Consider the following 115085-nt stretch of genomic DNA (forward strand, 5'->3'; position numbering starts at 1 on the left):
TCCTCCCCCTTCAAGGGGGAGGTTGGGAGGGGGATGGGTCTTGGTTGGCGGCACTTGACACCCATCCCCACCCCAACCCTCCCCTTGAAGGGGAGGGAGACAAAACGGAGCCCCCCAACCTTGTTAGCAGGTTCCTTCCCCTTCAAGGGGGTGAAGGCGGGGTTTCGGCGAGCACCGCTCGCTGCCGCCCGAACGACAGCGTGTCTCGGCACTGACTACCTGTTGAGTAGGATGAATTCCAGCTGGCGGTAAAGCTTCCTTGCAAAGTATCTGCGCGGGACGTGGGATAATCGCGCGCTGATCAATTCTCGCAAGGGTGTGTCGTGATTCTGGTAACCGGCGGTGCAGGCTTCATCGGTGGCAATTTTGTTCTCGACTGGATTGCCGCGACCGGCGAGCCGGTGCTCAATCTGGACAAGCTCACCTATGCCGGCAACCTCGAGACGCTGAAGTCGCTCGAGGGCGATGCCAGCCACGTGTTCGTGCACGGCGATATCTGCGATCGTGCGCTGGTCGACGACTTGCTGGCTCGATATCGCCCGCGCGCCATCGTGCATTTTGCCGCCGAGAGCCATGTGGATCGCTCGATTCACGGTCCGGGCGAGTTCATGCGCACCAATGTCGAGGGCACGTTTACGCTGCTCGAAGCCGCACGCGCTTACTGGTCGGCGCTCGATGGCGAGGCGAAGGCGGCATTCCGCTTTCATCATGTGAGCACGGACGAGGTGTACGGGTCGCTCGGCGCCGACGATGCGCCGTTTACCGAAACGCACCCGTATGAGCCCAACAGCCCGTATTCGGCGAGCAAGGCCGCCTCCGATCACCTGGTGCGGGCGTGGTTTCACACCTACGGGCTGCCGGTGGTGACGACCAACTGCTCGAACAACTACGGGCCGTATCACTTTCCCGAGAAGCTCATCCCGCTGATGATCGTCAATGCGCTTGCGGGCAAGCCGCTGCCGATCTATGGCGATGGCCAGAACGTGCGCGACTGGCTGTACGTGAAGGATCACTGCAGCGCGATCCGCGTCGTGCTCGAGAAGGGGCGCCTGGGCGAGACCTACAACATCGGCGGCTGGAACGAGAAGCCCAATCTCGACATCGTGCATACCGTGTGCGCGCTGCTCGACGAACTGCGCCCGGACGCGGCCGGCAGCTACAGCCGCCTGATCACCTATGTGACCGATCGCCCGGGCCACGATCGCCGCTACGCCATCGATGCGCGCAAGGTCGAGCGTGAGCTGGGGTGGCGCCCGGCGGAGACCTTCGATACCGGTATCCGCAAGACGGTCGAGTGGTACCTGGCCAACCCGGAATGGGTGGCCAACGTGCAGAGCGGCGCCTACCGCGAGTGGGTGTCGGCCAACTACGACAGCCGCGAGACCGGTAGGGGTGTGGCGGCATGAAGATTCTGTTGCTGGGCAAGGACGGGCAGGTGGGCTGGGAACTGCAGCGCGCGCTGGCGCCGCTGGGGACGCTGGTGGCACTCGGGCGCACGGGCAAGGACGGGCTGAGCGGCGATTTGTCGGACCCGCAGGCCCTGCGCGCCACGGTGGACGCGGTGGCGCCCGACGTGATCGTGAATGCGGCGGCGCATACCGCGGTGGACAAGGCCGAGAGCGAGCCCGAACTGGCGCGTTGCATCAACGCCGAGGCGCCGGCGGTGCTGGCGCAGGCGGCGGCGCGGCGCGGCGCGCTGCTGGTGCATTACTCCACCGATTACGTGTTCGACGGCAGTGGCGACACGCCGTGGCGCGAGGACGACGCCACCGGACCGCTGTCGGTATATGGCCGCACCAAGCTCGACGGCGAAGCGGCGATCCGCGCCAGCGGATGCGCGCATCTGATCCTGCGCACCTCGTGGGTGTATGCGGCGCGCGGCGGCAACTTCGCCAAGACCATGCTGCGCCTGGCGGCAGCGCGCGAGCGCCTGACCGTGATTGCCGACCAGATCGGCGCGCCGACCGGGGCCGAGCTGATTGCCGATGTGAGCGCGCATGCGCTGCGCAGCGTGCGTGCCGACGCAGGTTTGTCGGGCACATATCACCTTGCCGCAGCCGGCGAGACCAGTTGGCACGGCTATGCGAACTTCGTGATCGATGCCGCACGTGCGCACGGCATGGTGCTCAAGGTGGCTGAGATTGCACCGATCCCGACAACCGACTATCCCACCCCGGCGACACGGCCGCTCAACTCGCGCCTGGATACCACCAGGCTTTGCGCGGCTTTCGGCTTGCGTATGCCGGACTGGCAGTTGGGCGTGGCGCGAATGCTCGTTGAAGCCTTGCCGGGCCAACGATAAGGAGTATGACCATGAGTTCGCAACGCAAAGGCATCATTCTCGCCGGTGGCTCCGGCACCCGGCTGCACCCGGCGACGCTGGCGGTCTCCAAGCAGCTGCTGCCGGTGTATGACAAGCCGATGATCTATTACCCGCTGTCGACGCTGCTGCTGGCCGGCATTCGCGACATCCTGATCATCTCCACGCCACAGGACACGCCGCGCTTCCAGCATCTGCTGGGCGACGGCAGTCAGTGGGGCATCAGTCTGAGCTATGCGGTGCAGCCGAGCCCGGACGGGCTGGCGCAGGCCTTCATTATCGGCGAGTCGTTCCTCGCGGGCGGACCGTCGGCGCTCGTGCTGGGCGATAACCTGTTCTACGGCCATGATTTTGCCGGCGACCTGCGCGGTGCGGGCGGGCGCGATGACGGTGCAACGGTGTTTGCCTACCCGGTACATGATCCCGAGCGCTACGGCGTGGTGGAGTTCAATGCCGAAGGGCGTGCGATCAGCCTCGAGGAGAAGCCGGTCAAGCCCAAGAGCCGCTATGCGGTGACGGGACTGTATTTCTACGACGCGCGCGTGGTCGATATCGCCAAGTCGCTGGCGCCCAGTCCGCGCGGCGAACTCGAGATTACCGATGTCAACAAGCAGTACCTCGAGTGGGGGGCGCTGGACGTTCAGGTGATGGGCCGCGGCCACGCCTGGCTCGATACCGGCACCCACGAAAGCCTGCTGGAGGCAGGGCTGTTCATCCAGACCATCGAGAAGCGGCAGGGCCTGAAGATCGCGTGCCCCGAAGAGATTGCCTGGCGTGCGGGATGGATCGATGATGCGCAATTGCAGCGCCTGGCACAGCCGCTGGCCAAGAACGGGTATGGGCAGTATCTGAAGCGTTTGCTCGAAGAAAGGGTGTTCTGATGAATGTGATTCAGACGGCGATTCCGGAATTGCTGATTCTGGAGCCGAAGGTGTTCGGCGACAGTCGCGGCTTCTTCATGGAGAGTTTCAATGCGCGCGGCTTTCGCGAGGCGACGGGGCTGGAGGTCGCGTTCGTGCAGGACAACCATTCGCGCTCGGCGCGCGGCGTGCTGCGCGGCCTGCACTACCAGTTGCAGCAGCCCCAGGGCAAGCTGGTGCGGGTGGTGCGCGGCGCGGTGTTCGATGTGGCGGTGGACGTACGCCGCAGTTCGCCCACGTTCGGGCAATGGGTCGGCGTGGAGCTGTCGGAAGACAACAATCGCCAGTTCTGGGTGCCGCCCGGTTTTGCGCACGGTTTCGTGGTGCTGAGCGAGTCGGCCGATTTCCTCTACAAGACCACCGATTATTACGCGCCGCAACACGAGCGCTGCGTGCTGTGGAACGATCCGGCGCTCGGCATCGACTGGCAGTTCGATGGTGAGCCGCTGCTGTCGGGAAAGGACAGGGAAGGCCGGCTGCTGGCCGATGCCGATGTCTTCGACTGAGCGCCTGCAGCGGGCGAATTGAAGCTTGTGTGGGGTGGGCAATTCTTCATGGCAATGTAATGCTGCATTGCATTATGATTACCGTCATCGAGGCTGATCATCGCGCTGACGATGGCACAATTCTCTCCCAACGGATTCAAGGTGGCTGACATGACGATCAAGACGGTAATTCTCTCTGGCGGTTCCGGCACCCGGCTGTGGCCCGCATCGCGCGAGTCCTACCCCAAGCAGTTGCTGCCGCTGACCTGCGAACATTCGCTGCTGCAGGAGACCGTGGTGCGTCTGAACGGCTATGCGGGCGGCGCTGTCGATCCGCAGCCGCTGGTGGTGAGCAACGAGGAATACCGTTTCATCATTGCCGAGCAGATGCGCCAGGTGGGCGTGCGTTCGGCGCAGATCGTGCTCGAGCCGGTGGGCCGCAATACCGCGCCGGCGCTGTCGCTGGCGGCGCTGGCGGCGAGCGCCGACGGGCAGGATCCGGTGTTGCTGGTGATGCCGGCCGATCATGTGATCGTCGATCTCCCGGCCTTCCAGAAGGCGATTGCCGAAGGCGCGGTGCAGGCCGGCGCGGGCCGCCTGGTGACCTTCGGTATCGTGCCCGACCGCGCGGAGACGGGCTATGGCTATATCCGCGTGGGGCCGTCCGCGGGCGAGACCGACACCGCGCGCGTGCTCGCCGAGTTTGTCGAGAAGCCCGATGAGGCGACGGCGGCGCGCTATGTGGCCAGTGGCGAGTATTTCTGGAACAGCGGCATCTTCATGATGAAGGCGTCGGTGTGGCTGAAGGCGATGGCGCATTTCCGCCCCGACATCAGTGCTGCCTGCGCGAAGGCCTTCGAGGGACGTTCGGTGGATGCCGACTTCCTGCGCGTCGACAAGGCGGCATTTACCGCCTGCCCGTCGGACTCGATCGACTACGCCGTGATGGAGAGGATCGGCACCGCGCCCGAGCTGGGGCAGGGCGTGGTGGTGCCGCTGTCGGCGGGCTGGTCGGACGTCGGGGCGTGGGATGCGTTGTGGGCGGTGTCGGTGAAGGATGGCGACGGCAACAGCGGCCGCGGCGAGGTGATGTTCGAATCCAGCCGCAATACGCTGGTGCATGCGACGCACCGCATGGTGGCGGCCGTGGGCTGCGACGACATGGTAGTGGTGGAGACGGCCGATGCAGTGATGGTGGCGCACAAGAGCCGCACCCAGGACGTCAAGAAGGTGGTGGCTCGGCTCAAGGCCGAGGGCAAGAGCCTGACCCAGAGCCACCGAAAGGTATACCGGCCGTGGGGCTGGTACGACTCGATCGATTTCGGCGAGCGATTCCAGGTCAAGCGCATCGTGGTCAACCCGGGGGCGACGCTGAGCCTGCAGATGCACCACCACCGCGCCGAACACTGGATTGTGGTGAAGGGAACCGCCGAAGTCACCAACGGCGAGCGCGTGTTCCTGCTCGGCGAAAACGAGTCCACCTACATCCCCCTTGGCCACACCCACCGCCTGGCCAATCCGGGCAAGGTGCCGCTGGAGATCATCGAGGTCCAGTCCGGCAGCTACCTCGGCGAAGACGATATCGTTCGTTTCGAGGATACCTACGGCCGTACTGCAGGCTGAAGCCTGGCGCGGGCGTGGCCCGGCAGGTCGTAGGCCCGCCGGGCGGTCTGCTTTGTCCCCTGTACGGGTGCTTCGGCGCGATGTCGTGTAGCGTCTGGCCGCGCGGATGCACCCCGTGCTGTCACCGTTCGGCGCAGACCGGGGTGGATCGAGCCCGGTGCCGCCGGGGGGCCGATGGTCGCGCGCGCGAGATGCCGTTCGTCCTTGATGACGCTTTCATCGTCATCCCGACCGTCGCGCGAAAGCGGTAATTCCTGTGAAGTTTTTTTCTGGCTTGCCGATAAACTGTCTGTCGGTACCGCGACCCGGAGTTCCCGGGCGATGGTGCTTTGTACATACAGAGGGAGCCAGCAGTGAAGAAGAACATCACGCCGACCCAGCAGGAGGTGCGGCTTGGAGACGGGGAGATGATCGTTTCCAAGACCGATCTGACCGGGCGTATTACCTACGCCAATCGCACGTTCATGCGGATTTCGAATTTTGCCGAGCGCGACCTGCTGGGTGTGCAGCACAACGTCGTGCGTCACCCGGACATGCCGCGCGGGGTGTACCGCTTCATGTGGGAAACGCTCAAGAGTGGGCAGGAGTTCTTTGGTCTGGTGAAGAACATGACCTCCGAAGGCCATTTTTACTGGGTGTTTGCCAACGTGACGCCCGACCTCGATGCCAGCGGTCGGGCGATGGGGTATTTTTCCGTCCGTCGCCCACCGCCGGCCCATGCGGTACGCGCGGCCATTCCGCTCTACGAGGCCATGCTGCGGCTCGAGCGTGAGGTGGGGCCGGCCACCGCGCCGGATGCCTCGATGGCGATGCTGAAGAAGACGATTGCCGATCTCAATACGACCTACGACCGCTTTGTGCTCGATCTGTACGGTCAGAAGGCGGGATGAGCATCATGAAAAACAATCATGAGACGCGGGCAGGCGTGAGCCGGAAGTCCTTGTTCCTGGATCGCCAGTTCCTGGTCTATTGTTTCGTGTTCGTGGGGCTGACGTCGGCGCTGGCGGGGTGGCAGATCTGGCTGTACGGCTTCAATGTGCCGGCGCTGGTGATCCCGGTGCTGGCGATCGCTTTCAGCGTATATGCGTGGTATCGCTTCCAGCGTCCGCTGGCCACGCTGCAGAAGATGCAGCGGGTCATTCTGGCGGCGCGTGCGGGCGATCTGCACCAGCGCATCACCCAGACGGCGGGCCTGGGTGAGGTGGGCCGGGTGGCGTGGGAATTCAACGAGTTTCTCGATCTGGTGGAGACCTACTTCAAGGAGATCACCACCTGTTTCCGCATGGTGGGAGAAGGAACGTATTACCGGCGGGCATTGGTCCATGGCCTGCCGGGCGAATTTGCGACTTCGCTGGAGAACATCAACGGTGCCATCCAGGCTATGGAAGACAACGCGCAATTCGTGGCCCAGCATCGGCTGGGGGCGGAGTTGCACGCGCTCAACACGGTGAATCTGCTGCGCAACCTGAAGGGTAATCAGGCCGATCTGATCCATGTGTCGAACGAAATGGACGGGGTGATGGGAATCGCGCAAGAGAACCACGATGGCGCGATGGCCAGCCGCGAGGAGGTCGGTCGTATCGGCGAGGCGCTGGAGGATATCAACGCCCGCATGCAGTCGATGACCGTCGCCGCGAACGAGCTGGGCGAGGCGAGCGGGACCATCGGCCGCGCAGTACATCTGATCTCCGAGATTACCGACCAGACCAACCTGCTCGCGCTCAACGCCGCGATCGAGGCGGCGCGTGCCGGCGAGGTAGGACGCGGTTTTGCGGTGGTGGCCGACGAAGTGCGCAAGCTGGCCGAGCGCACCAAGGCGGCGACCACCGAGATCAGCCAGATTACCGGTGGCTTGCGTGGGCGGGTGGATGCCATGGTCGAGCAGACCGCGGCGGTGGGCGAGCGCAGCGCCCAGGTAAGCGACCAGGTGTCGACCTTCCGCGAGCGCTTCTCGGCGGTGGCGGCGTCGGCCGAGGCCACGATCGACCATCTCGACCGCGCCAAGGATTTCTCCTTCGCATCGCTGGTGAAGATGGATCACATCATTTACATGCAGAACGCCTACGTGTCGATGGAAGCGAAGGGCGAAGGCGAAGAGGCGGCGGCGATCACCGTCGATCACTTCAACTGTCGGCTTGGCAAGTGGTATTACGACGGCACGGGCAAAGCATTGTTCGGCCGCACGCGCGCGTTTGCCGAGCTGGAGAAGCCGCACGCGAGAGTGCATGACTCAGTGCACGTTGCGCTCGATGGCATCTGCGATCCGCTGGCGCACAAGGATGCTACCCGCGAGCGCATCGTCAAGGCCATGGAGAGCGCAGAGGCTGGAAGCCACGACGTGATCCGGCTGATCAGCCAGATGGTGAGCGAGAAGCACGGCGCTTGAGTTTTTCAGGGGATCGTGCGGATCTCCCCCAGCACATGGGTAGCGGCCACGCAGCGGTCGTCGCCCAGCATCATCAGGACGAACAGGCGCTCGGAGAGCGTGGTCGCGTTGTGCATGCGGCGGGCCATCAGTGGCGTGGCCTGCGGATCGATGACGACGAAGTCGGCTTCCTTGCCGGTGGCGAAGTTGCCGATGTGCCCGTCCAGATACAGGCTGCGGGCCCCGCCCAAGGTGGCGAGATAGAAAGCGCGCTCCGCAGACAGGCGCTGGCCGTTGAGCTGCAGCACCTTGTAGGCCTCGTTGAGCGTTTGCAGCATCGAGAAGCTGGTACCGCCGCCGACATCGGTGCCGATGCCGACGCGTACGCCCAGCGCGTGGGCGCGATCCAGGTCGAACAGGCCGGAACCGAGAAAGAGGTTGGAGGTGGGGCAGAAGCTCATCGCCGAGCCGGTGGCGGCCATGCGCTGGCGGTCGGCGTCGTCGAGCCAGATACAGTGCGCGTAGACGCTGCGCGCGCCGAGCTGGCCGTAGCGTTCGTATACGTCGAGGTAGCTACGCGCTTCGGGATACAGCTCGGCCACCCAGGCCACTTCGCCACGGTTCTCGGCAACGTGCGATTGCAGGTAGAGCCCGGGGTGTTCGGCGAACAGGCGCCCGGCGAGCGTCATCTGTTCGCGTGTCGAGGTCGGGGCAAAACGTGGCGTGACCGCGTACAGCAGGCGTTCGCGACCATGCCATCTGTCGATCAGCGCCTTCGATTCGACGTAACCCGAGTCGGCCGTGTCGGACAGGTAGTCGGGGCAGTTGCGGTCCATCAGCACCTTGCCCGCGATCATGCGCATGCGGCGCCGGCTGGCGGCGTCGAACAGCGCGTCGACCGACGCCGGATGCACGGTGGCAAAGGCCAGCGCCGTGGTGGTGCCGTTCCTGAGCAGTTCGTCGCAGAAGAAATCCGCCACCTCGCCCGCGTGTGAGGGGTCGGCGAAGCGGGCCTCGGTGGGAAAGGTGTACTTTTCCAGCCAGGCCAGCAGTTGCTCGCCGTAGCTGGCGATGATGTCGGTCTGGGCGTAGTGGACGTGGGTGTCGACGAAGCCGGGCAGAATGAGTTTGCCGCGGTAATCGGTGATGCGTGCGTCGGCCGGTAGTTTGGGAAGAAGGGCGGTAGCAGGTCCCGACTCCCTCACATGGCCGTCTTCAATGACCAGCAGCCCGTCGTGGTGGTGCACGAATGCCGCCGCACCCGCATCTTCGGGGTCTGCCGTGAAGTGAAGTAGTTCGCCACGAACGGCATGTAGCGATGACGTCATTGATATCCTCCGGGAGGCGCGTCACGTCGCCTGCGGGTGCAAGACCCGCACCGGGTGACGCTCATGTGGAAAAGCGGGCCACGGCCTGATGCATGTCGGCTGCAAGACGCTTCAGCATGTTTGCAGAGTTCGACGCCTTGCCGAGTGCCGCCGTGTTTTCGTCACTCGAGCGCGAGATCGCTTCGACCTTTCCGGCCAGCGAGTCGCTTGCCGATGCCTGTTCGTTGAGGGCGTTGGAAATGGCGTTGGCCACCTCCACCACACGTCGAGCCCCGTCCTGGATACGGGTAATGGCCTCGCCCGCTTCGCGCGCGAGAGTGGCATCCTCACTGACTTCCGTGACCACGGTCTGCATGTCGTTGGCGGCGGTGACTGAACTTGCTTGAATGTTGTTGATCTTGTCGGCGATTTCTCTTGCCGCCTGGGCTGAACGTTCGGCAAGTTTGCGCACCTCGTCGGCGACGACGGCAAAACCACGTCCCTGCTCTCCGGCGCGGGCAGCCTCGATTGCGGCATTGAGGGCCAGCAGGTTGGTCTGGTCGGTGACGTCGCGAATGACCTGCACGATACTGCTGATCGAGTTCGATTGGTCGCCGAGAAGCTGCACGGTGCCCGCAGCGGACTTGACCGAGCTTGCCGTCTCGACCATGCGGTCCGCAGTGCGTGCAATCACCTTGCCTCCGTCAAGCGCATGGGTTGCGGATTCACGGGAAATGTCCAGGGTCTGCGCGGCATTGTCGCGGACCTGGTTGATGCTGACCGTAAGCTGCTCGATCGATGCCGCGGCGCTGGAGGTCGAGTCATTGAGCGATTGGACGCTCTCGTTGATCTGGACAACCGATTCGGAAACATCGGTTGCACCGGCAAGGACTTCGTTTGCCTGAGAATTGATCTGTCGCACGAGGGCCTGAAATTGTTCAAGCATCTCGTTGAGGCCTTTGCTGATAGCCGATATTTCGTCGTTTCCGGTCGTGTCGGCGCGAATCCCCAGGTCCCAGTTGCGACACACTTGGGCCATGGTGCCTGCAAAGCCGGAGAGGGCGCGGTTGATGCGTCGGATGATCAATGCCGATAAGGCTGCGATTGTGACCAGACCGATGGCGATCGAGATGAAGGTCAGGTTCCGCACCTTGATGTAACTTTCGTCCGCCATCTCGATCTGGCCGTTGATGTGGCTGACTTCCCCGTTCTGGATCGTCTCCGTCAATTTCTGCAGGCCCTCGCTGAAGGAACGATCGACACCGCGCACTTTGCGGTCGATGTCCTTGCCCGTTTCCGGGTTGCCGTGATCGAAGCCCTGCAGCGCTTCACGGTAGCGCGCCCCGAGTTCCTCGTGTGCCTTGATGAGTTCTGGGATTGCTTTGGCTTCCTCGCTGTTGCCGAGGAATTTTGCAACGCTCTTCAACTCGCTACGAACCACCGATTCTTCGCGCTCGAAGCCTTTCAGATAGCGCGCGTATAGCTCGGCGTCGTTACCGCGGATCAGGATGTTTTTCCACTCCTGCACCTGGGTCTTGAATGCCGCATCGGCCCTGCCGACGGCCACCAGGGAATTCAGCCCATCGCGGATATCCAGCAGACTGGAGCCGACGGTACCGGAGAAGCGCTGCAGCTGCGTGACCCCGATAAGGCCGACCACGAGCAGGCTGATGCAGGCGAGACCGCCTAGAAGCAAGAGGCGCGTGCGAACGGATATTGACATTTTTTACTCCTCCTGGTGTGCCAAAAGTAGTAACGGCACGACGGCAGGGAAAGTTTAGTTTGCCAGCCTCCTCGACGCTATTAGGGGTATCGATGTCACGTCTAAAGTGGTGGAGCTACATGCCGGCGGAGAATTACCGCCGCCGGCATGTCTGCCTTACTTGGCGTTGGGCAGGCGCGATGCGACGCCTTCGACGAAGTAGTCCATTTTGCCTAGTGCGACGTCGTCCATGGTGGCGCCCTTGGCCAGGCGCTCCTTGCCCGACTGGTCCTTGATGGGGCCGGTGAACGGGTGGAAGGTGCCGGCCTTGAGCTTGCCCTCGAGGTCGGTCACCATGGTTTTGACGTCGGCTGGTACGGCGGGATTGAGCGGCGCAAGGCTGATCATGCCTTCCTTGTAGCCGCCCCAGATGCTCTCGGGCTTCCACGTGCCATCCATCACCGCCTTGACGGTTCTGGTGTAGAAGTCGCCCCAGTGGTGGGTGGTTGCCGTCAGCTGTGCCTTGGGACCGTACTTCGACATGTCGGAGTGGTAGCCGAAGGCGTAGATGCCTTTCTCTTCGGCGGACTGTACGACGGCGGTGGAGTCGGTGTGGTGGGTGAGCATGTCGGCGCCCTGGCTGATCAGGGTCATCGCGGCTTCACGTTCCTTGCCCGGGTCGTACCACGCGTTGGTCCAGATCACGCGTACCTCGGCCTTCGGGTTGACGCTCTTCGCCCCCAGGGTGAAGGCATTGATGCCTTGCAGGACTTCCGGGATGGGGAAGGCGGCGACGTAGCCGAGCACGTTGCTCTTGCTCATCTTGCCGGCGATGACGCCGGTCAGGTAACGGCCCTCGTAGAAGCGGGCGTTGTAGTTGCCGAAGTTCTTGCCCATCTTGTAGCCGGTGGCGTGCATGAACACGACCTTGGGGAACTGCTTGGCGACACGTTCGACGTAGTTCATGTAGCCGAAACTGGTGGCGAACACGACCTTGCTGCCGCTGGCGGCGAACTCGCGGATGACGCGCTCGGCGTCGGCACCTTCGGCCACGTTTTCAACGTACTTGGTCTGGATCTTGTCGCCCAGCGCCTTTTCCATTTCCTTGCGGCCTTCGTCGTGCTGGAAGGTCCAGCCGGCGTCGCCGATCGGGCTGACATAGACGAAGCCGATCTTGGCGGGTTCCTGGGCGAAGGCGCCGAGGGGCAGGGTGGAAGCAACGGCGAGTGCAGCGGCCGAGAGCATGAAATGACGGCGTTGGGTCATGCAGGTTCTCCTTGCGAGCGTTGGCATACGGTTCCGAGTTGAATCATAGCGCGCGCGGCACGCTCAGTTGCCAGTGAAAAGCTGATTGAGTTTATTGCAAGCGCCGATATAGTCCTCGCGCTCTTCGATGCGTTGCTGCAGGAAGCCTTCGAGACTCGGATAGGCTTTGACGGCGAGGTCGAGCAGGGGGTCGGCGCCGGCCTGGTAGGCACCGACGGCGATGAGGTCGCGCGAGCGCTGGTAGCGCGAGAATAGTTGCTTGAAGCGCCGCACCCGTTCGAAGTGGTCGTCGCCGACGATGTTGTGCATCGCGCGCGAAATGGACTGTTCGATGTCGATCGCCGGGTAGTGGCCCTGATCGGCGAGTGCGCGGGTGAGCACGATGTGGCCGTCGAGGATGGCGCGCGCCGAGTCGGCGATCGGGTCCTGCTGATCGTCACCTTCGGCCAGTACGGTGTAGAAAGCGGTGATCGAGCCGCCGCCGTCGGGGCCGTTGCCGGCGCGTTCGACCAGTGCTGGCAGACGGGCGAAGACCGATGGCGGATAGCCACGGGTGACCGGCGGTTCGCCGATGGCCAGCGCGATTTCACGCTGGGCCATGGCGTAGCGGGTGAGCGAATCCATGACCAGCAGGACCTGCTTGCCCTGATCGCGGAAATGTTCGGCGATGGTGGTGGCGTAGGCCGCACCCTGCAGTCTCATCAGCGGACTGGTGTCGGCCGGTGCGGCGACTACGACCGAACGTTCGAGACCGACCGAGCCGAGACTGTGCTCGATGAACTCCTTGACTTCGCGACCGCGCTCGCCGATGAGTCCGACGACGATGACATCGGCCTCGGTATAGCGCGCCATCATGCCGATCAACACCGACTTGCCCACGCCGGAGCCTGCAAACAGCCCGAGACGCTGGCCGCGACCGACTGTGAGCAGACTGTTGATGCTGCGGATGCCGACGTCCAGCGGCGCGCGAATGGGGGCGCGGTTGAGCGGGTTGATCGGCCGGCCCTGCAACGATCGCGTCTCCGCGGTATGCAGCGGACCAAGGGCGTCGAGCGGGCGCCCGGCGCCGTCCACGACGCGACCGAGCAAGGCATCGCCGACCGGAAGGTGCTTGGCGCGGTCAGAGGCCCTGCGCCGCGGGCCAAGCGGTTTGCCGGCAACCAGCCTCGGTTGGCTGGTTTCCATGGGCAGCACCTGTGCGCCGGGGGCGAGGCCGAAAACGTCGTCGGTGGGCATCATGAACAGGCGGTCGCCGTTGAAGCCGACCACTTCGGCCTCGACGTAGCCGCCGCCGGGGACCATGACCATGCACCCCGACCCCAGTGGCAGGCGCAGCCCGGCCGCTTCCATTACCAGGCCGTTGATGCGGGTCAGCCGCCCCGCACTCTGGATGGGCGTGACGCCTTCGACCAGTTGCCGGCCGTCCTGAAGGAAGGTGCGCCAGGTTTCGCCGTGGCGCTTCATTCGGCTTCGGGTGGCGTCCATTCGGCGTCTTCCTTGCCCAAGCTCTCCAGCACGCGCCGCCAGCGCGTCTCCATGGTGGCATCGATCTGCGCGCCCGACGCTTCGACACGGCAGCCGCCGCGCGCGATCGTGGCATCTTCGACGAGGCGATGGTTGCCGTGGCCGACCTGTTCGCCCAGTTGCTCGCGCGCGAGGGCGAGATCGTCCGGGTGAAGGCGGATCTGGGCGTGCGTCTGCGGCAGTTGTTGGAGGGCTGCGCGAATGGTGTCGAGTACGCGGTCGGGGTGGGCGGCCAGGGTGTGCTGCAGCACCTGGCGCGCGATCTCGATCGACAGCGCCAGCAGTTCGTCGGCCACTTCATCGTCGATCCGTTCCATTGCCTGATCGAGCTCGTCTGCCAACTCGCGCAGACGTGCCGCCTCGGCCTCGGCACGGGCCTTGCCTTCGGCATAACCGGCGTCGTAGCCGGCCTTCTGGCCGGCGCTGTGACCTTCGGCGAAGCCTTCTGCGTGCCCTGCGCTGCGCGCGTCTTCGTGCATGCGCTCGATTTCGTCCGCGGTCGGAAAGTGGAAGCCTTCGGGCAGGCTCGGCTCGGGCGCCTGCTCCGGTGGCGTGTCGACGACGGCTTCCGGCGTCGGTTCGGTCCTTGCGTCGGGTGGCGCGGGGCGGGCGGCAGGGTCGGCGTCGAAAGCGGTCGGTTCCCAGCGGCGGTAGGCACCGACAGCCTGGTGGCGGGAGATGCTCATGGTCTGGTGTCCGCGCGCGCCTTAGATGAAGCCATCGTCGCCGCCCTTGCTCGCCATCATGACCTGACCCTCTTCGGCCAGGCGGCGAACGATCTTGAGGATTTCCTTCTGCTCCGCTTCGACTTCGGACAGGCGTACCGGACCCTTGGCTTCGAGGTCCTCGCGCATCATGTCGGCGGCGCGACTCGACATGTTCTTGAAGATCTTCTCCCGCAGGTCGGGCGCGGCACCCTTGAGCGCAATGATGAGCGAGTCGGACTGCACTTCGCGCAGGATGGTCTGGATACCGCGGTCGTCGATGTCGAGCAGGTTCTCGAACACGAACATCTCGTCGAGGATCTTCTGCGCCAGATCGGGGTCGTAGTCGCGCACGTTGTCGATGACGGAGGTTTCGGCGCCGGAGCCGACAAAGTTGAGAATCTCCGCAGCGTGGCGCACGCCGCCCATGGAGGCCTTCTTGGTGGTGGAGGCGCCGGACAGCATGCGCGCAAGGGCTTCGTTGAGTTCCCGCAACGCGGTCGGCTGTACCCCGTCCAGCGTGGCGATGCGCAGCATGACGTCGTTGCGCAGGCGGTCGGTGAAATGTTTGACGATCTCGCCGGCCTGGTCGAACTCGAGGTGGACCAGGATGGTGGCGATGATCTGCGGGTGTTCGTTCTTGATCAGATCGGCGGCGGTGGCTGCGTCCATCCACTTCAGGCTCTCGATGCCGGCGGTGTCCGAGCCCTGCAGCACGCGCGAGATGATGTGCGCGGCGCGTTCGTCACCGAGCGCCTTGGTCAGCATTTCGCGAATCTGTGCCTCGTCGCCGTGAATCGGCGAGCCCTTGCCGAAGTGGGCGTCGAGTTCTTCCAGAATGGGGGCGACCTTGCTGCGCGGCTGCGCAGGCATGCTGGCCATGGCCATGCCGAGGCGCTGCACTTCGCGCGGACCGAGATGCTTGAGCACTTCGGATGCTTCGTTCGGGCCCAGCGTAAGCAGCAGCAGGGCGGCCTTTTCGGTGCCTTCTTCGGGTGTCGTCACTTGCGTGCCTCCTCATTGACGCCCATCCATTCCTTGATGAGGTTTGCCACCAGTCTCGGGTCTGTGCGTGCCAGTTCCCGTGCGCGTTCGAGGCGCTCTTCGTAGCTCTCCCCGTCGCCGGACAGGCTGACAAGTGCATCCTCGTCGCCCTCTTCGCCTTCCGCTGCGCCAGCTTCTTCCTCCTCTTCCTCGGCCGGCGGGGGGGCCACGCTGCGTACCAGCGGGCGCACGACGGCGAAGTAGGCGAACAGGATCGCGGCCAGCACGACGACGTACTTGAGCACTTCCTTGCCCATGTCGAGCATGTCCGGATCTTTCCAGATCGGTAGCGCCGGTTCTGCCGTGTCGGTGATGGCAAACGGACTGCTGGCAACGTTGAGCGTATCACCGCGCGCCTGGTTGTAGCCGACGGCCTCGCGCACCAGGTTGGTGATGCGGTTGATGTCGTCCTCGGTCGGTGGAATGACCTGGGTTTCGCCATTAGGCAGCGTGGTCGAGCGATGGTTCACCACGACTGCGACCGACAGGCGCTTGACCTGGCCCAACGACTGCTTGATGTGCTGCACGGTGCGGTCGAGTTCGTAGTTGAGCACCGCACTGCGGTTGGTGTTGGTGGGTGTCTGACCGGCTGCGGTGGCCTGCCCGCCCACCGCAGGGGTCGTGATCGGCGCCGTGGCGGGGACCGGCGGCTGGTTGCTCAGGGCGCCCGGCACGCCCTGCGGGCTCAGGTCGCGGCCGATCTGCTCGGTGGTCTGTTGGCTGCGAATGGCCTGATCGGGGGACGGATTGGGCTTGTAGGTTTCGGCGGTTTGCTCGACCTGATTGAAATCGACGTCGGCGGTGACCTGGGCGCGGAAGTTGCCCTTGCCGACCAGCGGCTCGACGATGGTTTCGATGCGGCGGATGAAGCTGGCTTCGACCTCGTGTACATATTCGAGCTGGGTGGGGTCGAGGCCTGCGCGGCGCAGCGGGTCGGACTGCATGGTGAGCAGTTCGCCGTTCTGGTTGATGATGCTGACGCCCGATTCGCTCATGCGCGGCACACTGGAGGACACCAGATGCACGATGCCCGCGATCTGGGTGGCGTCGAGCACGCGCCCGGCACGCAGCTTGACCATGACCGAGGCCGTGGGCTTCTGGTCGTCGCGCAGAAAAGCGGTCTGCTTGGGCATGGCCAGGTGAACGCGGGCGCTCAACACCGAGGCAATGGACTGCACGGTGCGCGAGAGCTCACCTTCGAGCGCGCGCTGGTAGTTGATCTGCTCGTTGAACTGCGACACGCCGAGCTTCTGCGTATCCATCAGCTCGAAGCCGACCATGCCGCCCTTGGGCAGGCCTTCGGCGGCCAGACGCAGGCGGACGTCGTGCACCTGGGCCTGCGAGACGAGAATGGAGCGACCGTCCGCCGACATACGATAGGGGACGTTCTGTTGCTGCAGCGCGGCGATGACCTGTCCGCCGTCGCGCTCTTCAAGGTTGGAGAACAGCACCGCGTAGTCGGGCGCGCGATTCCATATCAGCACGCCGACCACGAGCGCGATGGCCAGCCCGAGCGCGGCGGCTGCGGCGAGCTTCTGCTGCTGCGACAGCGCGGCGATGTTCTGCTGGATCTGCTGCAAGCGCGCGCCGAAGGCGCTGGTCGGCGTCGCGGCGATGGTGTCTGCTGTGGCCATGTGAAACCCCTGATGCCTGCCCTTTTATGGATGTGTGCATTGTCCGCCGGGGGCGGCAAGCATCGTCGCTCGATAAGCGGCATTTTTTGCCGCCTGTTTGCCGCTTACGTTACGCTAGTCAGCACTTAGAGTGCCAGTCGTGAACATGGAGCATGCGCAGATGATGCCGACGACTACCGGAAGTGCCGCCACGCCATCGGACAATGCGCCGCCGCTGGATGCCGCCCAGTTGGCGGAGGCTTTTGCGTTGTTCAACCGCGCATCGGAGGAGCTGTCCACCGCCTACAACGCGTTGCAGGGTCAGGTGGTGCAATTGACCGAGCGTCTGACCGTACTGATGGGCGCCTTGCCCGCCGGCGTGGTGGTGGTCAATCGGGCCGGTGAGGTGGTGCAGGTCAATCGTGCGGCGGAGCTCCAGTTCGGCACCGACCTTGCCGGAAAATCATGGCAGTCGGTGGCCGGTGCGCTGCAGGCGACCGAAACGCCAGGGGAACTGGTGATCGAACGGCCGGAAGGCGCGCGGCGCCTGGCGGTGTCGGAGACGGCGCTGGAGTCGGGCGAGGAGCGCATCCTGCTGCTGCACGATGTGACCGAGACCCATCGCATGCGGCTGGCGGCAGAGCGCAACGAGCGACTGGCGGCCATGGGCGAGATGGTGGCCGGGCTGGCGCATCAGTTGCGCACCCCGCTGGCGGCTGCGCTGTTGTACACCGGTAACCTGCGCCAGCCCGAACTGGGGCCGGCCGAGCGCGCCAAGGTGGCCGAGCGCGCTATCGAGCGCATGCGCTACCTGGAAAGGCTGATCCGTGACATGCTGCTGTTCGCGCGCGGCGACAGTCTTGGCCGGCAGGATTTCGGCGTGTGCGATCTGGCCGCGGAGCTGGCCCATACCTTGGAACCATTGGCGCGTGCGCGCCAGATCGAGTTCTCCAGCCGGTGCGAATGCGGCGATCTTGCCGTGCACGGCGATCGTAAGGCGCTGGGCGGCGCCTTGACCAATCTGCTCGAGAACGCCATCCAGGCCACCGAGCCCGGCGGAACAGTGGCCTGCGAGGTCGTGCGCGGTGCCGGCGAGCAAGGCGAGGAGGTGCGCTTCGTGGTCAGTGACACCGGTCGCGGTATCGCCCCCGAACTGCAGTCGCGGCTGTTCGACCCCTTCTTCACGACCCGTGCCGAGGGCACCGGGCTCGGTCTTGCGATTGCGCGCGGCGTGGCACGCGGGCATGGTGGCGACATTGCATTGACGTCCACGCCAGGCGTGGGCACGACATTCACCCTGACCTTGCCCCTGGGCGCCGGTGGCGGCGCCAGTGTGGGCGGAGCCTGAGCATCATGATCGAACATCTGAACATTCTCGTGGTCGAGGACGACGACGCGCTGCGCGATGCGGTGTGTTTTACGCTGGAGATGGCCGGGCATGGCGTGACCGGCGTCGATGGTGGGCCGTCGGCACTGGCCGAGATCGAGCGTCAGTCATTCAATCTGGTGGTGTCGGACCTGCGCATGCAGCCCATGGACGGACTGCAGTTGCTGGGCGAGATCCGCAGCCGCCTGCCGCAATTGCCGGTGCTGCTGATGACGGCCTACGGCGACGTGGACAAGGCCGTGGCAGCGATGCGCGGCGGCGCCTGCGATTTCCTGATGAAGCCATTCGAGCCCGAGGTCCTGCTCGAGAACGTGCGTCGCTATGCCGCGGTGCAGCCCGATGCCGAAGACACCGTGGCCGAGGACCCGCATACGCGCAATCTGCTGGCACTGGCGGCACGCGTGGCGGAGACCGACGCCACCGTGCTGCTGACCGGCGAGTCCGGCACCGGCAAGGAGGTGTTCGCGCGCTACATCCACCACCATTCGCCGCGCGCGAAGGCGGCATTCGTCGCCATCAACTGCGCGGCGATTCCGGAGAACCTGCTCGAGGCGACCTTGTTCGGCTACGAAAAAGGGGCATTCACCGGTGCGCAGAATGCGCAGCCGGGCAAGTTCGAGCAGGCCCAGGGGGGGACCATCCTGCTCGACGAAATCTCCGAGATGCCCCTCGGACTGCAGGCCAAGATGCTGCGCGTGCTGCAGGAGCGCGAGGTCGAGCGGGTCGGGGGCAAGAAGCCCATCCCGCTCGACATCCGCGTGCTGGCGACGAGCAACCGCGACATGCTCAAGGAGATCGGCGGCGGGCGCTTCCGCGAAGACTTGTACTACCGCCTGAACGTGTTTCCGCTGGCCATCCCAGCGTTGCGCGAACGTCCTGGCGACATTGTGGCGCTGGCGCGGCATTTCCTGAGCCGTCATGCCCAGCGCGCCGGGCGGCAGGCACGCTTCTCGCCTGAGGCTGAAGTGCTGTTGCAGCGCTACGGCTGGCCGGGCAATGTGCGCGAACTCGAGAACACCTCGCACCGTGCGCTGATCCTGACTGCGGGCGACACGGTGAGCGCGGAGACCATCCGCCTGTGCCTCCCGCACTGGACGGGCGAGGGTGTTGCCACGGCGCCGAATGTCGCCCCCGTCATGACCGCGCCGCCCATGCAGCCTGCGCCGGCGGCACACGTCGTCGGTCAGCAGCCAGGCGAACCGGCAATGACCGGCAATCCAGCGGCAAGTTTTGCCGGTTTTACCGCATCGCCGGCAGCGGATAACACGCTGCGGCCGGCAAACATGAAGGACCTGGAGCGGGAGCACATTCTTGGCACCCTGCGCGAGATGGGTGGGTCGCGCAAGAAAACGGTCGAGAAGCTGGGCATTTCGGAACGCACCTTGCGCTACAAGCTGCAGCAATACAGGGACGAAGGCTACGACGTGTGAGCGGGACCGGTCGCACTTTGGCATTGGGACAGCCTGAGCCGGTCGGCGGAGCTTGATCGGTCAGGCAGGAACGGGTGGTGGCATGGGCTTTGCTCTGCTATTCTCAGAACCAAGGTAACCCGAAGCCGGGGGAGTAATCATGGATACCCGCGGAATTGATCAAATGCTGTCCGAGCTGCGCTCGGTGTCTCAGACTGCCCAGAACAAACCTGTTCAGGGCGGTGAGCCTGCGGGCGGCGTCAACTTCTCCGATGTGCTCAACAACGCTCTGAAAGATGTCAGCGCCGCGCAGCAGGAGGCGCGCTCGATGGCGCAGGATTTCAGCGCGGGCGACCCCAATGTCAACTTGCAGGACGTGATGGTGAACCTGCAGAAGGCCAACCTGTCTTTCCAGCAGATGGTGCAGGTGCGCAACCGTCTGGTGACCGCGTATCAGGACATCATGAACATGCCGGTGTAGCGGTGCTTGGCACCGGGATCATCAAGAAAAAACGCCACCTTCGGATGGCGTTTTTTTTGTGCGCCCGCGTCAAAGCCCGCCGCGTTCGCGCGCGCTGCGTTCGCGTTCGGTCTTGAGAATGTAGCGCTGGATCTTCACGTCCGCCGCCTGTGGGAGGTCCGCGAAGCGGCATCCGACGCGTTGGGTGCGAATCCCGGTGCGTAGTGTCTGCAGGGTGACGTTTCTGACTTCCAGTCGCATGCTGACCGGATCAGTGTCGGGCAGCGCCAGTCGGCAGTCAGGGAGGATCTGCCCGACATTGAAGGATGCGTCGCCTTCCGGTACCTGTAGCGCGATGCCCGCCGGGCTGATGTCTATGACGCGGACTTCGATCGGCGTTTCACTGGAGCCAATTGACCGCAGGCTGCAGTTCAATTGGTGCGTTATCGGCACCTGCAGGCGGTAGAACTCGCGCCGCTGCATGCGTGCCATCTGGACCGGTACGCGTGCCGCGAAGGCTGGAGTACCGTCGATTTGCATCAGAGTGATCGAATCCACCGAAAACTGGATGCGGATCTTGTTGAGCTGGGTGACGCAAATCAGGCGCTCGGCCTGTTGCGCCTTGCGGTTGATGGCCTCATTGGGGCCCACATCGAAAAAAACCCATTCCTCGTCATCCGACAGGGTGATCAGCGCGGTCAGGAAGGACACGCCGCCCGGCGAGATGTGAGCGCTGATCAGCGAGTGGCCGTCGATCAGGTCTTGTAGCAACTGCCGGATCTGCCGACGCCCGAAGAGCAGGTACTGTTCGAGATTGTCGGTTTGCGGCTGCTCGATGGCCGGGTGCTCGGTCTTGTCGGACATTCCGTAGAAGGGAGGTGTGTCGGTTTGGATGGAGATTCTTATAGCACGGGCCGTGCCACAATTGGCGCAAGCTGCGTGCAGGCCGTGGCGCAGTGGGCTGTCATCCGCATGCGGGCTCAGTAGTTGCCACGCTCGCGCGCGTTGCGCGTGCGCTCGATCTTGAGGATGTAGCGCTGGATGATGTTGTCGGCATTGCGCGGCAGATCGAGAAACTGGCAACCTGCCCGCATCATCTCGATGCCGTTGCGGTTGACCAGGCGGAACAGGTTCTTCACCACGAGACGGGTGTTGATGGGCTCGGCATCGGGCAAACGCAGCGTACACCCGGAAAACTCCATGTGCGGTTCGAAGTTGAAGTTGGACGGTGGTACGGCGACGGCGATCCCGCCGCTGCTGATGTCGATGATGCGCACTTCGGCCGGCCGCACCGTGGATCCGCCGATATCGGGAATCGCGCACACGACCGACTCGGTGACCGGCGTCTGCAGGCGGTAGAACTCGCGCCGTTGCAACCTGAGGACGGCTGTCGGCAACAGCGCGCGAAAGGCGGGACGTCCTTCGAATTCGGTACGTGCTGGCGTGTCGACGTTGAACTGGATGCGGATGTTCTGCAACTGGGTGATGCAGGTGATCTGCACGGCAGACTCTATACGGCTGTTGATCGATTCTTCGGTACTGCCGTCAAGCAACAGGGCCTGGTCGTCATCGACGAGACCCACCAGCGCCGTCAGAAAGGACTGGTTGCCGGGATGGATCTGTGCGGTGATCAGCGCGCGGCCGGAGACGATGCTGGCGAGCAGGTGGCGAATTTCGCGAGGGCTCTGCAGCAGGTACTTTTCTTCGTCGTCCGAGCGGATGAGCTCGATCCGGGTCTGTTCGTTATCGGTGGACATGCAATCTGGTGCTGAGATGTGGTCGATTCTGAACAGACCTTATAGCATGAGTCCTCTGCACGCGCATTGACCTTGAACAGAGGGCAGACGGGAAGCCCTGTTCAGGCTTGCCGTGCCGCCGGTTTTCTCGTCAGTCCATCGAGCGCGGCGGGTCGGTCGACCTGTTCTGTGCCCTGTTCCACTTTGTATAGCCACGCTAGCAGTTCGGCGACGGCGACATAGAGTTGAGGCGGGATATGGGTGTCGAGATCGACCTGCATCAGCAGCGAAACCAGTTCCGGGGATTCGTGCACATAGACGCCGGCTTCGCGCGCGCGCTCGATGATCTCCTGCGCGATCAGCCCGCGTCCCTTGGCAACGACGCGCGGGGCACCGTCACCCGACGAATAGGTGAGCGCAACGGCTTCTCCCCGCGAGGGCGTGTCATCCATCGCCATTGCGTTGCTCCACGACCATGCCGGTGAGTGGTACGGCGACGGCTTCGAGGGCTTCTGCCAAGCCAGCCTGGCCGGCTTCGAGCGCCTTGATGGCTTCGGGGTCGTCGGCACGCAGGCGCACGGCGACGCCCGCCGGCGTAAGGTGCAACTGCGCTTCCATGCCGCCGAGGCGAGGCAGTGTGAGGCGCAGCGTGGTATTCCACTCAGCCAGTTCGTCGCCTTCGCTGCCGCCACCCTCGTCGCGCGGATCTTCGACGATCCACTCGATCTTCTGTCCCGGCCAGGCGAAGCCATGCCATACATATTGCTGGGTCGCCAGCGCGTCGAGTTGCTGGTGCACGACGTTGAGCGTTCGCTCCGGGATCGGTGCGGTCTTGACCGCGCTCGTCTCGGCATTGAGTATCGAACCAGCGCTTCTTGAACTCTCGCTGCCCGTGGCGGCACCCGGCACCGGGGCCGCCGAGCCTGGCGCTGCGGGGTTCGACGGAGGCGCTGGAGACGACGCTGCACCGGAGGCTGTGCGCTGGGCGAGTTGCGCGATCTGGGCACCGAACTGGGCCTGCGGTTCGCGCTGAAGTGCGGGCAGGTCGGTCAGACCCGACAGCCATTTTGCCTGGTGCGATTCATAGAACAGGCCGCTCTGCGCCACGGCTTGGCGCAACACCGGTACCAGCGCGGCACCGTTTGCCGGCGGCGAGGCAAGCAGGGGCTGGTTGTTGGCCAACGGTACCGGTTTGGAGGCCGGCTGGCCGGTCAGCAGAAAGCTGATCAGCTTGCCCGTCTGGCTCAGTGTGGATGGCGCGGAGCTATTGCCCTGGGCGGTTTCGGGGTTGGCCAGGCGCGCGAATACGGCCTTCGGCGTGGTCTCGGAGACGATCAGTTCGAGCGTGTCCCCCGATTTTGCCGAGGTGTTGAGCGCCAGCGTGACCTGCTTGCCGGCAACGAGCGCCTGGAAGGTGCCATCGGGCAGGGTGCGCTGCAAAGTGGCGAAGAAACGCTGCCCCGGGATGAGTTCGGGCAGTTGCGCCTGGATCTCGCGCGCACGTTGAAGGCCCGCTACTGGCGGTTCGGTATTGAAAAAGCTTGCTTCGTTGAGCAGGCGGAGGCGGGCGGCGAGGTCGGCAGGGATCATGTGAGTCGTCCCCCTTGTGATCGCCGGCGGTGGTCGTTACAGGCCCGAATTGCCGTACGCGTTACGGACTGCGTTGTCCCGTACGGCTCCGGAAAGCAGCTTGCGTGTACTCTCCAGCGCCGGTTCTGCGTGGATCCGGATTTCCTGGTCGAGTTCAAGGATGCGGCTTACCGTTTTGGCAATCTGCTCCATGTTCACGGGCGATTGATCGACGGGTACGGCCGCCCTTTGCGCCGCCCTCCGGATCTCTTCCGCCGTGCGACCCAACTCTGCAAGGCGGTCCCAGTCGTTCTGCTGCGCTGCGAGGGCCATTGCCTCATACGCACTCAGCAGTTGGTTGCTCGCTTCCAGTGTCAACATTGCCCGCTCCGTCAGGGTGTCACCTGGTTGGCGATTCCCTCCCAGGCCTCCCTGATGCTGCCCAATAGTCCGCAAACTTCGTCGAGCGCCGCTTCATTGTTGTGAAGGTTGGCGTAGAGCAGTCGCTCTGCCATGTATTCGTACAGTGCGTCGAGACGGCCAGCGATCTCTCCCCCGGCCTCGAGATCGAGGCTGACTTTCAGTCCGTTGGTGATGATGTCGATTGCCTTCGAAATGGCGGCTCCCTTGGTGGGGATGTCCTTGTTTCGCATGGCGGCTGCAGCTGTGCGCAACGACAGCAGGGCGCCGTCATACAGCATGAGAATCAGCTTGTGCGGCGTCGCGGACTCGACGCTGGTCTCTGTGCTGACCCTGGCGTAGGCCGATGCTCGATTGGCATAGGAGGTTCCGAACATGAGAGTCGCCGTCCTTAATTATTCGACGATTTGGTCGAGAATTGCTGCGTCAGATAGGTGCTGGTGTCGTTCAGGCTGGAGAGTAACGAGTCTAGCTTGGTGAATTGGGCGCGATATCTCGCTTCCGTTGCGGTAAGCCGAGTTTCCAGCGTGTCGTACTGTTTCGTGATCGACTTGATCGTGGAATTGATGCCTTCGGTCCGGCTCGCGAGCACGCCGTCGCTATCGAGAAAGTTGTCGAGGCGTGAACTGAACGTTGCCGCAAAGCCATCGACACCGTCTTTTCCGGCAAAGAGAGATGCGACGCCCGATTCAGGATCGTTCATCGCCTTTGAGAGTTTGCTGTTGTCGAAGCTGAGTGTTCCGTCCTTGGCGAAGCTGATGCCGACCTGAGATAGCGTACTCACCGAGCCGAAGCCGGAAAACGCGGCGCCCAATCCTGCTCGCAACTGGGTCTGGATGCTGCGCGCGGTCGAGTCGCCCGTCAGTGTCGATGCCGTCTTGGTGTCGGTGTTGTATGCGGTCAGATTCTTCAGTGTGTCGGCAACATCGTTGTATGCCTTGACGAATGCTTCCACGGCAGTTTTTGCCGCACTCTGATCCGAAGAAATGGTGACCGTGCCTTTGAGGCTGCTTACCGTGCCGCTCGGTTCGTTGGTGAGCGTCAGCGTGACGCCGTCGATCACGTCCGCGATGTCGTTCTTGCCACGAGTGAGTTCGATGCCGTCGACCTTGATCCGTGCATCCTGTGCGGTTTGCACGGAGTACATGGTGTCACTCGGAGCGGGTGTCGCCGCAGGATCGTAGCTGAGGTCGGCGAGGCCGCCTTCGCCGGTGATCTTGAATGCCATGTTGGCACCGGTCTTGGTGCCGCTCAGCACCAGCTGATCCTCGGTGCCATTGTTCACGATGCTGGCTTTGATGCCCAGCGTGGAATTGCCGTTGATCGCATCGCGCAGTTCTTCAAGCGTACTGCCTTCGAACTCGAGCGAAGCGGTTCGGGCGGGAACGTCGTCTACGAAGACGTTCGACCCACCGGAATCGGTGACTGTGCCGTAATCGATGGTGATCTTGCCGGCGGACGGAACGAAGGTGCTATCCGTCGGGGTGGACACGCGCTGGATCTTTGCCATCTGCATGACTTCGACGCTGTAGCTGCCGGACGCGGCACCTGCACTCGGACTGGCTGAAAAACCTTCTCCGGACACCGCCGCCTTGGCGGCCGTGAAGGTGTCGGTCTTGCCCAGCGCCTTCGTGGCGGTTTGCAGCGAGGAGAGCGCGCTCTTGATCTGGCCGTATCCGGAAAGTTTCGCCTGATAACTCGCCTCTTTGTTCGCGAGAATGCTCAGTGGGCGGCTTTCGATCGTCATCAGCTGGCTGACCAGCGATTCGATGTCCAGTCCTGAGCCTACGCCCGTTGCGGTGATGCCGGCCATTTCGTTCTCCTGCTGAACGTGTGACTGCTCAGGCCTTCTGTTGCAGCAACAATCCCTGCAAGTTGTCCAGTGCCTTCGCGATGGTAATGATCTCTTCCGAGGGGATTTGCCGAATGACTTCGTCGGTACTGGCGTCCACCACTTTCACGATGGTCTTGCCGGTGTCCTCGTCTATCGAAAAAAGCAAATCCTGTGCCACGGGAGTGATTGCATTTCTCACTTCCTCCATGGCCCGCTGGACATCCTCAAGAGACGAGGACATCCGGGGTTTGGACTGATCAGCCGAAGTGGAGGCTTCCACACTCGATGCGACGGGCGCGGTGCCCTCCGCACCCGGTTGCACTTGGATCTCCTGACCCGGCCCCTGCCCGGCGACAGGCGTATCCGCCGTGCCTGGTGGACGAGCGCTGGTCGGCATTGCCGGCGGCAGCGAGCTGTTTACAACGGAGATACTCATGATTGTCTCCCTCAAGAGAATGCGGCGCGATGCTCTTGCGAACGTCGCGCCGCGCACATTACGTTAGGCTACTCCGCTTAGCCGAGCAGCGAAAGCACGTTCTGCGGCAAGGCGTTGGCCTGTGCGAGCATTGCCGTACCGGCTTGCTGCAGGATCTGCGCACGGGTCAGATTCGAGGTCTCGGCTGCGAAGTCCGTGTCGCGAATCCGCGAACGCGATGCCGACAGGTTCTCGGAGGTCGCCTGCAGGTTGCTGATCGTGCTCTCGAAGCGGGACTGCAAGGCGCCGTAACGTGCGCGTTGCGAGTTGACCGCTGCCAGTGCGGAGTCGACCATCGCCAAGGTGCGGTTCGACGACTCCACCGTGCTCACGTCAAGCTTGTCGATGGCTTGCAGTTGGCCGCCGTAGGTGCCGGATGCGGTAGTGATATCGGTTGCGTTCCCGGTGGTCAGCGTGAAGGACTTGTCCGAGTCGAGAATCACCTGGCCCGAGACCCACGCGCCGTTGGCGGCAGCCCATGCGCCGGTGTTGCCCGCCGCGGTGAGTGTTGACGACAGCGTACTTGCGGTGGTCTGGTCTCCGTCGAGGACTGTGACGTCTTCGATCGTCAGGTCTGCGCCCGAAGCCGAGTCGTTCATGATCCGCACGTCCTTGCCTGCTTCGCTGGTCAGCTGGATACCGAACTGACCGTTGTCGGTTTCAACGATCTTGGCCGTGAAGCCGGTCTTGCCGGAGACGTCGTTGAAAGCCTGCACGGCGGCATTGAGCTGGCTGGCCTGTCCCGCTGCCGAGCCGGACGCGGTGCCACCCACCGAGAACGATACCGTGGTGAAGGAGGTCGGATCTGCGCCGGTGGTCGTGTCCGTGGCGATCAGGAAGGAGTAGCTGGTACTTTGCTGGAAGCCGGCTGCACCGCTGCCAGCGTCGTCCGCACCCAGGATGAAGGAGGTCGTTGCCGTTGCCTTCACGCCGGTTTCGGCCTGGTTGATCTTGGCGGCGATCTGCTCCGCACTGGAGCCGGCAGCATAGGTGATGTCCTTGCTGCCCAGGCTGCTGGAGATGGTGATCGTGTCACCCGCAATGACCGAGGTGTTGCCGTCAGCGCCGGCGGTTGTCAGTTTGCCGTCCGCGTTGGCGGTGCCGACCACGAGGTCGCCGACACCATTGGGCGAGTTGGTCGACGCTGCGAGGCCGCCGATGCGGTAGTTGCCGTATGCGTTGGTCTGGAAGTTGCCCGATGTCGCGGTGATGGTCTGGTTGGCATTGGAACCGACCTGGAACTGCGCCGAGGTGAAGGAGCCGTCAAGCAGCTTCTGGCCGTTGAACTCGGTGTTTGTCGAGATGCGCTGCAGCTCTTGCGTCAGCTGCTGCACTTCAGAGTTGATTGCTGCACGGTCACCGGACGAGTTGGTAGCGTTGGCCGACTGCACTGCGAGTTCGCGGATACGCTGGAGGATGTCGCCGGACGATTGCAGTGCCGATTCAGCAGTCTGCGACAGCGAAATACCGTCGTTGGCGTTGCGGCGAGCTTGATCGAGACCGCGGATCTGGGCGGTGAAGCGCTCCGAAATCGCGAGGCCGGCGGCGTCGTCCTTGGCGCTGTTGATGCGAAGACCGGACGACAGGCGGGTGAGCGACTGCTGCAGAGAGCTCGCCGTTGTGTTCAGGTTACGTTGCGCATTGAGCGAGGCAACGTTGGTGTTGATGACTTGGGCCATGATAGATCTCCTGGTTCAGCTAGTTGTTCACACGCCAGGGTGTCCGCTTGTCGGGGCTGGCACCGAGCAATTCGTTTGCTCTTGCCTCAATTAACGTCACGCGTCCAGAAAACTTTAGGCGTTTTGAAAAACATTCGGGGCTGCACATGGCAGCCCCGATTTCATTAACGGCAAGACTCGGAAAGGCTTTATTGGAGCAGCTGGAGCACCTGCTGCGGTAGCTGGTTGGCCTGGGCGAGCATCGCCGTGCCTGCCTGCTGCAGGATCTGCGCGCGGGTCAGATTGGCCGTTTCAGCGGCAAAGTCTGCGTCCTTGATGCGTGAGCGCGAGGCCGACAGGTTTTCCGAGGTGCTTTGCAGGTTTGTGATCGTGCTCTCGAACCGTGATTGCAGCGCGCCATAGCGGGCGCGTTGGGAGCTGACCGCAGCGAGTGCCGAGTCGACCATGGCCAAGGTGCGGTTGGACGATTCCACAGTGCTGACGTCGAGTTTGTCGACACTTTGCAGCTGCCCGCCGAAGGTGCCGGCTGCAGTCGTGATGTCGGTTCCGTTGGTTGTGCTCAGCGCGAACGATTTGTCGGAGTCGAGGATCACCTGGCCCGTGATCCAGGCGCCGCTGGCGGGTGTCCATGTGCCTGTGTTGCCGGCGGCCGTCAGCGTCGTGGCCATCGTGCTCGTGGTGGTGGTGTCGCCGTCGAGTACCGAGACGTCCTCGATCGCGAGATTGGCGCCAGCGGCCGAATCGTTCATGATTCGCAGATCCTTGCCCACTTCGCTGGTGAGCTGGATGCCGAATACGCCGTTATCGGTTTCGACGATCTTTGCGGTGAAGCCGGTCTTGCCCGAGACGTCGTTGAATGCCTGCACAGCGGCGTTGAGCTGGCTCGCCTGGCCTGCCGCGGTACCCGATGACGTACCGCCGACCGAGAACGCAACGGTGGTGAAGGAGCTTGGATCTGCGCCTGTGGTCGCGTCGTTGGCAAGCAGGAAGGTGTAGCTGGCCGTCTGCTGGAAACCCGCCGCGCCGCCGCCCGCATCGTCAGCACCAAGAATGAACGACGTCGTTGCGGATGCTTTCACGCCGGTTTCGGCCTGATTGATCTTGGCGGCGATCTGCTCGGCGCTGGAGCCCGCAGCATAGGTAATGTTCTTGCTGCCCAGGGCGCTCGAGATGGTGATGGTGTCGCCGGCAACGACGGAGGTGTTGCCGTTCGCGCCGGCCGTCGTCAGCTTGCCATCGGCGTTGCTGGTGCCGACAACGAGGTCGCCGACGCCGTTGGGCGAGTTGGTCGATGCCGCCAGACCGCCGATACGATAATTGCCGTAGGCGTCGGTCTGGAAGTTGCCCGATGTGGCGGTGATGGTCTGGTTTGCGTTGGCGCCGACCTGGAACTGTGCGGAAGTGAAGGAGCCGTCGAGCAGCTTCTGGCCGTTGAATTCCGTATTGGTGGAGATGCGCTGCAGCTCTTGGGTCAGCTGCTGAACCTCGGAATTGATTGCGGCACGGTCGCCAGCCGAGTTCGTCGCGTTGGCCGACTGCACGGCAAGTTCGCGGATACGCTGCAGAATGTCACCTGTTGACTGAAGGGCGGATTCTGCCGTCTGCGACAGGGAGATGCCGTCATTCGCATTGCGGCGGGCCTGGTCGAGACCACGGATCTGCGAAGTGAAGCGTTCGGAGATCGCGAGGCCGGCTGCATCGTCTTTTGCGCTATTGATGCGCAGCCCGGAGGACAGCCGTTGCAGCGACGTCGATAGCGAGTTCTGCGAAACATTGAGGTTGCGTTGCGCGTTGAGCGATGCAACGTTGGTGTTGATTACCTGTGCCATTTTTGCATCTCCTTCAATCAGGTTCGGAGGTTGCTCGGACCGGCTGGATATGAGGAAAATCGTTCCGGTCTCCGAGCCTTCTGAGGCTGATAAAGCGAGATGCGTGCCAGGTAGTATTTTTCTTTCTATTTCAAGTTTTTATGTGGTTTTCTTGGGTGCTGCCGGCAAGTCTTGCCGGCGTGGGTCCGGGCGCCGGCAGCCGTTTGCCGGCAGGGCGGCAATTTATCAGTTCAGGTGCGCCTCACCCGGCAATATGCGCAACGCAGTCGGCTGGATTCGCTCAAGCCTGTGCAGCCCACGAGTTGACCCATTCGGTGAGCTGGAGCGGGCTGCTCCAATCCCGCAAAACGGTCGCCCGCAGCGCATCGCCCTCCCGTTTGAGCGCGTCGCGTTCGCCAAGCCGTTCAACAATGGCGGAAACCCATCGTGAGGCGGTGTTTGGAAGCAGTGTGACGGGAAGCCCGCATTGGTAGGGCACGATGTCGGTCGCGATCACCGGTACGCCGACTGCACCGTACTCGAGCAGGCGCAAATTGCTCTTGCATTCGTTGAAGCGATTCAGCTCGAGTGGGGCAACTGCGAGGTCGAGATCGAGTGCCGCCAGGCTTGCCGGATAATCGGCGAACTTGACGCCAGTGTGGAACTCCGCCAAGTGAGGCTTGATGTCCTCGAGACACATGCCGAAGAAGACCCAGTCGACCTTGTCTGCTGTCGCCGCCACGACGTCACGAATGACAGCGAGATCGCCGGCATGGCTGACGCCGCCTGCCCAGCCGACCCTCAGTCGGGCGCTTGGCAAGCGCCCCGACCTTGCATGAGGCAGCCAAAGCTCGGGGTCGAGGACGTTGGGCACGCAGCGCACGTCATCATGCAGGCCGCGAAAGGCATCCGCCAGCGCAGGGGTGGAAACCGTCACCGTATCCGACAGTCGGCACGCGTCGCGGACGCGACGGCTTATGTCGGGCCACACGTCCCGAGCGTGGATGTTGCTGCTCGGCAGTTCCATCAGGAGATCGTCGAAATCCATGACGACCCGAAGCGGCAGGATCGACCGCAATTCGGTGAGCGCAAGGAGTTGGGCGTCGTCGACCTGGCGCTGGGTGTGCAGCGTGTCGATGCCGAGGCGGGCAATCTCTGCCGGTGTGGGGTAGCCGGCGGCAATTCGTGTCCGGACCAGCGTATTGGCGTGCGCAGCTTGGGCAGGCTGAACGACACGGTAGTGTCCCGAGCCGGCTGCGTCGGCCGGCAATGCAAGGACGCTTGTCAGGCCGAGTGTGGAAAGCGGATCGGGCGCGAGGGCCGCGCGGGGTTCAATCTGAAGATGCCTGGAGGCGAGACTCAATGCAGGGTGACCGGCCGGGTCGGTGATGATTGCGCTGTGCCAGCGCTGCAAAAAGCGTTGCCGGGCGGCCGTGAATCGTGCCGCAGCCCATTGTGACGTTTCCGCCGTGGTGAAACGCGTCTTGAGTGTGTGGCCCGCGTCGTGCATCAGTGTCGCGTGGGGCGTCCACAGCAGACGGTAACCCGATAAGCGCAGGCGCTGGCAGAGGTCGAAGTCGGCATAGCCCAGGTCGTAGGCTTCGTCAAAACCACCAATGGCATTGAATGCGGCTCTTGGCACGAGCATGCAGGCCGCGGTCAGCGCGCCAACCTCCTGGGTGTGCTGTAGGTTGCCGTTCCAGCCCTCGTGCTCCATCGATGCGCCGGTGTCGTGCATGTCGGCGGCACCGGACAGGCCCAACATGACCCCAGCGTGTTGCAGACGACCGTCGGGAAACACCAGGCGAGCACCCACCGCGCCGATATCGGGATGGCTGGCGAGGCCGAGCATGATCTCGAGCCAGTCGCGATGAAGCGCCGCAGTGTCGTCGTTCAGGAACAGTAGCATGTCCCCCGTAGCGACTCGGGCGCCTGCATTGCACAGCGCAGCGAAATTGAAGGCGCCCTCGAAGCGAACGGTCCGGAACCGCGCCGGATCGATCGCTTCGAGGCCCCCGATCAGCGCGCGTGCGGCGGCGTCACTGCCGCCGTCATCGACGATGATCAATTCGAAGTGGGGCCAGGCGGTATTCTCGAACACCGATTCGACGCAGCGTTTCAGGATGTCGGGCTGATCACGGGTGGGAATGATGACGGACACGCGAACATTTTCGGCGGGCGGGTAGTGCACCTGAAGGCCCGGAACGACCGTCAACGGAATCAGCGTGGTTGTCATCGAGAGACGGGCGAAATGCGCATCCACGGCCTCCCGATGCGCAGCCGCCAGCATATTGGCGTCGCCCCTTGAGGCGGGATGACGGCTGCGGTCGCGCCACAGCAGGACTTCCTGCACGTGCGCCATTTGCTCGGCGCCCATTTCGATGGCAACGAGACGAAGGGCGGGGAGGAAGGAATGCGATGGAGTATCGCTGGGCACGCGTGCGAGCAACGTCGCCCTTACGGCGAGAACATCCGGTTGATCGACCCTGCAACGCAGGGTTTCGAGCGTGGGTGTTGGCCAAAGGCGCACGGTAGAGCGTGTTTCGTCGCCGGTGTGTACCAGTGCATCGCAACTCAGAAGGCCGGCATTGGGGCGCTGTGCGAGTGCCAGCGCAAGTGTGAGCAAGGTATGGGGGAAGAGGCGATCGCCCGCGACGAGCGGAAGGATCCAGTCCGCGTCGGTTTCAGTAGCGATGCATCGCAGGTCGTTGTCCCACCGGGTCGGTGTCCGATGCTCGACCTTGGATCCATTGATCCAGTGGGATGGAATCGCATCCACACAGACCAGAGTTACGGCGTCGGGTTGGAGGCACTGCTCGGCGAGCGTCTGAAGCGTGTCGAGCGTATCGGAATCAAGCGATTCGGACCACAGCACGACCTGAAGGCGCGGTTTGGTCAAGCGTGCCAGTGCCGTACGAACCAGTTCGATTTCGGCACGGTTGCGCGGCTGTACCAGCCCTTCGGGCAGATAGCGCAATGCAGCGGATGCGCTACCAAGCTGTGGCGGCAATGTCGATTCGCTTGTGGCGAGGGTACGCAGGGTGTCGGCTGTGGCAGCGAGATATCCATAGCCGACGTGGCGGTCAGGTTCGAGATGGGCGCCTTCGGCCCATTCGTTCCAGGCATTGATGAACACATAGCGCAACCCGGGCGGGTTGTGGCGCAGCGCCTGATTGGCTGCGAGGCGCAACCATGTGGCATACCTTGCAGGTGTCGCATGATGGAAAATTCGTCCGCGGCCTGGTCGGCGGGCGTCGTTGTCCCAGCCAGTCATGACCCCCGGGAAATAGGCGAATGGGCGGGGTTTGTCGTCACCGAATTCGGCCAGGGAGGTCGCGAGCACGGTGTCCCGATAGTCGAGAATCTCACCGCTGAAGCCGGGATCGACCATGTCGAGTTCGCCGTTGATTGGCGGCATGTTGCGGAGTTGATGAGGCGGAAAGCCGACCGCCGCATCAAAACCGAAAGGCCTCGGGTCGTCGATGTCGAAGGAACATACCGCGACCAGATGGAGATCGCCGATGCCAAGCGCCTTGGCCTCTTTGCGCCACCGCATCGCCGTCGCCTTGGCATCGTCGAGCAGACTCGCGCGATAGACAAGCAACATTGGCTTGCCATCGACCCGGATATAGCGCGGATCTGCGAGATAGGGCTGGATGTGGCGCAGAAAGGCAATGTCGTCTCGGGGCGAGTGCGATTGGGCAATCAGGACTTCCTGCTCCTGTCCATCCCAGCGGCGTGTCCAGTTTTCGTTGGCCCAGCACAGGCAAAACGGCATTTCCAGCGTGCTGTCAGCCAGAAATTGTCGCAGCGGCGCTTCGAGCAGGGTACGACCGTTGAACCAGTAGTAGTAAAAGCAGAACCCGGCAATCCCGTGTGCGCGTGCCAGCTCGATCTGACGGCGCATGATGCCCGGTGTGTTCAGGTCGTAGTGGCCGAGCTCGTGAGGAAGCCGCGGTTGGTGGTGGCCGATGAAGCGGGGGACAGCCTTGGCGACATTGGTCCATTCGGTGAACCCCTTGCCCCACCATTGGTCGTTCTCGGGAATGGCATGGAACTGGGGCAGGTAGTAGGCGAGGAATTTGACCGGTGGTTCGGGCGGAAGGTCGTCGCGTCTGGACAACGGGCGCCAGTGCGGACTGCGGGTGTCCGACAGCGGTTGCTGCAACAGTTGCCTGGCGTAGGTGGCGAGGGTCTCCGCGCGCAGGGGACGCGGCCCCGGCGTCAGATCGGCTACTTCCAGTCCAAAGGCGGCACAGACCGCCGTCAGACCGATTTCGAGTGCTTCCGGTGTTTTCGTGCCAGCGAACGGGGCAGCTGAACCCAGATATCGTTCATGGATCGACTTGACCAGCGAGCTGCGCACAAGCGCGATCGTGTGGGCGAAATAGTTTGCCTCGGCCACTGCTTCTTTTGGCAACGCAAGCACTTGCGCGAGTTTGCCGGCGAGCGATGCATCGACAAGCCTGCCGAGCGTTTGGCGCGGCAAGCCAGCGGGAAATGCCATGCCGAGTTGCGGATTGCCGACAAAAGCACTTACCGCTGCGAGAAACCGCTCGGGTTCGAGGAAAGCACTCGCATGCTTGTTGAGGACCTTGCGGTCGATTGTTCCAAGCGTGTCACTGCCGTAATCGAGGCGGCAAACGATGTCGGCCATTTCGACCGAGAACGGCGGCTGCTGGTGAGTGAGCGAATCAATAAACTGTACCGAGCGGGGCGCATCCGTGGCCGTCTCCCACCGAATTCCCTCGATGGTGTTGGCGCGAACCTCATGCTTGTCCGCAATGATGATGGCACGTGCTTCGAGCCGAGGGTCCGCGACCAAGGCGATCGCAGCATTCAGTCCTTCCCGATCATTTGTCCGCACGTAGAACAGAACACGGGGGCGCTGACCGGTTGGTGGCTGCGTGGCGTCATCGAGGTGCTGGCTTGGCATGGGCAATGTCGCTGTGGAGAGAGAGTTGAGCGGGCGGACAGACGGGAGGGTGCGGCGGAGACACTCGTCAGGTCGGCTTGCGCAGCACGATCAATGCCTGCGGCAGGTAGTTGCGGTCATCGATGAAGGCCGTGAGTTCAAGCGCATGCGTCCAGTGCCGTTCGACGTATCCGCGCGGAATCAGTGATTCGCCATAGAACGCCTCACTTCCCGCGACGCCGTAGCCGGTTGCCGAATGCAGAAACTCACCGCTGTCGTAGGCGGCTTCGCACGCGGTCCGGTCGACAAACGAATTTGCAAGGTGACGGTGCCATGGGTGGGAGAACTCTTTTTCGGCACGCATCTGTTCGCAAACACCCAGCAGTGAGCGTCCCTGCGTCGTGATCGCAATCATTCCGCCGGGACGCAGAATGCGCGTGAACTCGGCAATCCATGCATCCGAAGCTGCCGCCGAGAGATGTGAGAAGACAGAGTAGGCGATGATCAGGTCGAACCCGTCGCTTTCAAGGGACGTCGGGGGCAGCGGCGTCACCGTTTCAAAGCGGGCATAGGGAAAGGTTTCACGACATACGTCGATGTATTGCTCGCTCACGTCGACGCCGACGACGTTCTCGGGGCGGAAGTCGTGCATGAAAATGCGGGCGTAGCGTCCCCATCCCGTTCCGAAGTCGAGTAGCCGCCCGCTTCCGTCCCAGCGCACGCCATCGAGTTGACAATGCTCGCGCACGGCGCGGTAGAAGCGCATGCCCTCCCTGAGCGCAGCTTCGTTGCTCGATCCGACCATGCCGACCTGCAGGTCTTCGGACGGAAAGCCGGGCAGCGGGAAGCCGTTGTAGGCGGGAACGGTCACGCTGCGGATCAGGACGTTGAGCCATTGATGGTCGTCCAGCGCGTGAACACCCTCCCAGGCGCGAGAGTCTGCCGAGTTCCATTTCTCGAGTGGGGCAAGCCTGAGTTCCCGGCGCAGGGCATCTATTTGCGCCGTCAGGCGCCGGTTTTCCGCGGTGAGCTGGTTGTTCTGTTCTTCAAGCCGAGCCTGTCGTGCATCGGCTTCACGTTGAGCGGGCGTCGGCGCTCTCAGATCCGAAATGAGCCGCGCCCAGGCGACGGGCGAAATCTGCTTTTCGGCACTCAGAATCTCGCGAACGAGCGCCAGCACCTCGGTGTCGCTTCCGTTCTTGCGCAGGAGCGGGCTCAGAATGGACAGCGCGCAATCGGTTCCGGTGCGCGCAGCCTCCGCACTGGCAAGGCGAAGGGTGACGACCTGCGGCGCCTCGGGTTGCGCCGCAGCGACTTCGAAAAGCGTGCACGCGGCTTCCAGGTCATTGCTCGAGATCGCGATCGCGGCGAGGTCGTTGTACACCTCCCAGCACTGCGTTCCCACGTCAGCCAATCCTCGCAGAATCTCGAAACCGTCAGCAAGCTCACCTGCGGTTACCAACTGGTTGGCCCGAGCGTAGGCTTGCAGATGGGCATCGCTTCGCGGGCTGTCATTGTTGGCCGCAGTCTGTTCCGGGCTATTCATTTCCTGTCACTCCTTTGCGTGTCATGCGCCTTGAGGGCGTTGGCTTCACCGCCGGTCGTCCGACTGGGCGGTGGCGCTTCCCGACGCGGAAATCGCGACCTCAGTCCGATTGGTCTCTTGATTTGGAAGCAGGGCGGCTGCCCGCTCCCGGATTGCGGTCAGTGCCTCGAGCGCGTCCTTGAACCGGGCGCTCATCTTTGTCTGTTCGTATTGCATGTCGGTGCTCAACCGAGCCCATGCAACGGGCGATAGCTCGGCCGACAAGCCCAGGATGCGGCGTATAAGTGCAAGTGCCTCGCCATCTTTGGGGTGGGCACGCAAGTAGGGGCTGATCGTTGCGAGCGCCTGTTCATACTGGCCCGCATCCGTCTGAAAGGCGGCAAGCCTCAGGCTTGCCTTGCCGGGCGTGGGGCTCTTGGCTACCGCGGTGTGCTGGAGGGCAAGGGCGGCTTCCCTGTCGTTCTGCCGCAGGGCGAATTCAGCGAGATCGGCGTAGACCTCCCAGATGTCGCTATCAGCCTCCGCCAGTGCAATGAGCTCCGCTATTGCGGCATCGGTGTGTCCGGCTGCCATTCTTGCAGTTGCCTGCTCATAGCCCGTCCGATCGGAGGTGGCCGGGCTTTCCACTTCAGGATCGGCTGCAAGTTCGATGGCACTGTCTGCGAGTCGAATGATTGTTCGTGCCACGCTCTGAGCGCTGTCCGGATTCCGGTCGTGGTCCGCTGCTGCGGCCAGTCTGCGGTTGAGGGGACTGGCCGGGTCGATGAGCCACGTTGCGGTCCCCGGCGCTCGATGGGGTATGGGGCCGTGAACGGCCTGAAGGAATCCGAGGGCGCGCGATCCCTGTTCAAGTTTTGACCACGAGGTACCAATCAATTCGCGTATTCTTGCCTGTGCTTGATTCTGCCCGGGATGGATCCGGAAACTGCTGAGCGCTTGGGCAATGTAGGCCGCTTCTCCCTGCGACAGGAGGTTGTGCCAAGCGGCGATATCTCCAACGACGCGAATGTCGTCATGGCCATTGAAACTTGCATAGTGCGGCTGAATCCACTGGAGGTCTGCCTTGCGAAACATGACCGTGGTGGGTTCGCCGATGAAATTGGCCTGCAGCGCAATGACTGCGCCGGCAAGTGCGTCACCCTGGAAGATGCAGTCGGTGTCGCTCAGCATCTCGGTATGATGGTCTTCGGGCAGTGGGTTGCCTGCCGAATCGATTCGAGTCCTGCGCGAGAAGGCGAGCGTTACGGACGGGTCCAGGCGGAAGGCGTCGACCATGCGTTCAATGCAATTTGGCGCAAGTCTGTCGTCGTCACAGAGGAACTTGATGAAGGAGCCCTTGGCGCGTTCGATGCATTGCGCAAAGTTGGCCCGACCGCCAATGTTCTCCGGGTTGCTTATCCACTCCAGATTCACGCCCGGTGGTGTCCGCTCCGCGGCAATCTGGCGAAGATGATCTGCACCGCTGTCATCGCAGACCAATATGTGAAGGTTCGGGTAGGTCTGCGCGAATGCGCTATCGAGGCACTCCGCGAAGAACGCCGGTTTGAACGCGGGGATGGCCAAGGTCACCAGCGGGTTGGTACCGGGTGGAATGAGGCGGTCTCGCGCGTGCAGTACGAGATTCTCGCTGGCCTGCGGTGCGCTATCGAGTCCCGCATAGCGCGTATGTTCAAGCAGGGACTGGCGTTCGGCCATCTCGACGGGGGGCGTCAAGATCAGCTGGGCGCCGGGGCCAAGAACACGTCGAAAATTTCGCAACAAGGAGAGCGTCTCCGCAGCCGACTGCCCGCTCAGGTCGGCAGTGAAGCGTATTTCCGATACCGGAGGCAGCTGGAAGGGCGCTGGCGCGTGCGCGTGTGTCAATGGGGGTGATTCAGTGGCGATGGGCTCGGTCTTCTCGCGCGATGCAACATCAGACGATTCGCGGGTCCGGGAAAACAGAAAGGCGTGATTCTCGAAGTGCTCCAGTTGGTGCACCTGACCCCAGTTTCGCGAAAAGACGGGATGAAATCCGAGCGCCTCCAGGGTATTGATGAGATCGGTATCGGTGATGCCCCACTGCCAGATGTGATGCACATCCCTCCACGGCCGTCCGTGAACCGGGTGTGGTTCGTCGAGGCGGCGAAACAGCTGCGAATACGTCGGGTGTTTCGGGTCGTGTGGGACGTTGCGAAAGTACGCTTCTTCTCCGAGTTCCAGCAGCCTGACCGTTTTCTCGCCCGTATATTGCTGGTTGAAGATCAGGATGTGCGAGGCCTTCGCTGCGTACATTCGAAGGATTTCATCCCAATCCGGGCGAACCTGGTGCAGTAGCGTGTCGAAGAGGAATACGACGTCGAAGTCCGGCAAGCGTTTGAAGACTTCCGTATCACCGAAATTTCCCTGAATGAACTCGAGCCGCGGCTCATCTTTCAGCGCGTCGAGAAAGGTCTGGGTCGGGTGAGTGTCGACCATCGTGCCGCCAATGCAGCCTGTCTGGGCGAGGGCGTGGAATGCGTAGGCACCGTGCACTGCCCATAATCCCCCGAGGTCCACGAATCGCCACGGCCTACGGATATTTCGACCCACCTCTTCGATGAGTTCCAGCTTTCCCGGGTGGGGGGGGTTAACGATCTCATTGTTCTGCATGGTGAGTGTTTTCCATTCGCTGCTTGCACAGGTAGGCGCTGGTCTCATCCACCGAGCACCACATCAGGACGTCGAGAATCGACAGGTTCTCTTGAAAAGTGTAGGGGCCGCAGTCGTATGTGAGCTGATTCATGCGCGTGAAGGACAGGCGGATTTTCGCTGCCTGCCACTCATCTGTTCTGAAGAGCGCGCGACCGCCAGGGGGATTGAGGTATTCGCTCGCACCGAGTCCCGACGCGATGCGCAGTGCCCATTGTCCCGCATGTTCGACGTCGTCGAGTTCGAGACCCAGCGATGAGCAGCGCTCAGGGGCAAACGGAATGGCCAGCCTTTCTGCAACCACGGCCAGACTCGCCAGGCTCAGCGTGACGAGTGCGTCCGAGCGCGTTCGCGAGAACGTTTCCCGAACGATTTCTATCACGGCGCCATGATGGGGCGCACGCCCCCGATAGTGGTCGAGCTGCGCCACGAGTCTTCGCTCCGTTTCGCGCAAGTCGGAAACGACCATGTCCGCGAGTCGCGTGCCGTGCGGAGCCTTCCGGACCGGCATGACAAAGTATTGCCACCCTTCGGCCGGATGCAGGATCCGATTGCGGTTCATCCAGCTGTGTCGCTTGTACTGGGTGATATCGAACGCAATCCAGCGGTCCACCGACGCCATCAGCTCGAAATAGCCGATGTAGGGAAAGGGATAGGGTTGCATGATGCCGAGCCTCATCCCGGATCAGTCCCCTGAGCGCTCGCGCGCGAGCCGTTGATTGATGGTCGGCGCATTTCCGGTCGCGAATTCAATGACATCGCAGATTCCGTGCGCAATGCGCTCCGTGACACAGGGACCGAGCGGAATTTGCACGGTGTGCTCGCACAGCGCTTCGGTGACGGGGAGTGAAATAGGGCCTGCACTTTCAACATACGGCGACAGACGATGCACGCCGGGGTAAAAGTAGCGCCTTGCAAGGATATTCTCTCCGCGCAGCAACTCGACGAGAACGTCCCTTTCAATGGCGTCCGGATCGTTTGCCGTTTCGAGTACCGCGTACTGGAAATTGTGCGTGCCGTGGCCGCTGAAATCGCGGAGCCTGACGCCGCTCCAGTCTTGCGAGCGCGCGCGGTATATGTCGAAAATCGAACGGTTATGTTTGCAGTTCGAGTCATACTGGTCAAGCGAAAGCAGCGCCATTGCGGCTTGCGCTTCGCTCATCTTGCCGTTGATTCTGAGACCAACATTGGCAAATGTCTCGGCGTTGTGAAAGTTTCGTATCGTACGTGCTCTCTTGGCGAGTTCATCGTCGTTCGTGGTCAAGCATCCTCCTTCGGCGCCGCTGATGATTTTCGTGGCATGAAAGGAGAAGGCTTCCATCTTTCCCAGATTGCCGATCATTCGCTCCCTGTGCGAGCAGCCAAAGGCATGCGCGGCATCGAAAAAAAGTACAAGTCCGCTTTCGTCGCAAAGTGACTGGAGTTGATCCGGGTCGCACGGTTGGCCCCACAAGTGCACACCCAGAACCGCAGAGGTCCTGGGGCCGATGTGTGGGGCGACCGTTGCGGCCGACAAGGTGTGTGTGTGCGGATCCACGTCGGCGAAAACCGGCTCCAGTCCAGCCCAGGTCAGCGCCTGGACGGTTCCGGGGAAGGTAAAGGCGGGAACGATGACCTCACCCCGCAGCTCGAGCGCGCGGGCGGCAACCATGAGTGCAATGGTACAGTTCGTCATGCAAATTGCATGGCGTACGCCAAGCGTATCCGCAATCCTGGACTCGAGACGGGCAACGAGTGGTCCATGATTGGTGTAGTAGCCCCGTTCGAAAATCCCGGAAAACATGCGTTCAAAGTCCTCCCAGGGCGGGAGGTTCACCTGGCCCACCGGGAGTTCTTCTTCGAAAGCAGGTTTTCCCCCGAAAATGGCGAGCTGCTCGAGTGTTGTCTTGATCATCTTGAGGTCCCAGCCGCGGCCAATGCAGATGAAATGCTCTCTGCGTGGATGTACGCGAAATCGACGAGTGCAGCCAGCGTGTCGATGTCGTCACGGCTGAGGCTTTCTCCCGCCGGCATCTGCACGATTTGCCCGGACAAGGCTTCTGCAACTGGCAGAGGCGCGTGGCTGGGGTTGTCCTGCAAGTGAAGAGGCGGGGCGTAGTACGGTCTTGCGAGTGCGCCCTCTGCGCGCAGGATCGAGACCAGCGTGTCGCGCGCCAATGGCCAGTCGGGCGCGATTTGCAGAAGGGGGAATTCGTGGTTGGTCTTGTTCTCGGTGGCGTACGGTATCCACGAGATACCGGGAATATCCGCGAACGACTCGCGATAAGCCTCGATGCGACTCCGGTTCCGCTCGATCAGCGCAGGCAGATCGTCAAGTGCGGCAAGGGCGCTGGCGGCGTGAAGTTCATTGAGCTTCGCATTCATTCCGAGGGTGTCTATCGAGGACTCACCCGTGAAGCCGAAGTTGCGCTTGCGTCGCAGCAAGTCTGCAAGGTTCTCGTCGTGCGTGGTGATGTATCCGCCTTCAAAGCCGTTAAGCAGTTTTGTCGCGTGCAGACTGAACACCTCGGCTCGACCGAATCCCCCGATTGGTGTGCCGGCATAGGTTGCACCAAGCCCATGGACCGAATCGAACAGAAGGGTGATTCCCCTGGCGCGACAGAGCGCTTCGAGCTCGTCTATTGGGCAGGGGCTGTTGGCCTGGTGTACGCCGAGCAGCATGATCGTGTCCGCGGCCATCGCCGCGGAGGCCGTTTCGGCGGTCAGCGTGTGGGTATCGCGATCGACGTCACAGAAGAGGGGCTCTTGTCCGGCCCATCTTACGATGTGCGGCAGGCCTGCATACGTGAAGGTGGGGATCACGACACTGCCAGTGCGGCCTGCAGCAATCGACTGGATCAATGCGATGAGCGCCAGTCCTGCATTTGCGTACGCAATGCAACAGGGCACGCGGTGAAAATCGGCGAGACGACGCTCGAGTAGCTGCACCATCGGTCCATTGTTGGACAGTCGGCGCTCGGCAAAGCATTTCCTGGCCAGCGCAAAGAACCTTGCCTGATTCGGCTGGGCAAGCTGGCCGATCGACTTGACCTGGGAAAAGAGGGGCTTGCCGCCAAACAGGGCGAGATCGGAAAGTGCATTCTTACCGGTCATGAGCATGCTCGTCCGAGAGAAATGATGCGAGCCGGGTTCCGCGGAGTGCGCCGACGATCTCGGCACTGATGTCCGGATCAAGTTCGGATTTCCAGCGCGTTGAAACGCCGGGGTGTTTGAATACAGCGCGTGGATGATCCTTGTGCTCGGTGCGCGACTGAACAAGGAACGCTTCGGTCTGCGCGTGTACGTCCAGGCCGAGTGCGGGAAAAAGTCCTTTGATGCAGGCCGTCGGATCCTCGACGCAACGTTCGTATTCCAGAAGATGGAATCTGTCGGCGTATGTCGATTGAAGGTCTAGAAATAGATTGGCAACGCTTCTCCAGTCGTCGAACCCCCAGTACTCTCCCGGGGCGGTCTTCCTGCAGTGACCGCTTTTCCATTCGGTGCGAGGGTCGGCTCCGGACGGAAATTCGAGCGGATTGGTGAGCCATGAATGAATGGCTGCACGCGGGTCGCGCACGATCCCGACGACGTTGGCGGTCGGGACCAGTTCAAGGAGTCTGGGCAGCAGATGGTGAAAGCGCGTCGACTTGATGGTGAGTGTGGACGGTTGTGGATTTCTCTGCGCAAAGTTCGGTACCAGTGCTTCCTTGCGCAAGTACTCCTGATCCAGATAATCACTGTGGGTCGAGTAGGTCGCCTCGAGAAGACGATGCCATGCGTCGGCATCGCTGCGTTCATCGAGCGCGTTCTTGAAGTCGTACGAAAAGAGCGGGCACAGTTTGAATCTGACGTCAGGGTTGGAGGCGAAGATCTGCCCGATCCAGTTGGTGCCCGAGCGGGGCATGCCGGCTATCCAGATGACCCTGTTCATTGAGAAGCCCTTTCCATTGGCGACAGGAGCGCATCGAAACGGTAATGTGAGGCGTGAAATTCAGCGGGCATCATGCTGATTTCGCATTGCCATCCGGAGGCTTCTGCCATTTCCGAAAACGCCCGCGCGGAATACCAGACGCCGATTGGGCTCAATGGCGAGTCAAGGTCGACATTGTCGGCACGATCTGAATTGAAGAACAGCGCGGCGCGATCGCGGTCCGGAATATTGCCGATCATCACGCGCTGGAGCGTCGGCAGGTTTTCGCGCAAGGCTGAAAGCAGCGCGCCGGCACGTTCGCGGGAGAAATACTGGAGCGAGCCATAACAGACCGCCTTCGTAAAGCCAGCGTTTTCCGGCGTGCTCAGAAGGTAGCTGAGGGCTTCGGAAACGATGTAGCGGTCCCGCCCGTCGCCCGCGAATCGGGTGTTTGCAATCTCGATCAAGTGCGGTGACGCGTCGACGCCCACACCTTGCGTGCATTGACGAAACCACTGCGTGGAAAGCGCCCCGTTTCCACAGCACAGATCGAGGAGGGTGTCGGACTTGTCGAGTGCCAGTTGCGTCGACACCCGGTTGATGATCATGGCGATTTGCGCGTCGGGCAACGGTTTGCCATTTACCGTCCGCTTGACCTGCCCCCAGAGATCATCGTCGCTGCATGCGCGCGCGTGAGCATCGTAGCTGTTGTTTTCGGGCATGAACCTTGTCATCGCAATTCCCGTTCCGACACTATTGGTCACCGGGCTTGGTCATGAGTATCCAGGAGAGGATGAGACTCAGCTTCTCCACGCTCAGGACAACCGGCTGACACGGTTTGCTCGTATGGCGCTGCGTTTCCCCGGCAAAGAGGGTATCCCTGCCGAAGTATCGTGCTGCAACATGCCTGTTACCCTCCTCGTAACGTTCCTGCACCCATGTTCTTGTTTCGTGAGTGTGCAGTGGTGCGTCTTCCAGCAAGGATGTCGATGCCATGGACGACAGCGCAATCAGCTGCTTGTGAAAGCGTCGCTTCTCGATGGTGCCGATGGGCAGCTGGTTGATCGTGCGCTGAAACTCTAGCAGATCGCGGATGAGTCGTTGATTCGGGCGTTCCGCGGCATAGGTCAGGCTGCTGTCGTCCAGGCCGAGAATCCCGGCAAAGTCGCGTCTGACATCCAGCTCGGTCTGCGCTTCGTCCGGATATATCCGGATGATGAGGTGCTCTGGCGTGAAGGCGTCCGCCCAACGGGTAATGCGGGATTCATAATCCCACAGCGTGTCGTAATCGATGATGCTCTGCTCGAAGCTGCCGGAATATCCCTGTGCTTTGACGATCTGGTTGTACCAGGATTCAACCACGCGCTCCTGGGGTCGGACATACAGCACAACCACGGTGTCTGCCGCCCTGTGACCAAGGGTGGCGAGGGCGCCACGGACAGCGATCGGATCCGTCAGCCAATAGAAGTTCTCGCTGCTGAGAACAAGCTTTGCAGGTTCGGGGGCGAGCCGTGTTTCAGCCACAACGGCTTCGATGAGTTGATCGAGCGTGCGATCCTGCGGTGTGGCCCAGTCGGGGTAGCCGCCCGAAAGAAGCAGCGCCAGATCATGGTGTCCGAATCCACGTTCAATGGACGCGGGGTAGAGGAACCCATGTGCCGCAAGCGACGCCCGGTTGTCGACCAGAAATCGCTCGATTGCAGTCGACCCCGTCTTTGGCGCGCCGATGTGAAGCACGCAAGTTGCATTTTCAACGAGCGCGCGCTGGCGAATCGGATGGGCATCCTGTGCGGGTGGTTGAAGCGGTTCTTGAATGGTCACTCCAGCGTTTCCGAAAAGCACGACGGGCTAAGCGTCGGCCCTTCCGAGCGACTGTTGTTCAATTCAACCATCGCATTGGGCCAAGTGCGACTTTACTCGCGATTGGCCGGGTCTGATTCCTCAATCAAGGCCGTAATTCATGGTCATTTCTGCCCGGAAGGGGGGGTAAGCCTCAACGGAGGGCTATACCCACCTACGACCATGAGCGGAACTGGCCGTTCTCGTTCTTGTGGCAGTAAACGCTTCCGGAAGGTTGGCCGGGAACGGGAGACCTGGTCGTTCAGCCCTCGGCCCTGAACGGCTTTCCCAGCGACATCGGCGAATTGAGCCGGATGGTATTCACGTTGCGCGAGATCACCACCAGCACGATGATCGTGGCCCAGTAGGGCAGCGACGACAGGAACTGCGCGGGGAAATCGATCTGCATGCCCGAGCCCTGAATGAAGAGCTGGGTGATCATGACGCCGCCGAAGAGGTAGGCGCCGACCAGCACCCGCAGCGGACGCCAGGTGGCGAACACGACCAGAGCGAGGGCGATCCAGCCGCGGCCGGCGACCATGCCTTCGACCCACATCGGGGTGTAGAACACCGACAGGAAGGCGCCGCCGATGCCGGCCATGGCGCCGCCGAACAGCACTGCAAGGTAGCGGATGAGGATGACCGGATGGCCGATGGCGTGGGCCGAGGCGGGCGATTCGCCCACCGCACGCAGGATCAGGCCGGCGCGGCTGCGGTAGAGGAACCACACCACCGCCCAGAACATCGCCCACGAGAGATAGACCAGGGCCTGCTGGTTATAGAGCGCCTCGCCGATCAGTGGCAGGTCGGCAATGAAGGGGATGCGGATCGGCGGTACGGCGGGCAAGGCGATGGATTCGAAGGGCTTGCCGATGAAGGCCGACAGACCGACGCCGAAGATGGCCAGCGCCAGTCCGGAGGCCACCTGGTTGGCCTGCAGGGTCAGCGTGAGTAGGCCGAAGATCAGCGATACGGCCATGCCCGCGCCCATGCCGGCGAGCACGCCCAGCCAAGGGTTGCCGCTGTGGTGGGTGACGGCGAAGGCGGCCACTGCGCCCATGGCCATCATGCCTTCGGCGCCAAGGTTGAGCACCCCGGCCTTTTCATTGACCAGCAGCCCGAGCGACACGATGATCAGCGGGGTGCCGGCCACGACGGTGGCAAACAGCATCGAAGTGAAGAGCGAAGCGTCCATGATCGGCCCTCAGGCGGTGACGCGGCCGAATCTCAGCCGATAGTGGATGAAGACGTCGGAGCCCAGCAGGAAGAACAGCAGCAGGCCCTGGAACACGAGCGAGATGGAGCTGGGCAGGTTCATGTATTGCTGTACTTGCTCACCGCCGATGTAGAGCAGCGCCATCAGCAGGCTGGCGAGCAGGATGCCGAAGGGGTTGAGGCGGCCGACGAAGGCCACGATGATGGCGGCAAAACCATAACCCAGACTGACCTTGTCGGTGAGCTGCCCCATGGGACCGGCCACTTCGCTCATGCCGGCGATGCCCGCTGCGGCGCCGCCGGTGAGCAGGCCGATCCAGATCATCCGGTTGGCCGAGAAGCCGGCATAACGCGCGGCCTCGGCCGCTTCGCCCGCCACCCGCATCTTGAAACCGGTGTAGCTGCGGTTCATGAAGGCATAGCCGGCCACGAGCGCAGCCAGTGCCATCAGGAAGCCTGCGTGCAGACGTGTGCCCTCGATCAGGATCGGCAGCAGGGCGTGGTCCGCAAACATGGCTGTCTGCGGAAAGTTGAACCCGTCGGGGTCTTTCCACGGGCCGAACACGAGCCACGACACGAACAGCTGCGCCACGTAGACCAGCATCAGCGACACCAGAATCTCGTTGGCGTTGAACTTCGTCTTCAGCAGGGCGGGGACGGCGGCCCAGGCCGCGCCTGCGGCCGCACCTGCGAGCACCATTGCGGGCAGCACGAGGCTGCTGTCGGACTCCTGAAAGTACAGCGCCACGCCGGTGGCGCCGACGGTGCCGAGCATGAACTGGCCTTCGGCGCCGATGTTCCACACGTTGGCGCGAAAGCCCACGGCAAGGCCGATGGCGCACAACATCAGCGGCGTGGCCTTGAGCAGCAGTTCGGACACACCATAGAGGTCCTTGACCGGGCTGACGAGGAACAGGCGCAAGCCTTCGACCGGGTCCTTGCCGAGGGCGGAGAACACGGCGATGCCGGCCACCAGCGTGAGCAGGGTTGCCAGCACCGGCGACAGGTAACTCATCAGGCGCGAGGCCTCCGCGCGGGGTTCAAGCCTGAGCATGGGCAAGCTCCCCGGTCTGTTCGGACTGTTGCGCAGCAAGGTCGGAACCCGGCCACAGGCCGCTCATCCACACGCCGATGTCTTCCACGGAGGTTTCCGCCGTGGGGCGGACCGGTGACAGCCGGCCTTTGGCGATAACCGCGATGCGGTCGCAGATCTCGAACAATTCGTCCAGCTCCTCGGAGATGACCAGTACCGCACAGCCGCGGTTGCGCAGGTCGATGATCGATTGGCGGATGAAGGCGGCGGCGCCGACATCGACGCCCCAGGTCGGTTGGGCGCAAACCAGCAGTTTGGGGGCCTGCAGGATCTCGCGACCCATGATGAATTTCTGCAGGTTGCCGCCGGACAGCGATTTTGCCGGCGAGGGCGGACCACCGCACTTGACGCTGAAAGACTGGATGCAGTTCTGCGCGAAGTCGCGTGCGCGGCTGAAGGCCAGAAACCCGCCGCTGACGAAGTGCTGCGATTTTGCTGCCGTCAGAATGGCGTTGTCGGCCAACGACATGGTGGGCACTGCGCCGCGGCCGAGGCGCTCCTCGGGAACGAAGCACATGCCGAGCTTGCGCCGCTGGCCCGGGTTCATGCGACCGGCCTCGGTACCGAGGATCTGTACCGGGAATTTCTCCGCGAGGGGCTCTTCGCCCGAAATCGCGCGCAGCAGTTCCTGCTGTCCATTGCCCGACACGCCGGCGATGCCGACGATTTCCCCCGCGCGAACGTCGAGATGAATATCGCGCAGGTCGGTGGCAAAGGGGTCGGGCGTGGCATGCGACAGGCCCGCCAGGCGCAGGCGCACTTCGTCACTGGCATGGCTGGCGCCGTGTTCGCACACCGGCAGGTCCTTGCCGATCATCAGCCGTGCCATCGATTCCGGCGTTTCCTCGCCCGGGCGGCAGTGACCGGTGACACGGCCGCCGCGCAGTACCGTGGCGCTGTGGCACAGCTCCTTGATCTCGTCGAGCTTGTGGCTGATGTAGAGGATGGAACAGCCCTCGGCGGCGAGCTGGCGCAGGGTCTCGAACAACTTGCGCACGGCCTGCGGCGTCAGCACCGAGGTGGGTTCGTCCATGATGAGCAAACGCGGGTTCTGCAGCAGGCAGCGCACGATTTCCACCCGCTGGCGTTCGCCTACCGACAGTGCATGCACATGGCGGCGCGGATCGACCGGCAGGCCGTAGCGCTTCGAGACCTCCTCGATGCGCTGCGCCAGTTCGCCAAGGTCGGGTTTGCCGGGCAAGGCAAGGGCGACGTTCTCGACCACAGTCAGGGTCTCGAACAGCGAGAAGTGCTGGAACACCATGCCGATGCCCAGTTCGCGCGCATGGGCGGGGCTCTCGACGGTGACCGTCTTGCCTTCCCACTGCATCTCGCCGGCGCTGGGGCGGGTGACGCCGTAGATGATCTTCATCAGCGTCGACTTGCCCGCGCCGTTCTCGCCGAGCACGGCATGGATCTCGCCCGGCGCCACTTCGAGGTTGACGTTGTCGTTGGCGACGACGGTGGGGTACACCTTGCGGATGTTGCTCAATACGAGGCGCGGCGCAGTCTGTGCGGGTGTCGGAGTCGGCTGGGTCATGGTGTCGAGCATGCGGGGGCGGCGTGATGATCCCTTGCGGGCTGGATTGTCGGGGCGGGGGAGCGAAGGCTCATGAGCTGCGCGGCGATGGCGATGGCGATGACTTCGGGCTCCTTGCCGACCACGGCCGGTTCGCCGACAGGGCTGACAATGCTTGCCAGTTGCGCCTCGCCGTAGCCGCGCGCGCGCAGTCGTTGCTCGAAGCTCGCACGCTTGGAGGCGGAGCCGATCAGACCGAGAAACCTGAAGTCGCCACGGTCGAGCCAGGCGCGGACCAGCTCCAGGTCGAGGGCATGGCTGTGGGTGGTGATGATGACGGCGGAGCGAGGCGGCTGGCTGCCAACCTCGGCTTCGGGGATGTCGGTGATCACGGGGCACACATTGTCCGGCGTCCAGGCCAGGAACTCGGATTCGCGCGGATCGATCCAGGTGACGCGGATGGGCAGACGCGACAGCACCTCGATCAGCGCGCGGCCGACGTGGCCGGCACCGAACAGGGCCAGGTGCAGTTCGGGAGGGCGCACGAGTTCGACGACGTGGCGCGTGCCCGTGACCGGCTCGGTGCAGATGGTCGCGGCGTCGGCCGGAAGTGCGCCGAATGCGGCAGCGCAAGCTTCAATTCCGGCGTCGCCGTGTCGGGCGAGCCTGTCGTCCAGGCGCGCCACCTGTACCTCGCCGGTGTCGAGGGCGAGTGTCCTGAGCCAGGCAAGCTGCCTTCGTTCCAGTATGCGTGCGGCATCCACCCAATCGCGGCTGGCTGCACCGACGAGGTCAAAGGCGAGATGTACGACGCCACCGCAACATTGGCCCACGCTGGCGCCGAGGGGAAAGCGTTCGATGCGGGCCGGCGCGGGCAGGCCGGCGGCGGCATCGACAATCATGCCGCGCGCGATCTCGATCGCACGCAGCTCGAGATGTCCACCGCCGATGGTGCCAAAGCTCGAGCGCAAGCCGACCAGCATGCGCGCGCCCGTGGCCCGTGGGGCGGACCCGTGCACGGCGGCGACGCCGATCCACACCAGGCGCTCGCCGGCATCCAGGGCCGTGGCGAGGTGCTCGAGCAGGTGCGCGGTGTTCATGCGCTGCGCGCCCGCTGGCGGGCGTCATCTATGCTGCGCAGGATCTCTTCGGCGGTCGCGGGTGCGTTGAGCAGCGGGGTCACCCGATAATCCGCAGCCGCGGCAACGGCATCCTTGATCGCGTGCCAGACCGACAGCGCGAGCATGAAGGGTGGCTCGCCCACCGCCTTGGAGCGGAAGATCGCATCTTCAGCGTTGATTGCGCGCGCCCACAGGCGAACGTTGAAGACCAGGGGCACGTCTGACACTGCTGGGATCTTGTAGGTGGAGGGGGCGTGGGTACGCAGTCGTCCGGCAGCGTCCCAGTGCAGTTCCTCCATCGTCAGCCAGCCCATGCCCTGAATGAAACCGCCTTCGACCTGGCCGAGATCGATGGCCGGATTCAAGGACTGGCCGGCGTCGTGAAGGATGTCGGTGCGCAGCACTTTCGATTCACCGGTGAGGGTGTCGATGGCCACTTCACTGCAGGCCACGCCGTAGGCGTAGTAATAGAAGGGCCGCCCCGACAGCGTGCTGCGGTCGTAGGCGATCTTCGGGGTGCGGTAGTAGCCCGTGGCCGACAGCGAGATACGGGCCATCCACGCGGCATGTACGAGTTCGGCGAAACTGACGACCGTGGCGCCGGCGTGGACGCGGTTGGCGCGGAACTCGACCTGGTCCTCGCGCACGGCGTACCTGGACGCGGCGAATTCGGTCAGCCGTGCCTTGATCTTGCGTGCGGCATCCTGAGCGGCCTTGCCGTTGAGATCGGCCCCGCTCGAGGCGGCCGTGGCCGAGGCATTGGGCACGCGGGCGGTATCGGAGGCGGTGACGCGGATGCGATCGACGTCGATCTGCAGTTCGCGTGCCACCACCTGGGCGACCTTGGTGAACAGGCCCTGGCCCATTTCGGTGCCGCCGTGATTGAGCAGTACCGTGCCGTCGGTATAGACATTGAGCAGCGCGCCCGCCTGATTGAGGTGGGTGGCGGTGAAGGAGATGCCGAACTTGACCGGGGTGAGGGCGATGCCGCGGCGAATCACCGGACTGCTTGCGTTCCACTGGCGGATCGCCTCGCGACGGGCACGATAGTCGCAATCGGCTTCGAGTTCGGCGCTCATCTCGTGAATGACATTGTCCTCGATGGTCTGGCCGTAGTGGGTGGTGTTGCGTTCGCTGACGCCGTAGTAGTTGAGCTTGCGAACATCGAGCGGGTCGCGCCCGAGCGTGCGCGCGATGACGTCGACGACCTCCTCGATGCCGAACATGCCCTGCGGTCCGCCGAACCCCCGGAACGCAGTGTTGGACACCGTATGCGTCTTGCACCGATGGGAGTCAATGGCCACCGCGGGCAGGTGGTAAGCGTTGTCGGCATGGAACATCGCGCGATCGGCAATGGCGCCGGTCAGGTCGGCCGAATACCCGGCGCGGGTCGACTGGGTGAAGCGTACGCCGAGGATGCGGCCGTCGGCGTCGAAACCCGCCCGCCAGTCGATGCGGAAGTCGTGGCGCTTGCCGGTGAGCACCATGTCGTCGTCACGATCCAGCCGCAGCTTTACCGGTCTGCCGGTACGCAGCGCACCGATGGCGGCAATGGCCGCGATCTGCCCGGGCTGGCTCTCCTTGCCGCCGAAGCCGCCGCCCATGCGTCGGCATTCGACGGTGACATCCTTGGCCTCGATGCCAAGGGCGTGGGCGACCTGCAACTGGATTTCGCCCGGATGCTGGCTGGAGGAGTGAAGTTTGAAGGTGTTGTCTTCCTGCGGGATGGCGTAGGCGATGTGGGTTTCGAGGTAGAAGTGATCCTGCCCGCCGTGGCGTACCGTGCCTTCGAGCTGGTGCGGGGCGGCCGCGATCGCGGCATCGACATCGCCGTGTCGCAGGCTGATATCGGGCAGCACGCGGGTGCCGGCCTCGAGGGCTTCATCGATGCCGAGCACGGTGGGCAGGCGGTCGTACTCGACGATTGCGAGCCGTGCTGCGGCGCGTGCAGCGCGCATGTCTTCGGCAAGTACCGCGAACAGCGCCTGACCATGGAATTGCACCTCGCCGGTGGCGAAGATCGGGTCGTCATGGATGACGGGACCGAAATCGTTACGGCCCGGAATGTCGTCTGCCGTGAGCACACGAATGACCCCGGGTGCTGCACGTACCGCGGACAGGTCCAGCTTCACAATGCTGGCGTGGGCTTCGGACGACAGCCCGATAGCGCCGTGGAGCGTGCCGCGCAGTTCGGGCAGGTCGTCAATATAGGTGGCGCTGCCGGTGACGTGCAGGACCGCGGATTCGTGCGGCAGCGCACTGCCGGCACCGCCGCGGGGTTCAAGTTCAGGGCCGGTCATGGTCGGCCTCCATGCTGTCGATGCGGGTGGCGGCGCCAGCCAGCTCGAGTTGCAGCCGGGTCAGCAGGTTTCTGGCAACCTCCATCCGGTAGGTGGCAGACGCGCGCATGTCGGACAGGGGTTGAAAATCCTGCGCCAGCGCTGCACGGGCATCGTTCAGGGCTGCGGCGTCGAACGGGCGGCCGGTCAGCGCGGCCTCCGCATGGCTCGCCCGTTTCGGGGTCGCCGCCATGCCGCCGAACGCCAGTCGGGCCTCACGCACGGTGCCGTGCTCGAGTTGCAGGCAAAAACCGGCGAACACGGCCGAGATGTCCTGATCCTGACGCTTGGAGATCTTCCATGCCCGGACCAGTTGGCGGTCGCGCGCCTGGCCGGGGAGGGGAATCCGCACCGAATGGACGAATTCGCCAGGCGCGAGCGCCTTCTTCTGATAGCCCAGATAGAGCGCCTCGAGGGCGAGCGTGCGACGCTGACGGCCACCGCGCAGCACCACTTCGGCGCCTACGGCGATGAGTGCCGGCATCGAGTCGCCGATCGGACTGCCGTTGGCGATGTTGCCGCACAGGGTGCCGGCATTTCGGATCGGGCGCGAGGCAAAGCGGCGCCAGAGCTCGCTGAATTCCGGGTAGTGCTGCAGGATGGCCCGGAATGCGTCTTCGAGGGTGACGGCGGCTGCAATCTCGAGCCAGCCGTCGGTTTCGGAGATGCGATCGAGCTCGCGCACGCGCCCCAGATAGATGAGGTGGGGCAGGGTGCGAAACTGCTTGGTGACCCACAGTCCGACGTCGGTGCTGCCGGCAAGAATGGTCGCCCCGGGATGGGCGGCGACACAGTCGGCGAACGCGTCGACGCTGCGCGGTGCCGTGAAGCGTCCGCCAGCGTGAACGATGTCGAGCGTGCGGTCGTCGGCGTCGAGCGCACTCAGGCGCTCGAACAGGGCCTGCGCGGCGGCATCGCCGGGCAGCCATTGTGGCGCAGGCAGGCTGCCCGACGGCACCGGCAAGCGGTACATTTCGTGCGCGGCCGACTTGATCGGGCGATAGCCGGTGCAGCGGCACAGGTTGCCGGACAGCGCATCGGTCACCGCGCCGTCGTCCGGTGCGGCCTCGGTCTGGTACAGCCCGAACAGCGACATGACGAACCCCGGGGTACAGAAACCGCACTGCGAGCCATGACACGACACCATGGCGGCCTGCGCCGGGTGCAGGCGGCCATCGGCCGCGCGCAGACTCTCCACGGTGAACAATGCCTTGCCGTGCAGAGTGGGGAGAAACTGGATGCAGGCGTTGACGCTGCGCCAGTTCAGCTGTCCGTCGCGCACCTCGGCCAGCACCACCGTGCATGCGCCGCAGTCACCCTCGGCACAGCCCTCCTTGGTGCCGCAGCGGCCCGCGTCTTCGCGGAGCCAGTTGAGCAGTGTCGTCGTCGGACTGACATTGGTCAGCCGAACATCGCGACCGTCGAGCAGGAAATGAAGTTCTGCGGTTGTCATGGCCTGAATTTAGCATCGACTGCAACATCGTGACGATGCCGTTGTTTATATAAAGTATTGAAATTGATGGGGTTTGCGAGCCACTTTGGTGCGGTGAAGCAATTCCTGCCCCAAATTGGCGCGAATCGCCCGTCAGCCGACGTCGAGCAGCCGGCTTTGCCGCGGCAAATGGCGGGTGAGAAAGTCCATCTGATCAGCGAGAATATTGCGATTGCACAAGATCAGGTATTCGGCCTTGTTCGGGACGTAGGGTGCATAGAGGAGGGCCATGCGTGCCTGCTCTGGCGTGCGTCCGCTCTTGCGCTGGTTGCAGGGACGGCATGCGGTGACGACATTCATCCAGATGTCGCGCCCGCCGCGAGAAACCGGCATCACGTGGTCGCGGGTGAGCTGGCTGCCGGGAAGGCGATGGCCGCAGTAGGCACACAAGTGGCGGTCGCGGCGGAACAGCTCCCGGTTGTTGAGCGGCGGCACCTTGGTCAGCGCGCCCGGGCGCTGTGCCCGGCCCTTGATCGCAATGATGCTGTGCGTAGTGATCTGCGAGCGTTCTCCGGTGATCCGCGATGTGCCGCCGAGAAAGCGGAAGGAATGCTCGCCGATGCTCCAGGCCACCAGGTCGCGTGCATGATAGTGACACGCGGCCTGCCACGAGATCCAGCGATAGGGCGCGCCGTTGACGTCGAGCGAAAGGATCCACGGATGCTGGCCTTCGTCCTGCATGGCCAATCCGTCCGGTCCCAGCAGCGTCATCCCGTGTTCGAGCAGCACGCGCATCCTCCGTCACCCAGATCAGGCGCACCGCGACGCGGCGCACCACGTGAGTGAATGAAAACAGACAACCGTGCGCAGCGCAAGCAGCACCGCCGGATCACGGGTGTTGCGGGGAATCAGGGCTTTGCGGGAGGGCCGATGCTGCTACGGTGAAACGACCACGACCGGGTGCGGCGATCGTCGAAGAAGTGGCGCAAGGTGAGGGCGATGGTGCGGAACGCGATCTCGTCCCAAGGGATCTCCGTTTCGTCGAACAGCGCCACTTCAAGCGATTCCACGCCCGGACGGAAGTCGAGGTCCAGAAGCCGCGCGCGGTAGACGATATGAACCTGGCTGATATGGGGGACATCGATCAGGGTGTACATCTCGCCAAGTTCGATGCGCGCGCAGGCTTCCTCGAGGGTTTCGCGCGCGGCGGCCTGGGCCGTGGTCTCGTTGTTCTCCATGAAGCCCGCTGGCAGGGTCCATTTGCCGTAGCAAGGCTCGATGGCGCGCTTGCACAGCAATATCCGTTCGCCCCACTCGGGCAGGGCGCCAACCACCAGCTTGGGGTTCTGGTAATGGATCGTGCCGCAACTGTCGCAGACGTGGCGCGGCAAGGCATCTCCCGGTGGTATCCGGAACTCGACCGGTGCGCCGCAATCGGAACAGAACTTCATGATGGAGACTTCCTGAGCAGAGTCCCGGATTCTAACAGCCCGCCACGTTCCGGCCGGACACTGATGGCGTCGCCGCGGCAACGGCGCGGCGGCGTCGATCTTCGCGTTCTTGACACATTGACCAGATGCGGCGATTACCGGTTATGCTTTGAGGTACATAGGATCGACCTGCACGCGTAACCATGCCCCCTCCGATTGACTTTAATCGTTTTGCGCAGCTGAAGGCGACCGGCGATTTGCCGTCGCCACGAGGCGTTGCACTTGCCATCATCCGGATGACGCAGGACGAAGAGGTGTCGGCGTCCGAACTCGCGAGAGTGATCAAGGGCGATCCTGCGTTCGTCGGGCGTATCGTCAAGGCGGCCAACGGCCTGGTCGGCCTGCAGCGACGTGCTGTGGTCTCGGTGCAAGAAGCGCTGATGGTGCTGGGTATGCCGGCGGTACGGACGATGGCACTGGGGTTTTCCTTGCTGTCGAGCTATCGCAAGGGAAGCTGCGCCGGATTCGACTACACCCGCTTCTGGTCGTCATCGCTGGTGATGGCCTTGTCGATGCAGGCGCTCGTCCTGCGATTGCGTATCGTCGCGGCTGACGAGGCGTTTTCGGTGGGCTTGCTGGCGCGCGTTGGCGAGCTTGCCATGGCCACCGTCTATCCGGTCGAGTTCGGTCGTCTGCTGCAGGAAACTCAGCTCGACCCGTCGCGCCGGCTGCTCGATCTCGAGCAGGAGACGCTGGCAATGACGCATCGCGAGCTGGGTGCGGCGATGCTTGCCGATTGGGGGTTGCCTGCCGTGTTCACAGAGCCGGTGCGCTTCTTCGAGCAGACAGATCGTGCCGCATTCGCACCCGAGAGCCGCGAAGCGACGATCATGCAATGTCTGGTGCTGGCGCGCGCGGTGGCAGAAATCTGTCTGGCGGGGGAGCAAGAGCAGCCGGCGCTGATGGCGATGGTGCTCAAGCTTGCTCAGCATTTGGGTTACAGCCGGGATGAATTTGTCGAGGTCTGCGTAGACGTCGGGCGTCAATGGATCGAATGGGGCAAGCTGCTTCAACTCGACACGGTCAGGCTGCCACCGTTCTCAATGCTGGGGGCGGATGCGGCCGCGCAGGGGGAGCATGCAGCCGATGTGCCGATGAATTCCGAGGTTGGTGACCTTGCCCCCTCCGCGGTGCAGGCCGCTGCAGGCATGCGCGTGCTGATCGTGGTGGATGACGCGCAGAGTCGTGAGCATCTGAGGGAAGCGCTCGCCGGCGACGCGTTTCGGTTGTTCGAGATCGGCGCCGGGCAGCAGGTGCTCGAGACCACCATCGAATTGCAGCCGCACATGATGGTGCTCGACTGCGCAGTGTTCGGTGCGGAGAGCGACAAGCTGATTCGTGCGGTGCGGGCCACTCGGATCGGCCGCCGCATGTATATCCTGCTGTTGGCACCGGTCGAGGGCGACGAGCCCCTCGTCGCCGCACTCGAGTCGGGTGCCGATGATTTTGTCCTCAAACCTTTTCGTTCCAGGGTGCTGGCGGCCCGACTGCGGGCCGGGCAACGGGTGGTGCGCTTGCAGCAGGAACTGGAGCGAGACCGTGAGGAGGTTCGGCACTTTGCCGCCGAACTGGCGATTTCAAACCGGCGGCTGCAGGAGGTTGCCCTGACCGATGCGCTGACCGGCTACCCCAATCGGCGCTACGCCATTGACCGCATTCAGCAGGAATGGGTTGCGTCCACCCGCAACCGTCGTCCTTTGTCGTGCATGATCATCGACCTCGACGACTTCAAGCTCATTAACGACACTCATGGTCACGATGTGGGCGACATGGTGCTGCGGCAGGCTGCCGACGCCTTGCGCGACGCCTTGCGGGGGCAGGATGTCATTTGCCGCACCGGCGGGGATGAATTCCTGGTGATCTGCCCCGAGACAGCGATCGATGCCGCGATGGTGTGCGCTGAACGCCTGCGCGAGGCAGTCGATGAACTCGTGATCGACACCGGGGGGCCTTCTATCGATCTGACGGTGAGCATCGGCGTCGCGGTGCGCGATGAAGGCATGGCCGATATCGACGCCCTGATCAAGCAGGCGGACAGGAGTGCCTACCTCGCCAAGGGGCGGGGGCGCAATCGTGTCGCGGCGGTCCAGAGGGTGGTTTCACCGACCTGAAGTGCATCGCATTGCGCCGGGAGGTGGTCTGGTTGTTGCGGAATTGCAACGGTATTGCCCCCCCCGATGAAAGGGGAAAGCTTGCGATTGTTCAGAAATTACTTTAACTTCAAAGCCGCTTGTCCCTGAAAGGGAGTCATTTTTCGTGAAACGCCCCGATTATCAGGCCGAAATACATGAGCTCAATCTCGCTTACCTGATGCTGGCGCAGCAGATGTTGCGCAGCGACCGGGAGACGGCGATGTTCAGGCTGGGTATCGGCGCGGCTTTTGCCGACATGCTTCAGGGGCTTTCCGCTGCGAAACTTGTGCGCATGGCCAACAACCAGATGCTGATTCCGCAGTTTCGTTTCAATGACGAGCAGCTTGGCCGCCTGATGGCGGGCGAAGGTCGGGATCCGGCAACATCCAGTTTGCACGCGGCAATCATCGCTGCGGGCAAGGCCGCGGAAGAAGCAGCCTGAGGAGATGAGAGAAAATGAAGAACAAGAGAATCATCGATGAGGCGGAAGACATCCGCCGCGCTGTCGAAATGGTGCAGCTCGGCGCGCGCATGCAGATGCTTGAGGTCGAGACGAAACTCAGCCGCGAGAAATTGCTGAAGATCTACAAGGAAGTGCGGGGAGCATCGCCACCGAAGGGCATGCTGCCATTTTCGACCGACTGGTTCATGACTTGGCAGCCGAACGTGCATTCGTCGCTGTTCATGGGCTACCACCGCTTCTTCGTGCAGCAGGCCGGCATGAGTGGTCTGGATGCGATTCTGAAGTCCTATCATCTCTATCTCGACCAGATCGAGAGTGACCAGATGGAACCGGTGTTGAGCATTACCCGGGCGTGGACGCTGGTGCGCTTCTTCGACGCGGACCTGCTGCAGTTCGCCGCGTGTACCTGCTGTGGCGGACGCTATGTCGCCCATGCCTATGATCCTTCGCATGCCTACGTGTGCGGTTTGTGCAACATGCCCTCGCGTGCGGGCAAGACCAAGCGTGCGGCGGTACGCAAGACCAAGGTAAGGGACGTCGTCGGCGCCTGATCGACACAATCCCGACCAAGAGGGCTGCCTGGGACTCAGGCAGCCTTTTTTTCGTGCTGCGAATTCAAGTTTTCGCGCGTCCGGACGTTACAATTTTGCAAGTCCGAACGAACAACCGCCCTTTGCCTGGAGTGAGCAGTGTTTCTCATCATTGGCTACGTCATCATTCTCGCTGCGTCGGTGGGTACCTACGCGGTGCACGGCAGCCTGCTTGCGTTGTGGGTTCCGCTCGAGTACATGGCCATTTTCGGCCTGATGATCGGTGGTTTCGTGGCGGGGAACGGGCCCAAGGCGCTCAAGGCGACACTCGGTTCACTCAGCCTGGCGGTCAAGGGGTCGAAATACAATCGTGCGCTCTACGTTGATCTGCTGGCCATGATGTTCGAGATCCTTGCCAAGGTGCGCAAGGAAGGTCTGATGTCGATCGAGAACGACATTGAGAATCCGGACTCGAGTCCGATCTTCTCCAAATACCCGAGCGTGACTTCCGACCATCATGTGGTCGAGTTCCTGTGTGATTACCTGCGCATGATGGTAGGCGGCAACCTCAATGCGTTCGAGATCGAGAACCTGATGGACATGGAGATCGAAACCCACCACCAGGAGGCGCACCAGGCGCCGCACATCGTGTCGAAGGTCGCCGATTCGGTGCCGGCTTTCGGTATCGTGGTTGCGGTGATGGGCGTGGTGAACGTGATGGGCTCGGTCGGAGAGCCCCCTGCCGTGTTGGGCAAGATGATCGGCGGCGCGCTCGTGGGCACCTTTCTCGGTATTCTGGTGTCCTACGGTTTCGTGGCGCCGATCGCGAGCCAGCTCGAACAGAAGGTCGAGGAAGGCGGAAAGATCTATCAGGTCATGAAGGTCGTGCTGCTGTCGAGCATGAACGGCTATGCGCCCCAGGTTGCGGTGGAGTTCGGACGCAAGGTGCTGTACTCGACCGATCGCCCGACCTTCCTGGAACTCGAAGAAGAAATCAAGAGTCGCAAGGGCTGATGCGGGGCATGCACGGAATGCGCAGCGAGTCGTTGATTCATGTCCGGATTGCCGCGCTGGTGGGGGTTGAGTCGTGAGCGACGAGAGTCAGCAGCCAATCATCGTCAAGCGCATCAAGAAGGGCGGCGGTGGCGCGCATGGTGGCGCCTGGAAGATTGCCTACGCCGACTTCGTGACGGCGATGATGGCCTTCTTTTTGCTGATGTGGCTGCTGGGCTCGACCGCGCAAGGCGATCTCGAGGGCATCGCGGACCATTTCCAGAATCCGCTCAAGCTGGCGATGGCCGGGGGTGAGGGGTCGGGCGACAGTTCCAGCATTATCAAGGGCGGGGGCGAAGACCTGTCGCGCAAGGTCGGGCAGGTCAAGCGTGGCGATACCCCGAGCACCCGGGCGATCAACGTCGATGCTGCGAATTCCCATATTCCGGCACCTGACGGTGACCGCGATGGCGAAGAGCTTGCTCTGCGCCAGGAACGCTCGCGGCTGTTGGATCTCAAGGGACGGATCGAGGCCATCATAGAGGCGAACCCGGAGCTGCGTCCGTTCAAGAATCAGATCCTCATGGATATCACCAGTGAAGGGCTGCGAATACAGATCGTCGATGAGCAGAACCGGCCGATGTTCACCTCGGCCAGTGCCGAGCTGCAGCCATACACCCGCGACCTGCTGCGCTCGATCGGGCGCGCGCTCAACGATGTGGAGAATCGCATCAGTCTCTCCGGCCATACCGACGCCTCGCGCTATGCGGGTGGGGATCGAGGCTTTTCCAACTGGGAGTTGTCAAGCAATCGGGCCAATGCCTCGCGGCGCGAGTTGGTTGCCGGCGGGCTGGCGGTGGCGAAGGTGGTGCGCGTGGTCGGGCTGGCCGATACTATTCCGCTCAATGCCAGCGACCCGCTCGATCCCATCAATCGTCGTATCAGTATCATCGTGCTCAACAAGCGCACCGAGGAGAGTATCCGCGGTGAGGGGGGGAATCTCGATGTCAATGCGAGCACACCGCTGGATGTGCCTGCCCTCTCTCGTGGCATTTCGGCAGGGGAGGCGCCGCGAAGCATCGTGCCGCAGATTGCGCCTTCATTGCGACGGTGATGCGATGCAGACGAGTGTGCCGGGGCGTTGGACTGTGAGCGGGGCATTGGGGCGAAAATGACCGACTCCAAGCTCCCGCGTCGCACATTTTCCGCCGCCGGCACGACTGCCCAGGCGCAGGTTCGTCAATTGTCGGCAACCGTTGCCGCCACGCCTTTTGCCCTGTCCGGCCGCGCCGAGCAGCGTGAGTTCGAAATGAGCGCGACGGACTTTGATCGTATCCGCGCGCTGATTTCCCGGTTCGCGGGGATCGTCCTTTCGCCGGCGAAACAGGACATGGTCTACAACCGGCTCGCCGGGCGTTTGAGGCAGGTCGGTGACCGTAATTTCTCACAGTATCTCGATCGCCTGGAACGGGACCGCAACGAGCAGGAGCGCTTCGTCAATGCACTGACGACGAACCTCACGTCGTTCTTTCGTGAAGCCCATCATTTCGAAATCCTGGCGGACCAGTTTCGCAATATCAGGGAGGTCCGGACCATACGCGTCTGGTGCTGTGCGGCGTCGACGGGCGAAGAGCCCTATTCGCTGGCAATGACGGCATGCGAGGCATTCAAGAGCTTGACGCCGCCGGTGCAGATTGTTGCCAGCGATATAGATACGGCCGTTCTGGCGCAGGGCGAGGCCGGCGTCTACCGCCCGGACAGGCTCGAGGCCCTCAGTGCCGAGCGGCGCAGACAGTTCATGGTGACAGACGGTCGCGCGCAGGACGGGGCGATGACGGTTCGTCCCGAATTGCGTCGACTGATCAGCTTTCGCCGCATCAACCTGATGGACAGTACTTGGCCGGTGAGTGGCCCGCTTGATGCCATTTTCTGCCGCAACGTGATGATTTATTTCGATAAACAGACTCAATATGCCATTCTCAGGCGCTTCGCGCCGCTCCTGCGCCCGGACGGACAGCTGTTCGCCGGCCATTCCGAGAGCTTCGCGCACGCCAGCGACATCCTGCGCTCGCGCGGCCGCACGGTCTACGTGCGACTCGATTCGCCGTTGAGCTGAGGCCTGCACATGGTTCTGCCGCCAGCGGCAACGCCCACGACTCCTCACATCTTCATCGGCGCGTCGACTGGCGGGACGGAGGCGATACGGGAGGTTCTGATCGGGTTGCCCGCGAACACCCCGGCGGTGCTGATCGTGCAGCATATGCCGGAGATGTTTACCGCTTCATTCGCCCGCAGGCTCGACGATATCTGCCCGATGCGCGTGAAGGAAGCGAAGCACGACGAGCCGGTGGAGGCGGGGACCGCCTATATTGCGCCGGGGCATTCGCATCTGCGCATCCGTCGGGGCATCAAGGGATATCGTTGCGAGCTGTCGGGGGAGGGGCCGGTCAACCGGCACCGCCCCTCGGTCGATGTGCTGTTTCGCTCCGCTGCGGCTGAACTCGGCGCTGCGGCTATCGGCGTGTTGCTGACGGGCATGGGCAGGGACGGCGCGACGGGACTGCTCGAGATGATGCGTGCGGGGGCGTGGACCATCGCGCAGGATGAAGCGTCTTGCGTGGTCTACGGCATGCCGCGGGAGGCTGCGTTGATCGGCGCCGCGCGCGAGGTGGCGCCCTTGTCGCAGGTGTCCGCGCGTATCCGGGCACGTTTGCTGATGCCGGCGGGGCGCTGACGAAGCGCCTTTGCCCGGTGTTGCGATCGGTTATCGGCATTCGCCGCTGATGGCGCTAAAGTAGTCGCTGTCCCGCGCCGATACATCAGGGCATGGAGTGCGGCCGGCGCGATAGCCGGACCGGCGGAGTGCAAGCGACGCTGATCGCGACGGGAGAGGAAAATGAAGATCTGGTGGGTTTGTCTGATCCTGGGGGCAGTGGCCGGTCTGGGTGGAAGCGCCATCGAGGTGTTCGGTAGCGGAGCGACTTGGGTGATCGTTGCTGGACACGCGGGAGTTGGATTCGCCGTCGCGGCGCTGGCATGGTGGACGTTGCGCAGCAGTTTTGGCGCGCAGCTGGATCAATTTACCGCCGTGCTGAAGAAGACCTACGAGGACGGCGACCTGTCTCGCCGCGCGGCGCTTGTTCAAGGCCCGGCGGCCGAATGCGTCGGGCACTACAACAGGCTCATTGCGAGCTTCCAGGGTATCGTCGGTAAGGTGATCTACGACGCGCAACGGGTCGCGGAGAAGGCCGACCTGCTTTCCGGGCATGCCAGCGGCGTGGCGGAAGGATCGACTGCACAGCGCGTGGCGTCGGAGCAGATGGTGCGTGCAATCGAGGAGATGACGGCCGGTGTGAACGCGATTGCGGGACATGCGACGCAAACGGCGCAGAATGCCCAGGAGGCGCGTGAACTGTCGCTCAAAGGGGTGCAGGTGGTGTCGGAAGCCTCGCTCGAGATCGACAAGATCGCGCTGTCGGTGGAGAAGTCCGCGAGCGTGATTTCGGCGCTGGGCGAGCGTTCGCAGGCGATCAGTGGCATCGTCAAGGTGATTCGCGAGATTGCCGATCAGACCAACCTGCTTGCGCTCAACGCAGCGATCGAGGCCGCGCGGGCCGGCGAGCAGGGGCGAGGCTTCGCCGTCGTGGCGGATGAAGTGCGCAAGCTCGCCGAGCGCACGTCGTCGGCGACCAGCGAAATCAGCGCGGTGATTTCGGCCATACAGGACGAAACCAGCGCAGCGATCGTATCGATTCGCGACGGGAGCGCGCAGGCGCATGCGGGCGCGAGCCTGGCGCGGGAGGCGGCGACTTCGCTCGAGCAGATCAATCGTGGCGCGCAGCAGACCATGGAGCGCATCGACGAGATCGCGGTGTCGATCGCCCAGCAAAGTCGCGAGGCCGACAGCGTGGTGAGCAATGTGCGCCAGATCATGGACATGGTCGAGCGCAATGCAGACGGCGCGGCTCAGACGCTGGGCGAAGCACGCGAACTGGACAGTCTGGCGGTCAACCTGCATGAGATCAGCAACGTCTTCCGTCTGGGCGCCGATGGTGAGCGTGCAATGGATACGCACAAGCGGATGCCGGAAGTCGTGCGTCAGGCCGCGCGCGACATGGGGTGCCTGATGGAAGAAGCGGTTGCTTCGGGGCAGATCTCGATGGAAGCGCTTTTTGACCCGTCGTTGCAGCCGATCCCGAATACGCGCCCGCAAAAATTCAATGCGCGATTCGACAGCTTTACCGACAAAGTCTTTCCACGTGTCCAGGAGGCGGTGTTACAGCGCAACAGCGGCGTCGTGTACGCGATCGGCTGCGATCGCCGTGGCTACGTGCCCACGCACAATGCTCGATTCTCGCAAGCGCTGAGCGGTGACTACGACAAGGATTTCGTTGGCAACCGAACGAAGCGCGTGTTCGACGATCCGGTCGGAAAGCGCTGCGGGGCGCATGAACTGCAGTTCCTTATCCAGACCTATCGGCGTGACACGGGGGAAATCATGCATGACATCTCGGCGCCGATTTACGTGAATGGGCGTCACTGGGGTGGATTCCGCATGGGCTACCAGGCTTGAGGCAGAGGTGGAAGATGAAGGAAAGAACAATTCGCATCAGTTCCTCAAGTCAGGCGGCCACGTGTCGTTACAATAGTAGTGTATTGCCGATCGTGCCGATCGTGCAGATTGCCGTAGCCCGCGGAGAATGAAATGTCGGACTTACTGAAGAATATCGATGCCCGCACGCGTCTCGCGGGGACAAACAAGCTGGAGATTCTCCTGTTTACGCTCGGGACGGATCAGCGCACCGGAAAGCGCGAGACCTTTGGCATCAATGTGTTCAAGGTTCGAGAGGTGATGCGCACGCCAAAGATCACCGCTGCGCCGGAGATGCCCGATACCGTCGAGGGCATGGTCAGCTTGCGCGGCGTGCTCGTTCCGGTGGTCGACCTGGCGCGCTACGTTGCGGTGGCTGCGGACACGCCGCGGGACATCATGATCGTGACCGAATACAACGGCCATACGCAGGGTTTCCTGGTCGAGGCAGTCGATACCATCCTGCGTCTGGACTGGTCGCAGATGCGCGTTCCGCCCGACATGCTGACCGCGAACATGGGCGGCCTGGTGACTGCGGTGACCGAGCTGCCGGACGGCAGGTTGGTGATGTTGCTTGACGTGGAAAAGGTGTTGTCCGAGACCACAAGATACGACGACAGCCACATGTTCAAGGATATCAAGCCGATCTCCGACGGTGGCAAGCATACGGTGCTGTTCGCCGACGATTCGTCGGTTGCGCGCAAGCAGATCAGCCAGACGCTTGATATGCTCGGCGTTCCCTATATCTCGACGATCAACGGACGCAAGGCCTGGGATGAGCTCAAGATGCTCGCCAGTCAGGCCGATGCGGCAGGACACCGTGTGTGCGACGTGATCAGCCTGATCTTGACCGACGTCGAGATGCCGGAGATGGACGGCTATATCCTGACCCGGCACATCAAGTCGGATCCGCGTTTCGAGGGGGTGCCGGTGGTGATGCACTCATCGCTTTCCGGCATGTCCAACCAACAACTCGGCAAGTCCGTAGGGGTCGACGAGTATGTCGCCAAGTTCGAACCGCAGCGGCTGGCGGAAACCCTGCGGCGGCTGATCAGCCGTCATGCGGCGATGCTGGCCGGAAAGTGAGGAAGAGACCATGTTGAGTCTGGATCAAAAGGAAGACACCGCGCTGCTCGACTCGATCGATGGCCGCACCATGCTGGCCGGTTCCAACCGGATGGAGATCCTGCTGTTTTCGCTCGGTACGAGCGAGACTTTCGGCATCAATGTATTCAAGGTACGCGAGGTGTCAACGACGCCCTTCATCACCAAGGCGCCCAACATGCCGCGGGGTGTCGAGGGGCTGATCTCACTGCGCGGGAACGTGATTCCGGTGCTGTCGCTGTCCCATGTCCTCGGCTTGTCACAGTCGGGAGACCCGCTCGGCGGGTCGATGATGGTGACTGAATACAGCAAGCGAACGCTCGGTTTTCTGGTCAACGAGGTGGATCGCATCATCCGCGTTGAATGGGACAAAGTGCGCACGCCCGACAATGTCTCCTCGCACAGCCACAGTTTCATCACTGCGATCACCGAGTTGCCGGACGGCAAGCTGGTATCGATCCTGGACGTGGAGACTATCCTTGCCAATACCTTCGGTGAGGCCGTGGTCGGTAATATCGCGCCCTTGCACGGTGGTTCGAGCATCAACGTCTTCTTCGTCGACGACTCCGCGGTCGCGCGGCGCAAGATTGCCGAGGTGCTCGACCGACTGGGCGTTGGGCACAAGCATGCACAGAACGGTCTTGAAGCGTGGACGCGCCTGCAGGGCATGGCAACGCATGCGCAGCAGATGGGGCGCCACGTCAGCGACGAGATCGATCTCATCATGGTCGACGCCGAGATGCCCGAAATGGACGGCTACGTGCTGACGCGCAATATCAAGAGCGACTCGCGTTTTGACGGTATTCCGGTGGTGATGCACTCCTCCCTGTCATCGGATGCGAACCGCGCCATGGGGAAACGGGTCGGGGTCGATTCATACGTGGCAAAATTCGACGCAGATGTTCTCGCTGAAACCTTGCGCCCGCTGCTGCAACGCGCGAGCCACGGTTGATCGGGAACGGGCTCAACGGAGAATGAGATGGCTGATCCAAAATTGAAATTTCTGGTCGTGGATGATTTCTCGACCATGCGCCGCATCGTGCGCAACCTGCTGAAGGAACTGGGCTACACCAATGTCGATGAGGCCGAGGACGGTGTGGCGGCGCTGCAAAAGCTAGGCTCCGCGCCTTTCGACTTCGTCGTCACCGACTGGAACATGCCGAACATGGATGGTCTGACCTTGCTGCAGACCATCCGTCGCACGCCGCAACTCAAGCACCTCCCCGTGTTGATGATCACGGCCGAGGCGAAGAAGGAAAACATCATTGCGGCTGCGCAAGCCGGCGCGAATGGCTACATCGTCAAGCCTTTCACTGCGGCAACCCTGGCCGAAAAGCTGGAAAAGATCTTCGAGAAGCTCGGCAAGAGCGCAGCAGTCTGAGCTGGCGGGAAACAGATAGGGGAGCCAGAAAATGGCGAAGCGAAACAAGATTGACGATGTGAGCGATTCGGACGAACTGCAGGCATTGTTCGACAGCATCGCGTCAACCCAGAGTGAGCCCGAGCCGATTGCCCAGCGTCCGGCACCGGCGGCTGCTCCGGCCGCGCCGTCCGCGGGATCGGGGTCTGAGGATAGCGACGAATTGCAGGCGCTGTTCGATTCGGTGGTGGCTGAGTTCGATCAACCCGACGATGCCGCGTCGGCTTCGGCCGAGGGGGCAGAGGAAGCCAAGGGCGAAACGTCGCCAGAGGCAGTGTTCAATCGTATCGGTCAGATGACGCGCAAGGTGCATGACACCCTGCGCGAACTGGGCTTCGACAGCGCGCTGAAGGAAGTTGTAGAGGCGATGCCCGATGCTCGCCAGCGCCTGACCTACATCGCGCAGATGACCGAGCAGGCGGCCAGCCGCGTGCTCAATGCAACCGATATCGCGCAGCCGATCCAGAACAGGCTCGATAGCGATGCGGCCGCCCTGCGTGCGAAGTGGGATCGTCTGTATGCGAATGAGCTCTCGGTCGAGGAGTTCAAGGCGCTTGCCGGCGAGACCCGCGGTTTTCTCGGGGTGGTCTCCGAGCGCAGCCGCGAGACCAATGCGCAATTGCTCGAGATCATGATGGCGCAGGATTTTCAGGACCTGACCGGGCAAGTCATCAAGAAGGTGGTCGAGATGGCGCAGACGCTCGAGGAGCAGCTCTTGCAGGTGCTGCTCGAAGTGGCGCCGGCGGACAAACGCAGTGAAAAACATACCGGACTGATGAACGGGCCGGTCGTAAGCAGCGAGGGGCGGGATGACGTGGTCACCAGCCAGGGGCAGGTCGATGATCTCCTCGAAAGCCTCGGTTTCTGATCTGCTCGTCAGCCGGACGGACCCGTGCCGTCGATCGGGCTTGAAAGTGAATGGAGCGTACCGCGATGAGTGACTTTGCCGGAATGGAAGATCTGCTGCAGGACTTCCTGGTCGAGGCCGGGGACCTGCTGTCGGGTGTCGACAACAAACTGGTCGACCTGGAGCGGTTTCCCGATGACCGCAACCTGCTGAACGATATCTTTCGCGGGTTCCATACCATCAAGGGGGGCGCAGGCTTTCTCAATGCCGCCGAGCTGGTGACACTCTGTCATCTGACCGAGAACCTGTTCGACAAACTGCGCAATGGAGAGCTGGCGGTAAGCAGCGAGATGATGGACGTCATCCTTGAGGCCACGGGCGCGGTGCGCGAGATGTTCAACCATCTCGAGCATGGCACGCAACCCCATGCGGCCGACCCGGGCTTGATCGATGCACTGAAGCGGGCGATCGCGGGTGAGGCATTGGCCCCGGCTGGCGCAAAACCGGAAAAGCCGGCGTCCGCGGCGGAGCCCAAGACCGAGCCTGCCGCGGGGGCGTCCGGTGGCAAGGCGCACGAGCCGGACTGGAATCTGCTGTACGGCGCCGTTGCCGTGCTGCCCAAGGCGTCGGCCGACGCCTCGACAGCGGAGATTGTGCCCGCGCAGCCAGCGGAGGATCCGGAAGAGGTGATCAATCGCGCAGTCGGACGCCGCGCGGTGGACAGACCGGGGGCATCCGGCCCCGTCGGGCGTCGTGAGGGCGAGCGCCAGCGCGACAATTCGATTCGGGTCGATACTGCGCGCCTCGATCAGGTGCTCAACCTGTCGGGTGAAATCGGACTGACAAAGAACCGCCTCAATGCATTGCGCAGCGACATCCTGAGCGGGCGCAATGACACCGAGACGCTTCATGCACTCGACCAGGCGGTGAGTCAGCTCGACCTGCTCGTGTCGGACTTGCAGAATGCGGTGATGAAGACGCGGATGCAGCCGATCGGGCGGCTGTTCCAGAAATATCCGCGCATTGCACGCGATCTTGCGCGCAATCTGGGCAAGGACGTCGAGCTGGTACTGTCGGGCGAGGAAACCGAGATCGACAAGACCATGATCGAGGACTTGTCCGACCCGATCATCCACCTCATTCGAAACGCCGTCGATCATGGTGTCGAAGAGGGGGCGGAGCGGCGTGCGAATGGCAAACCGGAGAAGTCGGAAGTCCGGCTCGAAGCACGGCAGGAAGGCGATCATATCGTGATCCTGATCTCGGACGACGGTCGCGGCATGAGCCCGGAGAAGTTGCGTGCCAAGGCGTTGCAGAAGGGCCTCATCACCGATGAGGAAGCCAACACCATGGATGAGCGGCAGAGCTACAACCTGATCTTTCTGCCCGGCTTCTCGCTCGCGGCAAAGGTCTCGGATGTGTCCGGGCGTGGTGTGGGCATGGACGTGGTGCGAACCAACATCCAGAAGCTCAACGGATCCATCGACATCCGCTCATCGATGGGCAAGGGCACGACCTTCACCATCAGCCTGCCGCTGACCCTTGCAATCCTCCCGGTCCTGCTGGTGCGTCTGGGCGAGCAACCGTTTGCCGTGCCGCTGTCGATGGTGCGCGAGATCCTGCCGATCGATCTCAGTGCGGTGCAGGAGGTCGGCGGACGCGCGACCATGGTGGTCCGCGGTGAGGTGCTGCCCATTCTGCCGCTCGCCGGTCTGCTGGGCTGGACGCAGGAGCGGGTCCCGGAGTACGGCGTCCTGATGCAGACGGCCGAACTGTCGTTCATTCTTGCCATCGACAGTTTTGCCGGACGCGAGGATGCCGTGATCAAGTCGCTGGACGACTTCCGTCCCAAGGGGGTGGCGGGTGTGACGACGCTGTCCAATGGTCAGATCGTGCTGATTCTCGACATGAAGGAAGTGCTCGGCGCCGCTGGAGAACAGCGCGGCGTGGCACGCTCCGCGCTGATCAACGCGAAGTCCGTTCCGGCACTTGCCTGATCGGGGCGCCTCGCGCCGGTCGAGGCGCGAGGCGGTGCTCTGCATGCCTCACCTCGACCGGCTCAGTCGGCAGTCAGCTCCAGCAGTTTTGCGAATGCTTCCTTGAACTGAAGCAATCCGTCTGCCTGCAGTTTTTCGCCGACCGCATTCATGTCGATGCCCAGCCCCGCCAGCCCGTCCAGCGTCGCTTGTGCCTGCCCGACGTCGAGTTCGAGCGTGTTTGCCACCTTGCCATGGTCGCGCAGCGCATCGAGCGTCGCGTCGGGCAGGGTGTTGACGGTGTCGGGGCCGATCAGCGGCTCGACGTAGAGCAGATCGCTGTAGGCCGGGTTCTTGGTGCCGGTACTCGCCCACAGCATGTATTGCGGCCGTGCGCCGGCCGACTGCAGGCTGGCGAAGGCCGGACCGTGAAAGCGCGCACGATAGCGTTGATAGGCAAGCCGTGCAGTGGCCACCGCCGCCTTGCCACGCAGGGCCAAGGCATCGCCGCCGAGTTCGTCCAGTTGCTTGTCGATCAGGCTGTCCACGCGCGACAGGAACAGACTGGCCACCGACATGATCGCAGCGACATCTCCGCCGGCTTCCCTGCGCTTTTCCAGTCCTTGCACATACGCGGCGGCGACCGCATCCACATGAGCGAGCGAGAACATCAAGGTGACGTTGACGCTGACCCCGGCGGCGATCAGCTGTTCGATGGCGACAAGGCCGGCCGAGGTCGCCGGCACCTTGATCAGCAAGTTGGCGCGGCCCACGGCGTCCTTGAGCCGTAGCCCCGCCGCTACCGTGGCGGCTGCATCGTCGGCGAGCTCGGGCGACACCTCCAGGCTGACGTAGCCCATCTTGCCGCCGCTCTGCGCATGCAGCGGCAGCAACAGGTCGCAGGCGCGTTGCACGTCGGGAATCACCAGTTGCTCGTAGCGGGACTCGGCACTCAGGGATTGACGCTTGAGTGCGGCGAGATCGTCTTCGTAATATCGCCCGCCTGCAATGGCCTTGTAGAAGATGGCCGGGTTCGTGGTAACGCCGGCGACGCCGTCGTCGGCAACGAAACGGGCCAGATGTCCTTCGTTGAGCAGCGTGCGGGAGAGATTGTCGAGCCAGATTTGCTGACCCTGTTCGCGGACTTGCAGCAGCGGATTCATTTGAGCGGGTGGCGGGTGACGGATCGGACCGCCATTCTGCTATGAATCCCGCGCAGCTGAAAGCGCAGCCAGCGGAAGCTGCCAGCCGAGCGCATCGGTGACGGCACGGAAATCCACCGCCGGCGCACAGTCGATTCGTACCGGTGCGCCACTGATCGGATGTGCAAATCGCAGTTGAGTGCAGGCCAGCAGCAGTCGCTGGCTGCCGAACAGCGTCTGGAACAGGCGGTTGTGGCGCCCCTTGCCGAATGTGGCGTCACCGATGATCGGGTGAGAGATGTGTTTCAGGTGGCGGCGGAGCTGGTGCCTGCGGCCAGTTTCCGGCTGCAGTTCGAGCAGCGCGTAGCGGCTGCTCGGGTAACGGTCGACGCAGAAGGGCAACTCGGTGGTGGCGAGGCAACGGAAATGCGTCACCGCGGGCTGCGGCAGCGTGTCCGCCCGCGCCGATCGCCGCTCCGCCGGGTCGAAGCGTCGCACCAGCGGGTGATCTATGGTACCGGTCGCCGCCGGATGCCCGCGCACGATGGCGATGTAGCGCTTGTCGACCTGCTGGTGCTCGAACAGTGCGCCAGCGCGCGCAGCGGTATCGCGATCGAGCGCGAACAGCAGGATGCCAGAGGTGCCCTTGTCGATGCGATGCGCCGGGTGGACATGGCGTCCGATCTGGTCGCGCAGGATCTGCACCGCGAACCGCTCTTCCGCGGCGTCGAGTCCCGTGCGGTGCACGAGCAGCCCGGAGGGCTTGTGAATCGCAATCAGATGCTCGTCCCGGTACAGGACGTCGAGCACGGGGGCAGGGGCGGGTGCAGGTGCAGGAAGGATGGTTGCCCGATGGTCCGGCATGAAGATCCTTGGCGGTGTTGCGTGTGCGTGCCGGAAAACAAAAGCGACCCCGGAGGCCGGCGTCGCTTTGGCTGAAGCACGCCCGAAACGGGCGTCGGGGCGGGAATCAGGCGAAGTTTTTCGCCGCGAATTCCCAGTTGGCCAGCTTGTCGAGGAAGGTGGCCACGAAGTCCGGACGACGGTTGCGGTAGTCGATGTAGTAGGCATGTTCCCACACGTCGATACAGAGCAGTGCCTTGTCGCCCGTGGTCAGCGGGGTGCCGGCAGCACCCATGTTGACGATGTCGACGGTGCCGTCGGCCTTCTTCACCAGCCAGGTCCAGCCGGAACCGAAGTTGCCGACCGCCGAGGCGGTAAAGGCCTTCTTGAAGTCGTCGAAGGCACCCCACTTGGCCTTGATGGCGTCAGCCAGTGCTCCGGCCGGCTCGCCGCCGCCATTCGGCTTCATGCTGTTCCAGAAGAAGGTGTGGTTCCAGATCTGGGCAGCATTGTTGTAGATGCCGCCGGCCGGTGCCTTCTTGACGATGGCCTCGAGATCGAGATTTTCGAACTCGTTGCCCTTGATCAGGTTGTTCAGGTTGGTGACGTAGGCCTGATGATGCTTGCCATGGTGAAATTCCAGCGTTTCGGCCGAGATGTGCGGAGCAAGGGCATCTTTGGCGTAGGGCAGAGCGGGCAGGGTATGTTCCATTGAATTCTCCAGTCAGTATTTTGCGAAGCGTCAATGAGGCTTGTCGCTGAATCAAAGCCTGACCATTCTAGTCGGGATTGACCCGCAGTGACAATGCCGAGGGGCCGATGATAAGCCGAAGTGCCGGTCACGCAAACGGGAAAGCAGGCTTGCGTCTTGAAGACTGCTCAGTCGCGGGCTGTGACGACTGCGGTCAGCCGTCCGTGCGCCAATTGCACATGCACGGCGTCGCCATCGCCGACCGCGTTCGACGTGCGCAGGATGGCACCCGAGTCATTGCGTGTGATGCTGTAACCGCGTGCCAGTACGGCTTCGGGGGCGAGATGCTTCAGATGTGCGGCGATCGCCTCGAGCGCGTGCCGGCGTGCCTCCAGGTGCGTGCTCATCGCGCGCTGCAGGCGCACCGCAAACTGATCGACGGCCTGCTGCGCACGCGCAGGGCGCGGTCGTTGCGCGCGCAGTCTGGTGCCGATCTGCGCCTGGCGCGCGCCGAGCACGGCCAGGTGGTTGTGCATCGCCCTGCCCATGTCGTGCCTGAGACGGGTGACCGATTCAGCCGCACGGCGCAGCCGTTCCCGTGGGTGAACCAGGCGAAAGGCACAGCGGTCCAGGCGTTGCGCAGCGGTTTCGAGCCGCCGCTGCATGCTGCGCGTGAGCTGACGCTCGAATTGTCCGCATTGGGCCAGCGCGGCGTGAAAACCGGCGCTGGCCTGCTCTGCTGCCGCGGTCGGCGTGGCCGCGCGCAGATCGGCGGCAAAATCCGCGATGGTGAAGTCGGTTTCGTGGCCGACGCCGCTGACGACCGGTACCGGACAGGCGCGGATTGCGCGTGCCAGCGCCTCGTCGTTGAAGGCCCATAGGTCTTCGATGCTGCCGCCGCCGCGCACCAGGAGAATGAGGTCGATGCCGTCTGCGGCAGCGCGCCGGCCGGCCTCCTGGATGACTGCGGTCAAGCGCGCACCTGCGTCGACACCCTGCACCGGCGCGGGATAGAGGATCAGCGGAAGATGAGGGCAACGTCGCCGCAATGTAGCGATGACATCGCGCAGGGCAGCCGCCTGGGGCGAGGTGACGATGCCGACGGCGCGCGGAAAGGGTGGCAACGGCCGGCGCTGTGCCGGGTCGAACAGGCCTTCGGCGGCAAGCTTTTCCCGCAGGCGATTGAAGGCTTCGAACAGGTTGCCGATGCCCGCGGGGCGCAGGGTCTCGATATTGAGCTGGTAGTCGCCGCGGGCTTCATAGAGGGTGACCAGCGCGCGCGCCTCGACCTTCATGCCGTTTTCCGGCCGGAACGCCAACAGTTGAGCGCGATTGCGCCACATGGCGCAGCGCACCTGCGCGTTGGCGTCTTTCAGGGTGAAGTAGAGGTGTCCCGAACTGGCCCGTGTCACATTCGACACCTCGCCGCCCACCCACAGTAGCGGCATTGCCGATTCCAGCGTCTGTCTCGCAAAACGGTTTAGCTCAGAGACGGAAAGTATTGTTGCAGTTAGGGTTTCGGCGGGCATTCGCGAGCTGGAATCATCGGGTTTTCGGGGGGCGATTGTAACGCAATCCACAGCGGCGGGATGCTGTCAAGCGTCGAAGCGCAAGTCCTTGATATAGCTCAGAGGAGATTTTAAGTGCATGATTTATAACGATAATAATGTTGCACAAATTTTCATCGGAGTAAGGATTTCCGCGCCGTTAGCGGGATTGAGCGCGGGATTCAGAAACGTTCCACAAACTTATCCACAGCTTCTGTGGATTGCTCGTTTCGCAAGCCGGCTTGCCCTGCATGGGCGGCAAGGCTAGAGTGCCGCTTTTGACGAATCGAGGTCGATACGCGTGTTCGCGATCATTCAGGCTGCCGGTTGGCCGATGTGGCCCTTGTTGTTTGCTTCGGTGCTGGCTGTTGCGCTGATCATCGAACGCTCGGTGAGTCTGCGCCGGTCGCGGGTGGTGCCGTCGGGATTGCTCGAGAATGTCATTGCCGACCTGCATCAGCATGGCAGCAGTGCCGAGATGGTGAGCCGGGTGGCCGCACATTCGCCGCTCGGGCGCGTGCTGGCTGCCGGTTTGCGCAATGTCTCGAGCACACGCGTCATCATGAAGGAGTCCATCGAGGAGACCGGGCGTGCGGTCGTGCATGATCTCGAGCGCTTCCTGACGACACTGGGCACGATTGCTGCGATCAGTCCGCTGCTCGGGCTGTTCGGCACCATTGTCGGCATGATCGACATCTTCGCTTCGCAAGGCGTCAATGGCGCCAATCCCGCGCAACTGGCCAAGGGTATTTCAATTGCGCTGTACACCACCGGCCTGGGCCTGATCATCGCCATCCCCTCGACCATTTTCTGGCGCCATTTTCGTCGCCTGATCGACGATTTCGTGGTCGATATGGAGCAGCAGGCGATCAAGCTGGTCGAAGTGGCGCACGGCGAACGCCGCGGTTGAGCGTGCAAGCATGAATTTCCGACGTACCGTCCGCAACCAGGAACCGGAGATCAATCTCATCCCGCTGATCGACGTGGTGCTGGTGATCATCATCTTCCTGATGCTGACCACCACGTTCACCAAGACCAGCGGACTCGAGATCAACCTGCCGACGGCCGAATCGGTCGGCGGCGAGGCAGTGAGCAACGAGATCGTAGTGGCGGTGACCGCCGGTGGAGACGTGATCGTCGATCGGACGCCGGTGGCGGATAAGGGCATCGACGCAATCGCCGCCGCGCTGGGCAAGGCGATGCCGCCCGGACAAAAGGAACCGGTGGTCGTGATCAATGCCGATGCCAAGGCAGCGCACCAGAGCGTGATCGATGTGATGCAGGCCGCGCAGCGTGCCGGCCTGGGGCACATCACCTTTGCAACCCAGACGCCGGCGCGCTGAGACGGCGCCAGTGGGAGCAAGGGCGCCGGCATTCTGGCGGACGCGTTCGGCGCCCGCACTGCTGCTGTGGCCGCTTTCCTGCGTGTTCGGCGTGCTGGCGTCGATCAGACGCCGGCTCTATCGTACGGGCCTGCTGCAGGCCATCGGGTTGCCATTGCCGGTCATTGTGGTCGGCAATATCGCCGTCGGTGGTAGCGGCAAGACGCCGACGGTCGATTGGCTGGTGAGACAGTTGCGTGCTGCAGGATGGACGCCGGGCATTGTGTCTCGCGGCTACGGTGGCAGCCTGGAAGACGTGGCGCTGGTCGCGGCCGACAGCGATCCTGCCATATGTGGCGACGAGCCGGTGCTGCTGGCCCGGCTGACAGGGTGCCCGGTGGCGGTGGGGCGCGACCGCCCGGCTGCCGCCCGCGCGTTGATCGAAGCGCATGGCGCTTGCGATGTCATCATTGCCGACGACGGCATGCAGCATTACCGGCTGGGTCGCGATATCGAGATCGCAGTGGTCGACGAGGCCACGCTGGGCAATCGCCTGCTGTTGCCCGCTGGCCCGTTGCGCGAACCGTTGCAGCGGCTGTCGGAGGTCGATCTGGTGGTATCCCATGGCGCCCTTTCTGCCGCAGTGCTGGCGGCGATCGGTGCGGTGCCGCGTGCGGCGATGGTGCTCGAAGGGCGGGAACTGCGCGCGCTTCGGCCGCCTTTCGAGCGTCGGCCCGCATCGGCTTTTGCAGGGCAACGGGTGCATGCGGTGGCCGGCATCGGCCGACCCGAGCGTTTTTTTGCGCAATTGCGGGCCATGGGATTGGACGTCGTGCCGCACCCGTTTCCCGACCATCACGCCTTTACCGCAGCGGACCTCGATTTCGCGCCGGGCGAAGCAAAGCTGATGACGAGCAAGGATGCGGTAAAATGCGCAGCTTTCGCGCCTGACAACACTTGGGAGTTTCCAGTGCAGGCCTCAATCGGTTCGGATGCCGCCGAGCGCATCCTGGAGAAGCTGAACAATGGACGCCAGACTGCTTGAAATTCTTGTGTGCCCGATCTGCAAGGGGCCGCTCGACTACCTGAAGGATCAACAGGTACTGGTGTGCAAGGCGGATCGCCTGGCCTACCCGATCCGGGACGGTATCCCGGTCATGCTCGAGGACGAAGCCCGGGCAATGAGCGCCGAAGAAGTCGACGCGCTGCGTTGAGCACGCCGATGAAGACGCCGTTTCGGATCGTCGTGCCGGCGCGCTTTGCGTCAACCCGTCTGCCTGGCAAGCCGCTGGCCGATATCTGCGGCAAACCGATGGTCGTGCGCGTGTTGGAACGTGCCGCGGCCACGGGTGCCAGCGAGGTGTGGGTCGCGACCGATCACGACCAGGTGCGCGAAGCGGTCGTTGCGGCGGGCGGCCGGGTGGTGATGACGCGGGACGACCACCCCAGTGGTACCGATCGCCTTGCCGAAGTCGCCACCAGCCTGGGCTGGGCGGATGACGACATCGTGGTCAACGTGCAGGGGGACGAGCCGCTGATCGATCCCGCACTGATCGCGGCAGTGGCAGACGCACTGGCGGGCGATGCGGAGGCGATGATCGCGACCGCAGCGCACCCCATCCACGCGCTGGCCGAGGTGTTCAACCCGAACGTGGTGAAGGTGGTGTGCGATGTGCGCGAGCGCGCGATGTACTTTTCACGCGCACCGATCCCGTGGGCGCGCGATGCCTGGGCCGACGGTCGCGACCACCTGCCGGCCGATCTGCCGATGTTGCGCCATGTGGGCCTCTACGCCTATCGCGTGGGCTTTCTCAAGCGCTATGCCTCGCTCGCGCCGGCGCCGGTGGAGCACTGGGAGGCGCTGGAGCAACTGCGTGCGCTCTGGCACGGTTACCCGATCCGGGTGCTGCGGCTCGATGCCGCGCCGCCGGCGGGAGTCGATACGCCCGAGGATCTCGAACGCGTGCGGGCGGTGTTCGCGTCGGCTTGATGCGTTGGTATTGACGTTTGACCGGTCGGAACTTGTCGGTTAAGTTTCGGCCTTGAATCCATATAACGATGTTGCCGGACGGCGACCGCATTTTTTGGGGAGGGTGTATGCGACTGATTCTTCTGGGACCACCGGGTGCAGGCAAGGGAACTCAAGCCAACTTCATCAAGGAGAAGTTCGGCATTCCGCAGATTTCCACCGGCGACATGCTGCGTGCCGCGGTCAAGGCGGGTACGCCCCTCGGGATCGAGGCCAAGAAGGTGATGGATGCCGGCGGCCTGGTGTCGGACGACATCATCATCGGCCTGGTGAAAGACCGTCTGCAGCAGGATGATTGCAAGTCGGGCTACATGTTCGACGGTTTTCCGCGCACGATTCCGCAGGCCGACGCGATGAAGGATGCCGACGTGCCGATCGATTTCGTGCTCGAGATCGACGTGCCCGACAGCGAGATCGTCGAGCGCATGAGCGGTCGCCGTGCCCACCTGCCGTCAGGCCGTACCTACCACGTCAAGTACAACCCGCCCAAGGTCGAAGGCAAGGACGACGTGACCGGCGAGGACCTGGTGCAACGTGACGACGACAAGGAAGAGACCGTCAAGAAGCGTCTCGATGTCTATCATGCCCAGACCAAACCGCTGGTCGAGTACTACAGTGCCTGGGCAGCCTCGGGTGCCGCCAATGCACCCAAAGTACGCAAGATTCTCGGCCTGGGTGCGGTCGAGGAGATCACCGCCCGTGCCTTCGACGCACTGAAGTAAGCGTCTCCGGGGTCAGCCTGACGCGGTCGGTGCCGTTCTGCGGTGCCGGCCGCGTTCGTTTTCATCTTTCCAATTCTGCCGGAACCGATGTTCATGAATCTGCTCTATGCCCAGTCAGGTGGCGTGACCGCCGTCATCAACGCCAGTGCGGCGGGGGTGATCGATGCTGCACGCGCGCACCCGGACCGCATCGGCAAGGTGTTGGCGGCGCGTCACGGCATTCTCGGACTCCTGGCCGAGGACTTGTACGATACGGCGGACATCGATACTGCGGCGCTGTCCCGTACGCCCGGTGGTGCGTTCGGTTCCTGTCGCTTCGACCTGCCGTCCGAGGAGACGCAACCGGCGCTGTATGAACGCATCTTCAGCGTGCTGGAGGCACACCGCATCGGTGCGCTGTTGTACAACGGCGGCAACGGCTCGATGGACCTCATTGGTCGGCTTTCGGCAGCCGCGCGCAGGCGCGGTTATCCGTTGGTCTGTGTCGGGGTGCCGAAAACGGTGGACAACGATATCGAAGGTGCGGACTGCTGCCCGGGTTTCGGTTCCGCTGCCAAGTATCTTGCCACAGCCATGCGTGAAGCCGGGCGCGACGTGGCCGCGATGACCGGGCGCAAGGGCCGCGTGTTCGTGATGGAAGTCATGGGGCGCAACGTCGGCTGGCTCGCGGCCGCGACCGCGCTGGCAGCGCGCACGCCGGATGAGGCACCGCATATCGTGCTGTTTCCGGAAGTGGTGTTCGATGAAGCGGCTTTTCTCGCGCGTGTCCAGGCCGTCGTCGGACGCCTTGGTTATTGCGCGGTCACGGTGGCCGAGGGCTTGCGCACCGCCGATGGGGCGCCATTAATGAAGCAGGACCGTGACGCGAAGGGCTACGTCCAGCTTGGCGGTGCGGGAGAAGCGATTGCGCACCTGGTGCACGATCGGCTCGGCTACAAGCAGCACTACGCGTTGCCGGATTATCTGCAACGTGCGGCCGGGCACTGGGTGTCGGCGACGGATCATGCGCAGGCGGTGGCCGTGGGGCATGCCGCGGTCGCTTTTGCGCTGTCGGGACAGGACGGCGTCACCGCCGCCATCCGTCGCCTGGCGGACGCCCCTTATGCTTGGGACGTCGTTGCGGTGGATGCGGCTTCGGTCGCCAATCTCGAGCGCCGCCTGCCCGCGGAGTTCATTGCCGCCGACGGCATGGGGCTCACCGAACTCGGGCGCAACTACCTGACGCCGTTCATCCAGGGTGAGCTCAGCACGCCCTGTGTCGATGGCCTGCCGGCGCACTATGTGATCAATCAGCCCTTGCTCGAAAAGCGGTTGCCGCCGTACGCTGCGTGAAAGCCGGCCTTGGTGCCGCTGGAGGACTGACGATGTCTCTCAGGTTATTGGTCTGCGCCGCCGTCTCAATCGTCTTGACGGTTTCCCTTCCACTTCATGCCCAAACGCCGGCGCAGCCTGAGGCTGCGACCGGCTTCGCAATCCGCCCCGCAGCGAGCGCGGAACACGCCATGGTGGTCACGGCGAATCCGCATGCGACCGACGTTGCACTGGCCGTCCTGCGTGGTGGTGGATCAGCCGCAGACGCTGCCATCGCCGCGGCCCTGGTGCTGAATGTGGTCGAGCCTCAATCGTCGGGGCTGGGCGGCGGCGGCTTTCTGCTGCACTACTCTGCCGCCGATGGCCGCATGAGTGCGTGGGACGGGCGCGAGACCGCGCCGGCGGACGTCGATGCATCTCTGTTCCTGGATGCGTCCGGCAAGCCCTTGGGCTTCCATGACGCCGCCGTGGGCGGGCGCGCGGTTGGCGTGCCGGGGCTGGCGAAGCTGCTTGGCGAGGTGCATCGGCACCACGGGCGCCTGCCGTGGGCGCGCCTGTTCGCGCCAGCCATCGCACTGGCGGAAGAGGGCTTTCCAGTGTCGCCCAGGCTGCATGCCCTGATCGGCGGCGATCGATTTCTGGCCAAGGATGCACAGGCGCGGGCGCTCTTCTACGATGCGGGCGGCGCACCGCTGGCGGTCGGGGCGCGCTTGCGCAATCCCCGGCTGGCGGAGGTGTTGCGCGTGCTGGCGCGCGACGGCGCGGATGCGTTCTATCGCGGCGACATCGCGGCGGCGATCGTCGATGTGGTCAATTCGGGTCCCAATCCCGGCACGCTGTCGCTGGCCGACTTTGCCGCGTACCGCGTGATCCGGCGCGACGCGCTGTGCGGTCCTTATCGCGGCTGGCGCGTGTGCGGCATGCCGCCGCCAAGTTCCGGTGGGGCAACGGTGCTGTCCATGCTGGGGCTGTTGTCGAGATTTCCGTTGGCGGGGATCGATCCCGACAGCGCATTTTCCCGCCACCTGTTTGCCGAAGCCGGGCGCCTGGCGTTTGCCGACCGCGATGCCTGGTATGGCGACCCGCGCGCGATGCCCTTGTCGCCCGCGCAGCTACTCGATGCCGCCTACATCGGCGCCCGCGCGCAGCAGATTGCGCTCGATTCGAGTCTGCGCCGCGCGCAGGCCGGGCAGCCCGGGAAGGTGCAGCGCGCGGTGCCGGCAGTGCATCCCGAGCGCGCATCGACTTCGCATGTATCCATCGTCGATGCGGCGGGAAACGCGGTGTCGATGACGATTTCGATCGAGGATGCCTTTGGCAGCCGGCGCATGGTGCGCGGCATGCTGCTCAACAATCAGCTGACCGATTTCTCCTTCGTGCCCCGGGATGTCCGAGGCCTGCATCCGAACCGTGTCGAGCCCGGCAAGCGTCCGCGCAGTTCGATGGCGCCGACGCTGCTGTTCGCGCCCGACGGGCGTCTGCACGCGGTGCTGGGCTCGCCAGGGGGTAGTGCGATCATCAATTTCGTGACCGAGGCGGTGATCGGCCTGGTCGACTGGCACATTGCGCCCGATGCGCTGCTGGCCCGCCCCCATGTCGGCAGTCGCAACGGCCCGACCGAAGTGGAGAATACCGCGGAAGGGCGCGCGCTGGCCTCGCGGCTGGCGTTGTTCGGACAGGAGACGGTGGTGCGCGACCTGACCAGCGGCATTGGCCTCGTCGTGCGTGCTCCGCAGGGCTGGTTCGGCGCGGCCGACCCCCGTCGCGAGGGTGTGGCCGCTGGCCTCTGATCAGTCGCCCACGTCGGGGTTCAGGGTGTAGGTTCCGGTCACGCAGGCTTGCGCCAGCACATGGCCGGCGATGGCCTTTTGCACCTCCGGGCCACCGAAGCGGCCTTCGACCGGGCAGCGTTCGACATTGAGTGCATACAGCGTGAAAATATAGCGGTGCAGCAACTCGTCGTTCCACGGCGGGCAGGGGCCATCATAACCGTGATAGTCGCCACGCATCGACTCATCGCCGGCAAACCAGTCGGTGTAATTATTGACGCCCTGACGGGTGCCGAGCGCCGCGGCCGGGCCGGGTTTGCCTCCAGGGGTCACGCCGTTGGAAAAGCTGCCGGCCACGATCTCCCGGGTGTCGGCCGGAATATCGACGAGTACCCAATGGAAGAAGTCGACCCGCGGCAGGCTTGTGGGCACGCTACGGCCTTCCTGGTTGACGTCCTCTCCACTGCTCGGGACGTCGGGGTCGTGGCAGATGAGTGCGAAGGAACGGGTACCGTCGGGCACGTCAAACCACGCCAGATGCGGGTTGCGGTTGGGGGCGAGTTCCACATGGCCTTCGTCCGCCGGGATGCAGAACGCAAATTCGCCATCGATGCGGGCGCCATCCACGACGTCTTGACTGATGAGCTTCATGTCGGCCTTCCTTGCGGTGAGGATCGTCCTGAATATTCTAGCGGCTGATGGCGTATGCCGACACCGAATTCACGTGCGGTCGGCCTCAGGCCGCGCGACGGCGGAAATCTCGGGGGCGGAAGCCGAGCGCGAACAGGGTCGCGAAGTATGCAATCGCCGCGACTATGACGATCGCCGCGAGCCAGCCGACCCGCGCCAGCCCGCTGCGTGCAAACCAGACTGCATCGGTGCCCGTGCCAAGCCAGAGTACCGCCGCCATGACGGCGAGAGCCGCCGCCAGCTTGAGCCAGAACGCGGTCCACCCGGGCTGCGGCAGATAGACGCCACGCTTGCGCAGGCCGTGATAGAGAAGTCCGGCGTTCAGGCAGGCGGCCAGGGCGATGGAGAGCGCCAGGCCGGCGTGCGCCAGCGGCACGATGAAGGCCAGGTTCATCAGTTGCGTGGCGAGCAGCGTGAGCAACGCGATCTTCACCGGTGTGCGGATGTCCTGACGGGCGTAGAAGCCCGGCGCCAGGACCTTGACCAGGATCATGCCGGTCAGGCCGATACTGTAGGCCAGCAGCGCGTCGCGCGTGTGCATGACATCGCCGACGGCAAAAGCTCCATAGTGAAACAGCGTGCTGATCAGCGGTACGGCAAGCATGGCCAGTCCGAGTGCCGCAGGAAGCGTCAGCATCAGGGTGAGCCGCAGGCCCCAGTCGAGTAGCGACGAAAATGCCTCCGGGTTGGCGTCGGCGTGCAGCTTGGAGAGGCTCGGCAACAGGATGGTACCGAGTGCGACGCCGAGCATGCCGGACGGAAACTCCATCAGGCGGTCGGCATAGTAGAGCCAGGACACACTGCCACTGGGCAGAAAAGAGGCGAAGATGGTGTTGATCAGCAGCGAGATCTGGCTCACCGAGACGCCCAGAATGGCAGGCGCCATCAGCTTGAGAATGCGCCGCACACCGGGGTCCGAATAGTCGAAGCGAAAGCGTGGCAGCATGCCGATGCGCGCAAGAGGCCGGATCTGCATGCCGAGCTGGAGGATGCCGCCCAGAAACACCGCCCACGCCAGCGCCAATACCGGGGGGTCGAAATAGGGTGCTGCAAACAGTGCCATGCCAATGAAGGACAGGTTGAGCAGTACCGGGGTGAAGGCGGGTACGGCGAAGCGGCTCCAGGTGTTCAGGATGCCGCCGGCCAGTGCGACCAGGGACATGAACAGGATGTAGGGAAAGGTGATGCGGGTGAGCTCGACGGTGAGTGCGAACTTGTCCGCATCGGCCGCGAAGCCTGGGGCCGAGATCTGGATGATCAACGGCGCGCCAAGAACACCCAGTAGCGCCACCGCCGCGACGGCCAGGCCGAGCAGGGTGGCCACCCGGTCGACCAGGTGGTGCGTCGCATCGTCCCCTTTGCGGTTCTTGTATTCTGCGAGGATTGGAACGAAGGCCTGGGAGAAGGCGCCTTCCGCGAACATACGCCGCAGCAGGTTGGGCAGGCGAAAGGCGACAAAGAACGCGTCGGTCGCGAGGCCGGCGCCAAAAGCGCGGGCGATGACGAAATCGCGGACGAATCCAAGTATCCGCGACATGAGTGTCATGCCGCTGACGGTGGCGAGGGCGCGCAGGAGATTCATCTTGGGTGTTGCACAACGGGTAAAGGCGGCATGATAGCGGGCTGCCGTCCGGTACGCGCCATATTTCTTCGCTGCCTGCTTGCACCGGTCGGGGTTAACAGTTAAAATCGCCGGCTTCTTAGAACCACGAATTTCACGGGAATCAAATCTATGGCCAACTCGGCACAAGCTCGCAAGCGCGCACGTCAGGCGACCAAGGCCCGCGCCCATAACGCTAGCCTGCGTTCGCGTCTGCGTACTGCGATCAAGGCCGTGCGCAAGGCTGTTGTGGGTGGTGACAAGACTGCCGCTCAGTCTGTCTTCCGCACTTCGATGAGCACCATCGACAGCATCGCTGACAAGAAGATCATCCACAAGAACAAGGCTGCTCGTCACAAGAGCCGTCTGTCTGCTGCCGTCAAGGCCATGGCAGCCTGATCTTCCGGTATCGATGCGGCTCGCAGCCGCAATCAGAAACGGCGACTTCATGGTCGCCGTTTTTATTTGTGCGTGGGGTGTGTCCGGATTGTCTGTGGGTGGGGCTTGCTGAAGTGCACGGTGCACAGGCGCCTGTTCGTGCCAGGCGATGTGCTATCGCGCGCTGCGATCAGAGTTGATCGTCGCTGATCGGCTCCATCGTCAGTTCATTGTCGTTGGCGAAGTTGACCATGAACTTGTAGGCGAGCGGTTCGATGTCGTAAAGACGGGCGTCGACCATGACGGTCTTCTGGCCCTTGAGGGTGCAACCGGGGCGCACGTAGGGGGAGTACATCATGCGATGGTCGGCGCCGAAAGCCGACATGATGCCGCATAGGCGGTCCGCCCAGTCGCTTGGGCGGAATGTTTTTCCTTCCCTTGTGACCCCGATAATGACGAAGCTTTCGATCTTCTGATTCATGTGTCATGCCATGTCGGCTACGGGGAATGGTGCAGGGCAGGGATTGCCGGCCGCTGCGATAAACCGGGGCGGATTCTAGCAGAATTCATCGGCGTTGACCGTGCTGCAGCAATTGCCCGCTTCTGGCGCCATCTGTACATTTGCCCCTGTTTTGGCTTAATATCGGGGATCTTTCCTGCACGGCGGCGTTGGCCGCCGTGCGCGTTTTTGGTCCATCCTGATCGGGGTTTTCCATGTCCCATGTCATGAACACCTACGCCAGATTGCCGGTGGCATTCACGCACGGCGATGGGGTGTGGCTCCACGACGAATCGGGCAAGCGCTATCTGGATGCGCTCTCCGGTATTGCGGTATCGACGCTCGGACACAACCATCCACGTCTTGTTCGCGCCATTTCACTGCAGGCGTCCCGCGTATTGCATACCTCCAACCTGTACGGTATTCCCCTGCAGGATCGACTGGCCGACCGACTGGCGGAAGTCTCGGGCATGGACGAGGTCTTCTTCTGCAACTCCGGTTGCGAGGCCAATGAAGCCGCGATCAAGCTCGCCCGCATGTATGGTCATCAGAAGGGCGTCGAGGTGCCGACCATCGTGGTGATGGAAAATGCGTTTCATGGTCGTACGATGGCGACACTGTCGGCGACCGGCAATCGCAAGACGCAGGCGGGGTTCGAACCGCTGGTGTCCGGCTTTGTGCGGGTTCCGTACAAGGATATCGATGCACTGCGCAACGTGGCCGCCCATAACCATGGCGTGGTTGCAGTGATGCTGGAAATGATCCAGGGCGAGGGTGGCATCAATATCGCCGATGACGATTTTCAGCGAGAGGTGCGCGCCCTGTGCGACGAGATGGGCTGGCTGATGATCTGTGACGAGGTCCAGTGCGGGCTGGGTCGCACCGGCGCATGGTTCGGCTGGCAGCATGCGAATGTGCGCCCGGACGTCATGACTCTGGCCAAGGGTCTGGGCTCGGGGGTGCCGATCGGCGCATGCCTGACCGCAGGTCAGGCTGCCGGTCTGTTCAAGCCGGGCAATCACGGCTCCACTTTCGGTGGCAATCCGCTTGCGTGTGCTGCAGGCCTGGAAACGCTGGATACGATTGCCGACGACGATCTGATGGCGAATGCCGTCGCGGTCGGTGACGCGATCCGCAGCGGACTGGCCGAGGCCCTCGCCGGCGTGAAAGGCGTGGTCGATATTCGCGGTCGCGGACTGATGATCGGCATCGAGCTCGATCGCCCCTGTGGTGCGCTGGTCACACGTGGTCTCGATGCGGGGCTGCTCATCAACGTAACCGCCGAGCGCGTGGTGCGGTTGCTGCCCCCGCTGATCTTCAGTCGCGACGACGCCGCCGCGCTGGTCGACGCGCTGGCTCCGCTGATCATAGATTTCCTGTCGCAGTGACGGCAAAGGCAGACGCCCATGACATCACCCCGGCATTATCTCCAGTTCAACGATCTCAGCGCTGACGAGTACGCCTATCTGTTCAAGCGTACCAAGTGGATCAAGGAGAAATTCAAGAACTACGAGCCCTATCACCCGCTCTTCGATCGCACGCTGGTAATGATCTTCGAGAAGGCCAGCACGCGTACGCGGCTGTCTTTCGAAGCCGGCATGCAACAGCTCGGGGGCTCCGCGATCTATCTCAATACCCGCGACTCTCAACTCGGGCGCGGCGAACCGGTCGAGGATGCGGCACAGGTCATCTCGCGCATGAGCGATGTCGTGATGATCCGCACCTTCGAACAGGGCATCATCGAACGCTTCGCCGCCAACTCGCGCGTGCCGCTGATCAACGGGCTGACCAACGAGTATCACCCGTGCCAGATCCTCGCCGATATCTACACCTACATCGAGCATCGAGGCAGCATCAAGGGCAAAACCGTGGCCTGGGTGGGCGACTCCAACAACATGTGCAATACCTGGCTGCAGGCCGCCGAGGTCCTCGACTTCAATGTGCATGTGTCCACGCCGCCGGGCTATGAAGTAGAGCCCGAGCGTGCCGGCCTCTACGGCACCGATCATTTCGAGCAGTTCGCCGATCCGCTCGAGGCCTGCAAGGGCGCACATCTGGTGACGACGGACGTGTGGACCTCGATGGGCTTCGAAGCCGAAAACGAGGCGCGCATGAAGGCGTTTGCCGACTGGTGCGTCGATGCCGAGATGATGTCGGTGGCCGCACCCGATGCGGTGTTCATGCATTGCCTGCCTGCCCACAGGGGCGAGGAGGTGACCGCCGAGGTCATCGACGGTCCGCAGTCGGTGGTGTGGGACGAAGCCGAAAATCGCCTGCACGTGCAGAAGGCGCTGATGGAATTTCTCGTGCTCGGTCGCGTCGGGGACGAGAAGGCAAACTGATAACGCGAATTGGCTGCTAACCGCCGTATGCCCACGAGGCCCCGCGGCAACAAAGACTGGACAAGAACATGAGCGATGTGAAGAAAGCGGTGCTCGCCTATTCCGGCGGGTTGGACACTTCGGTAATCCTGAAGTGGTTGCAGGACACCTACCAGTGCGAAGTGGTGACCTTCACCGCAGACCTCGGGCAGGGCGAGGAACTCGAGCCGGCACGTCAGAAGGCGCTGAAGTTCGGCATCAAGCCCGAAAACATCTTCATCGACGATCTGCGTGAAGAGTTCGTGCGCGACTTCGTGTTTCCGATGTTCCGCTGCAATACGGTGTACGAGGGCGAGTACCTGCTGGGTACGTCGATCGCTCGTCCGCTGATTGCCAAGCGCCAGATCGAAATCGCGCGTGCCACTGGTGCCGATGCGGTCTCGCACGGTGCTACCGGCAAGGGCAATGACCAGGTGCGCTTCGAGCTCGGCTATTACGCGCTGATGCCGGGCGTGAAGGTGATCGCGCCGTGGCGCGAGTGGGATCTGCTGTCGCGCGAAAAGCTGCTTGCCTACGCGGAAAAGGCAGGCATTCCCATCGAGATGAAGCACAAGCAGGGCGGTTCGCCCTATTCGATGGATGCCAACCTGCTGCACATCTCCTTCGAAGGCCGTCACCTCGAGAACCCGGCTGCCGAGGCCGAAGAGGACATGTGGCGGTGGACGGTGTCGCCCGAGGCTGCGCCGGATGCGGCCGAATATGTCGATCTGGAATTCGAGAAGGGTGATGTCGTCGCGATCAACGGCACCCGCCTGAAGGCGCACGAAGTGCTGGCCAAGCTCAACGAGCTCGGCGGCAAGCATGGCGTCGGCCGGCTCGATCTGGTGGAGAACCGTTATGTCGGCATGAAGAGCCGTGGCTGTTACGAGACCCCGGGTGGGACCATCCTGCTCAAGGCGCACCGCGCCATCGAATCGATCACGCTCGACCGCGAAGTTGCCCACCTCAAGGACGACCTCATGCCGCGCTACGCCAGCATCATCTACAACGGCTACTGGTGGAGCCCCGAGCGCCTGGCCTTGCAGGCGCTGATCGACAGCACCCAGCAGACCGTCAATGGCTGGGTCAGGGTCAAGCTCTACAAGGGCAACGTGATCGTGACCGGGCGCGATTCGAAGACCGATTCGCTGTTTGATCCGACGATTGCAACCTTCGAGGACGACCAGGGCGCGTACAACCAGAAGGATGCACAGGGCTTCATCCGCCTTAATTCGCTGCGCATGCGGATTGCGGCCAATGCCAAGGCAAAGCGCGGCTGATCACTCGCGCACCTGGCGGAATATTGTGGAACACCGGTGATGGAAAACGATGTACTGATTTTTGGCCTGACGATTGCCGAGTTCGAGAAGATCTCGCTGACCGTCTGTTTTTCCGCGCTGATCCTGTACATGTTGTTCATCATCGGCAGTCTTGCGCGTGAGTCGAAGGCCGGCAAGTACGGAACGGCGTGGATGTTCCTCGCGCTGGGACTGGGGTTCGTAGGCTTTGTGGCCAAGGCATTGATCCAGAAGTTCATGGGTATCGAATAAGGAAGGCAGTTTTCATGAGCATTACCGAGAAGCTCGACGGCGTCGCCGTCACCACCAAGGCCAATGTCTATTTCGACGGCAAATGCATCAGCCACGGCGTGCGCTTTGCCGATGGCACGGGCAAGTCCGTCGGCGTCATCCTGCCTGCGTCGCTGACGTTCAATACCGGCGCGCCCGAGATCATGGAAGGGGTCAGCGGCAGCTGCCGCGTTCGCCTGAAAGGCGAAACAGAGTGGAAGACCTACGCTGCAGGTGAGTCGTTCAACGTGCCGGGCAACGCTAGCTTCGACATCGAAGTCAGCGGCGAGCCTTATCACTACATCTGCCATTTCGGCTGATCGCGCGCCTGGGGAACGTCATGCCTTCGTTTGACATCATGTCCGAAGTCGACCTCGTCGCATTGAAGAACGCGGTCGAGGTGGCCAATCGCAAGATCACCAATCGCTATGATTTCAAGGGGACGGATGCGCGTGTCGAGCAGAGCGACAAGTTGCTGACGCTCCACGGCGACAGCGACTTCCAGCTCAGCCAGATGAAAGACATCCTGTTGCCCGAAATGACCGCAAAAAAGGTCGATGTCCGCTGCCTCGAGTATGGCGACCTGCAGAAGGTGTCCGGCAACAAGGTCAAGCAGGAGGTCAAGGTCAAGGTGGGCGTGGAGCAGGAAATGGCGAAGAAGATCGTCAAACTGCTCAAGGACAACAAGCTCAAGGTACAGGCGGCCATCCAGGGCGAGGAGGTGCGCGTCTCGGGTGCCAAGCGCGATGTACTGCAGGAGGCGATTGCACTGGTGAAGAAGACGATCACCGACTTTCCGCTGCAGTTCGGCAACTTTCGCGACTGAATCTCGATGCACCCTGCTGGTGCCGGCGGTAGATCAAGGTCGGCAAGTGGATCTGGCAACACAAGCCGGGAACGAAGCCCTCGCAACGCGCGAGGGCTTCGTTCATTTCAGGGGCTGACCAGGTGGCTGGCGGGTGCCGTTTCCGGCTGCGCCTGGCCAAAGTAGCCCTCGGTATGGATCATCTCGTCGCGCGCACCCAGTGCCTTCGCCGCGCTGACGCAGGCCGCGACGAAATCCGGGTTGCCGGCGACGAATACGCTGTGCTGGGACAGGTCCTTGAACACCTGCGGCAGCACATCGGGGAGGCGCCCGCTCAGGCGACCGTCGCGTTTCTCACGTGTCAGAGACGGCTTGTAGGTGAAGTTGCGGTGCTTGGTTTCCCAGTAACGCATCAGGCCGGTATCGTAAAGGTCGGCCTCGGTGCGGGCCGAGAACATCAGGGTGACCGGTTTGCGATAGCCGCGGCGCAGGGCGGCCTCGGCAAGCGCGAGAATGGGCGCGAGGCCCGAACCCGACGCCATGCACAGTACCGGGGAATCGACTGCAGGGTCACCGATGAAGGTGCCGTAGGGGCCCGACAGCTTGACCACGTCGCCGAGCGTGATCCGGTCGTGTGCCCAGATGCTGGTCTTGCCGTCGTCCACGCGGGTGATCTGGAGCACGATCTCGCCATCGGTGCGCGGGGCGTTCGCAATCGAGTAGCAGCGCATCGGCGCGCCGGCACGCTCGTCGCCGAGGGTGACATATTGGCCCGGCCAGTAACGCATGACCTGGCCGACCGGACGCAGCCTGAGCTCGACGATGCCGGGCGTGCGGGCGATGCGGTCGACGAGCACGAAGCGCTGATCTTCACGCGGCGGAAACAGCTTGGGTTTGGCGTCCTCCGTGCCCCATTCGATCACCAGTTCGGGTGACAGTGGCTTGGCCATGCACATGAGGCCGAAACCCTGCTTGCGCTCTTCCTGTGACAGCGCCATGTCGAGCACCATGCCCTGGTCGAACTGCCCGGACAACACCTTGACCTTGCATTCGCCGCAGGCACCCGCCCGGCAGTTGTTGGGGAGAGCATAGCCGGCGCGTTCAAGCGCAGCCAGCACGGTATCACCGCCCTGGCATTCGACTTCGCGACCGGAGGGGTGGAGTTTGATCTTCTGCATTCGTGTTCTCTCTCAGTGAGGGTAAAGCACGCGCCGTCGGTCAGGCGCTGCGCCGCGCCGCCTTGATCTGCAATACGTCTTTCTTGTGAGGCGGGCCGGCATCAAGGCCGGCCCGCGCATGCAACATGTTGCGCACCGCACATTCGGGGCAGATCGCGATCTGCCCCGAATGGCGCCGGCAGGCGTCAGAACACCGGAATGATATCGTTCATGTCGATGTCGGAGATCTCCTGGCCCGAGATACCAACCTCCGGGATGGCGGGGAAGGGGATCTCATAGCGGTCGAGCACGCCCTTCAGGTTCAGCATGGCGTTCTTCCAGTTGTCCTTCTTCGCCTCGTAGCTCGGTACGCCGAAGCCCGCGCCCCGTGCCACTTCTTCGGCTTCACGTTGATTGTCGATGAAGTCGGTCGGCAGGTCCCAGAATTCCATCGGTGGCTCGAACAGTACAGCAGACAGGAATAGATAGCCGGCGCGGATCTGCTTGGTCACCAGTGCCTTGTCTTCGGGCGGAAGCTTCGGATAATCGCGTTCCATCAGTGCCATGCAGATCGCCATATGGCGCCCTTCGTCACGACCGATGTTGCGGAAGGCCTCCTTGAACACCAGTTCGCGCGAATTGTCGTGCATCTGCTTGAAGATGGTCGCGGCAGCGATCTCGCCCATCAGGAAGGACGAGAACAGCACGGCCAGCGAATACTTCGGCACCGCCTTCTTGTAGCCCGTCCAATAGCGGCCGCCGTTGTAGTACAGCCATTTGGCGTTCTTCTGCAGGCGCTTGCCGAGTTCGGTCTTAGGTTCGTAGGTGATGGGATCCGGATGGCCGAGGAAGCGGGTGATGGCCAGGCCGCACATTTGCTCGTGGTTCTGCTCGTCACGGGTGACGGAGAAGAAGCAGCGGCGCACCGGATCTTCCTCATGCACTTCATAGGTCTTGATGAAGGCTTCCGCGAACACCGGTGGGGCGGAGGCGTCGAATACCGACAGCAGGGTCCACCAGTAGGCAATCGATTCGCGCTCTTCCCAAGTGTAGGACTCCACATCCAGCGTGTCCCAAGGCAGCTTCTTCGGGTCCCAGTTCTCGCGCTGGGCAGCGTCCCACACTTCTTCCATCTTTGCCGTCTGCGCGTTCCACGACAGCGGATAGATGTTCGGTTGTTCGGTCGCCGGCGGAAACTCCATCGTCAGTGCCAGCTTCTCGTTATGTGCCATTCCTGTCTCCTCATCATTATCCGTGGCGCAGCCTGTGCTGCGTGGACGCAAATGTGAGGCAGGCGAAGGTGTCCGCATTTGATCTGGATCAAATGTTTGTTAAATTGATCGACCGGTCGGTCAAGAATGTTGGAAGAAAAACGCCCCGGGCGTTTGCCGGGGCGCTGGATCGATTACCGAGTCGATTTCGACGCTAGGTCAGCCCAAATCATTGCCAGCACTTTGCTGCCGCACCTGTGACGCTGCTTCCTTTCACTCCGGCCTGAGTCAGACTGAGTGTGCCGCAGGCGGTATCACTCGCCTGGCTCCCCTTGGGCACGGCTTCGAGCGAGTAGCTACGTTGGCCCAGACTGTTCGCGACGAACTGGGTCGTGTAAAAATTCGTGAGGTCAGTCCTGCACTGGATATTCGGCAATGCAACCGCCGTCCCACCGCTGTCTTGATCGTAGCGCAGGTTCGTCGTGTAGAAGCGCTCCATGAATTGTGCCAGTTCGCTGAGGCAGGCTTTCGCTTCGGCGCGGCGCGTCTTGAGAATGTGTTGCTGATAGCTTGGGTAAGCCACTGCCGCAAGAATGCCGACAATGGCCACCGTGATCATCAGTTCAATCAGCGTGAAACCCTTCTGATGCTTCATTGATGCTTACTCCGAGATGATTTCGCGCCAAGACATGCGGCCGGAGAATGCCTTCCCGCCCGGATACTTGTTGATTTTTTCTTGTTTGGTGTTCGTTCCCGAGACGATATTGGTCGAGCCGACCAGAATTGGCGCACCCGGCATGCCCACACCCGGATCAATCGAACTGACATAGTTGCCGTCGATCATGTCGTTGTCGTCAAACTTGCCGTCACCATTGACATCCATGAAGGGGAAATCGACTTGGGCGCCAGTGAATGGATCTACCGCATTGACAAAGCCCGCGCCTTCCGGATTACACGGGTCGCCAACGATCGGGATGATGCTGGACACTTCCAAGACCGGCTTGGTTAGATTGATCAGAACCGAATGGCTGACAATTCGTTCGCCGCGGGCGGAGGTGTCCATGAGGTCCAGGTACCAACCCTTCTTGCCCTTCATGTCACCATCCGAGGACTTTGACACCGACCTGACCCGCACGCTCTTTCCATTCTTGTCGGTAACGTAGCCTTCACTTACCACAAAGGTACGCTGAGTCAAGTCCGATCGGCCCCCAATCTTGCTACCGTCGATGAGACCATACCAAGTCTGAATATCGTGATTCAGAGGATCAGAATTGGTCATGAAGCTGCCTGTGCCGAAAAAGACAAAGGTCTCGCCGAAACTATCACTGCCGGTCACGTCATTGATTGCCACGGTAATCGGTGCCGTAATCGGCTGAACCTTTCCCCCGCTGTCCTTGGCAGTGAATAGCGGAGCGGGAGTGCTGCCGGATTTGTAGGCAATTGTCCAGTTATTTGGGTTTTCGTCGGTCAGGTCATATTTCCACACATTGCCCTTCAGATCTCCGGCAAAAACGTAATCGACAGTTCCGTCATTGTCCTTGTCCCAAAGGGTTGGCGCAGCCAGGCCGTTGTCTCCGGCCTTCCCGGCCGCAATCTTCGCGATGACTGCCCCGGTCTTCAGATTCAGGATGAACAGGACCGCATCGCCATTGTCGCTGTTGTATCCGTTACCGAAGAGTACTGCGGTAACGCCATTGTGGAGTTTGCCAATGACGGGGGCACCCAGAACGTAGCCCAGGTGACCTTTCACGGTTTCCGCATTGTCCGTGGTTTGGGTGTATTCCCACAATACGTCCGAACTGGAGAAGCTCGCGGGGAGACTGACGTCGAGGCCAAAAACGCCCTTGGCGCCCCGGCCTGTGGAACCGACGAGGATGTTCTTGTCGGTCGTCTGGCTGAGTGTGGATACAGCTACATCGCCATCGACGAAATAGGTGTGGGCATAGCCCGGACTCGACAGACTCGCCAGTTTGTCGACGACCGTTGATGGAATATAGGCGAACTGCTCAACACCGGTCTTGGCATCGAAAGCATGCAACATTCCGTCGTTTGCGCCCACATACACTGTTCCGGTGTCCTTCACATAATAAGGTGCGGAATCCACGATATCCCCAAGCACCTTCTTTCGATTGCGCAGGCTTCCATTGTTCTGTATCTCGTTGCTCTGATCGCCGCGGATGTAGTCGAGCACTCCCTGTGAGCCAATCGCCGATTGCTGGGAGGTCGACAGACTGCTCAGTGTCTTGAACTCGACGCCGGCACTGGTGGTGCTGTTAAAGGTAAAGATCTTGCGAGCGCTTGCCGACGGCATTTTAGCCGTCGCTTGCCAGCTGATCGTTCCGGAGAGCAGGGTTGCCGTCAGCTCGCCGTCCCATGAACCGCTGTTATAGACCGCCTGGAAGACGCGAGTGTCGGTCGTGACCTTGGTGCTGCTCGATGAAATGTTGCCGGAACTCGCCGTGCGCGCGATGATGGTGTCAAAACTCTTCTTCAAGCTTTCTTTCAACTTGAGCGGGTTCTGCACCAGGAAGTAGGTGTCCGGCACGCCATTGCCGTCGGCGTCCCACTCGGCGTCAATATCCGGGATGTCGTTTCCATTTTTATCAACGAAGCCGCCCCACTTGGCCGCATACCAAAGCGGGTCCTTCAACAGGGTTGCACTGGAACCGCCGACAGTAAAGGTTCTGTCGCTGGATCCGTTTCCCGTGTAGGGCAACTTATAGCAATCACTCGGGGGGGACGCGACGTCACAGTAGCCCGGGCTCTTCCCGGGGGGTACGTTCAAATAGTAGGCGGTATCTACGTTTTCGTCCTGAACCACCAAGTAGACGCCATCCTGCGTGGTGCCGGACAGAATGTATCCCATGTTCTGTCTGATGCCGCCAGCCTGGTAAATCGGGGTTACCTTGATATTGACTGTGCCATCCGATTGGAGCGCGATCTCGTATTCCGAAATGGCGTCCATGTCATGGTCGGCACCCTGTTCTACGTCTTCATAATTGATGCGGAATTTTGCATAGAAACGGCCGTCGTTGATGCTTGCATTCTTGTCGGCTTCACCGGTATTTGCGATGGTGTCCGTATAGAAGTCCACAATCTGGTTCGTGGGTTGAAAGTTACCTTTCGTCGCACTGATCGAGGAGCCGCTGACGGATTTTGCAAAAGGCACCATCGTCACCTTGCCGTTCGGCGTTGCGATTTCGATTCTGGGCAGAGGAGACGCGAGTGCGACGACATAGGTGTCTGTATTTTGAGTGCCTTGCGCACCATTCAGGTCGGTCTTCTTGCCAAAATATGCCGCCGATGCAGAATAGTAACTCCCTTGTTTGGTTGGTTCCTCTGGCGCCAGTCCGCGGATATTGCCAAGGGAGGTGACATCTTTCGCCGTTGGTGCGCTGTCAATTGTCGAGCCGGATTGGCCGATAAAGTGCTTTCCGATAACGCCAATTTCATTCTGCGTGATGGTGTCGGCAAGTTTGGTCGCATCCATCGTGAGGTCGCCGCTGAACGATCCGAAACTGGACCCCGGTATGGAGTCCGAGTCGAAGGACGGGTTGATGTCCGAAATCGTCAGGATGTTCGGCTTGGCGCAATACGGTGCCTTTGCGGCACTGTCCGACGCATATGGATCATCCCATTCAGGATGTGGGAGACCGACGTCTGCATCGTAACTTCCCGAAGTGTCAAATGCTGATGTCGGGGTTTTCTTGCCAGCAATATAGCGGAGTGCTTCGTACATCATTTCACCGACGGGGTTGCCCCAATCGATGAATTCACCTTCGCTCATCGCACTTGTTGTCAACCAACCTTTGCGATAGGAGTTGTCCGTTCTGGTGTTATTGAAGTCGCGAATGCGAAGGCTGTTGAATGATTTTACGATCGTGGCGTTCGCGCTATCGAAGACTCCGGTGCTTGCCGTCACTTCCTTTGAAAACGAACTGAGGACCCGACGCAGGACCCCACCGGACATGTTCTTGTTGTAGCTACCGGTCAGCAGGCCGAACAGCATGCTGTCATTTTCGCCGTAATCGTGAAGAAGACCAGTCGGCTTGTAATTACCATTCGGATACTTCTTGCAGCCGCCATTGTAGGTGTTCGTGCACACTTCAACTCGGACGGTATAATTGTTGCGTGTGTCGCTCCCCGCGTTTCCATCGTTGAGCACAGGACGCTCGGACGAAGCCCATACCCACACTCGGTTGCTGCTGTTCTGGACTACGCGTAGCCTGGGAGGCTTGTCACTGCAATTGCTCAGTGTCGAACAGTCAGAGCCAGCTGTATTGGTCATATTTCCAAAAAGATGGCGTTTCCCCGAGGAGGGCTGACTGAGCGATGAGTAATCTTCGATCGCATAGCCATCTACAGTCGTACTCGTATATTCCTTCGCCCAGGAATGGGCGTCCTGGGGAATATAGGCCCTTCGAAGAATGGTCTGAGTGCTGGTATCGACATCGCGATAGCCGCCGTACAGTACCTTGCGCAAGGCATCGATTCTGCTCGTCGTAAGGTAATTCAGGAAGTTACCTGACCATTCATCTCCCGGGCACGTGCCGTTGGGGTCTTTCGTGGTCGGAGTCGCATAGCCCGACGGCTTGAAATAGTCACTGTTCGAGCCGCCGGCGGGCAGCGTATAACAGAGCGCGGAGTCGAACAGACCGTAATAGGTAATCGCAGGCTTGAAGCGAACGTCAAGCACACCATCGCCGTCTATGTCGCTCGCATCATTGTAGGCTTCATAGAAGAACTTGTGATCCCTCCCCGATACGATCATCGTCATGGGTGGCGCCACCTGCGATGCGATCAGGGGCGACTCCGGAATCGTCACTGCGGCCGCAGCCACCGCACTGACGATGGAAAGCGAGGTCGTCAATAGGAGCCGGATGCCAGGTAAGTCTCTCGAATGGTTCTTCATGGTCGGCTCCTTAGTCGGTAGCGTAGATCGATTGAAGCACTACAGTGGCGCGTCCGCTGCCTGCACTGCGAGCAGTAATACGGAAGCGCTTGCAATTCTGCAGCCCCGTGGTGGGGTCCTTTGGATTGCATGGCGCATCCACTGACAGGGCTTCGACAAAATACTGTGGGGTGCCGCTGAGGCCACCCATTGCGTTGGTGTTCTGCCAGGGCGGGTTCGCCGCATTCCAGCGCGGTGTCATGCAGTCCGGATCGGGAATTTGACACAGGCCTGCGCTGGAACAGGCCGTCTGATTGCATACGTCATTACTCGGCGGCGCGGGATCGATTGCCGACCCGATCTTCCCGTCGCCCCAATCCTTTGCCTTCGATTCACCCACACGGAGGGCGTTTTCGGCGGCCTGGAAGGACAGGCTGCGGTCGTAGGTGTTGGCGCTCATCTTCTCTTGCGACGTCGTTGCCCGAATGCTGGAGAGGCCAAGCAGCGACATGACCATCAGCAGTATCAAGGCGATGATGAGTGCGGCGCCCCGTTGCTGTGCGGGGCAGTAACGCGGCAGGCTTCTCATGGTGCGCGGTTCCTAAGGGTTGCGACTTGAACCAATTTGCGCTCGAGGGCAGGGCGGCCGGCAGCCGTGGAAATCTTGTCCGTGCTGACAAAGGTCAACTCAACGTTCACTGCGACGACATCGGACCAGTCGGTAATGCTGCCAGCGGCGACATAGTCGTTGGTGCCGCCGGACTTTGCTGGATCCCGGGTCTTGTAGAGCAGCTGCATGTCCGTGACGTTTTCGACGACTTCCGTCGCGACGACCGTCGGTGCAACCTTCGGATCGGCATAGTTGATCACAGGCGTGCTCCTGAACAGGGAGCGGCCACCTCGGGCGTTGTTGCCGATGAACCATGTTTCGGATACGAGTTTAACGATATAACCATTGCCCTCGAACGAATATGCGGTGCCCAGTTCTGAACACTCCGTGGGGTAGCCAAGGCCCTTGCTGCAGTTGCCGGGCGAAGTCGTATTCCCGGTGTTATGGACCAGCGTGACATTGGTGTCGCTTGCCTGTGTCGTCTGGAAAATGGCTGCTCGGGTATTGTCGCAGGCCATCAGGATGTCGCCATCCTTGAAGCCGTGGGCCTTTGTGCTGACCTTGAATTGAGCGGCGGGGGCGTCGTGACTGACGATCGAGACGCCTGAGTCGCCGCCAGCCATCAGGATGACGGTGTCCGTGCCAGAAACGCGTTGACCTGTTCCGGTGCCGATCGTCACTGCCGGCGAGGCTGTCGTATTGTCGTAACCGTGAATTGCGTTGGACGACCAGTTCGACCACCACGTTGTATCGTTATCTTCGAGTACGTTCGCGACCACGCCTGCTCCGCAGGGATTGCCCCCGGCTTCTCGCAGCGAGCGCGCCATGAGTTCGAATGCAATCCGGCTGTTTTCCTGCATCCGGGAAAGGTTCTCGGTGGCGCGATTGGCATCCCGGTTGCCGACGAAAATGCTGACGGCGCCGCCGGTGACGATAAGACCCAGCACGAGCGAAATCATCAGCTCAACGAGCGTGAGGCCGCACTGCCTGTTTTGCGGACGGACTTGCGGGCGGGGCATTACAGTTGGCTCCTGGTTTCGATGATCTGCGCGTCGGAGCCGCTTGTGCCGCGGCTGTCGTCCCAGCGGATGCTGACCGTGCAGGTGTTCAGATTGCAGGTCACCTTGCCGCAGGCGGAGCTGCCAAGGTTGGCATGCAGATTGTTTATCCAGCGGGCTGCATCCTTGGCGGCGAGGGACGCCCCCGCCGGTGCAGTGCACTGCCAGTCGCCGAGGACTGCTTCCGCTGTGTAGTCCGATGTACGGAAAGAGTATGGGTCGGTAGTCGTGTCGATGTTTGCGCGCATGGCATCAAGGATGGAGTAGGTCATGAAAACGACCTGGCTGCGCTCCGCAGCACTCTGATTATTGCGCAGGGCGCTTGCCTGCATGCCTGCAATACCGAGCAGCCCGAATGAAAGTACGAGCACTGCAATCAGCACTTCAAGCAGACTTGAGCCGGATTGAAAATGTCGGGTCATGAGCAGTCCGTTCCCTTGGTTTCGAGCATCGGTCGACCGGATGGCTCGAGCGTGATCTTCTTGCTAACGGAGTGCCCCGAAACCTTGAGGCAGATGGTTGCGGAGCTGCCGTTGCCAAGCCCGGTAAACGTCACATTCACGTTTGCCCCCACTGTGGCGACCCGGTCGCCATAGCTGCCTTGCTTAATGGGGTTGGGAAAGTTGGTGTCACTGCTGTCGGTGATGTCGTCGTCCGAGTCATATGCACCATCGGCGTTGGTATCGACATACACCGTCCATTGGCGATTGGTGTCCAACTGGAACGACACGCGGCGGTTTCTCCGAATTGCCTCCATTCTCGCCTGTTGCAAAGCAGCCGATACCTCGTTCGCCGCGCTCGCCAGCGACATGTTGATGATCATGGTCTGGAAGGACGGCACGGCGATGCCGAGCAGCACCGCAATCACCGAAATCGTGATCATGAGCTCGATCAGTGTGAAGCCGCGAAGGCGCGCGGGAACGCGGATGATGGTCACGGAGGATCCTGTTGGATTTTTGTGCTGTGAATCTTAGTGCCGTGTGCGCGCAATTGCGCGAGGGGCTCGACGAAAGGTCGGCGGTGTGGGATAACCGGTCGTGAGCCGGGTCAGGACTGGAGGGGGCGAATGGGTTTTCCGTTATCTGTATCGCGTATGCTGATCGTGAGTTTTAGTCTTGCGTCTCCCGCGATATGCGCCGCTGCCGAGGTCGCCGTGGCCGGGGTGCTGGGAACCAGGGCGGCAGTTCTGGTCATTGATGGTGGTTCTCCCAGAACACTGGCGATCGGGCAGCGCTCCCCGGAAGGGGTGCGGCTGCTGGCGATCGAGGGGGAGGTGGCTGTCGTTGAAGTGGACAAGGTGCGCGAGCGTGTGCGTTTGGGCGAACGGGTGGTGCGGCGGGCGGCCGACGGGCGCGATGCGTCCGTCCACCTCGAGGCGGACGGACAGGGGCACTTTCTGACCACCGGACGGATCAATGGCGCATCGGTCCGGTTTCTGGTCGACACCGGTGCGTCGGTGGTGTCGATCGGACGCGCCGATGCGCGTCGGCTCGGTATAGACTTGACGCGTGCAACGCTCGGGCGCACGCAGACCGCGAACGGCGTGGTAAACGTGTGGAGGGTGAAGCTCGATTCGGTGCAGTTGGGCGAGTTGAGCCTGAACGACGTGGATGCCGTCGTGCTTGAGAACGACATGCCGCTCATTCTTCTGGGTATGAGTTTTCTGAACCGGATGGAGATGGCGCGCGACGGAAACCGCCTCGTCTTGCGTCGACGTTATTGACTGGCGTTGGCCCTGATCGAATCGCGCAAGTGTGACGCATGGCATGACTTGCCGGGTGTTGTGGATGGTGGTCTGATTGAGGTTGCGGATGTGGTATCGGTAGATGATGATTTTGCGGCAACGCTGCGAGCGCGACTTGCACAGGCGAAGACCTCGCCGAGCGCCGATTGGCCGGAGTTGCCCGATGCGAGCACGCATATGCCGGCTGCGGTGTTGGTGCCACTTGTGTTCAGGGACGGCGCGCACTCGGTTCTGCTTACACGCCGCACGGATCACCTTCATCACCATCCGGGGCAGATCAGCTTTCCGGGAGGGCGCGTAGAGCGCGGCGATGCTTCGCCAGTGGCGACCGCGCTGCGCGAAACCGAGGAGGAAATCGGCTTGGCCGCGGAGCACGTCGAATTGCTCGGCAGCCTGCCGGAGTACTTTACCGGCACGGGCTTTCGGGTCACGCCGGTCGTGGGGCTGGTGCGCCCGCCATTTGAATTGACGCTCGATACCTTCGAGGTCGCCGAGGCGTTCGAGGTGCCGCTGGCGCATTTTCTCGACCCAGCCAATCACCTGCGCCACAGTCTCGAAATCGACGGGCGCACGCGCCACTTTCACGCCATGCCTTACGGTGACTACTACATCTGGGGGGCGACTGCGGGAATGTTGATGTCGCTCTACCGTCTGCTCGCCCAGGGGCACTGAACGATCGCCGCGGAATTCTGGTGGCGACCCGGACCAGGCAGTACGACGATGGGGTGCAGCAAGCCGGAGTCGCGGGTTGCTGACTGGCCGTCGCCGGGCGAAACTGCAACGCCTTTGTGGTATCGTGGATGAAAACAAGCACAAGCTCTGATTCCCCCATTTGATCTACGACGTATGACGCTTCTTTCGCTCATCATCGCCCTGCTGATCGAGCAGGTCCGCCCGCTTTCCGCGCAGGGGCTCGTAGTCGGTCCATTGCGCAGGCTGTCTGCCGCGCTGGCGCTGCGACTCAATGACGGTCAGGCGCGAAACGGCCGGATTGCGTGGGCGCTGGTGGTGGTGCTGGCCACCGTTGCGTGCGCCGTGGCGTACTTTCTGTTGTGGCATGCACATCCCGTGCTGGCCTTCCTGTTCAATATCGTGGTGCTCTACTTCACCATGGGTTTTCGCCAGGAGAGTCATTTCTTCACCGACATACATCTGGCGCTGCGCATGGGTGAAATCGATCGTGCGCGCACCCTGCTCTCCGAGTGGCAGGGCGGGCAGTACCACGAGGCGAGTTCGAGCGAAGTGGCGCGACTGGCCATTGAGCACGCGCTGGTCGCGTCGCACCGCTGCGTGTTCGGGGTGGCGTTCTGGTTCGTGCTCCTGCCGGGTGCCAGCGGTGCGCTGATGTATCGCCTGGCGCGGTTCTTCGACGATGAATGGGGTGGGCGCACCGACAACGAGTTCGGCCGTTTCGGCAGTTTTGCGCGACAGGCTTTCGCGGTCATCGACTGGCTGCCGGCGCGCCTGACCGCGGCCTCGTTCTCGGTGGCGGGCGATTTCGAGGATGCGGTGGCCTGCTGGCGTACGCAGGCAATGCTGTGGCCGGACAGGTGCTCCGCTATACTGATTGCAAGCGGTGCTGGTGCGCTGGGGGTTCGCCTCGGTATGCCGGTGCACGTTTCGGGTGAAATCGTCGACAGGCCGGAAATGGGTCTGGGCGAAGAAGCCAGTGCCGATTACATGCAAAGCACGGTAGGGCTCGTCTGGCGGGCCTTGCTCGTTTGCTTGGTACTGCTTGCCCTGGTCAGTCTCGCTGGCTGGGTGGGCGGCTAATTTTCGAGGAGGGTGTATTGATGGCAAATCGTGAAGTCGTAGTGTTGAGTGCCGTACGTTCCGCAGTGGGTGGTTTCAATGGCTCGCTCAAGGATATCGAACCGGGCGAACTGGGCGGCCTGGTGGTCAAGGAAGCCATTGCGCGTGCCGGTGTCGATCCTGCAGCGGTGTCGTTTGCCACCGTCGGTCACTGCATTCCGACCGATTCCCGTTATGCCTACGTTGCGCGCGTTGCCACCATCCAGGGCGGCATGAGCAAGGATTCGGTGGCATTCGCGGTGAATCGGCTGTGTGGTTCTGCACAGCAGGCCATCGTCAACTCTGCCCAGGCCATCTTGCTGGGTGATGCCGATTTCGCCATTGGCGGCGGTGTTGAGGTGATGTCACGTGGTGCCTACCTGATGCCTGCGCTGCGCAGCGGTGCGCGCATGGGCGACACCAAGGCGATCGATGCCATGGTGGCAGTGCTGACCGATCCGTTCGGTGTCGGCCACATGGGTATCACGGCCGAAAATCTCGCGAGCAAGTGGGACATCAGCCGCGAAGCCCAGGATGCATTCGCGCTCGAGTCGCAGCAACGCGCCGCGGCAGCGATCGCCGATGGCCGCTTCAAGAGCCAGATCGTGCCGATCTCGTTCGAGACCCGCAAGGGCACGGTTGTGTTCGATACGGACGAGCATCCGCGCGCGACCACGATGGAAGCGCTCGGCAAGATGAAGCCGGCCTTCAAGAAGGATGGCTCGGTGACGGCGGGCAATGCCTCGGGTATCAACGACGCGGCCGCCTTCCTGGTGCTGGCCGATGCGGCCAAGGCGGCAGCGGGCGGTCACAAGCCGATCGCACGCCTGGTGTCGTACGCCATTGCCGGCGTGCCGAACGAGCTGATGGGCGAGGGCCCGATTCCGGCGTCGAAGATTGCGTTGCAGCGCGCCGGCCTGTCGCTGGACAAGATCGATGTCATCGAGTCCAACGAAGCCTTCGCTGCGCAGTCGCTGGCAGTGAACAAGGGGCTTGAGCTCGATCCCGCGAAGGTGAACCCGAACGGCGGCGCGATCGCGCTGGGGCACCCGGTTGGTGCAACCGGCGGCGTGATCATTACCAAGCTGTTGCACGAGCTCATTCGCGTCAATGGCCGCTATGGCATGGCCACCATGTGTATCGGTGGCGGCCAGGGCATTACCACCATCTGGGAACGCATCTGATTCAGGTACTTCAGCCTTGAAGAAACCCCGCTCAGGCGGGGTTTTTTTTCGCCGGTCAAATCTGGCTGACCCGTGTGCATGCACCACTTCTTGGTGCAGGATATTCTTGATGCACTGTATTGGTGCGCGATGCCGTCATAAAGTGATGGCATGCGGGTTCACCGCATGTCTTTGCGCTGGCACGCTTTTCGCTGGTAAGGAACTGTCCGGAATCACTTCGAGAAAGGCAGGCTTCGCGTCATGATCACAAAGAACTTCTATAACGAGATGACTGACGAGGCGGGGCGGATTCGTCCGCACTATGCCTCGTATGCCAACTGGCTGTCGGAAATGCCTGAAGAGCGGCTGTCGCAGAAGCGTGCAGAGGCGGATGCGCTGTTTCACCGCTATGGAATCACGTTCGCGGTATACGGAGAAAATGCAGGAACGGAGCGGCTGATTCCCTTCGACATCATTCCGCGCATCATCCCCGCAGATGAATGGAAGACCCTGGCCGCAGGGCTGCGTCAGCGCGTCAAGGCGCTTAACCTGTTCATCGGAGACATCTATCACGAGCAGAATATCCTGAAAGCGGGGCACATTCCGGCCGAGCAGGTGCTCAACAATGCGCAATACCGCAAGGTGATGCAGGGCATAGACGTTGCGCGCGACATCTACGCGCACATCGCCGGTGTCGATCTCGTGCGCGCGGGAGCGGGTGAGTACTACGTACTCGAAGACAATCTGCGCGTGCCGTCGGGCGTGTCCTACATGCTCGAGAACCGCAAGATGATGATGCGGCTGTTCCCGCGCCTGTTCTCGCGTTACAAGGTGGCGCCGGTCGACCGTTATCCGGACATGCTGCTCAACATGCTGCGCAGCGTGGCGCCGACCGGCGTCACCGACCCGACCGTGGTCGTGATGACGCCGGGTGCATACAACAGCGCCTATTTCGAACATGCCTTCCTGGCCCAGCAGATGGGGGTCGAGCTGGTCGAGGGGCAGGACATGTTCGTCAAGGACGACCATGTCTATATGCGCACCACGCAGGGGCCGCAGCGGGTCGACGTGATCTACCGCCGGGTGGATGACGATTTCATCGATCCCCTGGCTTTCCGCCCCGACTCGGTGCTCGGTGTGCCCGGGCTGCTCCGTGCCTACCAGGCGGGCGGTGTGACCGTGACCAATGCCATCGGGGGCGGGGTCGCCGACGATAAGTCGATCTATCCCTACGTGCCGGAGATGATCCGCTTCTATCTTGGCGAAGAGCCGATCCTGCACAACGTTCCGACGTCAATGTGTCGCAAGAAGGAAGACCTGGCCTATGTGCTCGACCATCTGTCCGAGCTCGTGGTCAAGGAAGTTCATGGGTCGGGCGGTTACGGCATGCTGGTCGGGCCGGCCGCAAGCAAGGACGAGATCGAGACCTTCCGCAAGATTCTGATCCAACATCCCGAGCGCTACATCGCCCAGCCCACGCTCGCTTTGTCGAATTGCCCGACCTTCGTCGAGTCCGGCATCGCCCCGCGTCACATCGATCTGCGCCCGTTCGTGCTGTCGGGCGAGGAGATCCAGCTGGTGGCGGGGGGACTGACCCGGGTGGCGCTGCGCGAGGGCTCGCTGGTGGTGAACTCGTCGCAAGGCGGCGGTACCAAGGACACCTGGGTGCTTGAAGCCTGATGAATGGCGTGATGGAGAACACGAAATGCTGAGCCGTACTGCTGATCACCTTTACTGGATGGCCCGCTACATGGAGCGGGCAGAGAATATCGCGCGGATGCTGGATGTGAACCATCGGATGTCGATGATGCCGCAGTCGCAGATTCAGGAGGACCAGGCGTGGGGGGCGACCTTGCGCATCATGGGGCTCGAGGGGGCGTTCCACGAGCGTTTTGCCGACATCACGCCGGACAACGTCCTCGAGTTCATGATTTTCGACGACACCAATCCGTCGAGCATCCGTAACTGCCTGCGTGCAGCACGCGAAAACGGTCATGCGGTGCGGGGCACCCTGACCTCGGAGCTGTGGGAAACCACCAATGCCACCTGGCTGCGGATGCGTGATTTCTCACGCGAGCAATTCTTCGACGTCGGGGCGGGCGAGTTCTTCGAATGGGTGAAATATCGCTCCCACCTCTCGCGCGGCGTGACCATCGGCACGATGTTGCAGGACGAGTCGTTGCGCTTCATCCGCATCGGGACCTTCCTCGAGCGCGCTGACAACACGGCCCGGATTCTCGATGTGAAATACCAGATCCTGCTGCCGGCGGGAGAGGCCGAGGGTGGCGCTGCGGACTACTATCAGTGGAGTGCGCTGCTGCGCTCGGTGTCGGCATTCGAGGTCTACCGCAAGGTCTATCGCGACCTGATCACCCCGGCACGGGTGGCCGAACTGTTGCTGCTGCGTGCCGACATGCCGCGTTCCCTGGCGCGCTGCATGAAAGAGGTCTATGCAAACCTGCAGGGTGTGAGCAACGCGCAGTCGGCCGAAACCGAGCGTCAGGCTGGCGAACTCGAGGCGCAATTGCGCTTCGGTCGCATCGAGGACATCGTGCGCGGTGGGCTGCACAGCTATACGATGCGCCTGCTCGATCGTGTGCAGTCTCTGGGTAACCGGATTGCCGATGACTTCCTGGTGCCGGTGTCCTGAGGACGTCGGTAAGGGCCTGCCGGGGCGGGAGGATTCGGTTCTTCTCTTCTCGCGCATCGTTCAAGCTTTGCGTGCACGGCTGGCTGCCAGTACTACCAGCCGGGATTGGCTTGCTTGGCTGCCGTAATTTCCTGCCGGATGATGCGATAGTGCTCGAAGCGGCGCGGGTTGATCGCGCCCGCTGCGAGTGCGCCGAGCAGTGCGCAGTCGGGCTCGGCTTCGTGGCGACAGTCGCGGAACCGGCACTTGCCGAGCCAGGGGCGGAATTCGATGAAACACTCGGCAAGTTCGTCCGGCTCGAGATGCGCCAGGCCAAAAGCCTGCAGGCCAGGGCTGTCGATCAGCCAGCCATCCCCGAGCGGATAGAGTCGAGCGAAGGTGGTCGTGTGCTTGCCGGTATCGAGCGCGGTGGAGATCTCGCGCGTGGCTGCTTCCGCCTCCGGTACCAGTGCGTTGGTCAGCGTCGACTTGCCCATGCCGGACTGGCCGACAAGAATGCTGCGGTGTCCCGAGAGGGCATTGCTGAGGCTTGTGGCACCGTCGAGCGCCGACACCTCGAGCACCTGGTAACCGAGCGCGGCAAAGGGCGCAAGCTGGCTGCGCGCTGATTCGAGTCGGTCCTTGAGGTCGGCCTTGTTCAGCACGATCAGGGGGGTGATGTCCTGGCTCTCGGCCGCAGCGATGCAGCGCGAAATCAGCAGATCGGAAAAGCCGGGTTCGGTCGCGACGACAATGCCGATATGACTCAGGTTGGCCGCGATCAGCTTTTCGCGAAAGGCGTCGGAGCGCCACAGCAGGTTATGGCGGGGGTGAAGGTGCTCGATGACGCCCTGCGCTTCTCCGGCCGGTGCAATGTCTACGGCGTCTCCGCACGCATAACTGCTGCGTTTGCCGCGGGGGTAACAGCGCAGGCGCCCGTCTTTTGTGTCGACCTCGTAGTGTCGTCCGAAAGCGGCAACGACGGTGCCGGTAGTCTGTATCTGGCCGTGCTTGCGGCTCCCTGCGCTGCGACGATTCACTTGAACTTGTAGTAATGCTTGTTCAGATAGCCGGCAATATTCATTTCATCTTCCGGGAAAAGGTCGAGATTGAGCATGGTAGTGCATGACGTGATCTGCTGGCTCAGTGCGCTCGGGCTGTTGACCTTGCGGTCTACGCGGATATAGATGTCCGAGCCGTCCTTGCCGCCGTATTTCTGTTCGTGACAGGCAATGCAGTACTTCTGGTGATGCTTTTCGCCGGCCACGATGTCCGCGTCCGGAAACGCGGTAGCCGCGGCAGGCAGACTCAGAAGCGCGAGCACGCCGATGGCGATCAGTCGATGATGGTACATGTCATCCTCCTCGTTGTGCGCTGCGGCGACGGGCGGGTGCTTCAGGTCTGCAAGCGGGTGATGCGAACGGCCGCGGGCGGGTGCGAATCAAAGAAGCCCGAGTAGACGGGATCGGGCGTCAAGGTCGACGCGTTGTCACGGTAGAGCTTGACCAGGGCGCTGACAAGGTCACTGGCCCTGGCGTGGCGGGCAGCATAGGCGTCGGCCTCGAATTCGTGCCGGCGCGACCACAGGCTCATCAGCGGCGTCAGTACGAAGGTGAACCACGGCAGGACGAGGAAGAACAATGCGAGTCCCTCTGCGGTTCCGGGGCGCGAGACCCCGAGGCCAACGAAGAACGCCTGCTGCGGCAGCAGCCAGCCGAGCAGTGCGAAAAGCGCGAGGCTGCCCGGCGCGAGCACCAGCAGGCGCTTGACGATGTGCTTGTGGTGGAAGTGCCCGAGTTCGTGGGCGAGGACGGCTTCCACTTCCCGGGCATTGAGCTTGTCGAGCAGCGTGTCGAAGAACACGATGCGCTTGGACGCCCCGAATCCGGTGAAATAGGCGTTGCCGTGAGCGGAACGGCGCGAACCGTCCATGACGAACAGACCCTTGGCGCGAAATCCACAACGCTCGAGCAGGGCTTCGACGCGCTGCTTGAGCTGTTCGTCGGCGAGCGGGCTGAAGCGGTTGAACAGCGGCGCGATGAAGGTCGGCCAGATCAGCAGTACGAGCAGATTGAACCCCAGCCACACTGCCCACACCCACAGCCACCATAGCGTGCCCATTGCGCCCATGAGCCACAGCACGCCGGCCAGCAGCGGCAGGCCGATGAGCGCTGCGAGTACCGTCTGCTTGACGGTGTCGGACAGAAAGAGGCCCGGGGTCATGCGGTTGAAGCCGTAGCGTTTTTCCAGTACGAAGGTGCGGTACAGCGCGAACGGCAGGTCGACGATCCAGCCCACGATACCGAGCGCGGCCAGCAGTGCAACGCCGTGAGCGAGCGAGCCGTGCTCGAACGCTGCGGTGCATAGCGTGCTGATCGCCTGCAGCACACCGCCCAGTGTGAGCGTCACGACGAGCAGCGCTGAAACTGCCAGCTCCACCAGGCTCAGGCGCATGCGGTCGGCCGTGTAGTCGGCCGCGCGCTGATGGGCATCGAGTCCGATGCTGTCGGCGAACGCCGCTGGTACCGTGCCGCGACGGGCACGCACGTGCCGGATCTGGCGCACCATTAGCGTGGTCTTGACGATGAGGGTTGCGCCAAGGGCGACGCAGAAAAGGACGGTGATCAAGTCTGGTTGCATGCGGGCGTGCCAGCGGGAAGGGAACTGCGATTGTGTGACACAATTGCGGGCCCGATTGTTTCATCTTGCCGTTGCGGCCAGGCCGCCCGGCGCACGAAAGGCTCAAGGATTATGGCACAGGACCCGAATCACCTGATATGGCTGGACATGGAAATGACCGGCCTGGAACCCGACACCGACCGTATCATCGAGATCGCGGTGGTGATCACCGACAGCAATCTCAATACGGTTGCCGAGGCGCCCGTCATCGTGGTGCATCAGCCTGACAGCGTGCTCGATGCGATGGACGACTGGAACAAGAACACCCACGGAAAATCGGGACTGATCGACCGGGTACGTGCATCAGCCGTGTCGGAGGCCGAAGCCGAGGCCCGCATGCTGGCGTTCGTGCAGGAATGGACGCCGTCGAGATCGTCGCCGATGTGCGGCAACTCGATCGGCCAGGACCGTCGTTTTCTGGTGCGCTACATGCCCCAGTTCGAAGCCTGGTTCCACTATCGCAATCTCGACGTCTCGACCCTCAAGGAGTTGGCCAAGCGCTGGAATCCCGACGTGTACAAGGGGGTGAAGAAGGCGGGCGCGCACACCGCGCTGGCCGACATCCAGGAGTCAATCGGCGAATTGCGCCACTACCGGGACAACTTCCTGCGCGTGAGTGCTTATTAACCCGGCAACGAAAAAAGTCATTGTCGGCACCTGGTTCCTCCCCCCCATTTATATTCAGGAAAAGGGAAGGAGCCAGCTAATCTGGTTCGGGTGGGTAGTTTCTTGCTCCCTCCCCTTCAAGGGGAGGGCTGGGGTGGGGATGGGTTTCGAGGCTCGCAACAAAACCCCCATCCTGTCCTTCCCCTTCAAGGGGAGGGAGCGACCGTGCTGAATTCCAGCATTCATCATCTCATTCATTCGCTGTCCGAGCGGATATCGAGGCGGAACATCTCGGTCTGTTTGCCCCCCCCGCGGTGGAAGGTCCAGATCGTGTGCCAGCCTGGGGCTGGTTTGTCGTCGCCGGGCTTGCGGAACGTATAGGTCAGCAGCAGGCGGCACGGGGTGGTGCCGTCGCGGGTGAAGGTCGGACGGATGCCGGCGTAGTAGTCGAGCGCGCTGCGCGCGGAGTCGGGCATCCCCGTGCTCGCGATGCACTCCGCCTGGTGCGGCGCGAGGGCACGTTGCAGCGAGTCGATGGCCGGGCGGTAGCTGCGGCCGTAGTCGAACCAGGGCATCAACAGCGTGACGGTGAGGCACCACAGCATTGTCATGCCCATCGCCCAGTTTGCTGTTGCCCGGGTCGTCGTGCGTGGCAGGCGCCACACCAGCACGACCCAAATGGTACAGATCAGGAGACCGACTGCCGGCCGCAGGATGCTGTCGGCATGACTGAAGGCGGGGGTCAGGCGCGCGATGTGACGGGCAAGTCCGGGCGGCCAGGCAAAGGCCTGCGCCGTCCAGGCGATCCAGATCAGGACGGCGAACACCGCGAAAGTCATGACTCCGAACCAGTCGAATGCGTTGGCCGCGCCGCGTCTCAGGTGCGGGACGCCGCCGGCGGCCAGCAGCGCCACCGGCGGCAGCAGGGGCAGTAGCGCGACGGGGGAGAGGTCGCCCTTTGCCATGACGATAGTCAGCGCGAGCAGTGCCGACAGCAGCGGAAGCAGCCAGCGCAACTCGAGCAGGTGGCGCCGTGCCCGCCACAATGCCCAAAGGGAAATCGGCCATAACGGCCACATGAACCAGCTCAGCAATTCCGCAAGACGGGGCAGTTCGCCGGCGCTGATGACGTCGCCGGTAAGTGCATTCCACTCGTTGCGCAGCCACAGCGCGAACAATTCAGGCTCGGTCAGCTGGATGCTCAGCGGCCACAGTGCACCGAGTATCGTCGCCACCGACAGACCCGCGAGCAGACCACCGCTGGCTCTGGGGTTGCGGCAGTCCGGAGAGGTGGTCATGACCAGCAGAAACAGTGGCAGCGTGAGCAAGGCGCCGCTCAGTCCGCCGGCCAGCATCGCCAGCGCACTGCCCAGGCCGGCCTGGAGGCTGCCGCCTACCGGTTGAGCGGGAACGCGCGCGAGACCGTTGATGACGAGGGCGACCATGGCCATCAATGCAAGCATGGGCTGGGTTTCGTGGGCGTGCACCACCAGGCCGAGGCAGCCCAGCGTCAGCAGCGCAGCGGGCGTACGCGCCGGGCGGCCGTAGAGGCGCTCCGACGCACGCGCAATCCAGTACACCGCCATCGCGGTAAATGCAACGCTCGCCAGTCGCGCGCCGTCGTGTACAGGCAGCACCGTGGCGGTCAATTTTGCCAGCAGTGCAGAGAGCCAGAAGTAGAGGGGCGGAAAGTCCGGGAAGGGAAGACCCGCAATGGCCGGAAACAGCAGGCCTTCTCCCTGAAGCATGGAGAATACCGGGCCGAAGTAGCGGGCGTCGTCACCGCGCCAGGGCTCATGGCCGGTGAGGCCGGTCAGCAGGTAGAGTCCGACCAGCAGGGTCAGACCTGCGGTACCGTATATGCGGCGTTGCAGCAGGGAGGGGGCGAGAGGGTCGCGGGGCATTCGCGCTCGATGGCGGTAACAAATGGGCGGACCTGGGCCGCAAGGTGTGCATTGTATCGGGCTCGCGCACCGCTTGCATTGTGCATGACGGGTCGGGACGACACCGACCGCCGAGCACAAACAAAAAAGGCAGCCGAGGCTGCCTTTTCATGGTGCGCTTGCGCGCACGTTGTTGCGCTATCGTGGCTTGCCGGTCGCAGCTCAGCTCGCGCGCTGTACGTTGCCGTACTTTTGGCGGAAGCGCTCGACACGACCCGCGGTATCGACGATCTTCTGCTTGCCGGTGTAGAACGGATGACACGCAGCGCACACTTCAACGTGCAGTTGCGGCTTGCCGAGGGTCGAACGGGTGACGAACGTGTTGCCGCAGGAGCAGGTCACGTCGACGTCTTTGTAGTTGGGATGGATTTCCGCTTTCATGTCAGTTCCTGAGTACGGCGGGTGGCGGTTGTGACCACCCTAAATTGAAAACACGCAATTATCCTCGACTATTGAGTGCATGGCAAGTACGGAGTGGGCTGCCTTCGTTTACAATGCCCGGCTGACCCACTGCAAGAAGAGAATCATTTTGCGCCTGCTGCTCGCGCCGATGGAAGGTCTGCTGGACGATGTGCTGCGCGCCGTATTGAGCCGTATCGGCGGCTACGACTGTGCGGTGAGCGAATTTGCCCGGGTGTCGGGTTCGGTATTGCCCCACCGCTGCTTCCGCCGCATCGTGCCCGAGCTCGACCACGGTAGCCGTGCGGTTGGCGGAATGCCTGTGCGGGTACAGTTGCTGGGCTCCGATCCGGCGGCAATGGCGGAAAACGCCGCGCAACTGGCGATGCTCGCCCCGGCTGCTGTGGATCTGAATTTCGGTTGTCCCGCGCCCACGGTGAACCGTCATCGTGGCGGCGCAATCCTGCTCGACGAACCCGAATTGCTGCACCGGATCGCGCATGCGGTGCGCAGCGCGCTGCCGGGAGACATGTTGCTGACGGCCAAGATGCGACTGGGGGTGGCGGACAAGGGGCGGGCGCTCGAGTGTGCGCAGGCCCTGGCCGGTGGCGGCGCATCCGAGATCGTGGTGCATGCGCGCACCAAGCTCGAAGGCTATCGACCGCCGGCGCACTGGGAGTGGGTGGGGCGTATCGCCGATGTGGTGTCGGTACCGGTCGTGGCCAATGGCGAGGTGTGGACGGTTGAAGACTGGCAGCGCTGCCGGGCGGTGTCGGGCGCGGCTGACGTGATGCTAGGACGCGGGGCTGTGACCGACCCCTTTCTTGCACGCCGCATCCGCGACGGACAGGGCGACGACGAGGCTGTTCGTGCTGCCGAGTGGTCCCGGCTCGAACCGCTGATTGCCGAGTTTCGCGATCGGGTGGTGGCCAAGGTGGCCGCACATCACGCCCCGGGGCGGATCAAGCAGTGGCTGAACATGTTGCGCCGCCGCTATGTGGAGGCCGAAGCGCTCTACCAGTCGATCCGGCCGCTGAAGACCCTGACCGAGATCGATCGCGTACTGCTGGCGCTGCGGATTCTTCCCGAGCCGGTTCGCCTGGCAGCCTGACCTCGAGAGACGTAATTGAGCTACGCAAATTCGACCATTCCGGTCAGTGCCCAGCAGGGTGTCCACGACAGGTTGACGGAGCGTGTGGCGCGTCACCTCGCCGAGCCCTTCCTCAAGCCGATTGCCGACTACAACCGCGAGGCCTATGTCGCCAGCCTGGCAGGCTGGGATCGACGCGCGCCATTGATTCTCGATGCCGGGTGCGGTGTCGGACACAGCACCATCCAGCTCGCGCGCACTTATCCCGATCATTGGGTCATTGGCATCGATCAGTCGCAGGATCGCCTGTCGCGACGCAAGCCGTATCCGGACGCCCTGTTGCCGAAGAACATGGTGTTTGCGCGCGCGGACCTGGTGGATTACTGGCGCTTGATGTACGCCGACGGTCTGCGGCTGGCGCGCCACTACATCCTGTATCCGAACCCGTGGCCCAAGATTGGCCACCTGTCGCGGCGCTGGCATGCGCACCCGGTGTTTCCCTTCATTCCGAAGCTCGGCGGTGTGCTCGAGTGCCGCAGCAACTGGCAGGTCTACATCGAAGAGTTCGCGGTGGCGCTGGGGCAGGTGCTGACGCGTACGGTGACGTGGGAGACCTTCGAGGCGGTGGTGCCGCTGACACCTTTCGAACGCAAGTACCGCGATTCCGGTCAGACACTGTATCGTCTGGTGACTGAAGTCGACTGAACCACGGGCAGCACGGATTGCTGTCTCGGCAGACATCGCCGCCTCGCCTATCCTGGAGATCAATGATGAGTAACGATTCGGGCAACCTGCTGTTGATGTCTGACGAAGCGTTCGAAGCGCTCGAAGAAATGCTGACGTCGGACGTCGTCCCCGAAGATTGCATGAACCTCGAGATGCTCGACGGTTTTCTTGCCGGGGTGCTGATTTCCCCTCAGCCGATTCCGGTGGAGCGCTGGCTGCCGGCGGTGTGGTCCGCGCACGAAGACAGCATGAGCTTTGGTGCCGGCAAGGGGGTGCAGAAGGCAATCCGCCTGGTCCTGGCCTATCACAACGAGATGATTACGACGCTCGGACTCGATGACGACGACGAGCATTGCTGGGAGCCCTTCTGTTTTGCCATCACCGAGGCCGACACGATCAAGCTCGGCGAAGAGTGGATGGAGGGCTTCACCCAGGGCCTGGAAGCGTGGCGCAAGGACTGGCGCGAAGGTCTGGCCGAAGATGTCGTCGAAGCGGTGCAGGAAACCCTGAATACGGTTCTGGCGCCGTGGCAGGATGAGGCTGCCGGTGTCGCAGACGACGAAACCCGTCTTGGCTGGCTGTCCGCCGCAGGTGAGGCCGTCAATGACATTTTCTCGCATTGGCGCGACATGGCGTTGCCGGCGCCGCAGCCTCTCTCTGCCGAAGCGCCGGCGGCGCCGGCTGCGGCCGAACCCGGACGCAACGATGCCTGCCCATGCGGAAGTGGAAAGAAATACAAGAAGTGTTGCGGTGCGCTCAATAGTTGAGCAAGTGCCAACGCGCCGGTGCGAAACATTGGTCCAAAATATATTTTCAAGGTGTTGAAATAAAAGAATAAATACTTGTTGCGCAGTGTCGGTTGAAGATTAGAATTCGCGCGCCGGATCGATGTGGCGACCGTCTTCAGTAAGCCGATGTGCCAGGTCGATGCGGAAACGGTCCCATCCGGGAGCGTTGAATTCGTCATCGACTGGTGCGCAATGGACGCTTTCAATCCTTGTCTCGACTGCGGCATCTGCTGCACGCATTTCCGAATTTCGTTCTACTGGGGTGAGGCTGATGATGCGCCTGGCGGATTCGTGCCCGCCGCGATGACCGAGAAGCTCAACGCTTTCATGCGTTGCATGAAGGGTAGCAACGACGTGAATCGGCGTTGTTCGGCGCTGCAGGGCACGCTCGGGCAGCAGGTGTCATGCTCGATCTATGAGAACCGGCCAACGCCTTGCCGCGAGTTTCCGGTTTATTTCGATGATGGCACGCCGAATCCGAAATGCGACGAACTACGGGCGAAAATCAATCTGCCGCCCTTGCCGAACCCACATCCGGGTCATGTTCAACCGGCTGCGCCAACATGCGAGGCGGATGTCTGTCCGGCTTGACCGCTGAAGGCGCCACCATTGCGGGTGGGTCTTCGAGCGCAGCGGGGCACCGGCGTCAATCGCGCTGCTGGCCGACGCGGGTCAGTAGCGCAAGTGGTCCCACGCTGCGCAATTGTTCGATCTGTTCGCGGTGACGGACGAAGAGTGATCCCGCAAATCCGAGCGCATTGACCGAGATGCCGTCGATCCGCTCCTGGCTGCGGGGAACCACGAGCAGCCAATCATGGCTCAGCAGCAGGTTGTAAGGCGGCATCGGGTCGGTGGCAACAGGCAGGCCAAGCGCTGCGCAGGCGCGAACGAAGGCGTCGCGCAGGTGCGCCCCGATCGCGCCCTGTGCCCAGTCGGATGCCGACAGGCGCACGAAGGCATGTCGCCACGGCAGCGCGGGGTTGTCGGTGGCCTCGCCGTCCGCGGCAAGGCCAGCGGTGAAGGTGTCGAAGTGGTTTCCTGCCGGCACCCATTGCAGGTGCTTGTGTGCCTGGCTGGAGCCGGCAATGGTGCCGCCGTTGTAGAAGCCCAAGCCGCCGTGTTCGCGCATGACCTGAGCCAGTGCGGCGAAGTCGGCATCATGCAGGGGCGAGGTCTGAGCTTCGAAAGCCCGCGTGATGATCAGCAGGTGACGATCGATGACAGGGTACTTGTTGAGGACCGCGAGGTGGTCCGGCCCCAGCGCGGTTACCGTCAGCGTCGGCTCGGGTGGCAGGAAGGGGTTGAAATCCGGGGTGCGGCGGGTGACCGCTTCGACCCTCGCCGCATTCTTGCGCTCGAGTGACGAGACCCAGCGCACCGAGAAGTCGAAACCGCGTTCGGTGATCGAGATCTGTTCGGTGCTGATCGGTTGCAGGGCACCGGTTTCAAGCGCACGTGCGATGCATCGGTCGGTCAGTTCGAGCAGATCGGTTTGTGGGGTGGCGGGCGGGCTGGTCATCGGTGCAGACGTTGGGAGACAATGCCCGCATTGTGACATGAGCGTCGTGCATTGAAGCGTGTGCCGCACGCGGACCATGCGACGCATCGAAGAGTGACAGGAAATGACGAAGACGTTTGCGGTGCGTGGTGACCATATCCAGCTGGATCAACTGCTCAAGGCCGCCAATCTGGTGACGTCCGGCGGCGAGGCGCATGCCGCGGTCGAGGCCGGGCTGGTGCGGGTGGATGGCCATCCCGAGAGCCGCAAGCGGGCCAAGCTGCGTGCCGGGCAGCGGGTGCACTTCAATGGCGAGGATATCGTGCTGGTGGCCGCGACCTGAGCCCACAGTCCGGTGCTCAGGGCAAGCGGCTTGGTGCGGACTTGTTCTTGCGGTGGGCCAGTTTTTCCCAGATCCAGCCGCCCGGCAGGTCCGTGCCGGTCAGGATGTAGTTGAGCGAATGCTCGTTCGTGAGATTGAGCGCGAAGCGGCTGCGCGCACCGGGTCGGCCCGCGAGAAGGAGTTCGTCTCCTGCGCGTATCGGCGTATTTGCCGCCGGAATGACCAGATCGTCATCGTCGTCGCGCACCAGGTAGAGCACTTCGCAGGCGATGTATTCGTGGCGGTTGCCGTGTGATCGCAGCAGTTGATCGATCGTGATCGTTTCGCCCCGCATCAGCCGCCGGTACAGGGCAGGGGCTCGCGACAGGTTGATGCGTTCGCTCCAGATGTCCGGGACATCCCAGCTCAGGCGCCGGGTCATGCGATCGAGCAGCCAAGCGCACCATTCGTCATCACGGCTGCGAACCTCGCCGAGAAAGGGCGCCAGCAGCGGTGTGCTGAGAATCGCCAGGCACTCGTGGGCGATGATTTCGCTGGGCAGGACGGTGATGTCGGAACCGAAGGCCTTGAACAAGGCGCGATTGGCATAGTGGTTCTGTCTCAGGATCACGAAAATGTTCCTGTTCAACTCCCGCGCGGTCACGGCAATCGACAGGTTGTCCACGTCCGAGCCGGTGCCGGCCACGATGCCGACCGCCCTGCGGATGCCGGC

General features: G+C 62.6%; 106 protein-coding genes (1 of these 106 cut by a window edge). 50 read left to right on the forward strand and 56 right to left on the reverse strand.

Translation table 11 applies throughout. From position 1 onward, the window contains the following. Positions 1-323 precede the first annotated feature (323 nt). From rfbB to J5J83_RS00175, 7 genes are all read left to right on the forward strand, one after another. Positions 324-1406 (forward strand): dTDP-glucose 4,6-dehydratase, encoded by a 1083-nt coding sequence (gene rfbB / locus J5J83_RS00145; protein WP_212343801.1) that lies wholly within the window; start codon positions 324-326, stop codon positions 1404-1406. Continuing rightward, entirely contained in the window at positions 1403-2302 is a 900-nt protein-coding gene (gene rfbD / locus J5J83_RS00150; protein ID WP_212343803.1) for a dTDP-4-dehydrorhamnose reductase, read from the forward strand. The genes rfbB and rfbD overlap by 4 nt, the downstream gene beginning before the upstream one ends. Before the next feature lie 11 nt (positions 2303-2313). After that, positions 2314-3201: a glucose-1-phosphate thymidylyltransferase RfbA gene (gene rfbA, locus J5J83_RS00155; RefSeq protein WP_212343805.1), complete on the forward strand. Its 888-nt coding sequence runs from the start codon at positions 2314-2316 to the stop codon at positions 3199-3201. Then, positions 3201-3746 carry a dTDP-4-dehydrorhamnose 3,5-epimerase gene (gene rfbC / locus J5J83_RS00160; RefSeq protein WP_212343807.1) on the forward strand — a complete coding sequence of 182 codons (546 nt, stop codon included), beginning with the start codon at positions 3201-3203 and terminating at the stop codon, positions 3744-3746. The genes rfbA and rfbC overlap by 1 nt, the downstream gene beginning before the upstream one ends. Positions 3747-3896: 150 nt before the next feature. Then, positions 3897-5348: a mannose-1-phosphate guanylyltransferase/mannose-6-phosphate isomerase gene (locus tag J5J83_RS00165; RefSeq protein WP_212343809.1), complete on the forward strand. Its 1452-nt coding sequence runs from the start codon at positions 3897-3899 to the stop codon at positions 5346-5348. 353 nt (positions 5349-5701) lie between these two features. Next, the gene (locus J5J83_RS00170) at positions 5702-6238 is read left to right on the forward strand and encodes a PAS domain-containing protein (RefSeq protein WP_349251846.1); all 537 of its coding nucleotides are present in this window, start codon (positions 5702-5704) and stop codon (positions 6236-6238) included. A 5-nt stretch (positions 6239-6243) separates the two neighbouring features. Further along, on the forward strand, positions 6244-7734 hold the full coding sequence (locus tag J5J83_RS00175; protein WP_212343816.1) for a methyl-accepting chemotaxis protein: 1491 nt from the start codon (positions 6244-6246) through the stop codon (positions 7732-7734). A 5-nt stretch (positions 7735-7739) separates the two neighbouring features. Here J5J83_RS00175 and guaD read toward each other — a convergent pair whose 3' ends face one another. The 7 genes from guaD to fliF form a co-directional block, all read right to left on the reverse strand. Further along, positions 7740-9041 (reverse strand): guanine deaminase, encoded by a 1302-nt coding sequence (gene guaD, locus J5J83_RS00180; protein ID WP_212343823.1) that lies wholly within the window; start codon positions 9039-9041, stop codon positions 7740-7742. A gap of 61 nt (positions 9042-9102) precedes the next feature. Further along, positions 9103-10743 (reverse strand): methyl-accepting chemotaxis protein, encoded by a 1641-nt coding sequence (locus J5J83_RS00185; RefSeq protein ID WP_212343825.1) that lies wholly within the window; start codon positions 10741-10743, stop codon positions 9103-9105. 156 nt (positions 10744-10899) lie between these two features. Beyond that, entirely contained in the window at positions 10900-11988 is a 1089-nt protein-coding gene (locus tag J5J83_RS00190; protein WP_212343827.1) for a BMP family ABC transporter substrate-binding protein, read from the reverse strand. A gap of 63 nt (positions 11989-12051) precedes the next feature. Next, positions 12052-13452: a flagellar protein export ATPase FliI gene (gene fliI, locus J5J83_RS00195; RefSeq protein ID WP_212352667.1), complete on the reverse strand. Its 1401-nt coding sequence runs from the start codon at positions 13450-13452 to the stop codon at positions 12052-12054. Continuing rightward, positions 13449-14198, reverse strand: a complete 750-nt coding sequence (locus tag J5J83_RS00200; RefSeq protein ID WP_212343829.1) for a flagellar assembly protein FliH — start codon at positions 14196-14198, stop codon at positions 13449-13451. The genes fliI and J5J83_RS00200 overlap by 4 nt, the downstream gene beginning before the upstream one ends. Positions 14199-14219: 21 nt before the next feature. Beyond that, entirely contained in the window at positions 14220-15221 is a 1002-nt protein-coding gene (fliG, locus tag J5J83_RS00205) for a flagellar motor switch protein FliG (RefSeq protein WP_212343831.1), read from the reverse strand. Next, on the reverse strand, positions 15218-16894 hold the full coding sequence (fliF, locus tag J5J83_RS00210) for a flagellar basal-body MS-ring/collar protein FliF (protein WP_212343833.1): 1677 nt from the start codon (positions 16892-16894) through the stop codon (positions 15218-15220). Before fliF ends, fliG begins: the two co-directional genes overlap by 4 nt. Before the next feature lie 160 nt (positions 16895-17054). Here fliF and J5J83_RS00215 point away from each other — a divergent pair, with 160 nt between their 5' ends. The 3 genes from J5J83_RS00215 (at position 17055) to fliE (ending at position 20150) form a co-directional block, all read left to right on the forward strand. Then, on the forward strand, positions 17055-18221 hold the full coding sequence (locus J5J83_RS00215) for an ATP-binding protein (RefSeq protein ID WP_212343835.1): 1167 nt from the start codon (positions 17055-17057) through the stop codon (positions 18219-18221). Positions 18222-18226: 5 nt separating this feature from the next. Next, a complete protein-coding gene (locus J5J83_RS00220; protein WP_212343837.1) occupies positions 18227-19690 on the forward strand; it encodes a sigma-54 dependent transcriptional regulator in 1464 nt (487 codons plus the stop codon). Positions 19691-19829: 139 nt separating this feature from the next. Continuing rightward, on the forward strand, positions 19830-20150 hold the full coding sequence (gene fliE, locus J5J83_RS00225; RefSeq protein WP_212343839.1) for a flagellar hook-basal body complex protein FliE: 321 nt from the start codon (positions 19830-19832) through the stop codon (positions 20148-20150). 69 nt (positions 20151-20219) lie between these two features. On the opposite strand, the gene J5J83_RS00230 is transcribed toward fliE, so the two are convergent. From J5J83_RS00230 to J5J83_RS00360, 27 genes are all read right to left on the reverse strand, one after another. Continuing rightward, positions 20220-20993, reverse strand: a complete 774-nt coding sequence (locus J5J83_RS00230) for a flagellar brake protein (RefSeq protein ID WP_212343841.1) — start codon at positions 20991-20993, stop codon at positions 20220-20222. A gap of 116 nt (positions 20994-21109) precedes the next feature. Continuing rightward, positions 21110-21886: a flagellar brake protein gene (locus J5J83_RS00235; protein WP_212343843.1), complete on the reverse strand. Its 777-nt coding sequence runs from the start codon at positions 21884-21886 to the stop codon at positions 21110-21112. 101 nt (positions 21887-21987) lie between these two features. Then, positions 21988-22317 carry an EscU/YscU/HrcU family type III secretion system export apparatus switch protein gene (locus J5J83_RS00240; RefSeq protein WP_212352669.1) on the reverse strand — a complete coding sequence of 110 codons (330 nt, stop codon included), beginning with the start codon at positions 22315-22317 and terminating at the stop codon, positions 21988-21990. Next, the gene (locus J5J83_RS00245) at positions 22310-23455 is read right to left on the reverse strand and encodes a flagellar hook-length control protein FliK (RefSeq protein ID WP_212343845.1); all 1146 of its coding nucleotides are present in this window, start codon (positions 23453-23455) and stop codon (positions 22310-22312) included. The genes J5J83_RS00240 and J5J83_RS00245 overlap by 8 nt, the downstream gene beginning before the upstream one ends. Positions 23456-23491: 36 nt before the next feature. Next, positions 23492-23815, reverse strand: a complete 324-nt coding sequence (locus J5J83_RS00250; RefSeq protein WP_212343848.1) for a flagellar protein FliT — start codon at positions 23813-23815, stop codon at positions 23492-23494. 11 nt (positions 23816-23826) lie between these two features. Further along, positions 23827-24231 (reverse strand): flagellar export chaperone FliS, encoded by a 405-nt coding sequence (gene fliS, locus J5J83_RS00255; protein ID WP_108948923.1) that lies wholly within the window; start codon positions 24229-24231, stop codon positions 23827-23829. 14 nt (positions 24232-24245) lie between these two features. After that, positions 24246-25667, reverse strand: a complete 1422-nt coding sequence (fliD, locus tag J5J83_RS00260) for a flagellar filament capping protein FliD (protein ID WP_212343857.1) — start codon at positions 25665-25667, stop codon at positions 24246-24248. Positions 25668-25695: 28 nt separating this feature from the next. Further along, complete coding sequence (locus tag J5J83_RS00265) at positions 25696-26124, reverse strand: flagellar protein FlaG (RefSeq protein WP_249115562.1); 429 nt, start codon at positions 26122-26124, stop codon at positions 25696-25698. Between the two features lie 77 nt (positions 26125-26201). After that, positions 26202-27842, reverse strand: coding sequence for a flagellin (locus tag J5J83_RS00270; protein ID WP_212343859.1), 1641 nt, complete (start codon positions 27840-27842; stop codon positions 26202-26204). Between the two features lie 188 nt (positions 27843-28030). Beyond that, positions 28031-29671: a flagellin gene (locus J5J83_RS00275; RefSeq protein WP_212343861.1), complete on the reverse strand. Its 1641-nt coding sequence runs from the start codon at positions 29669-29671 to the stop codon at positions 28031-28033. A 280-nt stretch (positions 29672-29951) separates the two neighbouring features. Further along, positions 29952-34586, reverse strand: a complete 4635-nt coding sequence (locus J5J83_RS00280) for a glycoside hydrolase family 99-like domain-containing protein (RefSeq protein ID WP_212343867.1) — start codon at positions 34584-34586, stop codon at positions 29952-29954. 67 nt (positions 34587-34653) lie between these two features. Next, a complete protein-coding gene (locus J5J83_RS00285) occupies positions 34654-36111 on the reverse strand; it encodes a methyltransferase domain-containing protein (RefSeq protein WP_212343871.1) in 1458 nt (485 codons plus the stop codon). Between the two features lie 45 nt (positions 36112-36156). Next, entirely contained in the window at positions 36157-38739 is a 2583-nt protein-coding gene (locus J5J83_RS00290) for a glycosyltransferase (RefSeq protein WP_212343872.1), read from the reverse strand. Further along, a complete protein-coding gene (locus J5J83_RS00295) occupies positions 38726-39442 on the reverse strand; it encodes a WbqC family protein (RefSeq protein ID WP_249115563.1) in 717 nt (238 codons plus the stop codon). The genes J5J83_RS00290 and J5J83_RS00295 overlap by 14 nt, the downstream gene beginning before the upstream one ends. Before the next feature lie 21 nt (positions 39443-39463). After that, positions 39464-40672 (reverse strand): DegT/DnrJ/EryC1/StrS family aminotransferase, encoded by a 1209-nt coding sequence (locus J5J83_RS00300; protein WP_212343879.1) that lies wholly within the window; start codon positions 40670-40672, stop codon positions 39464-39466. Continuing rightward, positions 40669-41871, reverse strand: a complete 1203-nt coding sequence (locus J5J83_RS00305) for an aminotransferase class I/II-fold pyridoxal phosphate-dependent enzyme (RefSeq protein WP_212343880.1) — start codon at positions 41869-41871, stop codon at positions 40669-40671. Before J5J83_RS00305 ends, J5J83_RS00300 begins: the two co-directional genes overlap by 4 nt. Beyond that, positions 41861-42688 carry a sulfotransferase gene (locus J5J83_RS00310; RefSeq protein ID WP_212343881.1) on the reverse strand — a complete coding sequence of 276 codons (828 nt, stop codon included), beginning with the start codon at positions 42686-42688 and terminating at the stop codon, positions 41861-41863. The genes J5J83_RS00305 and J5J83_RS00310 overlap by 11 nt, the downstream gene beginning before the upstream one ends. After that, the gene (locus tag J5J83_RS00315) at positions 42685-43389 is read right to left on the reverse strand and encodes a class I SAM-dependent methyltransferase (RefSeq protein ID WP_212343882.1); all 705 of its coding nucleotides are present in this window, start codon (positions 43387-43389) and stop codon (positions 42685-42687) included. Before J5J83_RS00315 ends, J5J83_RS00310 begins: the two co-directional genes overlap by 4 nt. A 31-nt stretch (positions 43390-43420) precedes the next feature. Beyond that, positions 43421-44488, reverse strand: coding sequence for a hypothetical protein (locus J5J83_RS00320; RefSeq protein ID WP_212343883.1), 1068 nt, complete (start codon positions 44486-44488; stop codon positions 43421-43423). A 280-nt stretch (positions 44489-44768) separates the two neighbouring features. After that, complete coding sequence (locus J5J83_RS00325) at positions 44769-45701, reverse strand: ABC transporter permease (RefSeq protein ID WP_212343884.1); 933 nt, start codon at positions 45699-45701, stop codon at positions 44769-44771. 9 nt (positions 45702-45710) lie between these two features. Then, a complete protein-coding gene (locus tag J5J83_RS00330; protein WP_212343886.1) occupies positions 45711-46775 on the reverse strand; it encodes an ABC transporter permease in 1065 nt (354 codons plus the stop codon). Next, on the reverse strand, positions 46762-48354 hold the full coding sequence (locus J5J83_RS00335) for an ABC transporter ATP-binding protein (protein WP_249115564.1): 1593 nt from the start codon (positions 48352-48354) through the stop codon (positions 46762-46764). The genes J5J83_RS00330 and J5J83_RS00335 overlap by 14 nt, the downstream gene beginning before the upstream one ends. Next, positions 48351-49433, reverse strand: a complete 1083-nt coding sequence (gene xdhC, locus J5J83_RS00340; protein WP_212343895.1) for a xanthine dehydrogenase accessory protein XdhC — start codon at positions 49431-49433, stop codon at positions 48351-48353. Before xdhC ends, J5J83_RS00335 begins: the two co-directional genes overlap by 4 nt. Next, positions 49430-51754, reverse strand: a complete 2325-nt coding sequence (gene xdhB, locus J5J83_RS00345) for a xanthine dehydrogenase molybdopterin binding subunit (RefSeq protein ID WP_212343896.1) — start codon at positions 51752-51754, stop codon at positions 49430-49432. The genes xdhC and xdhB overlap by 4 nt, the downstream gene beginning before the upstream one ends. Beyond that, on the reverse strand, positions 51741-53246 hold the full coding sequence (xdhA, locus tag J5J83_RS00350; protein WP_212343898.1) for a xanthine dehydrogenase small subunit: 1506 nt from the start codon (positions 53244-53246) through the stop codon (positions 51741-51743). Before xdhA ends, xdhB begins: the two co-directional genes overlap by 14 nt. 132 nt (positions 53247-53378) lie before the next feature. Further along, the gene (locus J5J83_RS00355; protein WP_212352673.1) at positions 53379-53996 is read right to left on the reverse strand and encodes an HNH endonuclease; all 618 of its coding nucleotides are present in this window, start codon (positions 53994-53996) and stop codon (positions 53379-53381) included. A gap of 137 nt (positions 53997-54133) precedes the next feature. Next, positions 54134-54676, reverse strand: coding sequence for an NUDIX hydrolase (locus J5J83_RS00360; RefSeq protein ID WP_212343900.1), 543 nt, complete (start codon positions 54674-54676; stop codon positions 54134-54136). 182 nt (positions 54677-54858) lie between these two features. Between J5J83_RS00360 and J5J83_RS00365 the strand changes: the two genes are divergently transcribed. From J5J83_RS00365 to J5J83_RS00425, 13 genes are all read left to right on the forward strand, one after another. After that, positions 54859-56826 (forward strand): diguanylate cyclase, encoded by a 1968-nt coding sequence (locus J5J83_RS00365; protein ID WP_212343902.1) that lies wholly within the window; start codon positions 54859-54861, stop codon positions 56824-56826. 145 nt (positions 56827-56971) lie between these two features. Further along, positions 56972-57289 (forward strand): flagellar transcriptional regulator FlhD, encoded by a 318-nt coding sequence (flhD, locus tag J5J83_RS00370; RefSeq protein WP_212343904.1) that lies wholly within the window; start codon positions 56972-56974, stop codon positions 57287-57289. A 14-nt stretch (positions 57290-57303) separates the two neighbouring features. After that, positions 57304-57861: a flagellar transcriptional regulator FlhC gene (gene flhC / locus J5J83_RS00375; protein ID WP_212343906.1), complete on the forward strand. Its 558-nt coding sequence runs from the start codon at positions 57304-57306 to the stop codon at positions 57859-57861. A gap of 138 nt (positions 57862-57999) precedes the next feature. After that, entirely contained in the window at positions 58000-58854 is an 855-nt protein-coding gene (gene motA, locus J5J83_RS00380; protein WP_212343908.1) for a flagellar motor stator protein MotA, read from the forward strand. Positions 58855-58927: 73 nt separating this feature from the next. Then, a complete protein-coding gene (gene motB / locus J5J83_RS00385; RefSeq protein ID WP_212343910.1) occupies positions 58928-59947 on the forward strand; it encodes a flagellar motor protein MotB in 1020 nt (339 codons plus the stop codon). A 57-nt stretch (positions 59948-60004) separates the two neighbouring features. Then, positions 60005-60949, forward strand: a complete 945-nt coding sequence (locus J5J83_RS00390; RefSeq protein WP_212343911.1) for a CheR family methyltransferase — start codon at positions 60005-60007, stop codon at positions 60947-60949. A 9-nt stretch (positions 60950-60958) separates the two neighbouring features. Then, positions 60959-61567: a CheB methylesterase domain-containing protein gene (locus J5J83_RS00395; protein ID WP_212343912.1), complete on the forward strand. Its 609-nt coding sequence runs from the start codon at positions 60959-60961 to the stop codon at positions 61565-61567. 162 nt (positions 61568-61729) lie between these two features. Then, positions 61730-63406 carry a methyl-accepting chemotaxis protein gene (locus J5J83_RS00400; RefSeq protein ID WP_212343913.1) on the forward strand — a complete coding sequence of 559 codons (1677 nt, stop codon included), beginning with the start codon at positions 61730-61732 and terminating at the stop codon, positions 63404-63406. A gap of 132 nt (positions 63407-63538) precedes the next feature. Continuing rightward, entirely contained in the window at positions 63539-64510 is a 972-nt protein-coding gene (locus tag J5J83_RS00405) for a chemotaxis protein (RefSeq protein ID WP_212343914.1), read from the forward strand. A 10-nt stretch (positions 64511-64520) separates the two neighbouring features. Next, positions 64521-65480 (forward strand): chemotaxis protein, encoded by a 960-nt coding sequence (locus J5J83_RS00410; RefSeq protein ID WP_212343917.1) that lies wholly within the window; start codon positions 64521-64523, stop codon positions 65478-65480. Positions 65481-65507: 27 nt separating this feature from the next. Then, positions 65508-65909, forward strand: coding sequence for a chemotaxis response regulator CheY (cheY, locus tag J5J83_RS00415; protein WP_212343923.1), 402 nt, complete (start codon positions 65508-65510; stop codon positions 65907-65909). 31 nt (positions 65910-65940) lie between these two features. Continuing rightward, positions 65941-66816, forward strand: a complete 876-nt coding sequence (gene cheZ, locus J5J83_RS00420; protein WP_212343924.1) for a protein phosphatase CheZ — start codon at positions 65941-65943, stop codon at positions 66814-66816. A 65-nt stretch (positions 66817-66881) separates the two neighbouring features. Next, positions 66882-68792: a chemotaxis protein CheA gene (locus tag J5J83_RS00425; protein WP_212343925.1), complete on the forward strand. Its 1911-nt coding sequence runs from the start codon at positions 66882-66884 to the stop codon at positions 68790-68792. A 62-nt stretch (positions 68793-68854) separates the two neighbouring features. On the opposite strand, the gene tal is transcribed toward J5J83_RS00425, so the two are convergent. The 4 genes from tal to xseA form a co-directional block, all read right to left on the reverse strand. Continuing rightward, a complete protein-coding gene (tal, locus tag J5J83_RS22865) occupies positions 68855-69934 on the reverse strand; it encodes a transaldolase (protein WP_249115565.1) in 1080 nt (359 codons plus the stop codon). 39 nt (positions 69935-69973) lie between these two features. Beyond that, complete coding sequence (locus J5J83_RS22870; RefSeq protein WP_349251939.1) at positions 69974-70723, reverse strand: pseudouridine synthase; 750 nt, start codon at positions 70721-70723, stop codon at positions 69974-69976. A 160-nt stretch (positions 70724-70883) separates the two neighbouring features. Continuing rightward, a complete protein-coding gene (locus J5J83_RS00435) occupies positions 70884-71468 on the reverse strand; it encodes a Fe-Mn family superoxide dismutase (protein ID WP_212343926.1) in 585 nt (194 codons plus the stop codon). Positions 71469-71635: 167 nt separating this feature from the next. Then, entirely contained in the window at positions 71636-72895 is a 1260-nt protein-coding gene (gene xseA / locus J5J83_RS00440) for an exodeoxyribonuclease VII large subunit (protein WP_349251847.1), read from the reverse strand. 400 nt (positions 72896-73295) lie between these two features. Between xseA and J5J83_RS00445 the strand changes: the two genes are divergently transcribed. The 8 genes from J5J83_RS00445 to ggt all read left to right on the forward strand — a co-directional run bounded on the left by J5J83_RS00445 (position 73296) and on the right by ggt (position 80168). After that, positions 73296-73904 carry a MotA/TolQ/ExbB proton channel family protein gene (locus J5J83_RS00445; RefSeq protein ID WP_212343930.1) on the forward strand — a complete coding sequence of 203 codons (609 nt, stop codon included), beginning with the start codon at positions 73296-73298 and terminating at the stop codon, positions 73902-73904. Positions 73905-73914: 10 nt separating this feature from the next. After that, positions 73915-74337 carry a biopolymer transporter ExbD gene (locus J5J83_RS00450; protein ID WP_212343932.1) on the forward strand — a complete coding sequence of 141 codons (423 nt, stop codon included), beginning with the start codon at positions 73915-73917 and terminating at the stop codon, positions 74335-74337. Between the two features lie 10 nt (positions 74338-74347). After that, positions 74348-75361: a tetraacyldisaccharide 4'-kinase gene (gene lpxK / locus J5J83_RS00455; protein ID WP_212343934.1), complete on the forward strand. Its 1014-nt coding sequence runs from the start codon at positions 74348-74350 to the stop codon at positions 75359-75361. Beyond that, positions 75342-75530, forward strand: a complete 189-nt coding sequence (locus J5J83_RS00460) for a Trm112 family protein (protein ID WP_212343936.1) — start codon at positions 75342-75344, stop codon at positions 75528-75530. The genes lpxK and J5J83_RS00460 overlap by 20 nt, the downstream gene beginning before the upstream one ends. A gap of 8 nt (positions 75531-75538) precedes the next feature. Next, on the forward strand, positions 75539-76306 hold the full coding sequence (gene kdsB / locus J5J83_RS00465; RefSeq protein ID WP_212343938.1) for a 3-deoxy-manno-octulosonate cytidylyltransferase: 768 nt from the start codon (positions 75539-75541) through the stop codon (positions 76304-76306). Between the two features lie 107 nt (positions 76307-76413). Further along, positions 76414-77067 (forward strand): adenylate kinase, encoded by a 654-nt coding sequence (gene adk, locus J5J83_RS00470; protein ID WP_212343940.1) that lies wholly within the window; start codon positions 76414-76416, stop codon positions 77065-77067. Between the two features lie 93 nt (positions 77068-77160). Further along, the gene (locus J5J83_RS00475; RefSeq protein WP_249115568.1) at positions 77161-78399 is read left to right on the forward strand and encodes a 6-phosphofructokinase; all 1239 of its coding nucleotides are present in this window, start codon (positions 77161-77163) and stop codon (positions 78397-78399) included. Positions 78400-78569: 170 nt separating this feature from the next. Beyond that, positions 78570-80168: a gamma-glutamyltransferase gene (gene ggt, locus J5J83_RS00480; protein ID WP_249115569.1), complete on the forward strand. Its 1599-nt coding sequence runs from the start codon at positions 78570-78572 to the stop codon at positions 80166-80168. Here the strand turns inward: ggt and J5J83_RS00485 are convergent, their stop codons facing one another. Both J5J83_RS00485 and murJ read right to left on the reverse strand, forming a co-directional pair. Continuing rightward, positions 80169-80798 (reverse strand): YbhB/YbcL family Raf kinase inhibitor-like protein, encoded by a 630-nt coding sequence (locus J5J83_RS00485; RefSeq protein ID WP_212343946.1) that lies wholly within the window; start codon positions 80796-80798, stop codon positions 80169-80171. It lies immediately after the preceding gene. 85 nt (positions 80799-80883) lie between these two features. Then, a complete protein-coding gene (murJ, locus tag J5J83_RS00490) occupies positions 80884-82419 on the reverse strand; it encodes a murein biosynthesis integral membrane protein MurJ (protein ID WP_212343948.1) in 1536 nt (511 codons plus the stop codon). Positions 82420-82569: 150 nt separating this feature from the next. Here murJ and rpsT point away from each other — a divergent pair, with 150 nt between their 5' ends. Beyond that, positions 82570-82836, forward strand: coding sequence for a 30S ribosomal protein S20 (gene rpsT, locus J5J83_RS00495; protein ID WP_212343950.1), 267 nt, complete (start codon positions 82570-82572; stop codon positions 82834-82836). Positions 82837-83005: 169 nt separating this feature from the next. On the opposite strand, the gene J5J83_RS00500 is transcribed toward rpsT, so the two are convergent. Then, positions 83006-83296, reverse strand: coding sequence for a DUF3579 domain-containing protein (locus J5J83_RS00500; RefSeq protein ID WP_212343952.1), 291 nt, complete (start codon positions 83294-83296; stop codon positions 83006-83008). Positions 83297-83529: 233 nt separating this feature from the next. Here J5J83_RS00500 and J5J83_RS00505 point away from each other — a divergent pair, with 233 nt between their 5' ends. The 6 genes from J5J83_RS00505 to J5J83_RS00530 all read left to right on the forward strand — a co-directional run bounded on the left by J5J83_RS00505 (position 83530) and on the right by J5J83_RS00530 (position 88068). Next, positions 83530-84702 (forward strand): aspartate aminotransferase family protein, encoded by a 1173-nt coding sequence (locus tag J5J83_RS00505; RefSeq protein ID WP_212343954.1) that lies wholly within the window; start codon positions 83530-83532, stop codon positions 84700-84702. 18 nt (positions 84703-84720) lie between these two features. Beyond that, positions 84721-85656, forward strand: a complete 936-nt coding sequence (argF, locus tag J5J83_RS00510; RefSeq protein ID WP_212343956.1) for an ornithine carbamoyltransferase — start codon at positions 84721-84723, stop codon at positions 85654-85656. Between the two features lie 68 nt (positions 85657-85724). Continuing rightward, a complete protein-coding gene (locus J5J83_RS00515) occupies positions 85725-86954 on the forward strand; it encodes an argininosuccinate synthase (protein ID WP_212343958.1) in 1230 nt (409 codons plus the stop codon). Positions 86955-86993: 39 nt separating this feature from the next. After that, positions 86994-87224: a DUF2788 domain-containing protein gene (locus tag J5J83_RS00520; protein ID WP_212343961.1), complete on the forward strand. Its 231-nt coding sequence runs from the start codon at positions 86994-86996 to the stop codon at positions 87222-87224. Positions 87225-87238: 14 nt separating this feature from the next. After that, the gene (locus J5J83_RS00525) at positions 87239-87562 is read left to right on the forward strand and encodes a pyrimidine/purine nucleoside phosphorylase (protein ID WP_212343962.1); all 324 of its coding nucleotides are present in this window, start codon (positions 87239-87241) and stop codon (positions 87560-87562) included. Positions 87563-87582: 20 nt separating this feature from the next. After that, positions 87583-88068: a YajQ family cyclic di-GMP-binding protein gene (locus J5J83_RS00530; RefSeq protein WP_212343963.1), complete on the forward strand. Its 486-nt coding sequence runs from the start codon at positions 87583-87585 to the stop codon at positions 88066-88068. Positions 88069-88175: 107 nt separating this feature from the next. Here J5J83_RS00530 and J5J83_RS00535 read toward each other — a convergent pair whose 3' ends face one another. From J5J83_RS00535 to J5J83_RS00570, 8 genes are all read right to left on the reverse strand, one after another. Further along, on the reverse strand, positions 88176-89225 hold the full coding sequence (locus J5J83_RS00535; RefSeq protein WP_212343971.1) for a 2Fe-2S iron-sulfur cluster-binding protein: 1050 nt from the start codon (positions 89223-89225) through the stop codon (positions 88176-88178). A 185-nt stretch (positions 89226-89410) separates the two neighbouring features. Further along, positions 89411-90436 (reverse strand): diiron oxygenase, encoded by a 1026-nt coding sequence (locus J5J83_RS00540; RefSeq protein WP_212343972.1) that lies wholly within the window; start codon positions 90434-90436, stop codon positions 89411-89413. A gap of 208 nt (positions 90437-90644) precedes the next feature. Then, entirely contained in the window at positions 90645-91070 is a 426-nt protein-coding gene (locus J5J83_RS00545; RefSeq protein ID WP_212343974.1) for a type IV pilin protein, read from the reverse strand. 6 nt (positions 91071-91076) lie between these two features. Then, a complete protein-coding gene (locus J5J83_RS00550) occupies positions 91077-95327 on the reverse strand; it encodes a PilC/PilY family type IV pilus protein (RefSeq protein WP_212343976.1) in 4251 nt (1416 codons plus the stop codon). Between the two features lie 10 nt (positions 95328-95337). Further along, on the reverse strand, positions 95338-95895 hold the full coding sequence (locus J5J83_RS00555; RefSeq protein ID WP_212343978.1) for a PilX N-terminal domain-containing pilus assembly protein: 558 nt from the start codon (positions 95893-95895) through the stop codon (positions 95338-95340). Beyond that, positions 95892-96935: a PilW family protein gene (locus J5J83_RS00560; RefSeq protein WP_212352676.1), complete on the reverse strand. Its 1044-nt coding sequence runs from the start codon at positions 96933-96935 to the stop codon at positions 95892-95894. The genes J5J83_RS00555 and J5J83_RS00560 overlap by 4 nt, the downstream gene beginning before the upstream one ends. Beyond that, positions 96935-97396 carry a type IV pilus modification protein PilV gene (pilV, locus tag J5J83_RS00565; RefSeq protein ID WP_212343981.1) on the reverse strand — a complete coding sequence of 154 codons (462 nt, stop codon included), beginning with the start codon at positions 97394-97396 and terminating at the stop codon, positions 96935-96937. The genes J5J83_RS00560 and pilV overlap by 1 nt, the downstream gene beginning before the upstream one ends. Then, positions 97393-97911: a GspH/FimT family pseudopilin gene (locus tag J5J83_RS00570; RefSeq protein WP_212343983.1), complete on the reverse strand. Its 519-nt coding sequence runs from the start codon at positions 97909-97911 to the stop codon at positions 97393-97395. The genes pilV and J5J83_RS00570 overlap by 4 nt, the downstream gene beginning before the upstream one ends. 129 nt (positions 97912-98040) lie before the next feature. On the opposite strand from J5J83_RS00570, the gene J5J83_RS00575 reads away from it, so the two are divergent. The 6 genes from J5J83_RS00575 (at position 98041) to J5J83_RS00600 (ending at position 104322) form a co-directional block, all read left to right on the forward strand. After that, the gene (locus J5J83_RS00575) at positions 98041-98697 is read left to right on the forward strand and encodes a TIGR02281 family clan AA aspartic protease (RefSeq protein ID WP_249115570.1); all 657 of its coding nucleotides are present in this window, start codon (positions 98041-98043) and stop codon (positions 98695-98697) included. Between the two features lie 198 nt (positions 98698-98895). Further along, positions 98896-99390, forward strand: a complete 495-nt coding sequence (locus tag J5J83_RS00580; protein WP_212352683.1) for a CoA pyrophosphatase — start codon at positions 98896-98898, stop codon at positions 99388-99390. A gap of 174 nt (positions 99391-99564) precedes the next feature. Continuing rightward, complete coding sequence (locus tag J5J83_RS00585) at positions 99565-100491, forward strand: CobD/CbiB family protein (RefSeq protein WP_212343985.1); 927 nt, start codon at positions 99565-99567, stop codon at positions 100489-100491. 20 nt (positions 100492-100511) lie between these two features. Beyond that, positions 100512-101693: an acetyl-CoA C-acyltransferase family protein gene (locus J5J83_RS00590; RefSeq protein ID WP_212343988.1), complete on the forward strand. Its 1182-nt coding sequence runs from the start codon at positions 100512-100514 to the stop codon at positions 101691-101693. 240 nt (positions 101694-101933) lie between these two features. Then, a complete protein-coding gene (locus J5J83_RS00595) occupies positions 101934-103352 on the forward strand; it encodes a circularly permuted type 2 ATP-grasp protein (protein WP_212343989.1) in 1419 nt (472 codons plus the stop codon). Positions 103353-103377: 25 nt separating this feature from the next. Then, the gene (locus J5J83_RS00600; protein WP_212343990.1) at positions 103378-104322 is read left to right on the forward strand and encodes an alpha-E domain-containing protein; all 945 of its coding nucleotides are present in this window, start codon (positions 103378-103380) and stop codon (positions 104320-104322) included. 92 nt (positions 104323-104414) lie between these two features. On the opposite strand, the gene rsgA is transcribed toward J5J83_RS00600, so the two are convergent. From rsgA to J5J83_RS00615, 3 genes are read right to left on the reverse strand one after another with little or no spacing between them, the layout of a single operon-like run. Then, complete coding sequence (rsgA, locus tag J5J83_RS00605) at positions 104415-105341, reverse strand: ribosome small subunit-dependent GTPase A (protein WP_212343991.1); 927 nt, start codon at positions 105339-105341, stop codon at positions 104415-104417. Next, on the reverse strand, positions 105338-105655 hold the full coding sequence (locus tag J5J83_RS00610) for a cytochrome c (RefSeq protein ID WP_212343992.1): 318 nt from the start codon (positions 105653-105655) through the stop codon (positions 105338-105340). The genes rsgA and J5J83_RS00610 overlap by 4 nt, the downstream gene beginning before the upstream one ends. A gap of 41 nt (positions 105656-105696) precedes the next feature. Then, on the reverse strand, positions 105697-106941 hold the full coding sequence (locus J5J83_RS00615; protein ID WP_212343993.1) for a M48 family metallopeptidase: 1245 nt from the start codon (positions 106939-106941) through the stop codon (positions 105697-105699). 111 nt (positions 106942-107052) lie between these two features. Between J5J83_RS00615 and orn the strand changes: the two genes are divergently transcribed. Further along, a complete protein-coding gene (orn, locus tag J5J83_RS00620; RefSeq protein ID WP_212343994.1) occupies positions 107053-107607 on the forward strand; it encodes an oligoribonuclease in 555 nt (184 codons plus the stop codon). A 233-nt stretch (positions 107608-107840) separates the two neighbouring features. On the opposite strand, the gene J5J83_RS00625 is transcribed toward orn, so the two are convergent. Both J5J83_RS00625 and rpmE read right to left on the reverse strand, forming a co-directional pair. Continuing rightward, positions 107841-109490, reverse strand: coding sequence for a hypothetical protein (locus J5J83_RS00625; RefSeq protein WP_212343995.1), 1650 nt, complete (start codon positions 109488-109490; stop codon positions 107841-107843). A gap of 201 nt (positions 109491-109691) precedes the next feature. Further along, the gene (rpmE, locus tag J5J83_RS00630) at positions 109692-109910 is read right to left on the reverse strand and encodes a 50S ribosomal protein L31 (RefSeq protein WP_212343996.1); all 219 of its coding nucleotides are present in this window, start codon (positions 109908-109910) and stop codon (positions 109692-109694) included. Between the two features lie 148 nt (positions 109911-110058). On the opposite strand from rpmE, the gene J5J83_RS00635 reads away from it, so the two are divergent. From J5J83_RS00635 to J5J83_RS00650, 4 genes are all read left to right on the forward strand, one after another. Then, positions 110059-111039 carry a tRNA-dihydrouridine synthase gene (locus J5J83_RS00635; protein ID WP_212352686.1) on the forward strand — a complete coding sequence of 327 codons (981 nt, stop codon included), beginning with the start codon at positions 110059-110061 and terminating at the stop codon, positions 111037-111039. 15 nt (positions 111040-111054) lie between these two features. Continuing rightward, entirely contained in the window at positions 111055-111723 is a 669-nt protein-coding gene (locus tag J5J83_RS00640; RefSeq protein ID WP_212343998.1) for a methyltransferase domain-containing protein, read from the forward strand. Between the two features lie 65 nt (positions 111724-111788). After that, entirely contained in the window at positions 111789-112511 is a 723-nt protein-coding gene (locus J5J83_RS00645; protein WP_249115571.1) for a YecA family protein, read from the forward strand. 213 nt (positions 112512-112724) lie between these two features. Next, on the forward strand, positions 112725-113123 hold the full coding sequence (locus J5J83_RS00650; RefSeq protein WP_212352690.1) for a YkgJ family cysteine cluster protein: 399 nt from the start codon (positions 112725-112727) through the stop codon (positions 113121-113123). Positions 113124-113178: 55 nt separating this feature from the next. Here J5J83_RS00650 and J5J83_RS00655 read toward each other — a convergent pair whose 3' ends face one another. Beyond that, positions 113179-114051 (reverse strand): DUF4922 domain-containing protein, encoded by an 873-nt coding sequence (locus J5J83_RS00655; protein WP_212344003.1) that lies wholly within the window; start codon positions 114049-114051, stop codon positions 113179-113181. A 103-nt stretch (positions 114052-114154) separates the two neighbouring features. Here J5J83_RS00655 and J5J83_RS00660 point away from each other — a divergent pair, with 103 nt between their 5' ends. Continuing rightward, positions 114155-114373, forward strand: coding sequence for an RNA-binding S4 domain-containing protein (locus J5J83_RS00660; RefSeq protein ID WP_212344005.1), 219 nt, complete (start codon positions 114155-114157; stop codon positions 114371-114373). Positions 114374-114389: 16 nt separating this feature from the next. Here the strand turns inward: J5J83_RS00660 and J5J83_RS00665 are convergent, their stop codons facing one another. After that, positions 114390-115085 carry the end of an NAD-binding protein gene (locus J5J83_RS00665; RefSeq protein WP_212344007.1) on the reverse strand. Its footprint extends 1056 nt past the window's final position, so only the last 696 of its 1752 coding nucleotides appear in the window; the start codon falls outside the window, past its right edge; it ends in the stop codon at positions 114390-114392.

Origin of the sequence: Azoarcus sp. L1K30 (assembly GCF_018122735.1) — a bacterium.
In the GTDB taxonomy this organism is placed as follows: domain Bacteria; phylum Pseudomonadota; class Gammaproteobacteria; order Burkholderiales; family Rhodocyclaceae; genus Parazoarcus.

Bases quoted from the DNA above. Each gene is read 5' to 3' on its own strand.
- rfbD (WP_212343803.1), top strand. From the start codon at position 1,403: ATGAAGATTCTGTTGCTGGGCAAGGACGGGCAGGTGGGCTGGGAACTG.
- rfbA (WP_212343805.1), top strand. From the start codon at position 2,314: ATGAGTTCGCAACGCAAAGGCATCATTCTCGCCGGTGGCTCCGGCACC.
- rfbC (WP_212343807.1), top strand. From the start codon at position 3,201: ATGAATGTGATTCAGACGGCGATTCCGGAATTGCTGATTCTGGAGCCG.
- J5J83_RS00165 (WP_212343809.1), top strand. From the start codon at position 3,897: ATGACGATCAAGACGGTAATTCTCTCTGGCGGTTCCGGCACCCGGCTG.
- J5J83_RS00175 (WP_212343816.1), top strand. From the start codon at position 6,244: ATGAAAAACAATCATGAGACGCGGGCAGGCGTGAGCCGGAAGTCCTTG.
- guaD (WP_212343823.1), bottom strand. From the start codon at position 9,041: ATGACGTCATCGCTACATGCCGTTCGTGGCGAACTACTTCACTTCACG.
- J5J83_RS00185 (WP_212343825.1), bottom strand. From the start codon at position 10,743: ATGTCAATATCCGTTCGCACGCGCCTCTTGCTTCTAGGCGGTCTCGCC.
- J5J83_RS00190 (WP_212343827.1), bottom strand. From the start codon at position 11,988: ATGACCCAACGCCGTCATTTCATGCTCTCGGCCGCTGCACTCGCCGTT.
- fliI (WP_212352667.1), bottom strand. From the start codon at position 13,452: ATGAAGCGCCACGGCGAAACCTGGCGCACCTTCCTTCAGGACGGCCGG.
- J5J83_RS00200 (WP_212343829.1), bottom strand. From the start codon at position 14,198: ATGAGCATCTCCCGCCACCAGGCTGTCGGTGCCTACCGCCGCTGGGAA.
- fliF (WP_212343833.1), bottom strand. From the start codon at position 16,894: ATGGCCACAGCAGACACCATCGCCGCGACGCCGACCAGCGCCTTCGGC.
- J5J83_RS00215 (WP_212343835.1), top strand. From the start codon at position 17,055: ATGATGCCGACGACTACCGGAAGTGCCGCCACGCCATCGGACAATGCG.
- J5J83_RS00220 (WP_212343837.1), top strand. From the start codon at position 18,227: ATGATCGAACATCTGAACATTCTCGTGGTCGAGGACGACGACGCGCTG.
- fliE (WP_212343839.1), top strand. From the start codon at position 19,830: ATGGATACCCGCGGAATTGATCAAATGCTGTCCGAGCTGCGCTCGGTG.
- J5J83_RS00230 (WP_212343841.1), bottom strand. From the start codon at position 20,993: ATGTCCGACAAGACCGAGCACCCGGCCATCGAGCAGCCGCAAACCGAC.
- J5J83_RS00235 (WP_212343843.1), bottom strand. From the start codon at position 21,886: ATGTCCACCGATAACGAACAGACCCGGATCGAGCTCATCCGCTCGGAC.
- J5J83_RS00240 (WP_212352669.1), bottom strand. From the start codon at position 22,317: ATGGATGACACGCCCTCGCGGGGAGAAGCCGTTGCGCTCACCTATTCG.
- J5J83_RS00245 (WP_212343845.1), bottom strand. From the start codon at position 23,455: ATGATCCCTGCCGACCTCGCCGCCCGCCTCCGCCTGCTCAACGAAGCA.
- J5J83_RS00250 (WP_212343848.1), bottom strand. From the start codon at position 23,815: ATGTTGACACTGGAAGCGAGCAACCAACTGCTGAGTGCGTATGAGGCA.
- fliS (WP_108948923.1), bottom strand. From the start codon at position 24,231: ATGTTCGGAACCTCCTATGCCAATCGAGCATCGGCCTACGCCAGGGTC.
- fliD (WP_212343857.1), bottom strand. From the start codon at position 25,667: ATGGCCGGCATCACCGCAACGGGCGTAGGCTCAGGACTGGACATCGAA.
- J5J83_RS00265 (WP_249115562.1), bottom strand. From the start codon at position 26,124: ATGAGTATCTCCGTTGTAAACAGCTCGCTGCCGCCGGCAATGCCGACC.
- J5J83_RS00270 (WP_212343859.1), bottom strand. From the start codon at position 27,842: ATGGCCCAAGTCATCAACACCAACGTTGCCTCGCTCAATGCGCAACGT.
- J5J83_RS00275 (WP_212343861.1), bottom strand. From the start codon at position 29,671: ATGGCACAGGTAATCAACACCAACGTTGCATCGCTCAACGCGCAACGC.
- J5J83_RS00280 (WP_212343867.1), bottom strand. From the start codon at position 34,586: ATGCCAAGCCAGCACCTCGATGACGCCACGCAGCCACCAACCGGTCAG.
- J5J83_RS00285 (WP_212343871.1), bottom strand. From the start codon at position 36,111: ATGAATAGCCCGGAACAGACTGCGGCCAACAATGACAGCCCGCGAAGC.
- J5J83_RS00290 (WP_212343872.1), bottom strand. From the start codon at position 38,739: ATGCAGAACAATGAGATCGTTAACCCCCCCCACCCGGGAAAGCTGGAA.
- J5J83_RS00295 (WP_249115563.1), bottom strand. From the start codon at position 39,442: ATGCAACCCTATCCCTTTCCCTACATCGGCTATTTCGAGCTGATGGCG.
- J5J83_RS00300 (WP_212343879.1), bottom strand. From the start codon at position 40,672: ATGATCAAGACAACACTCGAGCAGCTCGCCATTTTCGGGGGAAAACCT.
- J5J83_RS00305 (WP_212343880.1), bottom strand. From the start codon at position 41,871: ATGACCGGTAAGAATGCACTTTCCGATCTCGCCCTGTTTGGCGGCAAG.
- J5J83_RS00310 (WP_212343881.1), bottom strand. From the start codon at position 42,688: ATGAACAGGGTCATCTGGATAGCCGGCATGCCCCGCTCGGGCACCAAC.
- J5J83_RS00315 (WP_212343882.1), bottom strand. From the start codon at position 43,389: ATGCCCGAAAACAACAGCTACGATGCTCACGCGCGCGCATGCAGCGAC.
- J5J83_RS00325 (WP_212343884.1), bottom strand. From the start codon at position 45,701: ATGGACGCTTCGCTCTTCACTTCGATGCTGTTTGCCACCGTCGTGGCC.
- J5J83_RS00330 (WP_212343886.1), bottom strand. From the start codon at position 46,775: ATGCTCAGGCTTGAACCCCGCGCGGAGGCCTCGCGCCTGATGAGTTAC.
- J5J83_RS00335 (WP_249115564.1), bottom strand. From the start codon at position 48,354: ATGACCCAGCCGACTCCGACACCCGCACAGACTGCGCCGCGCCTCGTA.
- xdhC (WP_212343895.1), bottom strand. From the start codon at position 49,433: ATGAACACCGCGCACCTGCTCGAGCACCTCGCCACGGCCCTGGATGCC.
- xdhB (WP_212343896.1), bottom strand. From the start codon at position 51,754: ATGACCGGCCCTGAACTTGAACCCCGCGGCGGTGCCGGCAGTGCGCTG.
- xdhA (WP_212343898.1), bottom strand. From the start codon at position 53,246: ATGACAACCGCAGAACTTCATTTCCTGCTCGACGGTCGCGATGTTCGG.
- J5J83_RS00355 (WP_212352673.1), bottom strand. From the start codon at position 53,996: ATGACGCTGCTGGGACCGGACGGATTGGCCATGCAGGACGAAGGCCAG.
- J5J83_RS00360 (WP_212343900.1), bottom strand. From the start codon at position 54,676: ATGAAGTTCTGTTCCGATTGCGGCGCACCGGTCGAGTTCCGGATACCA.
- J5J83_RS00365 (WP_212343902.1), top strand. From the start codon at position 54,859: ATGCCCCCTCCGATTGACTTTAATCGTTTTGCGCAGCTGAAGGCGACC.
- flhC (WP_212343906.1), top strand. From the start codon at position 57,304: ATGAAGAACAAGAGAATCATCGATGAGGCGGAAGACATCCGCCGCGCT.
- J5J83_RS00390 (WP_212343911.1), top strand. From the start codon at position 60,005: ATGACCGACTCCAAGCTCCCGCGTCGCACATTTTCCGCCGCCGGCACG.
- J5J83_RS00395 (WP_212343912.1), top strand. From the start codon at position 60,959: ATGGTTCTGCCGCCAGCGGCAACGCCCACGACTCCTCACATCTTCATC.
- J5J83_RS00400 (WP_212343913.1), top strand. From the start codon at position 61,730: ATGAAGATCTGGTGGGTTTGTCTGATCCTGGGGGCAGTGGCCGGTCTG.
- J5J83_RS00405 (WP_212343914.1), top strand. From the start codon at position 63,539: ATGTCGGACTTACTGAAGAATATCGATGCCCGCACGCGTCTCGCGGGG.
- J5J83_RS00410 (WP_212343917.1), top strand. From the start codon at position 64,521: ATGTTGAGTCTGGATCAAAAGGAAGACACCGCGCTGCTCGACTCGATC.
- cheY (WP_212343923.1), top strand. From the start codon at position 65,508: ATGGCTGATCCAAAATTGAAATTTCTGGTCGTGGATGATTTCTCGACC.
- cheZ (WP_212343924.1), top strand. From the start codon at position 65,941: ATGGCGAAGCGAAACAAGATTGACGATGTGAGCGATTCGGACGAACTG.
- J5J83_RS00425 (WP_212343925.1), top strand. From the start codon at position 66,882: ATGAGTGACTTTGCCGGAATGGAAGATCTGCTGCAGGACTTCCTGGTC.
- tal (WP_249115565.1), bottom strand. From the start codon at position 69,934: ATGAATCCGCTGCTGCAAGTCCGCGAACAGGGTCAGCAAATCTGGCTC.
- J5J83_RS00435 (WP_212343926.1), bottom strand. From the start codon at position 71,468: ATGGAACATACCCTGCCCGCTCTGCCCTACGCCAAAGATGCCCTTGCT.
- xseA (WP_349251847.1), bottom strand. From the start codon at position 72,895: ATGCCGCTACTGTGGGTGGGCGGCGAGGTGTCGAATGTGACACGGGCC.
- J5J83_RS00450 (WP_212343932.1), top strand. From the start codon at position 73,915: ATGAATTTCCGACGTACCGTCCGCAACCAGGAACCGGAGATCAATCTC.
- J5J83_RS00460 (WP_212343936.1), top strand. From the start codon at position 75,342: ATGGACGCCAGACTGCTTGAAATTCTTGTGTGCCCGATCTGCAAGGGG.
- kdsB (WP_212343938.1), top strand. From the start codon at position 75,539: ATGAAGACGCCGTTTCGGATCGTCGTGCCGGCGCGCTTTGCGTCAACC.
- adk (WP_212343940.1), top strand. From the start codon at position 76,414: ATGCGACTGATTCTTCTGGGACCACCGGGTGCAGGCAAGGGAACTCAA.
- J5J83_RS00475 (WP_249115568.1), top strand. From the start codon at position 77,161: ATGAATCTGCTCTATGCCCAGTCAGGTGGCGTGACCGCCGTCATCAAC.
- ggt (WP_249115569.1), top strand. From the start codon at position 78,570: ATGGTGGTCACGGCGAATCCGCATGCGACCGACGTTGCACTGGCCGTC.
- J5J83_RS00485 (WP_212343946.1), bottom strand. From the start codon at position 80,798: ATGAAGCTCATCAGTCAAGACGTCGTGGATGGCGCCCGCATCGATGGC.
- murJ (WP_212343948.1), bottom strand. From the start codon at position 82,419: ATGAATCTCCTGCGCGCCCTCGCCACCGTCAGCGGCATGACACTCATG.
- rpsT (WP_212343950.1), top strand. From the start codon at position 82,570: ATGGCCAACTCGGCACAAGCTCGCAAGCGCGCACGTCAGGCGACCAAG.
- J5J83_RS00500 (WP_212343952.1), bottom strand. From the start codon at position 83,296: ATGAATCAGAAGATCGAAAGCTTCGTCATTATCGGGGTCACAAGGGAA.
- J5J83_RS00505 (WP_212343954.1), top strand. From the start codon at position 83,530: ATGTCCCATGTCATGAACACCTACGCCAGATTGCCGGTGGCATTCACG.
- argF (WP_212343956.1), top strand. From the start codon at position 84,721: ATGACATCACCCCGGCATTATCTCCAGTTCAACGATCTCAGCGCTGAC.
- J5J83_RS00515 (WP_212343958.1), top strand. From the start codon at position 85,725: ATGAGCGATGTGAAGAAAGCGGTGCTCGCCTATTCCGGCGGGTTGGAC.
- J5J83_RS00520 (WP_212343961.1), top strand. From the start codon at position 86,994: ATGGAAAACGATGTACTGATTTTTGGCCTGACGATTGCCGAGTTCGAG.
- J5J83_RS00525 (WP_212343962.1), top strand. From the start codon at position 87,239: ATGAGCATTACCGAGAAGCTCGACGGCGTCGCCGTCACCACCAAGGCC.
- J5J83_RS00530 (WP_212343963.1), top strand. From the start codon at position 87,583: ATGCCTTCGTTTGACATCATGTCCGAAGTCGACCTCGTCGCATTGAAG.
- J5J83_RS00535 (WP_212343971.1), bottom strand. From the start codon at position 89,225: ATGCAGAAGATCAAACTCCACCCCTCCGGTCGCGAAGTCGAATGCCAG.
- J5J83_RS00540 (WP_212343972.1), bottom strand. From the start codon at position 90,436: ATGGCACATAACGAGAAGCTGGCACTGACGATGGAGTTTCCGCCGGCG.
- J5J83_RS00545 (WP_212343974.1), bottom strand. From the start codon at position 91,070: ATGAAGCATCAGAAGGGTTTCACGCTGATTGAACTGATGATCACGGTG.
- J5J83_RS00550 (WP_212343976.1), bottom strand. From the start codon at position 95,327: ATGAAGAACCATTCGAGAGACTTACCTGGCATCCGGCTCCTATTGACG.
- J5J83_RS00555 (WP_212343978.1), bottom strand. From the start codon at position 95,895: ATGAGAAGCCTGCCGCGTTACTGCCCCGCACAGCAACGGGGCGCCGCA.
- J5J83_RS00560 (WP_212352676.1), bottom strand. From the start codon at position 96,935: ATGCCCCGCCCGCAAGTCCGTCCGCAAAACAGGCAGTGCGGCCTCACG.
- pilV (WP_212343981.1), bottom strand. From the start codon at position 97,396: ATGACCCGACATTTTCAATCCGGCTCAAGTCTGCTTGAAGTGCTGATT.
- J5J83_RS00575 (WP_249115570.1), top strand. From the start codon at position 98,041: ATGGGTTTTCCGTTATCTGTATCGCGTATGCTGATCGTGAGTTTTAGT.
- J5J83_RS00580 (WP_212352683.1), top strand. From the start codon at position 98,896: ATGCCGGCTGCGGTGTTGGTGCCACTTGTGTTCAGGGACGGCGCGCAC.
- J5J83_RS00585 (WP_212343985.1), top strand. From the start codon at position 99,565: ATGACGCTTCTTTCGCTCATCATCGCCCTGCTGATCGAGCAGGTCCGC.
- J5J83_RS00590 (WP_212343988.1), top strand. From the start codon at position 100,512: ATGGCAAATCGTGAAGTCGTAGTGTTGAGTGCCGTACGTTCCGCAGTG.
- J5J83_RS00595 (WP_212343989.1), top strand. From the start codon at position 101,934: ATGATCACAAAGAACTTCTATAACGAGATGACTGACGAGGCGGGGCGG.
- J5J83_RS00600 (WP_212343990.1), top strand. From the start codon at position 103,378: ATGCTGAGCCGTACTGCTGATCACCTTTACTGGATGGCCCGCTACATG.
- J5J83_RS00610 (WP_212343992.1), bottom strand. From the start codon at position 105,655: ATGTACCATCATCGACTGATCGCCATCGGCGTGCTCGCGCTTCTGAGT.
- J5J83_RS00615 (WP_212343993.1), bottom strand. From the start codon at position 106,941: ATGCAACCAGACTTGATCACCGTCCTTTTCTGCGTCGCCCTTGGCGCA.
- orn (WP_212343994.1), top strand. From the start codon at position 107,053: ATGGCACAGGACCCGAATCACCTGATATGGCTGGACATGGAAATGACC.
- J5J83_RS00625 (WP_212343995.1), bottom strand. From the start codon at position 109,490: ATGCCCCGCGACCCTCTCGCCCCCTCCCTGCTGCAACGCCGCATATAC.
- rpmE (WP_212343996.1), bottom strand. From the start codon at position 109,910: ATGAAAGCGGAAATCCATCCCAACTACAAAGACGTCGACGTGACCTGC.
- J5J83_RS00645 (WP_249115571.1), top strand. From the start codon at position 111,789: ATGAGTAACGATTCGGGCAACCTGCTGTTGATGTCTGACGAAGCGTTC.
- J5J83_RS00650 (WP_212352690.1), top strand. From the start codon at position 112,725: ATGGACGCTTTCAATCCTTGTCTCGACTGCGGCATCTGCTGCACGCAT.
- J5J83_RS00655 (WP_212344003.1), bottom strand. From the start codon at position 114,051: ATGACCAGCCCGCCCGCCACCCCACAAACCGATCTGCTCGAACTGACC.
- J5J83_RS00660 (WP_212344005.1), top strand. From the start codon at position 114,155: ATGACGAAGACGTTTGCGGTGCGTGGTGACCATATCCAGCTGGATCAA.